This is a genomic window from Mesotoga sp. Brook.08.105.5.1 (genome assembly GCF_002752635.1).
Classification (GTDB): Bacteria; Thermotogota; Thermotogae; order Petrotogales; family Kosmotogaceae; genus Mesotoga.
Window position 1 is genome coordinate 115,343 of record NZ_AYTW01000005.1, and the last position, 115,343, is coordinate 230,685.

General features: G+C 45.4%; 121 protein-coding genes, 2 tRNA genes, 3 pseudogenes and 1 other annotated feature (2 of these 127 running past the window's edge). Of the genes and pseudogenes, 113 read left to right on the forward strand and 13 right to left on the reverse strand.

Annotation, left to right across the window (positions count from 1 at the left end; genetic code table 11):
- Positions 1-226, forward strand: a pseudogene (locus tag V512_RS02310) (pyridoxal-phosphate dependent enzyme); its annotated part reaches 122 nt to the left of the window's first position; the annotation flags it as partial.
- 254 nt (positions 227-480) lie between these two features.
- On the opposite strand, the gene V512_RS02315 reads toward V512_RS02310, so the two are convergent.
- Together V512_RS02315 and V512_RS15340 are read right to left on the reverse strand one after the other, a co-directional pair.
- Positions 481-1,722: an L-serine ammonia-lyase, iron-sulfur-dependent, subunit alpha gene (locus V512_RS02315; RefSeq protein WP_099828850.1), complete on the reverse strand. Its 1,242-nt coding sequence runs from the start codon at positions 1,720-1,722 to the stop codon at positions 481-483.
- A gap of 151 nt (positions 1,723-1,873) precedes the next feature.
- Positions 1,874-1,969, reverse strand: a pseudogene (locus V512_RS15340) (magnesium transporter); the annotation flags it as partial.
- An 81-nt stretch (positions 1,970-2,050) separates the two neighbouring features.
- Here V512_RS15340 and V512_RS02320 point away from each other — a divergent pair.
- The 6 genes and pseudogenes from V512_RS02320 (at position 2,051) to V512_RS14525 (ending at position 7,223) form a co-directional block, all read left to right on the forward strand.
- Positions 2,051-4,387 (forward strand): diguanylate cyclase, encoded by a 2,337-nt coding sequence (locus tag V512_RS02320; protein ID WP_099828851.1) that lies wholly within the window; start codon positions 2,051-2,053, stop codon positions 4,385-4,387.
- 231 nt (positions 4,388-4,618) lie between these two features.
- Positions 4,619-5,020, forward strand: coding sequence for a GAF domain-containing protein (locus V512_RS02325; protein WP_099828852.1), 402 nt, complete (start codon positions 4,619-4,621; stop codon positions 5,018-5,020).
- Positions 5,021-5,233: 213 nt separating this feature from the next.
- Positions 5,234-5,512 carry a hypothetical protein gene (locus V512_RS02335; RefSeq protein ID WP_133117309.1) on the forward strand — a complete coding sequence of 93 codons (279 nt, stop codon included), beginning with the start codon at positions 5,234-5,236 and terminating at the stop codon, positions 5,510-5,512.
- A gap of 74 nt (positions 5,513-5,586) precedes the next feature.
- Entirely contained in the window at positions 5,587-6,486 is a 900-nt protein-coding gene (locus V512_RS02340; protein WP_165775327.1) for a GAF domain-containing protein, read from the forward strand.
- A pseudogene (locus V512_RS02345) lies at positions 6,471-7,036 on the forward strand (HD domain-containing phosphohydrolase). The gene V512_RS02340 and the pseudogene V512_RS02345 overlap by 16 nt, the downstream one beginning before the upstream one ends.
- Before the next feature lie 19 nt (positions 7,037-7,055).
- Positions 7,056-7,223: a DUF4175 domain-containing protein gene (locus V512_RS14525; RefSeq protein ID WP_146024480.1), complete on the forward strand. Its 168-nt coding sequence runs from the start codon at positions 7,056-7,058 to the stop codon at positions 7,221-7,223.
- Between the two features lie 1,049 nt (positions 7,224-8,272).
- On the opposite strand, the gene V512_RS02355 is transcribed toward V512_RS14525, so the two are convergent.
- The 3 genes from V512_RS02355 to V512_RS14530 form a co-directional block, all read right to left on the reverse strand.
- On the reverse strand, positions 8,273-8,545 hold the full coding sequence (locus V512_RS02355; protein WP_099828858.1) for a hypothetical protein: 273 nt from the start codon (positions 8,543-8,545) through the stop codon (positions 8,273-8,275).
- Positions 8,546-8,786: 241 nt separating this feature from the next.
- Complete coding sequence (locus V512_RS02365) at positions 8,787-9,038, reverse strand: hypothetical protein (RefSeq protein ID WP_099828860.1); 252 nt, start codon at positions 9,036-9,038, stop codon at positions 8,787-8,789.
- A gap of 11 nt (positions 9,039-9,049) precedes the next feature.
- Entirely contained in the window at positions 9,050-9,217 is a 168-nt protein-coding gene (locus tag V512_RS14530; RefSeq protein WP_165775328.1) for a hypothetical protein, read from the reverse strand.
- Positions 9,218-9,521: 304 nt separating this feature from the next.
- Between V512_RS14530 and V512_RS02370 the strand changes: the two genes are divergently transcribed.
- Entirely contained in the window at positions 9,522-11,864 is a 2,343-nt protein-coding gene (locus V512_RS02370) for an ABC transporter ATP-binding protein/permease (RefSeq protein WP_099828861.1), read from the forward strand.
- Positions 11,865-12,006: 142 nt separating this feature from the next.
- Here V512_RS02370 and V512_RS02375 read toward each other — a convergent pair whose 3' ends face one another.
- Both V512_RS02375 and V512_RS02380 read right to left on the reverse strand, forming a co-directional pair.
- Complete coding sequence (locus tag V512_RS02375) at positions 12,007-12,645, reverse strand: hypothetical protein (RefSeq protein WP_099828862.1); 639 nt, start codon at positions 12,643-12,645, stop codon at positions 12,007-12,009.
- A 3-nt stretch (positions 12,646-12,648) separates the two neighbouring features.
- A complete protein-coding gene (locus V512_RS02380) occupies positions 12,649-13,419 on the reverse strand; it encodes a class I SAM-dependent methyltransferase (protein ID WP_099828863.1) in 771 nt (256 codons plus the stop codon).
- 109 nt (positions 13,420-13,528) lie between these two features.
- Here V512_RS02380 and V512_RS14535 point away from each other — a divergent pair, with 109 nt between their 5' ends.
- Positions 13,529-13,684 carry an ASCH domain-containing protein gene (locus tag V512_RS14535; RefSeq protein ID WP_165775329.1) on the forward strand — a complete coding sequence of 52 codons (156 nt, stop codon included), beginning with the start codon at positions 13,529-13,531 and terminating at the stop codon, positions 13,682-13,684.
- 171 nt (positions 13,685-13,855) lie between these two features.
- On the opposite strand, the gene V512_RS02390 is transcribed toward V512_RS14535, so the two are convergent.
- Positions 13,856-14,632 (reverse strand): hypothetical protein, encoded by a 777-nt coding sequence (locus tag V512_RS02390; protein WP_099828865.1) that lies wholly within the window; start codon positions 14,630-14,632, stop codon positions 13,856-13,858.
- 168 nt (positions 14,633-14,800) lie between these two features.
- On the opposite strand from V512_RS02390, the gene V512_RS02395 reads away from it, so the two are divergent.
- The 8 genes from V512_RS02395 (at position 14,801) to rdgB (ending at position 21,904) form a co-directional block, all read left to right on the forward strand.
- A complete protein-coding gene (locus V512_RS02395) occupies positions 14,801-15,604 on the forward strand; it encodes a class I SAM-dependent methyltransferase (RefSeq protein ID WP_099828866.1) in 804 nt (267 codons plus the stop codon).
- 235 nt (positions 15,605-15,839) lie between these two features.
- Positions 15,840-16,796 (forward strand): threonine synthase, encoded by a 957-nt coding sequence (thrC, locus tag V512_RS02400; RefSeq protein WP_243392218.1) that lies wholly within the window; start codon positions 15,840-15,842, stop codon positions 16,794-16,796.
- Positions 16,797-17,079: 283 nt separating this feature from the next.
- Positions 17,080-17,757, forward strand: a complete 678-nt coding sequence (locus V512_RS02405; protein WP_099828868.1) for a zinc metallopeptidase — start codon at positions 17,080-17,082, stop codon at positions 17,755-17,757.
- Positions 17,757-18,761 carry a transcription antitermination factor NusB gene (locus V512_RS02410; protein WP_099828869.1) on the forward strand — a complete coding sequence of 335 codons (1,005 nt, stop codon included), beginning with the start codon at positions 17,757-17,759 and terminating at the stop codon, positions 18,759-18,761. Before V512_RS02405 ends, V512_RS02410 begins: the two co-directional genes overlap by 1 nt.
- Positions 18,758-19,774 (forward strand): 23S rRNA (adenine(2503)-C(2))-methyltransferase RlmN, encoded by a 1,017-nt coding sequence (gene rlmN / locus V512_RS02415; RefSeq protein WP_099828870.1) that lies wholly within the window; start codon positions 18,758-18,760, stop codon positions 19,772-19,774. Before V512_RS02410 ends, rlmN begins: the two co-directional genes overlap by 4 nt.
- Positions 19,775-19,777: 3 nt before the next feature.
- Positions 19,778-20,680 carry a ribosome small subunit-dependent GTPase A gene (rsgA, locus tag V512_RS02420; RefSeq protein ID WP_099828871.1) on the forward strand — a complete coding sequence of 301 codons (903 nt, stop codon included), beginning with the start codon at positions 19,778-19,780 and terminating at the stop codon, positions 20,678-20,680.
- Positions 20,673-21,320, forward strand: a complete 648-nt coding sequence (gene rpe / locus V512_RS02425) for a ribulose-phosphate 3-epimerase (RefSeq protein ID WP_099828872.1) — start codon at positions 20,673-20,675, stop codon at positions 21,318-21,320. The genes rsgA and rpe overlap by 8 nt, the downstream gene beginning before the upstream one ends.
- Positions 21,317-21,904, forward strand: coding sequence for an RdgB/HAM1 family non-canonical purine NTP pyrophosphatase (rdgB, locus tag V512_RS02430; protein ID WP_099828873.1), 588 nt, complete (start codon positions 21,317-21,319; stop codon positions 21,902-21,904). The genes rpe and rdgB overlap by 4 nt, the downstream gene beginning before the upstream one ends.
- On the opposite strand, the gene lgt is transcribed toward rdgB, so the two are convergent.
- The 3 genes from lgt to V512_RS02445 form a co-directional block, all read right to left on the reverse strand.
- Entirely contained in the window at positions 21,858-22,745 is an 888-nt protein-coding gene (gene lgt / locus V512_RS02435; protein ID WP_099828874.1) for a prolipoprotein diacylglyceryl transferase, read from the reverse strand. The genes rdgB and lgt overlap by 47 nt on opposite strands.
- Before the next feature lie 74 nt (positions 22,746-22,819).
- Complete coding sequence (tig, locus tag V512_RS02440; protein WP_099828875.1) at positions 22,820-24,121, reverse strand: trigger factor; 1,302 nt, start codon at positions 24,119-24,121, stop codon at positions 22,820-22,822.
- A 102-nt stretch (positions 24,122-24,223) separates the two neighbouring features.
- Positions 24,224-24,697 carry a metallophosphoesterase gene (locus V512_RS02445; RefSeq protein WP_243392220.1) on the reverse strand — a complete coding sequence of 158 codons (474 nt, stop codon included), beginning with the start codon at positions 24,695-24,697 and terminating at the stop codon, positions 24,224-24,226.
- 121 nt (positions 24,698-24,818) lie between these two features.
- On the opposite strand from V512_RS02445, the gene V512_RS02450 reads away from it, so the two are divergent.
- From V512_RS02450 to aspC, 10 genes are read left to right on the forward strand one after another with little or no spacing between them, the layout of a single operon-like run.
- The gene (locus tag V512_RS02450; RefSeq protein WP_099828876.1) at positions 24,819-25,499 is read left to right on the forward strand and encodes a TIGR03936 family radical SAM-associated protein; all 681 of its coding nucleotides are present in this window, start codon (positions 24,819-24,821) and stop codon (positions 25,497-25,499) included.
- The gene (locus V512_RS02455) at positions 25,483-26,241 is read left to right on the forward strand and encodes a YebC/PmpR family DNA-binding transcriptional regulator (protein WP_099828877.1); all 759 of its coding nucleotides are present in this window, start codon (positions 25,483-25,485) and stop codon (positions 26,239-26,241) included. The genes V512_RS02450 and V512_RS02455 overlap by 17 nt, the downstream gene beginning before the upstream one ends.
- Before the next feature lie 40 nt (positions 26,242-26,281).
- Complete coding sequence (gene lspA, locus V512_RS02460) at positions 26,282-26,758, forward strand: signal peptidase II (RefSeq protein WP_099828878.1); 477 nt, start codon at positions 26,282-26,284, stop codon at positions 26,756-26,758.
- Positions 26,727-27,662, forward strand: coding sequence for an RluA family pseudouridine synthase (locus V512_RS02465; RefSeq protein WP_099828879.1), 936 nt, complete (start codon positions 26,727-26,729; stop codon positions 27,660-27,662). The genes lspA and V512_RS02465 overlap by 32 nt, the downstream gene beginning before the upstream one ends.
- Positions 27,659-30,358, forward strand: a complete 2,700-nt coding sequence (locus V512_RS02470) for a DNA polymerase III subunit alpha (protein WP_099828880.1) — start codon at positions 27,659-27,661, stop codon at positions 30,356-30,358. Before V512_RS02465 ends, V512_RS02470 begins: the two co-directional genes overlap by 4 nt.
- 15 nt (positions 30,359-30,373) lie before the next feature.
- On the forward strand, positions 30,374-30,994 hold the full coding sequence (locus V512_RS02475; RefSeq protein ID WP_099828881.1) for a histidine phosphatase family protein: 621 nt from the start codon (positions 30,374-30,376) through the stop codon (positions 30,992-30,994).
- Complete coding sequence (locus V512_RS02480; RefSeq protein WP_099828882.1) at positions 30,991-31,686, forward strand: 2-phosphosulfolactate phosphatase; 696 nt, start codon at positions 30,991-30,993, stop codon at positions 31,684-31,686. Before V512_RS02475 ends, V512_RS02480 begins: the two co-directional genes overlap by 4 nt.
- Before the next feature lie 4 nt (positions 31,687-31,690).
- Positions 31,691-31,903, forward strand: coding sequence for a hypothetical protein (locus V512_RS02485; RefSeq protein WP_099828883.1), 213 nt, complete (start codon positions 31,691-31,693; stop codon positions 31,901-31,903).
- Between the two features lie 20 nt (positions 31,904-31,923).
- Complete coding sequence (locus V512_RS02490; RefSeq protein ID WP_099828884.1) at positions 31,924-32,565, forward strand: hypothetical protein; 642 nt, start codon at positions 31,924-31,926, stop codon at positions 32,563-32,565.
- A gap of 35 nt (positions 32,566-32,600) precedes the next feature.
- A complete protein-coding gene (gene aspC, locus V512_RS02495) occupies positions 32,601-33,758 on the forward strand; it encodes an aspartate aminotransferase (protein WP_099828885.1) in 1,158 nt (385 codons plus the stop codon).
- Here aspC and V512_RS02500 read toward each other — a convergent pair whose 3' ends face one another.
- Positions 33,759-34,889: a YfbR-like 5'-deoxynucleotidase gene (locus tag V512_RS02500; protein ID WP_099828886.1), complete on the reverse strand. Its 1,131-nt coding sequence runs from the start codon at positions 34,887-34,889 to the stop codon at positions 33,759-33,761.
- Between the two features lie 97 nt (positions 34,890-34,986).
- Here V512_RS02500 and V512_RS02505 point away from each other — a divergent pair, with 97 nt between their 5' ends.
- The 55 genes from V512_RS02505 (at position 34,987) to V512_RS02780 (ending at position 76,187) form a co-directional block, all read left to right on the forward strand.
- Complete coding sequence (locus V512_RS02505) at positions 34,987-35,601, forward strand: ACT domain-containing protein (protein WP_099828887.1); 615 nt, start codon at positions 34,987-34,989, stop codon at positions 35,599-35,601.
- The gene (locus tag V512_RS02510; protein ID WP_099828888.1) at positions 35,594-36,382 is read left to right on the forward strand and encodes an undecaprenyl-diphosphate phosphatase; all 789 of its coding nucleotides are present in this window, start codon (positions 35,594-35,596) and stop codon (positions 36,380-36,382) included. Before V512_RS02505 ends, V512_RS02510 begins: the two co-directional genes overlap by 8 nt.
- Position 36,383: 1 nt before the next feature.
- Positions 36,384-37,004, forward strand: a complete 621-nt coding sequence (locus V512_RS02515) for an MBL fold metallo-hydrolase (RefSeq protein ID WP_099828889.1) — start codon at positions 36,384-36,386, stop codon at positions 37,002-37,004.
- Between the two features lie 4 nt (positions 37,005-37,008).
- Positions 37,009-38,415 (forward strand): glycogen synthase, encoded by a 1,407-nt coding sequence (locus V512_RS02520; protein ID WP_099828890.1) that lies wholly within the window; start codon positions 37,009-37,011, stop codon positions 38,413-38,415.
- Positions 38,408-39,415 (forward strand): galactose-1-phosphate uridylyltransferase, encoded by a 1,008-nt coding sequence (galT, locus tag V512_RS02525; protein WP_099828891.1) that lies wholly within the window; start codon positions 38,408-38,410, stop codon positions 39,413-39,415. Before V512_RS02520 ends, galT begins: the two co-directional genes overlap by 8 nt.
- A gap of 1 nt (position 39,416) precedes the next feature.
- Complete coding sequence (gene gatC, locus V512_RS02530) at positions 39,417-39,716, forward strand: Asp-tRNA(Asn)/Glu-tRNA(Gln) amidotransferase subunit GatC (protein WP_099828892.1); 300 nt, start codon at positions 39,417-39,419, stop codon at positions 39,714-39,716.
- A complete protein-coding gene (locus V512_RS02535; RefSeq protein ID WP_099828893.1) occupies positions 39,713-40,051 on the forward strand; it encodes a YraN family protein in 339 nt (112 codons plus the stop codon). Before gatC ends, V512_RS02535 begins: the two co-directional genes overlap by 4 nt.
- Before the next feature lies 1 nt (position 40,052).
- A complete protein-coding gene (locus V512_RS02540; protein ID WP_099828894.1) occupies positions 40,053-41,702 on the forward strand; it encodes a phospho-sugar mutase in 1,650 nt (549 codons plus the stop codon).
- Positions 41,699-42,307, forward strand: a complete 609-nt coding sequence (locus V512_RS02545; protein ID WP_099828895.1) for a hypothetical protein — start codon at positions 41,699-41,701, stop codon at positions 42,305-42,307. The genes V512_RS02540 and V512_RS02545 overlap by 4 nt, the downstream gene beginning before the upstream one ends.
- A gap of 2 nt (positions 42,308-42,309) precedes the next feature.
- Positions 42,310-43,062 (forward strand): tRNA pseudouridine(38-40) synthase TruA, encoded by a 753-nt coding sequence (truA, locus tag V512_RS02550; RefSeq protein WP_180977910.1) that lies wholly within the window; start codon positions 42,310-42,312, stop codon positions 43,060-43,062.
- A complete protein-coding gene (locus tag V512_RS02555) occupies positions 43,046-43,858 on the forward strand; it encodes a TlyA family RNA methyltransferase (protein ID WP_099828897.1) in 813 nt (270 codons plus the stop codon). Before truA ends, V512_RS02555 begins: the two co-directional genes overlap by 17 nt.
- Before the next feature lie 42 nt (positions 43,859-43,900).
- Positions 43,901-45,352, forward strand: coding sequence for a hypothetical protein (locus tag V512_RS02560; RefSeq protein WP_099828898.1), 1,452 nt, complete (start codon positions 43,901-43,903; stop codon positions 45,350-45,352).
- 9 nt (positions 45,353-45,361) lie between these two features.
- Positions 45,362-47,821: a preprotein translocase subunit SecA gene (gene secA / locus V512_RS02565; RefSeq protein WP_099828899.1), complete on the forward strand. Its 2,460-nt coding sequence runs from the start codon at positions 45,362-45,364 to the stop codon at positions 47,819-47,821.
- 14 nt (positions 47,822-47,835) lie between these two features.
- Positions 47,836-48,948: a peptide chain release factor 2 gene (gene prfB, locus V512_RS02570; protein ID WP_099828900.1), complete on the forward strand. Its 1,113-nt coding sequence runs from the start codon at positions 47,836-47,838 to the stop codon at positions 48,946-48,948.
- 66 nt (positions 48,949-49,014) lie between these two features.
- A complete protein-coding gene (rsmH, locus tag V512_RS02575; RefSeq protein WP_099828901.1) occupies positions 49,015-49,914 on the forward strand; it encodes a 16S rRNA (cytosine(1402)-N(4))-methyltransferase RsmH in 900 nt (299 codons plus the stop codon).
- Between the two features lie 356 nt (positions 49,915-50,270).
- Complete coding sequence (locus V512_RS02585) at positions 50,271-52,088, forward strand: penicillin-binding transpeptidase domain-containing protein (protein ID WP_243392221.1); 1,818 nt, start codon at positions 50,271-50,273, stop codon at positions 52,086-52,088.
- Entirely contained in the window at positions 52,060-52,989 is a 930-nt protein-coding gene (locus tag V512_RS02590) for a DNA polymerase III subunit delta (RefSeq protein ID WP_099828904.1), read from the forward strand. The genes V512_RS02585 and V512_RS02590 overlap by 29 nt, the downstream gene beginning before the upstream one ends.
- A gap of 120 nt (positions 52,990-53,109) precedes the next feature.
- Positions 53,110-53,484, forward strand: a complete 375-nt coding sequence (gene rpsL / locus V512_RS02595) for a 30S ribosomal protein S12 (protein ID WP_006492338.1) — start codon at positions 53,110-53,112, stop codon at positions 53,482-53,484.
- Positions 53,485-53,498: 14 nt separating this feature from the next.
- Positions 53,499-53,966: a 30S ribosomal protein S7 gene (rpsG, locus tag V512_RS02600; protein WP_099828905.1), complete on the forward strand. Its 468-nt coding sequence runs from the start codon at positions 53,499-53,501 to the stop codon at positions 53,964-53,966.
- A gap of 25 nt (positions 53,967-53,991) precedes the next feature.
- Positions 53,992-56,064, forward strand: a complete 2,073-nt coding sequence (gene fusA, locus V512_RS02605; protein WP_099828906.1) for an elongation factor G — start codon at positions 53,992-53,994, stop codon at positions 56,062-56,064.
- A gap of 33 nt (positions 56,065-56,097) precedes the next feature.
- Entirely contained in the window at positions 56,098-57,294 is a 1,197-nt protein-coding gene (gene tuf, locus V512_RS02610; RefSeq protein WP_099828907.1) for an elongation factor Tu, read from the forward strand.
- 70 nt (positions 57,295-57,364) lie between these two features.
- The gene (rpsJ, locus tag V512_RS02615; protein ID WP_006492343.1) at positions 57,365-57,673 is read left to right on the forward strand and encodes a 30S ribosomal protein S10; all 309 of its coding nucleotides are present in this window, start codon (positions 57,365-57,367) and stop codon (positions 57,671-57,673) included.
- Between the two features lie 22 nt (positions 57,674-57,695).
- The gene (gene rplC / locus V512_RS02620) at positions 57,696-58,328 is read left to right on the forward strand and encodes a 50S ribosomal protein L3 (protein WP_099828908.1); all 633 of its coding nucleotides are present in this window, start codon (positions 57,696-57,698) and stop codon (positions 58,326-58,328) included.
- A 32-nt stretch (positions 58,329-58,360) separates the two neighbouring features.
- The gene (rplD, locus tag V512_RS02625) at positions 58,361-59,041 is read left to right on the forward strand and encodes a 50S ribosomal protein L4 (protein ID WP_099828909.1); all 681 of its coding nucleotides are present in this window, start codon (positions 58,361-58,363) and stop codon (positions 59,039-59,041) included.
- Positions 59,041-59,340, forward strand: coding sequence for a 50S ribosomal protein L23 (rplW, locus tag V512_RS02630; RefSeq protein WP_099828910.1), 300 nt, complete (start codon positions 59,041-59,043; stop codon positions 59,338-59,340). The genes rplD and rplW overlap by 1 nt, the downstream gene beginning before the upstream one ends.
- Before the next feature lie 16 nt (positions 59,341-59,356).
- Positions 59,357-60,184, forward strand: a complete 828-nt coding sequence (gene rplB / locus V512_RS02635) for a 50S ribosomal protein L2 (RefSeq protein ID WP_099828911.1) — start codon at positions 59,357-59,359, stop codon at positions 60,182-60,184.
- Positions 60,185-60,203: 19 nt separating this feature from the next.
- Positions 60,204-60,488, forward strand: a complete 285-nt coding sequence (gene rpsS, locus V512_RS02640; RefSeq protein WP_039882973.1) for a 30S ribosomal protein S19 — start codon at positions 60,204-60,206, stop codon at positions 60,486-60,488.
- 14 nt (positions 60,489-60,502) lie between these two features.
- On the forward strand, positions 60,503-60,937 hold the full coding sequence (gene rplV / locus V512_RS02645) for a 50S ribosomal protein L22 (RefSeq protein ID WP_099829017.1): 435 nt from the start codon (positions 60,503-60,505) through the stop codon (positions 60,935-60,937).
- A 10-nt stretch (positions 60,938-60,947) separates the two neighbouring features.
- Positions 60,948-61,577, forward strand: coding sequence for a 30S ribosomal protein S3 (gene rpsC, locus V512_RS02650; protein ID WP_099828912.1), 630 nt, complete (start codon positions 60,948-60,950; stop codon positions 61,575-61,577).
- 24 nt (positions 61,578-61,601) lie between these two features.
- Positions 61,602-62,027, forward strand: a complete 426-nt coding sequence (gene rplP, locus V512_RS02655; protein ID WP_006492352.1) for a 50S ribosomal protein L16 — start codon at positions 61,602-61,604, stop codon at positions 62,025-62,027.
- A complete protein-coding gene (gene rpmC, locus V512_RS02660) occupies positions 62,027-62,227 on the forward strand; it encodes a 50S ribosomal protein L29 (protein WP_099772028.1) in 201 nt (66 codons plus the stop codon). Before rplP ends, rpmC begins: the two co-directional genes overlap by 1 nt.
- Before the next feature lie 6 nt (positions 62,228-62,233).
- Positions 62,234-62,539 carry a 30S ribosomal protein S17 gene (rpsQ, locus tag V512_RS02665; protein WP_099828913.1) on the forward strand — a complete coding sequence of 102 codons (306 nt, stop codon included), beginning with the start codon at positions 62,234-62,236 and terminating at the stop codon, positions 62,537-62,539.
- Positions 62,536-62,904 carry a 50S ribosomal protein L14 gene (rplN, locus tag V512_RS02670; protein ID WP_099828914.1) on the forward strand — a complete coding sequence of 123 codons (369 nt, stop codon included), beginning with the start codon at positions 62,536-62,538 and terminating at the stop codon, positions 62,902-62,904. The genes rpsQ and rplN overlap by 4 nt, the downstream gene beginning before the upstream one ends.
- Before the next feature lie 12 nt (positions 62,905-62,916).
- Positions 62,917-63,237 carry a 50S ribosomal protein L24 gene (gene rplX / locus V512_RS02675; RefSeq protein WP_099828915.1) on the forward strand — a complete coding sequence of 107 codons (321 nt, stop codon included), beginning with the start codon at positions 62,917-62,919 and terminating at the stop codon, positions 63,235-63,237.
- 16 nt (positions 63,238-63,253) lie between these two features.
- A complete protein-coding gene (gene rplE, locus V512_RS02680; RefSeq protein ID WP_099828916.1) occupies positions 63,254-63,814 on the forward strand; it encodes a 50S ribosomal protein L5 in 561 nt (186 codons plus the stop codon).
- 12 nt (positions 63,815-63,826) lie between these two features.
- The gene (locus tag V512_RS02685; RefSeq protein ID WP_099772033.1) at positions 63,827-64,012 is read left to right on the forward strand and encodes a type Z 30S ribosomal protein S14; all 186 of its coding nucleotides are present in this window, start codon (positions 63,827-63,829) and stop codon (positions 64,010-64,012) included.
- Between the two features lie 13 nt (positions 64,013-64,025).
- Positions 64,026-64,430 carry a 30S ribosomal protein S8 gene (gene rpsH / locus V512_RS02690; protein ID WP_099828917.1) on the forward strand — a complete coding sequence of 135 codons (405 nt, stop codon included), beginning with the start codon at positions 64,026-64,028 and terminating at the stop codon, positions 64,428-64,430.
- A 13-nt stretch (positions 64,431-64,443) separates the two neighbouring features.
- The gene (rplF, locus tag V512_RS02695; protein ID WP_099828918.1) at positions 64,444-64,998 is read left to right on the forward strand and encodes a 50S ribosomal protein L6; all 555 of its coding nucleotides are present in this window, start codon (positions 64,444-64,446) and stop codon (positions 64,996-64,998) included.
- 17 nt (positions 64,999-65,015) lie between these two features.
- A complete protein-coding gene (rplR, locus tag V512_RS02700; protein WP_099828919.1) occupies positions 65,016-65,384 on the forward strand; it encodes a 50S ribosomal protein L18 in 369 nt (122 codons plus the stop codon).
- A gap of 13 nt (positions 65,385-65,397) precedes the next feature.
- Positions 65,398-66,003, forward strand: coding sequence for a 30S ribosomal protein S5 (gene rpsE / locus V512_RS02705; RefSeq protein ID WP_099828920.1), 606 nt, complete (start codon positions 65,398-65,400; stop codon positions 66,001-66,003).
- Positions 66,003-66,191, forward strand: a complete 189-nt coding sequence (gene rpmD, locus V512_RS02710) for a 50S ribosomal protein L30 (protein ID WP_099828921.1) — start codon at positions 66,003-66,005, stop codon at positions 66,189-66,191. The genes rpsE and rpmD overlap by 1 nt, the downstream gene beginning before the upstream one ends.
- Before the next feature lie 13 nt (positions 66,192-66,204).
- Entirely contained in the window at positions 66,205-66,651 is a 447-nt protein-coding gene (gene rplO, locus V512_RS02715) for a 50S ribosomal protein L15 (protein ID WP_099828922.1), read from the forward strand.
- A gap of 2 nt (positions 66,652-66,653) precedes the next feature.
- A complete protein-coding gene (gene secY / locus V512_RS02720) occupies positions 66,654-67,955 on the forward strand; it encodes a preprotein translocase subunit SecY (protein ID WP_099828923.1) in 1,302 nt (433 codons plus the stop codon).
- 2 nt (positions 67,956-67,957) lie between these two features.
- On the forward strand, positions 67,958-68,617 hold the full coding sequence (locus V512_RS02725; RefSeq protein ID WP_099828924.1) for an adenylate kinase: 660 nt from the start codon (positions 67,958-67,960) through the stop codon (positions 68,615-68,617).
- The gene (gene map / locus V512_RS02730) at positions 68,610-69,362 is read left to right on the forward strand and encodes a type I methionyl aminopeptidase (protein ID WP_099828925.1); all 753 of its coding nucleotides are present in this window, start codon (positions 68,610-68,612) and stop codon (positions 69,360-69,362) included. Before V512_RS02725 ends, map begins: the two co-directional genes overlap by 8 nt.
- A gap of 12 nt (positions 69,363-69,374) precedes the next feature.
- The gene (infA, locus tag V512_RS02735; RefSeq protein WP_099828926.1) at positions 69,375-69,620 is read left to right on the forward strand and encodes a translation initiation factor IF-1; all 246 of its coding nucleotides are present in this window, start codon (positions 69,375-69,377) and stop codon (positions 69,618-69,620) included.
- A complete protein-coding gene (rpmJ, locus tag V512_RS02740) occupies positions 69,617-69,733 on the forward strand; it encodes a 50S ribosomal protein L36 (RefSeq protein ID WP_099828927.1) in 117 nt (38 codons plus the stop codon). The genes infA and rpmJ overlap by 4 nt, the downstream gene beginning before the upstream one ends.
- A gap of 12 nt (positions 69,734-69,745) precedes the next feature.
- Positions 69,746-70,114, forward strand: coding sequence for a 30S ribosomal protein S13 (rpsM, locus tag V512_RS02745; protein ID WP_099828928.1), 369 nt, complete (start codon positions 69,746-69,748; stop codon positions 70,112-70,114).
- A gap of 18 nt (positions 70,115-70,132) precedes the next feature.
- Complete coding sequence (rpsK, locus tag V512_RS02750; protein ID WP_099828929.1) at positions 70,133-70,519, forward strand: 30S ribosomal protein S11; 387 nt, start codon at positions 70,133-70,135, stop codon at positions 70,517-70,519.
- A 16-nt stretch (positions 70,520-70,535) separates the two neighbouring features.
- Complete coding sequence (rpsD, locus tag V512_RS02755) at positions 70,536-71,162, forward strand: 30S ribosomal protein S4 (protein WP_099828930.1); 627 nt, start codon at positions 70,536-70,538, stop codon at positions 71,160-71,162.
- Between the two features lie 54 nt (positions 71,163-71,216).
- Positions 71,217-72,236 carry a DNA-directed RNA polymerase subunit alpha gene (locus V512_RS02760; RefSeq protein ID WP_180977908.1) on the forward strand — a complete coding sequence of 340 codons (1,020 nt, stop codon included), beginning with the start codon at positions 71,217-71,219 and terminating at the stop codon, positions 72,234-72,236.
- 21 nt (positions 72,237-72,257) lie between these two features.
- Positions 72,258-72,740: a 50S ribosomal protein L17 gene (rplQ, locus tag V512_RS02765; RefSeq protein ID WP_099828932.1), complete on the forward strand. Its 483-nt coding sequence runs from the start codon at positions 72,258-72,260 to the stop codon at positions 72,738-72,740.
- Positions 72,741-72,778: 38 nt separating this feature from the next.
- Positions 72,779-73,435 (forward strand): fructose-6-phosphate aldolase, encoded by a 657-nt coding sequence (gene fsa, locus V512_RS02770; RefSeq protein WP_099828933.1) that lies wholly within the window; start codon positions 72,779-72,781, stop codon positions 73,433-73,435.
- Between the two features lie 510 nt (positions 73,436-73,945).
- On the forward strand, positions 73,946-75,223 hold the full coding sequence (gene rho / locus V512_RS02775; protein WP_347708249.1) for a transcription termination factor Rho: 1,278 nt from the start codon (positions 73,946-73,948) through the stop codon (positions 75,221-75,223).
- Positions 75,224-75,236: 13 nt separating this feature from the next.
- The gene (locus V512_RS02780; protein WP_099828935.1) at positions 75,237-76,187 is read left to right on the forward strand and encodes an ROK family protein; all 951 of its coding nucleotides are present in this window, start codon (positions 75,237-75,239) and stop codon (positions 76,185-76,187) included.
- Here the strand turns inward: V512_RS02780 and V512_RS02785 are convergent.
- A complete protein-coding gene (locus V512_RS02785) occupies positions 76,172-76,849 on the reverse strand; it encodes an endonuclease V (protein ID WP_099828936.1) in 678 nt (225 codons plus the stop codon). The genes V512_RS02780 and V512_RS02785 overlap by 16 nt on opposite strands.
- Positions 76,850-76,957: 108 nt before the next feature.
- Between V512_RS02785 and dnaN the strand changes: the two genes are divergently transcribed.
- The 31 genes from dnaN to V512_RS02940 form a co-directional block, all read left to right on the forward strand.
- Positions 76,958-78,061 (forward strand): DNA polymerase III subunit beta, encoded by a 1,104-nt coding sequence (dnaN, locus tag V512_RS02790; RefSeq protein WP_099828937.1) that lies wholly within the window; start codon positions 76,958-76,960, stop codon positions 78,059-78,061.
- Positions 78,058-78,525: a 2-C-methyl-D-erythritol 2,4-cyclodiphosphate synthase gene (locus V512_RS02795; RefSeq protein ID WP_099828938.1), complete on the forward strand. Its 468-nt coding sequence runs from the start codon at positions 78,058-78,060 to the stop codon at positions 78,523-78,525. Before dnaN ends, V512_RS02795 begins: the two co-directional genes overlap by 4 nt.
- A gap of 3 nt (positions 78,526-78,528) precedes the next feature.
- On the forward strand, positions 78,529-79,728 hold the full coding sequence (locus V512_RS02800; RefSeq protein WP_099828939.1) for a type II secretion system F family protein: 1,200 nt from the start codon (positions 78,529-78,531) through the stop codon (positions 79,726-79,728).
- Positions 79,725-80,105: a hypothetical protein gene (locus V512_RS02805; RefSeq protein ID WP_099828940.1), complete on the forward strand. Its 381-nt coding sequence runs from the start codon at positions 79,725-79,727 to the stop codon at positions 80,103-80,105. Before V512_RS02800 ends, V512_RS02805 begins: the two co-directional genes overlap by 4 nt.
- Positions 80,106-80,120: 15 nt before the next feature.
- Complete coding sequence (locus V512_RS02810; protein WP_099828941.1) at positions 80,121-81,158, forward strand: hypothetical protein; 1,038 nt, start codon at positions 80,121-80,123, stop codon at positions 81,156-81,158.
- Between the two features lie 100 nt (positions 81,159-81,258).
- Positions 81,259-81,681 (forward strand): hypothetical protein, encoded by a 423-nt coding sequence (locus V512_RS02815; RefSeq protein ID WP_243392222.1) that lies wholly within the window; start codon positions 81,259-81,261, stop codon positions 81,679-81,681.
- Entirely contained in the window at positions 81,674-82,270 is a 597-nt protein-coding gene (locus V512_RS02820) for a hypothetical protein (RefSeq protein WP_099828943.1), read from the forward strand. The genes V512_RS02815 and V512_RS02820 overlap by 8 nt, the downstream gene beginning before the upstream one ends.
- Positions 82,271-82,284: 14 nt before the next feature.
- On the forward strand, positions 82,285-82,725 hold the full coding sequence (locus V512_RS02825) for an alpha/beta hydrolase (RefSeq protein WP_099828944.1): 441 nt from the start codon (positions 82,285-82,287) through the stop codon (positions 82,723-82,725).
- 28 nt (positions 82,726-82,753) lie between these two features.
- A complete protein-coding gene (locus V512_RS02830; protein ID WP_243392223.1) occupies positions 82,754-94,435 on the forward strand; it encodes a type II and III secretion system protein in 11,682 nt (3,893 codons plus the stop codon).
- Positions 94,432-95,259 carry an AmmeMemoRadiSam system protein B gene (gene amrB, locus V512_RS02835; protein WP_099828946.1) on the forward strand — a complete coding sequence of 276 codons (828 nt, stop codon included), beginning with the start codon at positions 94,432-94,434 and terminating at the stop codon, positions 95,257-95,259. The genes V512_RS02830 and amrB overlap by 4 nt, the downstream gene beginning before the upstream one ends.
- Before the next feature lie 88 nt (positions 95,260-95,347).
- Positions 95,348-95,851: a hypothetical protein gene (locus V512_RS02840; protein WP_099828947.1), complete on the forward strand. Its 504-nt coding sequence runs from the start codon at positions 95,348-95,350 to the stop codon at positions 95,849-95,851.
- A 14-nt stretch (positions 95,852-95,865) separates the two neighbouring features.
- Complete coding sequence (locus V512_RS02845; RefSeq protein ID WP_099828948.1) at positions 95,866-96,300, forward strand: SoxR reducing system RseC family protein; 435 nt, start codon at positions 95,866-95,868, stop codon at positions 96,298-96,300.
- On the forward strand, positions 96,281-98,590 hold the full coding sequence (locus V512_RS02850; protein ID WP_099828949.1) for an endonuclease MutS2: 2,310 nt from the start codon (positions 96,281-96,283) through the stop codon (positions 98,588-98,590). Before V512_RS02845 ends, V512_RS02850 begins: the two co-directional genes overlap by 20 nt.
- A gap of 6 nt (positions 98,591-98,596) precedes the next feature.
- Entirely contained in the window at positions 98,597-98,938 is a 342-nt protein-coding gene (acpS, locus tag V512_RS02855) for a holo-ACP synthase (protein WP_099828950.1), read from the forward strand.
- Position 98,939: 1 nt separating this feature from the next.
- Positions 98,940-100,937, forward strand: a complete 1,998-nt coding sequence (gene ligA, locus V512_RS02860) for an NAD-dependent DNA ligase LigA (protein WP_099828951.1) — start codon at positions 98,940-98,942, stop codon at positions 100,935-100,937.
- Positions 100,934-102,061, forward strand: a complete 1,128-nt coding sequence (locus V512_RS02865; protein ID WP_243392224.1) for a cysteine desulfurase family protein — start codon at positions 100,934-100,936, stop codon at positions 102,059-102,061. The genes ligA and V512_RS02865 overlap by 4 nt, the downstream gene beginning before the upstream one ends.
- A 56-nt stretch (positions 102,062-102,117) precedes the next feature.
- A complete protein-coding gene (locus tag V512_RS02870) occupies positions 102,118-102,990 on the forward strand; it encodes a YicC/YloC family endoribonuclease (RefSeq protein WP_099828952.1) in 873 nt (290 codons plus the stop codon).
- A 12-nt stretch (positions 102,991-103,002) separates the two neighbouring features.
- On the forward strand, positions 103,003-103,302 hold the full coding sequence (locus tag V512_RS02875; RefSeq protein ID WP_099828953.1) for a DUF370 domain-containing protein: 300 nt from the start codon (positions 103,003-103,005) through the stop codon (positions 103,300-103,302).
- Entirely contained in the window at positions 103,299-103,916 is a 618-nt protein-coding gene (gmk, locus tag V512_RS02880; RefSeq protein ID WP_099828954.1) for a guanylate kinase, read from the forward strand. Before V512_RS02875 ends, gmk begins: the two co-directional genes overlap by 4 nt.
- On the forward strand, positions 103,913-104,146 hold the full coding sequence (locus V512_RS02885; protein WP_099828955.1) for a DNA-directed RNA polymerase subunit omega: 234 nt from the start codon (positions 103,913-103,915) through the stop codon (positions 104,144-104,146). The genes gmk and V512_RS02885 overlap by 4 nt, the downstream gene beginning before the upstream one ends.
- 95 nt (positions 104,147-104,241) lie before the next feature.
- A tRNA-Thr gene (locus tag V512_RS02890) sits at positions 104,242-104,317 on the forward strand.
- A gap of 16 nt (positions 104,318-104,333) precedes the next feature.
- Positions 104,334-104,420, forward strand: a tRNA-Tyr gene (locus V512_RS02895).
- A 29-nt stretch (positions 104,421-104,449) separates the two neighbouring features.
- Positions 104,450-104,617 carry a 50S ribosomal protein L33 gene (gene rpmG / locus V512_RS02900; RefSeq protein WP_099828956.1) on the forward strand — a complete coding sequence of 56 codons (168 nt, stop codon included), beginning with the start codon at positions 104,450-104,452 and terminating at the stop codon, positions 104,615-104,617.
- 35 nt (positions 104,618-104,652) lie between these two features.
- The gene (secE, locus tag V512_RS02905) at positions 104,653-104,859 is read left to right on the forward strand and encodes a preprotein translocase subunit SecE (RefSeq protein ID WP_099828957.1); all 207 of its coding nucleotides are present in this window, start codon (positions 104,653-104,655) and stop codon (positions 104,857-104,859) included.
- A gap of 25 nt (positions 104,860-104,884) precedes the next feature.
- Entirely contained in the window at positions 104,885-105,952 is a 1,068-nt protein-coding gene (gene nusG / locus V512_RS02910; RefSeq protein ID WP_099828958.1) for a transcription termination/antitermination protein NusG, read from the forward strand.
- Positions 105,953-106,007: 55 nt separating this feature from the next.
- On the forward strand, positions 106,008-106,433 hold the full coding sequence (gene rplK, locus V512_RS02915) for a 50S ribosomal protein L11 (protein WP_099828959.1): 426 nt from the start codon (positions 106,008-106,010) through the stop codon (positions 106,431-106,433).
- A 12-nt stretch (positions 106,434-106,445) separates the two neighbouring features.
- Positions 106,446-107,144, forward strand: a complete 699-nt coding sequence (gene rplA / locus V512_RS02920) for a 50S ribosomal protein L1 (protein ID WP_099828960.1) — start codon at positions 106,446-106,448, stop codon at positions 107,142-107,144.
- A 14-nt stretch (positions 107,145-107,158) separates the two neighbouring features.
- Positions 107,159-107,277 (forward strand) — a sequence feature (ribosomal protein L10 leader region).
- An 8-nt stretch (positions 107,278-107,285) separates the two neighbouring features.
- A complete protein-coding gene (gene rplJ / locus V512_RS02925; protein ID WP_099828961.1) occupies positions 107,286-107,828 on the forward strand; it encodes a 50S ribosomal protein L10 in 543 nt (180 codons plus the stop codon).
- Positions 107,829-107,849: 21 nt separating this feature from the next.
- On the forward strand, positions 107,850-108,236 hold the full coding sequence (rplL, locus tag V512_RS02930; RefSeq protein WP_099828962.1) for a 50S ribosomal protein L7/L12: 387 nt from the start codon (positions 107,850-107,852) through the stop codon (positions 108,234-108,236).
- A gap of 106 nt (positions 108,237-108,342) precedes the next feature.
- On the forward strand, positions 108,343-111,867 hold the full coding sequence (locus tag V512_RS02935) for a DNA-directed RNA polymerase subunit beta (RefSeq protein WP_099828963.1): 3,525 nt from the start codon (positions 108,343-108,345) through the stop codon (positions 111,865-111,867).
- Between the two features lie 40 nt (positions 111,868-111,907).
- On the forward strand, positions 111,908-115,343 hold the 5' portion of the coding sequence (locus V512_RS02940; RefSeq protein ID WP_099828964.1) for a DNA-directed RNA polymerase subunit beta'. 1,259 nt of this gene lie beyond the right edge of the window; only the first 3,436 of its 4,695 coding nucleotides appear in the window; its start codon is at positions 111,908-111,910; its stop codon lies off the right edge, out of view.

The window sequence follows — 115,343 nt, forward strand, 5'->3', positions numbered from 1 at the left end:
GTTGGCGAAGTACGAAGGCCTGTTTGCCGAACCAACCGGAGCCGCGTCTGTTGCAGGATTTATCAAAGCCCATCGAGCTGGAATAGTTGGTAAAGATTATTCTGCCGTTGCAATAATAACTGGGACTGGGCTGAAAACCATTTTGGCTTTCAAATCAGTCCTTGCTCATTCGAAGATTGTCGGAAGAGACAGTTCTGAGCTTAAAAGGGCCATAGATGAGAATTAAGAAAGTCGTAAAGACGGAACTCTCATGGAAGTCTGGAGTAGCCTGGACAATGAGCTGAAACAGTTATCGTACATTCTCGAGCAAAGGAGACCAGGGAATCGTGGTTTCATGAAGGAGTCGCGAAATAACGCTCCAGAGTCCTGGCTCTCGAAGAATCATCGCTTTGGGGCGGGAGGTTCACTGGTATTTTCCCGCAAGAAGTCTAGTTGATTTATTTCCATACGAAAATCGACCTGAGTGAACTGTCGGTGCTATCACATCCTATTCTTTCTGTTTTCAAGAACCTCGACTATTGCGGAATCGATGTTCGACATCCCTTTGGAGAGCAGAAGCTGAATATTCTCAATAGATCTGTCTAGAGTTGGAGCTATGAAACCCTGATCTGAGTCGATTCCAAGGTTGTTCAGTGAAAGCATCGCGGAACAATAGGCTTCATGTCCTCCAAGGCCTGCCTTCAGGGCGCAGCCTTCTTTGGCACCATCACACATTATTCCCGTTGTGCTCGAAAGGATTGTAAGCATTGCCTGTTCAATGTGCTGTCTTGATCCTCCAAGAAGATATACTATGCCCGCTGTTGCCCCCGTTCCGGCAGCTGTTACACATCCACAGATCGGGGCTACCCTTCCCAACTTCTTCTTGATATAGCCGGAAAACAGGTGGCTTATGGCAACTGCTTTAGCGATATCCTCCTTCCTTTTCTCAAAGTGCAGACCCGTGAGCGCAACAGGGAGAGTCGTAACTATTCCCTGATTCCCGCTTCCTCCGCTACTCATTACTGGAAGCGGAGCACCGGACATTCTCGCTGCCGATGCTGCAAGACAGTATCTTCGAATCTTATATCCAAGACCTTCTTCGTTGTAACTACTGCCTTCTCTTGAAGACAGGATTTTATCAAGTCCAAATCTTGCGATATCAAGATTCATATCTATCCCTTCAAAGATCTTACCTATCTCTCTGTTGTTGATTGCTTCGACCGAATCAAAAACTTCATCAGGAGTGAAATCAATTGTGGCAGAAGGTATTGCCTGCTCCTCAATTGGGAGAGGCATTCCATCGATCTCGATCATCGAGACATTGGTGTGACTACCGGATATCGTGCACCGCACTACATGGTTCTCATCTTCTACGACCGCTTGTATAAACACCCCAGTACGATCAGGATCGCACCTAACGGAGATTGCGCCGTCCTCAATCAACTTTCTGGCAGACTCCACTGACTCAATTCGGCACGGCTTAAGCGCTTCCAGCTGGAGAGCAGCATCTCCACAAATAGCTCCCAACGCAGCCGCAAACTCATTTCCCTTCTCGTTGGTCCCAGGTATTCCAACATACATCCCGTTCTTGTAGATACTCACACTTGTTACAACGCTAATTCTTCTAATGCTACCTTTCAGTTTGCTTGCCGCTGTTGCTGTGCAGAAGGCGACCGCGCCGGGCTCAGTGCATCCGAGTGCAGGCTTCACCTCAGTTTCAAGGTACTCTTCGAGAAAACGCATTCAACACCTCCTCGTCCAGATAATCAAGTCTATCACCGCCCTCAAGTCTAAGGTGACACGATGATCCTTTCATGTTATTACCTACAGAGCAATATACGTATTGTGATCATTGGATCGTAGAGGATCTGAAGCCTTCTCATCCAAGCGGAAGCTATAGAAGAAGCTTTACAACGCTGAAGTAGATGAAAAGTCCAGTTGCATCGACAACGGTTGTAATGAGAGGACTACTGGCGACCGCAGGATCAAGAGATTTATTTGGTCTTAGAGTTGCGATGATATATAATTAATTAATGACGATCAACCGTCTTTTCTGTACTTGGTGGAAGCTATGAGAGCCAATTTCTCTGATCTTTTCACTTCATTAGAGCAGATCACTGAGATCATTACTTCTGGCGGGAGACGCTTCGAGGCTCTTATGATAGCGGGCAGATCCATATCTGCGGATAGTCTGCACCTTTTTAAGGTCGAAAGCTCCCCAAAGGGCTCATATTCTATCGAGCCAGTCTGCGAATGGAGAAGTGAAGCCTCTGATGTTATTAGAGTGGGGAACGGAAGAGTAGAGAGTGGCGAGATCTATAACCTTAAGAAGGCCATCGAAGCAAAGCTTCCCGGCAATACTTCGGAGATCACAGAGAACTCTATGACGATAGATTATTCTGCAGGACAATGTAGATTAATTCTTGTATGCAGAGCTGATTCAAAGAGCAGAGAGTGGAAGGAAGAGGAGAAGAGGTTCCTCAAATTAGTACTTTGTTCAATTCTACTAGAGGCAAGAGGGCGTATCACTGAAAATCATCATGAAGACTGTGAGTTGGCTCTTCAAGAGAGGCTTTTGAGAAGCGATGAACTGCTTAAAAACTTCGAGGGAAATGTTCTTGACATTCTAGCAGTTGCGGATCAACGCTTGATTTTCAAGTATGTGTCACCTTCCGTTTTAAGTACTATGGAGTACTCCCCAGAAGAGCTTTTAGGTACCAATGCGCTTAATCTTGTCGAAAAGAACGATGTTGAAAGGGTTATTGCAGAATCGAAAGCACTTTTTCGAGAGAAGAGACACGGTTCGTTCAGGTACAGAGCAAGAACGAAGAGTGGTCAGGTAATTTGGATGGAGACGGCAGTAAGCCCGTTGTTCGAGGGGGAAAATATCGCAGGTTGGACCATGTCGTCAAGAGAAGTTACGGACGAGATGAAGCTTCAAGCGGAGCTGAAAGCAAGAGACAGTATGATGCTTTTCATGAACGACTTGTACGTTCTCGTCCTGAGCGGAGATAACCTTCAGGAAGCTGCCTCTAAGATTGCAAACCGAGCCTACGAAGAAAAGGGAGTTGTAGGTTGTCGGATTACCTTTAGCGAAGAAGAGCCCTTTGATCTCGAGGTTTCACGAGGAGACACCGAAGTCTTTCCGACAAACGTGAGAACGGACGAAAGAGTGTTCGGTAAGCTTATCAGCAACCACATCTTCGTAGATAATCTGATAGTTGAAGGGAAGGAGTCAAGATACGTCTGCATTGCTCTTGAGTCAAACGATGAAATTGTAGGAACTTTTGAGAGTCTTACAGAAAGAGTAACTGGTCTCACAGAGGAAAGCATAGACCTTTACAGATTGGTCGGCACAACGATGTCGCTCTCACTTAGCAAAATTAAGAACCTTGTTATCACAAAGAGGAATCACATCACCTCAGAGTCCTTAAGAAAGGCAACAGAGGCGATTACAAGGGACTTGAACATGAGGACAGTAATTGAATCTATCGTTGAAGGTCTTAGGCAAGTTATTCCGTTTTACAGCGCCGCAGTTGAACTTGTCGACGGGGACGAGCTTCTCATAGTAGGAGGCAGCTGGCCGGGCAGAGACTGTTTTGTTGGTACAAGATTCACTATGGAGGAGGGAAGTCCAGGTTTCGACGTAGTGAAGAACAAACTGATAGTTCTTGCTGCTGACGCTCAGAAGAAATACCCGCAGTTCAACAAACCGGATTTCTTCTTTATCAAATCGTGGATGGGTGTACCTCTGATTATTGAAGATGAGCCAATCGGGATGATCGCAGTGGACAGTGAGGAAGCGGAGGCCTTCAAGATCCGTCATCTGGAGGCCTTGAAGGCCTTTGCAGATATTGCCGCGATAGGGATAAACAACGCTCGACTCCATGAAGAGGTAAGAGAGCTCTCAATAAGGGACTACCTCACCGGTATTTATAATAGGCGTGGGTTGTTCGAGCTTGGAGAGAGAGAAATCGAAAAATCTAAGCGATACGGAACAGATATGGGGCTCATAATGTTCGATATAGATAATTTCAAGAAATTGAATGACAACCTCGGTCATTTAGCAGGAGACTTTGTTTTGAAGAGAGTGGCGCAGATTTGCAGCAGGATTCTTCGGGCAGCCGACATTTTCGGTAGATACGGCGGCGACGAATTCATTGTTCTCTTGCCGATGACGGATGCGCAAAGAACAGAAGAGGCAGCACTTAGGATATGTCATTCACTTGAAGAATCGGAAATCGTTTTCAACGGTACGCCTATCAATGTGAAAGCAAGCCTTGGAACAGCCTCTCTGAAAGAACACGAAAACGAACTCGAAGATATGATTAAGAGGGCGGACAGGAATCTGTATACATCAAAGGGGCGCGGAGGAAATCGAGTAACCGGGGAACCGGGCAATGGCTAGCAGGGAATGGTAGACTATGAGTGAAAAGCTTAGTGTCGAAGCGCAGTTAAGAGAGAGGAAGAAAGAACTGAGTCTCCTACACAACTTCTCGCGACTTGTGAATGAAGCAGAGGATTCACCTGAGCAAATACTGAAGGGACTTCTAAGGATGTTACCCGACGCATTTCTTGAACCAGAAAATACTTGTGCGGTGATTCTCTTAGAGATAGGGTCTTCGTATCAGAGGTCTTCATGAAGAGCGAACGTTTCATTCGCGAACCAATAAGGATGAGAGGAAAAGAGGTTGGAAGCATCTCTGTATTCTATCGCGGAGAGGGAGAGATAGCTTTTCTTTATGAAGAGGGTCAGATCGTACTTTCGTTGGCGGAACGACTCGGGAAGATTCTTCAAAGAATAGAATCGATGAGAGCTCTTCGTGAAAGCGAAGAACGTTATAGAGTTACGCTTTCAAGTATAGGAAATGCTGTCCTTTCGACAGACGAGTTCAAAATAGTGACATTTGCAAATGATGTTGCATGTGACCTAATCGGTCTGAATGAAGACAAGATAGTCGGCAAGAGGGTTGGAGAGATCATGGATATCTTCAGTGAAGATACTGGAGAACCTGCGAGATTCCCGTGGAGTTCGTTCTGAAAACAGGTAAGAAAATAGGGTTGGTAAATCACACAGGACTAAGATCCAAGAATGGGAAGATTTATTCAATCGCTGATTCGGCAGCACCCATAACAAGGAAAGATGGGGAGACTGCCGGGATAATACTGATCTTTAGAGATATCACTGAGGATAAGAAAGATAGAAGATCAGATCATTCAGAGCGAAGCCAGATATCGCGAACTGATAGAGAAGATGGATGGTGGTCTTCTGATTCTAACAAGTGTAGATGGCGAGACTTTCTTCCTGAAAGACTTCAAATCTCCAAGTAGCGAGAGGAAAGAAGATAATTTGAAACCCATTGGCAGAGAATTGAAGGCCGTCTTTCAAGGTATCGAAAGAACCAAACTGTTTGAAGCTCTTAAGAGAGCCTGGGAGACCGGTATACCAGAGAAGGTTGAAGCTGAGAAGTATCACATGGAAGAGAGCGAGGGCTGGTGGACGAATTACATATATAGACTATCTTCAGGATAGGTTGTACGCTTTGTTACGTCGTAACTGAAGCCATGAGACTTCAGGAATTCAAGGACGAAGGGCACAGTCATCTTTTGAAGTCTTCGAAAGCAGCAGGCGGGAAGGATTTTTCGCTTGATGAATTCATGAAGAAAGTTTTTGAGATTGTGGGTTCTTTTCTGCAGGTTGATCGAGTAGGGGTGTATATGCTGACCGATCTCGGTGAAATTCAACTTGCAATCAGCTTTGACGTCAAGAAAGATAAAGTCAATACAGAGAAATACCGCGCAATGAACAGAGAGTATGCAAATGAATATCTAGATCTGATTAGACAAGACAGAATTCTGAGTGTGTCAAATCTTGAGATTGAGGGAATTAGCCCGTTCATCGATGGTCTTAAGAAAGTCAGAGTACGATCATTGATCGACATTCCTTTGAAGAGAAGGGGTAATATAATCGGCTCTCTATTTTGTGACATGAATACGAATAGAGAATGGACTCCTGATGAGAAGCAATTTGTTGCATCCGTCGGGGATATTCTTACGCTTGCACTTGAAGAAGACGAGCTGATTACCAGCGAGCAGCGTTATGGAGACTTCTTCAGAATGAACGAAGCACTTATACTGCTTCTAGATGCACCTACGGGAGCCATTATCGATGCAAATGCTGCAGCCTGCGAGTTTTACGAGTTCTCAATTGACGAACTGAAAAAGTTTTCCATTGGGGATCTCGCAACGGATAGCAAGGCGTTGGCAGAAGTAGAAAGACTAGCCACTGGAGAGACGCTTCATGCGGTTACCCGACAAAGACAAGCAAGCGGTACTGTCATAGATGTTGAGATCTTTGCCTCGCCTCTAGGTTCTCCTGGGTTGGAAATGCTTATCCTGATTGTTGTGGACATTACAGAAGCGCTCGCCGCAAAGAGCAAACTGGCTGAAGCTCTTAGACAGGTAAACGTTGCTCTGGAGGAGCAGTTGAGTTGGTTAGCAAAGTAGTAGAAGTAAGAGATCCCTATACTGCCGGTCACCAGGAGAATGTTAGACGATTGGCAACCGAAATAGCAGAGAGACTAAGGCTTGGAGAAGATTCCGTCAGAGCTGTAAGAATCGTCGGTCTGCTTCACGATGTGGGAAAGGTTTCTATTCCGGCTGAGATTCTATCTGAGCCTGGAAATCTAACCGATCTGGAGTGGTCTTTGATAAAACGCCATCCAGTGATGGGTTACAAAATCCTTCGCGATGTGAAGTTGGGAGGTCCAATAGCCGATATCGTTAAGCATCATCACGAGAGGGTCACGGAACCAGTTATCCTGAAGGCCTCGCAGGATCTGAACTCTCGTTGGAATCCAAAATCGAGGCTGTCGCCTATTTGGTGGAAGTTATGGTGTCACGCAGACCATATAGGGCATCAAAAGGTTTTGGGGAAGCAATCGAAGAGATAATGAAGAACTCAGGGATACTCTACGACAAAGAGGTAGTAGCAGCCTGTATTGATTTAATAGAAGCCGGGTTCAACATTAAAAGGTCTAACTACAGTAAACTCTAGGTGATATGGAGGTAATGGCATGGATGTAGCGATACTGATTCTTGCGATTTTCGTAGGGTTGGTTTTTTTAGGTCTTGCTGTGAAGCTTGCTTTGTTTGGTCTGCGTGTTATCTTCAGCCTTGCTTTTGTCGGGCTCTTGGTCTTTGCTGTGATATGGCTGCTTTCAAAGATCCTTACACTGTTTTAGAAATGATCGTAGCCACAAGAGTTCTATAGATCTTCATCCGTCCTGAAGAGGTTACTCTCCTTCATGAGTAACCCTTTGGCTAGCAGGCCACGAAACTTTTCCATCCGGTTTTTCTTAGAATAGGTATGCGAATTGGTCTTACTTTTCCTTTTTTCAGGGATCATTCAGGAACCCCATTTTGATGATCGTTTTGTTGAAGGCCGTGAATAACCGAGAAGTAGATGCAACTCCTGATGCCCTCCGTTTCATATGAGTTGGGTACTGTATCTCTGGTGACTGGACCATGCTAGAAGATAGTAGGAAAATGTTGAGAAGAAAGGGAAGAGCAAATACCTGTTTGATCATTCCTGGAATTATAGCTGCGAGTTACACAGCTGGTACCGCGTATTTCTTAATGCCCTATGAGGCAGTGGGGAGAGTCACAAGAGCCTCTCGTGAGTTCCGATGGTTTTGAATGCAGATTTGACAATAAGATTTCTATTGACAAAGTGGCAGGTCGAGACTGGGACTGTTTTCTATCTTGGCGGTCGGAGGTAAGAACCGTTGTCTCAGCTTCTGAATAGGCTCAAGTTGAAGGTATCGTAAGCTTTCTTGTAGAGATGCCGCCAAGTCTGGCTGTTCTTTCTTTGAACATGACTAAGAAAGTTCTTGATAGGAGTTTCCGGATCAACTTTAATTTCGACAGGCCGTTCTCTCGACGGTTCGATGACTTTGGTCTGCGAGTAATGGGGAATCTTTACAGAGCCGACGAATCCTAAAGTAACTTGAACCGAAAACATCTTTGTAAGCAATTCAGTGCGAGTTATCTGTAATCCACTACCGTGGTTCAGAATTCGTCGTTAGTCCCTGTTCTCACAATAAGGATGTGAAACCATCTCTGGTTAAACCTTGCCGACCCTCAGCGATCAAAAGTCAACGGATGTCCAGTTTGCTTGTCTTCCGTTAATTTCTTCTGATATCACGCCCACAACTAGAAGCGTATCCGAATCGATCTCCGTAAATGATCGTGGTTCGAACAACCTAGTACTGAATGCATACTCATCAACTACTTAGCCATTTCCGTCTATCCTAAGCAATCCATAACCTTCATCATTAAGTGCATTATATAAGAGCAGAGCCACGTAGCTCTCATTGCTTTTGAAGAGTGAGATCTTCGCGGGAAATCTCTCATCAAGAACAGTTTCTCTTATCATTTCTCCAGTTGTGTCTATCCATGCGAGAAATCTAACTCCAGCTAAGTCGCTTGCAACTCCCACTACAAGAACAGCGTTTTCAAATTCGATAATTGCCTTTCGTTCAAGATTCAGATACTCAGCACTCACGATCGATTTCTCCAGACAGTCTTTCCAGACTGATCCAGGAGCGCTAACCAGAGTGATTGACTGTCATCCTTCCAGGAATAACTTGTAAGGAAAATGCTTCTGCTTGAATCTGTGCTAACATCGAGAGCCGCATCGAAATTTTTCTTTCGGAAGTCTCTTTCCCACAAAAGCTTCCCCGAACTGTCGGTCTTGATCAGAAAGGCTTGGAAGTAATTCTTGTCGGTCAAGCATTGATCGGCAATCAAGAAGTCATCTCTCGTGGTACATGCCTTCCTTGGCAAATAGTCTCTGTTCTTACCATAGAATGTCTGTCAAATTTGATCCCGTCTTTCTCGACAAGAGTTGCCATAAGCCTTTCACTGCCTGCATTTTCGACACGCGAAACCAGAAGAATACTGCCTTCGTCAGTGACGGTTAGGCATCTGCCGATATCATCTCCGGGAGTTCCGTACTTCTTTACCCACAAGACTTCACCCGAGAAATCGATCTTCAAAACAAGAGTCTCTATATATGGCTCATCGTATTTCTCGAAAGACCGATCATGACTAATCTTTCAGATACTCTGATAACACCGTTGATTTCTTCGGTTCTTGCCGTCTCAAAACTTCCCGAAAAAGCGAGAGTTGTGCGAACAACCGCTGTTGCGTACATAAGCAAAGCGAGTATTCTCATCTTTCGCCTCTCATCAAAGATAGATTACACGCCACATGACTCTTTCTATCTAGAGGTAGTAAAGAACAGCCTCATTATCGGATTGTGATGACTTCTCGTTTGCAGTGAGAAAAACCAGTATGGTAGCGACCTAGAAGCGGCTCTTGCTTATGTATCAAAAGTGGAGTTTTGTTCGCAAAAAAGAAGATATCTGGAGCCGGTAACAAGAATTTCAGGTCTTTGGTAAAGAGTTTCTTGGATTGGGTTAATGAGTAATATAATGGGTCTATAGCCTGTTGATTCCATTTTGAGAGGGTGATTCTCAATGCTTCAGCTGAAGGAAGTATCAAAAATCTACGAAACCGGTGAACTCAAACAAGAAGCACTGAGTGAAGTCTCAGTTTGTTTCCCAAAAAGTGAGTTCGTTGCCATACTCGGTCCCAGCGGTTCAGGCAAAACTACATTACTGAATATTATTGGAGGTTTAGATAGATGTGACTCGGGTGATCTGGTTGTAGAAGGCAAATCAACCAAGGAGTTCAAGGATTGGGAACTTGATTCATATAGAAACAAAAGCGTTGGGTTCATTTTTCAGAGTTTTGGCTTGATTCCTCACCTTTCCATCCTTGACAATGTTGGGTTGGCTATGACTCTCGGTGGAGTGTCGTCTTCAGAGCGAAAGAAGAGGGCTCTCGGTTTGCTTGAAAGAGTAGGCTTGAGCGATCAGGTTCACAAGAAGCCAAGTCAGCTCTCAAATGGGCAGATGCAGAGAGTGGCTATTGCAAGGGCTCTGGCAAACGACCCTGAGATAATCCTGGCCGACGAACCTACTGGATCTCTAGATTCTGTGACTGGCGAACGGACGATTAGGCTAATAAAGGAAGTAGCCAGTGACAAGTTGGTAATCATGGTTACTCATAACGAACAGATTGCAGAGGATTTTGCTGACAGAATCATCGCGCTTCAGGATGGTCGAATTGTTTCAGACACAAGACCATGCTCGGAAGATGATCCCAAGTCAGAACTCAAACTTAAGAAGACGAGTATGGGTTTCTCGACAGCTCTCAAGCTTTCCGCAACCAATATTCTCACTAAGAAGTGGCGAACGGGGCTCACGGTTCTAGCTTCAAGCATTGGAATTATCGGAATTTTTCTTGTTCTTTCGCTTTCAAGCGGTTTTGGAAAACAGCTATCGGGTTTTGAAGCTCAGACTCTATCTACGTTTCCAATAATGATTAGTCAGACAACTATTGACATTGAGTCCCAGAAGCCCCAATTGCTAGAGTATGACGGTCGGTTCGTCTATCCGTATGATCCAAGCGATGAGATCTTGATTCACAACAACGATCTGTCCGAAGAGTATTTGAACTACGTTGAGAGCATAGATCCAAAGCTTCTTTCGGGGTTCACTTACACGCGGCACGTTAACATGAATCTGGTTGCGAGATTCGGAGATATGGCGAAGACGGTAGATCAAACACAGGTGAACTTCACAGCATATCCGGAGAACCGGGATCCCGACACCCCTGGGTATCTGGAAAGCAATTTCGATCTGGTAGCCGGCTCACTCCCAGTAGAGCCAACTGATCTGCTGCTAATAGTAGGCCGAAACAACAGGTTGTCTAAGGAGGTCCTTCAGGCCATAGGAATTGACTATGAAAGAGAGAGAATCGATTTTGGAGATATTCTTGGACTCGAGATTAAGGCAATCTACAACGATGACTTCTACGTGAGGAATGGAATGCGTTTTTCTCCCAGGACGTCTTTGAGCGATCTGATTGAACTGTACTACGGTGACTATGGAATCACTTTACGGATTGTAGGAATTATTAGGCCAAAGAAGCACATTGAGTTCTCGGTTCTTGATGAAGGAATTACTTATTCCGATCGACTGGCTCAGATGTTTATTGAGAATGCACGGCAGTCTGAAATAGTACGAACTCAGAAGGATCTCTACATCAATGTTTTCACTGGAGAGCAATTCGCTTCAGATCTCTTCAACGTTCTTTCGGTTATCCCGCCCGATATCACGGCCCGTCTTGTCGGGGGGATTTCATTGCCTGTGACAAAGAGAAATACCCTTCAGAAGCTCGGAGCATTTGAGACACCGGTTTCCGTAGTACTTTATCCGAAGGACTTCAAATCCAAGGAAAAGATTCTCCAGCATCTTGATGCCTGGAACGAAGGCAAAGCGGAAAATGAAAGAGTTGTCTATATTGATCTCGCATCAACAATTTCAAGATTGCTGGATGGTGTGTTGAACGCCTCGACACTAGTACTGCTTTCGTTTGCTGCGATTTCACTGGTAGTCTCGTTAATAATGGTAGGAATCATAACGTTCATCTCAGTGACAGAGAGAACAAAGGAGATAGGCATTCTCAGGGCGCTTGGAGCAAGGAAGAAGGACATCGGTGCTGTATTCAACGCAGAGAATTTCGTTATAGGGTCATTTTCGGGCGTGATTGGAGTAGCTATCGGCTCATTGCTGGTGCCGGCGATGAATTCGGTAATCGAAAGTTTAACGGGTCTTGCCAATGTGGCTTGCCCGGATCTGATTCATTTTTTTGGGCTCAGTGGAGCAACCATTCTGCTGACAGTTATTGGAGGGTTGATACCCTCAAGGATAGCTGCCAGCAAAGATCCTGTGGAAGCTTTGCGTACTGAATAGGACTCTGCGGTTGAGTCTTAGTCATTTGCGGATGGTCTTCTCCATTTGTTTGGAGTGGTTTCAAGGGCTCTTCGTGGAAAACGTTTGCTGTTACACTTCGCCCAAGACTTCCTTCAGAATGGCTTGAACGAGAGTTGGATGATCATGATCCGGGTATATACAGATTCAGGTCCTTTGAAAGATTTGTGATCTCGACTGAGGGCATCCTGACAAGTTTGCCCGAATCAAATCCGAAAAAAATGAGATAGACTGATTCCGGTGCACCTGCCCTTAGGTAGGCGTCTTTTCCGACCATGATTGTATACTTGGTCTCTACCTCTGGATTCTTGAAGTAGTAGAACTTCTCTTGAGAAAGGCCTGGTTTGAAATTCTTCTGAAAGAAATACCCAGAGTCAGTAGAAGCTTTTTTTATTCCAACCCAGATATCTTTGGTGCCCGTTACGAAAACCCTGAAATACGGTCTATCGCTCGCTTTCTGAGCCTCTGTGATTATGGCTTCCAGATCTACCGTTGTGTTCGAGAGAAAGTTCTTTGCAACTATATACTGCTCCAGTGTCCCTCCCGATCCAAGAAGTCTTTCAACACTTGCGAGCTTTGCCTTGAAATCATCTTCTATTGACAGCAACTCCTGATCATACTGCTTGCGCATTTGAGTAAGCTCGGCTTCCATCTGTCCAACTTTGTTGATGGCAATTAGCGAGAATATGAAACCGATTATCGCCGCCATTATCAGGAAAAGACCGATAGCGAGCGCAGGGGAAGTTCTTCGTCTCTTTGCCATTCTTCACCTCTTTCTCCCGCAAAAGAAGAGATGCTCGGAACGGGCAAAAGTCTCGCGGTTTCTGCAGTATTTGTATTCCCAGTCTGCCGCCGCGCTTATTCTTGAGGCCAGTGCCCTCTCATCATACGGATAGAAGGCAACAACCGATGCTGTGTCAATTAGATCGAACCCACTCTCGCTCAGGCGAAATTCAACTTCGCCCGGAAAGAAAGGTCTGGTCACAAAGACCTTTCTGCTGAGTGAACTATCTCCTATGGGGACCTCTCCACCTTCAATGAGAGCCTTGGCCATCGAATACTCTCCCCTTGAGAGGAAATCCTGCAAGAAGGCCCAAGCATTATCAACGGTAGCTATAAGTACCCCATCTTTCTTAAGTACCCTGCACGCTTCTTTGAGTACTTTCGTCGAGTCTTTGACATAAGAAAGAAGATCGCCCATTGCAAGAACGTAGTCAAAACTCTCCCCTTCAAATGGAAGGTTATCTGCGTTCGACCTGAGAAACCTCACGTTGAGTTCGGCTATCTCGGCCTTCATGGACGCGACCTTCAACATCTCTTCGGCGAGATCCACTCCTGTGACTCTATGGCCTTTTTCTGCAAGATACAATGCCCATCTTCCTGTTCCAGTACCGATATCAAGTACCTCTCCCAAGGTCTCGACATGGTCGGCCAGAAGTCTTTCAACAATGACGTGGAAAAGCCTCCAGTAGGGTTCTTCGTACAAATAATCATATCTACCTGCAATTTCGTTATAGTATTCCCATGACTCCCTCAAACCGGCGCACCTCACAAGAAGAATTACGGCAAATGAGCAATTAACTATAGTATAATACATACTTGCCTGGGATTCAGAAGTTTGTTGACCATAAGAGGAAGTACGATCTGTGAAGATCCCCATGAAACTTCTCAAAGAACCCTTTGAACTCATTAGGGCCAGCAGGAAGACGGTTGAAGTGAGACTCAACGATGATAAGAGAAAGAAGATTTCGGCCGGAGATGTAATTGTCTTAACAAAAATCAGTAGCGGAGAGACTTTGTAAGTGCAGGTCTTGGGGGTAAGATCATTTGCGACTTTTGAAAAATTGTTTGATTCGTATGACGTTGAAAGACCCGGCGAGGATGTTGATAGCTTGCCGAAGGGAATCAGATCTATATTTTCAGATAACGACGAACAAAGATTTGGTGTTCTTGCTATCGAAATTGAGCTTGTCTTAGGGACCTAGAATCGTACTCTCTTCGCTAAAAAACTCTCCAAGCTTCTTTCCCATATCCTTCACGAATGTGTTTATGTCCTTCGACCTTTTTAGGTACCACCAGAAGACCAGTATTCCGATCGTTGCGCCGATATTGTTATATATGAGATCAAGCATTGTGTCGTCGAGACTATTTTCCTGAGCCATACGGTAACCGGGATAACCGCCAAAGATCTTGTCGGAGATGAACTCACCTATTTCCCAAAATACACCTATCATATTGACAATTGATATTCCGGAGAGCCAGACCTTCCACCTAACTGCCTTTTGGGGAAGGTTCGACCAGGCGATCGCCGAGCCGAAAATAAACGGAAAAAGAAAAAAGGCCCCCCAGAATCCACCGAAAATGTGAAGGAAATCGTCGAAAAGGGCGAATTTGTTGTAGAATTCATGCCACAAGCCAAAGAAACTATGAAGAGTGAGGTGCATCAATATGAGAAACCGCGTCTCCTCGTAAATCGGAACTCCTGTAATACCCTGGAATATCCAGGTAGAGTAGCCCAAAAACGCCATGATGAGGTAACCTAGCATATGAGGTAGATGGAAATCGCCAAGAGATCCAAATACCGGTACGAAAAGGAGAAACGAGGAAAGTATATTGATCCATTTAAGTGTGGTATAGAACTTTATGTTGGTTGACAGCATGGACTTGTTTAAAGTTGGTTTGTCGATTAGAGTCTCCCCAAAACTCCACGCGTATGCTCCAAGGATTCTAAGGACGTTCTTTAGAGTCATCAAAGGCCTCCGCAAATTGTCATTTTGTTCCCATTATACACTTATACACAAACTTGCCGGTTCACTATCGATATAATTTAACATAGCAGTTTACAAGTGAAACAGACTGCGGATATTCGCGCGGCTTTGTCAAACTCATTTGTTAGACTATTCAAGAGGTGAGGTTATATGAATTCGAGAAAGAGCTTTGACTTCGATAAGTTAGCCACAATATACTCTCAGCACAGATATCCCAACGAGAAGTTGGTTGAGCACATTTTCAACAGAGTGCACTACGCCGACAGAATACTGGAAGTTGGATGTGGGACTGCTGATTACGTGAGCGTCCTATCAGAACTGCTCTATGCGGATGGTTTTGGATTCGATATTAGTCCATCAATGATTTCCGAGGCTGAAAAGAAGAATCGAACCGTCGATCTGAGAGTAGCTGATGCCAATAAAGCATTTCCTTACGAGGATTCTCAGTTTGATTTTGTTTTTAACATAAATCTTGTCCACTACATTTCCGATCTTGAAAACCTCTTCATGGAGAGCTACAGAGTTATGCAAATCGATGGAAGTGTTCTCACGGTAACTGATTCATGCCAGGACATAGGAGAGAGAACTTTGACTCAGTATTTTCCTGAGACATTGGAGATAGATAGGGAAAGATATCCTGGAAACTCAGCTATAATGTCGGCTATGAAGAAGGCTGGATTCGAAGGCATCTATACTACAAAAGTGAAGACCACCTTTGAGTTCAAGAAGCATCACTATGACCAATACAGAAGCAAGGCCTATTCAGCATTGAGATTGGTATCCGAAAGGGGTTTCAGAGAGGGAATGAAGAAACTTGAAGCGGACATGAACAAAGGACTTGTGATGGGAAGAAAGGCTTATACTCAGATTTGGGGTATCAAGGTAGCGAAGAGAGACTTCGATCTTCCAACGATATTTTCAACAAGGTTCGATGGCAGAGAAAGAAGCAGTTAACAGATGGAGGTATTGTTGTGAGGAAGACGGCGATTAATACTCTGGTCGTAGCTGTTGGTTCATGTTTCTTTTCGTCTGCTATGAGCGGTGGAAAATGAGTCACTTTCTCTGTTCTAAGTGTGGCCGGAGGTATCCTGCAGATACGAGGCAATTCAGGTGCTCATGCGGAGGGACATTCGATCTCGATTTTAGATCTCGGTTTCCAGTGCATGAGATTGAGAAACGCTCTCACAATATGTGGCGCTATCGTGAAGCTTTACCAATCGAGTTTGATTGCTCTATTGTCTCTATGTCTGAAGGGTGCACTGCGTTAGTCGAAGAGGTAATTGGAGGAAGAAGCGTTTTTATCAAGAATGACACACTGTTTCCGACGGGCTCATTCAAGGATAGGGGAGCAAGTGTTCTCATAAGCTATGCGCGCGAACATTCAGTGAAATCGGTAGTCGAAGATTCGTCGGGTAATGCTGGTTGCTCAATCGCTGCTTATGCGTCCAGAGCTGGTATGCGTTGTGAGATATTCGTCCCTGATAGCACATCTCAGAGCAAGTTGAACCAGATCGCGGCCTACAATTCGAGAGTGAAGTTGGTCAAGGGATCTAGAGATGATGTGGCGAGGGAGATTCTCGAAACTGCAAGTATGGAGTTCTATGCTAGCCATGTATACAATCCATTCTTTCTTCACGGGACAAAGACATTTGCCTTCGAAGTATGCGAGCAGCTTGGTTGGAAGAGTCCAGATGCAGTAGTCGTTCCAGTGGGCAATGGGACACTTCTCCTCGGAGTGGCTATAGGATTTGACGAATTGCGTTCTGAAGGCGTAGTTAACAAAGTTCCGAAAATCATTGCGGTTCAATCGAAGAATTGCTCTCCTCTTTTGCAAGCGTTCAATAAGAAGTCTGATCTGCCGTTGCCCCTGAAGATCGAGAAGACCATTGCTGAAGGAATCGCAATTGAAAGGCCAGTTAGGGGAGCGCAAATACTAAAGGCCGTTACCAGAAGCAATGGAACATTTATTGGTGTTGCTGAAGACGAGATTGTTGAGGCGGGAATCGAAATGGCAGGACGTGGGTTCTTCATTGAACCAACTGCGGCAGCAACGATTGCAGGCCTTAAGAAGTATGTCACGTCCAGTAGTTCTCACGAATTGATTGTTTCAGTCTTCTCCGGTCATGGCCTGAAGACGGATCGATAACTCTGCGTACTTCCTTGGTGAGTGTCTTAGTTGAATGTGAGCCTGCTTTTTTTTCAGCTCCTTGAAGCAACTGAGATTCTACTGAGTTCTCTCGATTCGCCAAAGAAGGTTGAACTGGAAGTTTGAGTGAAGATCTTCATTCACGTCGCAGGTTAAGAAGCATCAAGATCACTGTCACTCTTCAGAACTGCGGCTTGCGAGTCAATTATGAATCCAGGTAGAGATTGTGTTACGTTGACCACCCGATTCACTGGTTATATAATTGAGTAAGGAGGTGGTTGAGTTGTTTTGGGATCCAACGTTCATCATACTTATTCCTGCAATCATCCTGGCAGCTTACGCCCAGTTCACCGTCAGTTCTCGCTTTTCACAGTATTCGAAGATCAAGTCGAGCTTTGGATTCAACGGCACTCAGCTTGCTAGGCAGCTATTGGACAACGCCGGTCTACATGACGTCAAGATAGAGAGAATCAGAGGCAATCTTACCGATCACTTTGATCCAAGGAAAAAGGTGGTGCGTCTGTCTGATACTACTCACAACAGCACATCGATAGCTGCGCTGGGTGTGGTTGCGCACGAAATAGGCCATGCAATTCAGGACAAAGAAAAGTATGCACCCCTTGTTGTTCGAAATGCTGTTGTTCCTGTTGCCCAGTTAGGTTCTTCTCTTTCCTGGATAATTTTCATCATAGGTCTCCTCATGGTTTCTCAGATCCTTATAAGAATTGGGATAGTTGTATTCTCTGCGTTCGTGTTCTTTACACTGGTTACGTTGCCGGTGGAGTTCAACGCAAGTTCAAGAGCAAAAAAGCTGCTTTCGTCCATGGGGATGCCTTCGAATGAGCTTAAAGCCGTGAGTTCTGTTTTGGGAGCTGCTGCAATGACGTATGTGGCTTCTGCGGCCACTGCTATTCTTCAGTTGTTGAGAATGCTTATCCTATCTGGATCAGGAAGAGATTAATGCAGGGGGCACGTTCCATAGCCCTCCAGACACTATCCTTTTTTGATACTAACGGGTATATTTCTTTTAAGAAGGTGGAGATGGCACTCTCCACCCTTTCTTCGAGTGATAGGTCCTTCTGTGTGAACCTGATCTACGGAGTTCTTAGAAAGAGGATTCGAATAGACTACGAGCTCTCGCGGTTTCTGAGAAAACCCAACAAACTTCCTGTGGCGGTAAGGAACGCCTTGAGGATTGGTATATTTCAAATCATGTTTCTGGATACCGTACCTGAATATGCTGCTGTAAATTCTTCAGTGAATTTGGTGGGAGTAAGGGAGTTCAGGGACCTTGTCAACGCAATTTTGAGAAAGATTTCCGATACCGGCTATTCGAAAAATCAGCCGCTGAATGTTTTTTACTCCCATCCTGAGTGGCTAGTAGAATACTGGAGAGAAGTAGAATGGATAGACAATGTCGAGGAGCTTCTCGAGTACAATCAGACACCTCCGACTCAAACAGTCCTGGCTTCAGGCAAAGAGGATGAGCTGATAGAGAAGGGTTTCATCTTTGACAAGAGTGAGTATTCTGAGCTTTGCACTGTCTTTCAGAAGGGAAGCTCAATTGAGAACCTAGAGACTCTGGATGAAGTCGAGTATATACTTACAGAAGTGGGAGTTCCTGTGGCCAAGCACAGTGGCAGCCTAACCGGCAGAATCAACGCAATGCCGTGGCTTCTTCATACGCTGACTCGCGACTCGCTTGATACTGCGTCTCATAAGGCCAAGACTCTTCTGAAGAGCTTCTCAAAAGAACATAACGATTTCATCTACTATAGTAAGGCGATCACTAGAGAAGAAAACGATATGGCTATTGGGGTTCTCGGTGAATTCAAATCAAGCAAAATGGGCCACTTTTTCTCGGAAAGGAATATAGTTGCCAGATTCGATGGAAGAGGGTACTGGTTGCAGCCATGGAAAGCTCCCCTTGTCTGTTATGTGGCAAGACTTAGGAGGAAGAAGTGAAGGACGTACTTTCTTTTAGTTTGGACGAACTAAGAGAGGAAATGCTTTCCTTAGAAGAAGCAACATTTCGAGCAAAGCAGATCTTTGACTGGATTTACAGGAAGAAGGCGGTGGACTATTCGGAGATGACAAATCTTCCCGTTAGTCTTCGGGAAAGACTCTTCGGGCTTCTTCCCTTTCCGGTTATGAAAATGGAGGAAAGACAGGTGGCCGATGATGGCACTGAGAAGTTCTTGTGGAAGCTGGAAGATCGCAATCACATTGAATCAGTGCTTCTGAGGCATCCAACTCATACTACGTTCTGCATCTCTTCACAGGTTGGTTGTGCGCTGAACTGCTCCTTCTGTGCTACGGGAGCCGGAGGTTTCACTCGAGACCTGTCTGCAGGCGAAATTGTCGGCCAGGTTGTATTCATGGAAAAGATCAGTGATAAACCTGTTGACAACATAGTTTTTATGGGTATGGGAGAGCCTTTTCTGAATGAGTACAATGTATTTAAAGCGATAAGCATTCTCCACGATCCCGTAGGGAGAGACCTTGGAACGCGGCGATTCACCATATCAACATCCGGTATTCCAGAATCGATAAGGAAGTTGGCCGATTCGAAAATGGATGTTAGACTGTCAGTATCGCTTCATAGTGCAAGAGACGAACTAAGGAGTAAGTTGATGCCTGTTAACAGGAAGTACCCGTTATCAACTCTTAGAGAGGCTCTAGAATACTATCAGCACATCACCGGTAACAGGATAACCGTTGAATATGCAATGATAAAGGGAGTGAATGATTCCAAAGAAGAGGCGCAGCACCTTGTGGAATATCTACGAGGGTTGAAGTCATTCATAAACATAATTCCGGTGAATCCCGTCAATAAGATCTACGACAAACCTTCAGAAAATGTAGTAGTTTCTTTTGTTGAAACTCTAAGAAAAGCAGGGTTTGAAAGTGCCCTGAGGCATGAAAAGGGAAGTGATATCGATGCAGCTTGCGGTCAGCTCAGGCAAAGAAGGAGGTAGGGCTTGGATAGAAGAAAAGGAGTAGTCGTTAGATTCGGAAGCAGAAATATGGAAGTAGTCGATAGCGAAACAGGAGGAAGACTTGTTTGCACCATGCCTGGGCGTTTTAGAATGCAGGGGATAAGACCTATTGTTGGAGATAGGGTTGAGTATACATTGAGCGGCAACGGTCAGGGTCGAATAGAAAGCATTCTTCCCAGAGAGACTGAACTATTAAGACCGCGAATCTCCAATATTGAGCAGATACTTCTTGTACTATCGTTGAAGGAACCGGCTGTTCAGAATACGGTTACTGACCGTTTTCTAGTTCTGGCAGAGTTCGCAAAACTTCCGGTAGTAATAGTTGTAAACAAAGTCGATCTGCTGCACGGAGACGAAATAGAGAGTTTCTGTGAAATCTATGGAGAATACTACGATATCTGCCACGTCTCTTCAAAAGAGCAGATCAACATTGATAGGTTACGAGAGATTCTGAAGGGTAAGGTAAGCGTTATGGCGGGAATGTCGGGCGTTGGTAAGAGCAGTTTGCTTAACACGTTGAATCCCGGTCTAAAGTTGAGGGTGTCAGAAATATCTCGAGGTCTTGAGAGAGGGAGACACACAACATCGTATGTTGAACTGCTTCAATTCGAATTTGGAGGACTGATTGCTGACACTCCAGGTTTTGCTAATCTTGAAATGCCCGAGATAACTCCGGAAAACCTGAAGAGCTATTTCTTGGAGATTACTCAGGAAAATGAAATGTGCGCATTTTCCGATTGCAATCACATTGATGAGCCCGGTTGTTATGTCAAGGAGCTGGTCGAAGCTGGGAGTATTCATAAGAGTCGCTACAACAGTTACCTGAATATGTATAATGAACTGAAGGAAAGAGAAAGAGAGAAGGGAGGAAGAAAACATGGCTAAGATATCTCCCTCTATTCTAGCTGCAGATCTTACAAATCTGGCCTGCGAAGTAAAAAAAGTACGCGAAGCAGATTTTCTTCACATAGATGTTATGGATGGAATGTTTGTCCCCAATATTACTTTCGGAGTGCCTATTATGGAGGCACTTGGAAGACTTGATCATCCTCCATTGGATGTACATTTGATGATAGAGGAGCCCTCAAAGTATGTTAAGGATTACGCATTACTCGGTGCCAAAAACCTCCACGTACATGTCGAGGGAAACTATCATCTTCACAGACTGCTTGGGGAGATAAGGGAGAATGGGGCTAACGCATTCGTTGTGCTGAACCCTTCAACGCCTGTTTCTTCGCTCGAAGAAGTGTTTCCCTTTGTGGATGGTATTCTGGTTATGACAGTCAACCCGGGCTATACAGGCCAGAAATTCATCCCCGAAGCTGCCGCAAAGATCGGAGTTCTCGACCGAATTCGTTCTGAAAAAGGTTTCTCATTCGTTATTGCAGTAGATGGGGGCGTGAGTCTGGGAAACGCGAAGGATTTGGTTGATATGGGAGCGGACATTCTTGTTATGGGGGCAGCCGTATTTAGAGCGAAAGATCCATCGATTGTTGTTGAAAGGATTAAGGAGATTAGACGGTGAAGCTGTATCTTGTGACTTCAAATGAGAACAAGCTTAGGGAGGTGCGGTTACTTTCGCCGGAGAATATCGTGATTGATTCTATTGCAACTATTGTAACGGTTAGAGAGGTTATAGAGAATGCGGAGACCTTCATGGGTAATTCTCTTAAGAAGATCGAAGCATACAAGGAATTGGGTGTCCCTTTGCTTGCAGATGATTCGGGCCTAGTAATTGATTCTTTGGGAGGCTTTCCCGGGATTAGCTCAGCCAGATTCATGGAGGGTAAAGATTATCCTCGAAAGATGGAGGCAATTCTTAGCCGAATGAAAGGCAAAGAAGAAAGGACTGCCAGATTCATCTGTGCAGCCCTCTTCTATGATCCTTCAAGAGAGATGTTGCTTGGTGTAGAAGGCAAGGTTGAAGGTTCCATTGCCCTAGAGATTTCGGGAGAAGATGGTTTTGGCTACGATCCGATATTTATCCCTTCTGGTTTCTCCGAAACATTTGGTATCCTAGGCGATTCAGTCAAAAATGAACTTTCACACAGATCCGATGCATTTAGGAAGCTGTTTTCACTGGTCTCCCTTTATAACGAGAGACAATGAGCAGAATGATTCCAGCAAACAGCAAAGCAACTGAAACTACCTTGGCCGTTCTTATGTCTGTTTGACCTATGTAAAGGCTGTCGAGTCTCAGTCCTTCAACAAAGAATCTAACGATAGAATAGAAGATCATGTACAGCGCAGTGACTTCACCGTAGTTCTTCCTCTTACCAAGATACCAATAAAGAAAGGAAAAGATGGCGACATTTGCGAGGCTCTCGTAAAGAAAAGTCGGATGGAAAAACTCATCTCCAGAATACCCTGGCATCCGGTATCTTAACGGAACAAACATCTTCCATGGGAGCTCGGTAGGTGCGCCATATGCTTCATAATTGAAGAAGTTTCCCCAACGTCCGATAGCCTGAGCCAGTGGCAAAACGGCAGTGAAGATATCCGTGGCCTGCAGAAAGGATAGCTTAGCCTTTTTTCTTAAAGTTACATACAAAAAAACCACAATCAGAGCTGCAAAGAAAGCTCCGTGGATGGCAAGACCACCATCCCATGTTCTCAAGATACTCCAGAAGTCGCCCCTGTAGAAATCGAAATTGAACGCCACGTAGTAGAGTCTTGCGCCCAAAACTCCGAAAATAATCCCGATAAAGACTGCTTCTATCATGTAGTCTTCCTCTATTCCTTCTTTGAGACCCTGGTGTCTTCCTATAAGGTAAGCAACGATGATCCCTGCCGCGATCATCACTCCGTACCATCTGATTGAAAAGGGGCCGAGATTTTCGACTATTACTGGATTAAGTATTAACTCCCCGCTGAATACCGCTTTCAAAAGAAAAAACAACGCAACTACGGAAACAACAGCTACCGATATCAGAACTACTTTCTTCTTCATGTAAACCCCCTGTTTCCAGTTTTCGAAAGGCTTTGGCTTCAGGACGTATTTCACTTACGAAAAACTTGAGCATGCTAATCTTGAGAGGAGTTCTCGTGCAAATCAGCGGCCTCCTGTTGCTCTTCTTCAGATTGGGGTTCCATCTCACTAATAGAAGCCTTTTCTACAACAGCATCCAGAACCTTGTTTCTGATGATCGTGGAAACGATATCACTTCTAACGTCTTCACGAGTGCTCACCATTTCTTTTGCTCTGTCGGCAGAAATCCCCCAATATGGAGCCATCTCTTCAGCAAAGGCTTCAATTTCCTCTTCTTCTGCCTCAAACCCTTCTTTGGATGCTATCTCATGAATGAACCTCGTCTTCTTTATCTCATCGAATACACCCTTTCTGAAGTTATCGACAAGCTTATCTTCGCTTCCGGCCTGATTCAAGTAGTTCTCATAACTCTTATCCTTCTTTGAATTCTCTATTGTTCTCTGAACGAAATAATCAAGTGTCGAATCTGAGATCTCTATCTCTACGAGGTCATTGATCTTATCCATTGCCTGTTGCCTGAGGAAGTCTTTCTGCCAATTGATGAAAGACTCCATTCCCTCCTTTTCGACGATTTCTCTGAGTTCCTCAAGTGAGTTCGCTTCAGCATTCACTGTCTTCGCAAATTCGTCATCTAGATCCAGAGGGTTCTTCTTAAGCACTTCCAAAATCCTTACAGAATAGAAGTACTCGTTATCGGAGTCTTCAAATGTTCTCGTAAACTCAACCGATTCTTCCTTCATCTTTCCGATCACATTTTTCACTATAGGTCTATCGTCTTCTGGGGTGATATTCAACTCCTGGACCTTCTTGTCGGCTATCTTTTTTCCATCTTTTACAATAGTATACTCGATTTTGATTATGTCTCCATTCTCGACTGGGCCGTCCTTAGGTTCTAATATTGCATGCTCATTTCTAAGTTCTTCCAGTCTGTTGTTCACATAATTTAGAACAACTTCGTCTTTCTTTGGTATTTTCAGCTCGAGGTTTGCATAATCGAGAATCTTGATCTCCGGATCTCTGTGAAGCATGACTTCGATGGTTGCTCCCTCTCCCTCCATCTTCTGATCGTTTATCACAGCAGGTATAAGAAGATTCTCATCCTTGATCGCATCCTCAATCTTGTCTGACAGGACTTCGAGGACCATTTCTTCAAAGCTCTCTGCCAAAAAGTTCCTCACTATGTTCAGCGGTACCTTTCCCTTTCTGAATCCTGGTATTGAATATTGTTGGTTCACATATTTGGCTACATCCTTCTCTGCCTGTCTTACTTCTTCTGAATCAAAGGAAAAGAGAAATGTCTCAACATTCTCTTCCTTCTTAACGAAATTCTTTTCCACCGGTAATTACCTCCATTCAGTCGCAAACTGTATTTTTGCTGTCCAATTATACGTATCTGCCTGCTGTTCGGGGTTAAAGTGATGTTATATTAAAGGCTGTGATTACTGGAGTTCTATTAGCTCATACTTTAGGCTTTCCGGTTCGATTATTACCACTGTTGGTCTTCCTGTGAGGTAGCCGCAGCATTCCCCAGGATTGATTATAACTGGTTTGGAATCAAGTCTTATGTCAAGATTATGAGTATGCCCGTAAAGCAAGAAATCTGCTCTAACAGTATCTTTAAGCCCAAAAGGTTCATGCATCACAACCACGCTATAACCCTGGATCTCGATTTCATTGGGGCCCTTCACTAACGAATCACCAAGCATACTTTTTAAGCCAATCAACTCTCCGTCGTTATTTCCGACTACTACGTGAAGCTCCCCGCTGAACCTCAACAGCTCTTCTGCAGCAAACGGCGAAATAAGATCTCCGCAGTGAATAAGAACATCTACCTCGCGGTCTATTGCCACGCTTACAGCCTCGGAAATTCTTGTAATGCTGTCATGAGAATCCGACATTATCATCCATGTCATTCCCCTCACCTCTTGGCATCTTGTATCGTTGAAAACTTAAGGTGAATCGAATACAATTATAACTGCACAGGACCCATGGGACAAAGGGTCTGATATGCATCAGGTGCCTTCGGAGGTTTGATTGATTAAGAAGAGATTGGTAATTCGTTTCTGCTGTGGAGGTCTTCTAAGATTTCTTTCGCATCAGGAGACGGTTACGGCAATAGAAAGGACAATCAGAAGATCGAAATTGCCCGTTACTTACACTCAGGGATTCCACCCTCGGGTCAAAACAGGTTACTCTCAGGCAGTTCCAACAGGGGTGGCAAGTTTTGCGCATTATGTTTTCCTCGAGACAGAGACAGAAGTCTCTGACCCAGTGAAAGCCCTAAACTTTTCCTCTTGTTTCACTCTAAAGGCTCAGAAAGCATGGTATATTCCTTCGAGTTACACAAGAATAGATAATCTGATTGATTCCTACAGATTATCGCTTTCACTTCCGAAAGAGCGCTATGTTCCAGATTCGTATGACAGCGAGCTCAAAGTTTCTAAGAAGACTAAGAGAGGTTACAAAGAATTCAGAGCAGGAGATGTATTTAAGGACCTCACAGTGACTCCCTTGAGAACCGTCTATATGGTAAAATATTCCCAGCCAGTAGACTCAATGGTTTCAGCGGAGGAAATACTCAAGATTTTTTCGAAAGATGGTACCGCTTCTTACGAAGGGGTGTTTGTTTTTGTGGAGGAAGCTCTCGTAAAAGGGAAGCGGACTTCAGATATTCTGGATGAAATAGGAGGGATTCGAAATGTCTGGTCACAATAAGTGGGCGAATATCAAGCACAGGAAAGGCGCTCAGGATGCCAAGAGATCCAAGGTTTTCACGAAAATCATCAGAGAACTAATGGTTGCGGCAAGAGAAGGAGGATCAGATCCTAATACGAACACTTCTCTGAGGGCTGCTATAGAAAGGGCTAGAGGCGCGAATATGCCAAAAGACACAATGGAGAAGGCAATCAAGAAAGGCGCCGGAGAACTTGAGGGGCAAACGTTCTCCGAAGCTCTTTATGAAGGGTATGCTCCTGGAGGGGTAGCACTTCTTATAAGATGTCTTACTGATAACAAGAATAGGACCGCTCAAGAGATCAGGCATACCCTTTCGAAGTACGGTGGCTCTATGGCAGAGAGTGGCGCGGTTAGTTGGATGTTTGAAAGAAAGGGAATCATTACTGTCTCTAAAGAGCAGATTTCCGACCTTGATGAGTTCCAGCTTCTTGCAATCGAGGCAGGAGCCGAGGACATAAAGGACGACACCGATCCAATAGAGATTATAACCCTTCCTGATTCGGTATCTGATGTCAAAACGGCGCTCGAAGAAAACGGGTATTCTCTTTCTTACGAGATGAGCTATATACCAAGCAATAGTCTGAAGGTTGAGGGTTCAGAAGCGGGTAAGCTTTTTAAGCTCCTTGACATTCTTGAGGACAACGATGATGTTCAGGAGGTTTATGACAACTCGGATATTGATGAAGCCGAAATGGAGGCACTTGCCGATCAGTTTGGCTGATATGAACTGCCCGTTTAGGCGACACTTGGAGTGATAACAATTGCCTTCTCTTCTAGGAATTACCCTAGCTCTGATTCTTGATCAGGTAAGTAAGTACTTTGTTGAGAATGAAATGACGTATTTTCAGCGAATAGATTTGGCTGGCGACTTCTTCGGCTTAAGATATGTCAGAAATACGGGTGTTGCGTTCGGTCTATTCAAGAACCAAGAACCCTGGCTTCTGGCTCTTATAGCTGTTGCAATTGTCGTAACGATTGTGATCCTTTCTAATGCAAACTCATCGAAGTTGTCAAAATGGGAGTCCTTCTTCATTGGTCTGATTGCTGGAGGTGCGCTCGGAAATAACCTGATAGACAGACTGAGACTCGGCCATGTAGTTGACTTCTTCGAGCTGAGAGGGTTTCCCGCGATATTCAACTTCGCAGACATGTGTATAGTGTTCGGTGCAGCATTGCTAACTCTTTCAGTATACCGAAGGGAGAAAAGTGCTTCAAGAGATAACAGTCTCCAGGCGTGAAGACGGCTGGAGGCTTGACAAGATAGTAGTTGAGAAAGCCCCCCCGTGGATTTCACGTACTTTTGTGCAGCGGCAGATTATGGAGTCTAAAGTTTTTGTTGACGGAAGAGCTAGAAAGCCGGCGTACAAGGTGAAGTCCGGAGAAATAATAACTTTCGAACTGCCGGACAAGCCCCAAATACTATCAGTAGAACCAGAAGATATCCCTCTAGACATAATATTCGAAGATAGAGACATAATCGTTGTCAATAAGGAACCAGGTATTATTGTTCACCCTCTTCCGAGAAAACAAACCGGCACACTTGTAAACGCTTTGCTTAATCATTGCGGCGATCTTCAAGGTATTGGTGGTGTAACAAGACCCGGGATAGTTCACAGGCTTGACAAAGACACTAGCGGCGTAATAATCGTTGCAAAGAATGATCTTGCTCATGTCTCCCTCTCCTCACAGTTCAAGAACAGGCTGACCTCAAAAGATTATCTTGCTCTCGTTAAGGGTAAGACACCCGCATCTGGCAAGATAGATTACTCCATTGCACGTCATCCCGTAAACAGACTGAAGATGTCAATAAATTGCAACGGTAAGGAATCTCTTACGAATTTTCGGACACTAAGGAACTTTTCTGAACTTGCCTCTTTAGTTCTTGTGAGTCCAAAAACTGGCAGAACTCATCAAATAAGAGTTCATATGAAAGAAAAGGGCTTCCCTCTTCTGGGTGATGCAGTCTACGGAAAGGCAAGAGATGACGAGATATTTGGAGTGAGAAGGCAGATGCTCCATGCACTAAGACTAACCGTCTTACACCCTCGGTCCGGGAGAAGAATGACTTTCTTGGCAACACTTCCTGAAGACATGAAGGAAGCGATAGTTAATCTAAGCGAATTGGTGGAGAAGAAGGCATGAAGACTGCTTTTCTAGTCACGAAGTACGAGTTATTCGGTTCTGTCCTCGAGCTGGGCGAGACGATTGCTGAGTTGAAAAAAAACGGATATGAAAGATGTGTCATAGTTGACTCTTCATTGTCGTCTTTTGTGAAATGGCATACAGCGCTTTCCCGTGCAGGCATAGTAACTGTACCGGGTTTGCACAAAGGAAATGATTATTGGATTGCCAGAAGCGAAAAAGGGTTCAGAGAACTTATGAAAAGCGAGATTATCGAATCCGACGACTTGGTGCATGTTTTGGGAAAACCTCGCAATCTGGATCCCTCGTCAAAGAACCCAATCTGGGAGTGCCGTTATCTTGATCAAAATAGCGAAAGGTTCAGAACATACACATCCTTGGGGGATGTCCTCGAAACGTCCGACTACTCTTTGCCTGATGAAAGACGCTATCTGGATATGGAGAAAGACCTTGGCAAACTCCTTTCTGAATTGCCTCAGGAGTTTGCTATACGGAAGCTGAATCACGTTTTTCCTGTTAGATCAAAGCCTGAGGATTTCTCCGCGTTGCTCGAGAAAATTATCGGATCAAAGAAACTTGGAGCTAGTTACGCTATAAGACTTGAAAGGGAACTTTCGGTGATTCTGGCAAAGGGAATTCAAGATTATTTCATGACTGTCTCAAAGATCGTTGAGATAGCAAAGACCGGTGGTTGTTGGATTGGCCCTGGAAGGGGATCGGCCGTTGGTTCACTTGTAAGTTATCTGCTTGGAATAACACGTATTGATCCCGTTGAAGAAGAACTCTTTTTTGAAAGGTTCTTGAGTTTGAAGCGCGAAGATCCACCAGATATTGATCTTGACGTTGATGATGAATCGAGGCAAGCACTTCTAAGGAGTTTGAAAGACCACTTTGGAAGCGATCATCTATGCCTCATTAGGACGGCATCTACTTACGGATTCAAGGGGGCGGCTCGGGAAATTGGCAGAAAGCTCGGTATTGATGGTCAAAGAATATCGAGGCTAATCGAGTGGAGCAAAGAAGGGCAAAGATTTCCCTACGCGTTTGAAGGGGACGTTGACATGAAACAGCTCTTTGATATGTCAAGAAGCATTGTAGGTCTGTACTCAGGTTTTTCAATTCATGCAGCGGGCCTAATTCTGTCTGATTACCCTATTTCCGGATTGATTCCACTCGATTCAGGCGGTGATCTTCCTGTCTCTCTATGGGATATGAATTCTCTCAGCATCATGGGTTTGCAGAAGATCGATCTTCTGGGACTCAGGAACCTTTCGCTTCTTAAGAAGATGGCGAAGGGCAAGGAGCCCTGGCATTCCCCTACGAACGATGCTAGAACGTACGAAATACTGGAAAAAGGCTACACTGCCGGCGTGTTTCAGCTCGAGGCCCCGTACGCCACGAAGGTTGTTAGATCAGTCAAACCTATATCGTTGAAAGACTTGTCGATATCGATCGCCCTCAATAGACCTGGACCAATCAAATCGGGAGTCACGGAACGCTTCCTCAGACTATCCAGAAATCCCTCTGATCTGGAAAGAATTAAAAGAAAGGTTCCAGTGCTTGCGGAGACCGGTGGCCTTCTAGTTTATCAGGAACAGGTTCTCAAAATCGCTTCCAGTTTGCTTTCTCTTGAAGCAGACGATGGAGAGCTTTTGAGAAGAGCTCTTTCAAAGAAAGACAAAGAGGTTGTGAATAGCTTGTTCAGAGCTTCACCCGGGTACAGCAAACTCACTCCTGAAAGAAGAGAGAAACTGCTGTCCTTCCTTATGGACTTCGCTGGATATGCATTCAACAAGTCTCACAGTCTAAGTTATGCAATGATCTCTTATTGGTTGGCATACTTCAAAGCGAATCACCCCGAAGTCTTCTATCCGCTTATCTTAGTTGAATTACCCAGAAACTCTCTCACGCGCATTGTTGCTGAGATAAGAGACAGGGGATTTTCATTACGTACAGAAGATAGATCAGTGCAAAGTCGAGATTATGTGACAGTTTCGATTCCCAGGCTGCTAAATATCGACTACTTGAAACCGGTTCCAGACGAGAATTCCTTTTTCACTTTTGTCAGAAACAATAGGTCCCGTTGTCAGGCGAGGGACCTGGAAAAACTAATAAAGAGTGGCTACCTCGATCGCTTCGGTCCAAGAAACGAGTTGTTGAAGAGAATGAATGATGCACTGGCCGGAGTTAATCCAGAACTGAAATCGATTCGTTCGGTGTTCGGGTACAAGGAAGATGAACAAGAAGCAAGGGAGAGCGATACAGATATTGATAGAGCGATGATGGAAGTTGAAGTTCTTGGTTTCAATTTGACGGAGATACAGCCGCCGGACATTTCCCGAAGACCGACTGATTTCGAACTAACAACGGCTCTTGCACGTTTGAGAACGGGAATCGCTGCGTTCAAAAGGGTAGACTACCTCGGCAGAAGCTTTGTAACTGATGGGAGGTCCTTTGTGGAGATAGCCGGGCAAGCGCCTCTTCAGGGCTATGTGCTGTTCAAGATCGGGAGACCAACGGAAATGAAAGAGCGCATTACAGAGGTGAACAGAGTTTTCCACGGTCAAATTGATAGGAGGTTTCTTGCTGCAGGCTCCGATTACGAAAAAGTCATAATCAAATCTAAAGACTCTCAGACAGTGGTCCCCAATGCAAAGCCTTCGGAAATTGACTCAGATGAGATAATCTGGAAGTAGTACATGGAGGAGATAATGGAGATCTATTTCGTCAGGCACGGAGAAACTGAGTGGAACAACAGCAATCGCTGGCAGGGAAGATCGGATATTCCACTTTCAGAAAGGGGCAGGAACCAGGCTATACAGACTGGAGAGTTTCTCAGGAAGATTGGTCTAAGACCGGCGGCTCTCTATGCCAGTGACTTGAAGAGAGCAAAAGAGACGGCAGAGATTATTGGTCAAACTCTCAGGATCAAGCCAATCGTCAATCCGGTCCTCCGCGAAGCCGATGTTGGTTTGTGGAATGGCCTCGAAATTAGCGAGGCTTTCAGAAATCACGGCAATCTAATTGAACATTGGCAAAAGGATCCGTGGGCTGACATTGCAAAAACAGAGTCCCTTGGCGAAGTGCAGAGAAGAGCGGTGAGCTTTCTTAAGTTCGTATCAACCGCTTTCGCGGGAAAACAGGTAGTTGCCGTCTCTCATGCTTTGCTAATAAGGACTGTCATCTGCTACTCAATGGGCCTGCCTCTGGAGAACCATTACAGACTCTCAATGCATAACTGTTCAGTGTCTTCGATCATTGTTGAGGGTGGGGAAACAAAGGTTCATGAACTGAATCTCTGGCGTCATCTGGAAGAAGAGCAGGTATTATGAATCTGAGAGTGAACTTCGTTCCCCGTGTCCTTGACGAACAAACCGATATCGCAGTTGTAATTGATGTCTTGCGGGCGACCAGTACTATCACGACGGCGCTTCATCTTGGCGCAAAAAAAGTGATTCCTGTGGAATCGGTCGAGGAGGCTTTGGAGTGCAGAAAGCGGGATCGCGAGGTGCTTCTTGGAGGAGAGAGAGGATCGATGAAGATAGAGGGATTCGATCTGGCAAACTCCCCAGTTGCTCTCTGCAAGAAGATGATCTTTGGAAAAGAGTTGGTTATGACGACAACGAATGGGACAAACGCTGCACTCTTGTCGAAACGTGCCGGAAGGCTTGTTGCTGCCTCCTTTTTGAATCTTGAAAGTATAAACGGGTTTCTTGAGAGTGAAGGCGGCAGGATTGAGCTCCAGTGCGCCGGCTCTAGTGGAAGAGTTTCACTTGAGGATGTCTTGCTTGCAGGTGCAATTGTATCCGGATTGGGAATGGGTTGTACCGATGATGGTTGCTCGTTAGCTTCGCTCCTGTATGAATCGGCCAAGAGTGATTTGGAGAGCTTTTTAATTGAGAACGGCTTTCACGCGAGAAGACTTCTCTCTCTAGGGTTTGGTGATGATATAAGCTTTTGTGCTAGAATCAACATGTACAATCTTCTCCCGTTGTGGCGGGACGGTGGGTTCGTACGGGGGTAGTTTAATGGAGTTTGTTTCAAATTTCTTTTTTGTTATCGCGATGGGAGCGCTCTTTCTGTCACTGATTTTCTTCGAAATTGGAACTAAGAAGGTGCGTAGGCCGAAGAGCGAGGTGAAGCCTGAAGATTACAAACCTTACGATAGGAAAGGCTGGTACTCTCTGTTGGCAGCAGGAGGGTTTCTAGGTCTATCTTTGTTGTTTGCATTGATTTTCTGATGGTCGAGGGGGTTGATTGAATGCCTAGCAAGCTAGCAGTTGACAGTATCGTCTCGAAACTGCCGGGGGTGCACAGCGCCAGAATAGTTTATGACGAAAACGGCGAAATGGTCGAGATTCACGTTTTGGCGGACATTTCCAAACCGGCAAAGCAGTTGGTAAGAGATATTGAAACGGCAATATACGCTTCAACGGGTGTCAAGATCGATAGGAAGATCGTATCTATTGCACAGATATCCCTAGATTCAGACGATGAAGAGGAAGCTTCGGTTGTAAGACCTTACCAGAAGGAAGAAGTCCAAGGTTACAACTTCCAACTTACAATTCTTGAGACGCGCGCAACGATGCGAAAACTAGACATTACGGTAATGCTAGATTATGAGGGAAGAGAACTTGAGGGTTCGTCAATTGTAGATATTGGTGACGACGAGAAGTACATGGCAATCGTGGAATCAACTGTTGCAGCAATAAGGGATGTCATTCCAAGTTTCAGAATAGAGTTCATCGAAAAGCTGGAGTACGGGATGACTGAAATTGTAATGGCGGTAGGTTCTGCATTGGTAAATGGAAAGAGAAAGAGAGAAGCCGGCGCTAGACTGTGCAAGAAGGACAGTCTTAGTGATTTCGCACTAGTGGTTCTCGAGATAATCAATAAGATCTGAATGAGGATACTAACTAATACTTCGGAGGTGTTCCAATGGTTTTGTCGCGCTTTGTCTCTTCTGTAACGCCTTCGGCGACCTTGGAATTCAATAAGAAGGCGTTGGAACTCGCTCGATCAGGAGAGGATGTTGTAAAGTTCACTGCTGGTGAACCGGATTTTCCTACTCCCCGCCCAATTGTCGATGCAGCAATAAAAGCTCTCAATGAGGGAAAAACGAAGTATACGAACGCCGCTGGAATAGATGAGTTGAGAAAGGCGATAGCTCTGAAACTTCAGAAGGAAAACAACATGACTTACTCACCCGAAGAGATTGTTGTTGCGAACGGTGGAAAACAAGCTATCTACAACGTTCTGAAGGCTTTGCTCAACGTTGGCGATGAGGTGATAATCATTTCGCCTGCATGGGTAAGCTATGAGGCGCAGATTCTTCTCTGTGGTGGTGTACCGGTCATAGTGCAGGCTGATGTTGAGAGAGACTTCATTCCTGAGATCGGCGAAATTGAGAGTTCCATTACCGACAAAACGAAAGCGATTATGATAAATTCTCCGAACAACCCGACCGGGGCAATCTATCCAGAGAGTTTCCTAGGGGAACTGGCAGACCTTTGCATAAAGGAAGATCTCTTTGTCATCTCCGATGAAGTGTATGAAAAGCTTGTATTCGATGCTTCTCACTTATCAATAGCCTCGATGAATGGAATGAAGGAACGTTCAGCGGTCATAAACGCTTTCTCCAAGACATACGCAATGACGGGCTGGAGAGTAGGCTATTCCGCCACATCCACTAAGCTGGCAAGAGAGATATCTAAAATCCAGAGCCACCTTACATCAAATGTTAATACTATGGCTCAGTATGCAGCCTTGAAGGCGTTTGAGGTCGATACCTCTTCCATGGTTGAGGAGTTTCGGAAGAGAAGAGATCTGGTTGTATCAAGGCTTTCTGAGATTGGACTCAAATTCAGCAAGCCTGCGGGAGCTTTTTATGTATTTATAGATATCAGACCATTCCTTGGCCAAAGGTATGTGAATTCCAACGAATTTGCTCTTGGGCTTCTCGAGGAGCAGAAAGTGGGGATGGTTCCGGGAAGTGCGTTCAGTTGCGAAGGCTTCATAAGAATGTCTTACTCCAGTTCGGTTGAAGAACTGAAGAAGGGAATTGACAGATTTGGGAGATTTCTCAAGGCGATTTGACTAGCGGCCAGTCCAGTCCAGGCTCCATTTAAACGATTGAGTTAGAAGCTGGACACTTTCTAGATCGGATTTTGAAAGGTCGTCCAGCATTCTGTTCATAGCATCTCTAAAGGCGTATTGTGTGTTTCCTGAACGGATCTCCATGAGACATTCTACAGTAGCTGCGAACTGATCGGCTGCCCACACAATTCTGCCTTCCAATGATTCAAATGGATCCAGCATTCTGAGTTTAAGCTCTTTGATAAGTTCATCGGGCATTCCGTCCAGCAGGTTCTCGGTAACCATCTGCTCTTCAACTTGAGCGATCACCTCATCAAATCCAGGGACTTTCTTCTTTGTTGGTGTGATTATGTCACCGGTCATGCTTTCTGGAATGTCGTGCAGAAGGGCGCGTTTTACAGATTCAACGGGGTTTATTGCAGTGCCTTTCTCCTCCTCAATACAGGAAAGAATGTATGCAGTTATTGTAACATAGGATGAATGGGCTGCTACAGTGGTTGGAACGTTTCTATTCAGCCGATTCCAGCGGACAGCTCTTAACAGAACGATCAAAGCGTTAGTGTAGCGTTCAAGCCATGGGGTGTCCATGATAAGGCGGTATGGTTCGAAGTCTCTGAAGATTTCGATTCGTTTCTCGAGCCCTTTCAATGGTCGGCTGAAGAAGTCCGGGAAACTCCTTGCATGTAGGCCCGCCTCTAGTCTGGCAGACAAGAGATCTCCCGTCTGGATTATTTTGCCCTCGACAGAATCATCTTTTGAATTGACCATAGACAGATAGAATGGGTTGTGCCGTTCTTCGGGCAAGTATTGAACGATTTCCTCAACGGTTCTCGAAAAAACATCGTTCCATTTATCTGGTGAAAGAGATTTTATCAGAACCTTGGTGTCAACAGAGATGTCGGAAAGAAGGCATTTTGGCAGTTCCTTCAGAACCAGTCTCTGAAAGAGTTCCTCCTGGTTGATATCGAGGCCACTCAGCCTGGCCATCTCTGACATCAGTAAACTGTATTGGGCGGAGATGAAGGCATTCTCTGCTTCGTTAGTCCTTAGAAGAGTGGGTGTGTTGTTCCACCTATACATTGTGAAGAGATTTGTTGCGAGTTCTAGTAGCTTCACGTATCCTTGAAACACGGAGACACCTCCCCAGCAGGGTCAAAGATCACACTGATACAATTATAATTGTTGTGTTGAGTAAAATAAAGTCTTTAGCAGGGAAAGAGGCGGTTTTATGAACATTTGCAAATGGACAAACAGGACTTATCCACTGTTTAGTGATGACTGTACTGTAGGTGAGATTTTGAGCGACAGAAAGTCGGCTGGGCTCACGTATATAATCTCGGTGGATAGTGACGGGCGACTGGCAGGCGTTGCAAAAGTGGATGATATCAAAGATGTTGATCCTGCAACGCCCGTTTCAGAGGTTATTACAGAACCGGTCTTCTACTGTCGAGACTCTGATTTCATTGAAGATGCCGCACTAATGCTTATCGAGAGTCATGACTATGTTCTTCCTGTAGTTGACAATGATTTTTTGGTGGTGGGAGCTATCGGAGTCTTCGAGATTCTTGAAGGCCTGATGGAGTTCACTGCAATGGACAAGCCAGGAACAAGAGTCTCTGTCATTCTGGAGGACAAGCCAGGAGCGTTGCGAGATGTTGTAGATTACCTTGCCGAAAGAGAGGTAAATATCCTTTCGATAATCACGTCAGCGGCAGAATCAGATGATGAAAGACGGGTCGTTATCAGAACAGATGAGTCGGACATAGGAATGATCGCTGAAATACTTCAAGAAAAGGGCGTTTCTTTTGAGAGCATAAGTGAAGAGGAGGGTTTTGGTGTCTGATTTTGCAAGTTACCTCATTCTAGGTGCGGTTCAGGGAGCAACTGAATTTCTTCCAGTTTCGTCTTCTGGACATCTGACTATTTTTTCAAGTTTTCTTAATGTTCCGCTCGATGTTGAATCTAAGGCGGCGTTTTTTGCTGTATTGCATCTTGCAACATTCTTTGCCGTTTTGTTGTTCACATTTAAGGATGTATGGACCATATTCTCTGGTTTGGGTAAGCCAGAAAAGAGGGACTCTTCAATCAGGTATATATTGTTGCTTCTGATTGCGACCATTCCGGCAGTTATAGCTGGTTTTCTGCTGGAGGACGAGATAAAGCTACTGTTTTCAGATGTAGCCTTTGCATCTACCATGTTGTTTGTGACCGCGACTATGTTGTTCATATCGGATAGGCTTAAGGGTGATCGCAAGATATTGGATCTCTCTATTGCAGGGGCTCTTTCAATCGGTATCTTTCAGGCGGCGGCTATAGTTCCGGGGATATCCAGGAGTGGTTTCACCATCTTCGGAGCCTTACTTGTCGGTATGGTTAGAAGAGACGCCGTTAGATTCTCGTTCCTCTTGAGCCTCCCGGTTACTCTAGGAGCAGGTCTTCTGGAGCTTTCAAGAGTTAATCTTCCTGTCAGTACGGTTCTATTGTCTTCCATTCTTGCTTTCCTGACCGGAGTAATGGGACTGTGGCTTCTCAAGAAACTTGTTCTGAAGCGACGTCTGAGTTTGTTTGCCGTTTACTGTATAATTATAGGGACAGTAGGTTTGATTTTTCGAGGAGTGATGTAACTTGGACTTGAATCTCCTCTTTCCCGGCAGTTTGGTATATGTGCCGGGAATGCTGGATTCTCCAACGAGTAGCTGTGTTCTTCTTGTGGAAGATGAAAAAAAGATTCTCGTCGATCCGGGCGGTTTCCCTTCTCTAGAGATTCTTGAAGATAGACTGACTTCTCTGGGTCTTTCCCCAGATGGAATTACCGACATATTTCTGACTCACTTTCATCTAGACCACGCCTTCAACAGCATGTTTTTCCCGAACGCAAAAGTTCATCTGCATGAGAGTTACAGTAGCAGAGACTACGGTTCGTTTGGTCCAATAGTTGGAGCCATGTACCAGAAGATAGTTCTCTCCTGGAATAGAGTCGAGCCGTTCAGGAATGGAGACATGCTTCTAGATTCAGTAGAAGTTCTGGAGTCTCCTTTTCACTCGAGAGATCATGTTTCTTTTTTTCTTGAAACAAGTAATTGTGGCAATGTCTTTATTTGTGGAGATATATGCACAAGGCAAATACAGTATCACGAAATGCGAAAAGGTATGCGGACAGACGAGGCCGCTGCTTTCGTAATGAAGTACTTCGACATGGCAGATACTGTGATCTTTTCTCATGACCTGCCGATATTCAAGAGGTGATTACATGAGAGTGCTGTTTGTTTCTTACGAAGTGTATCCATTAGCAAAAGTAGGAGGTCTTGCTGATGTAGCTGGATCCCTTCCGAAGTACTTGAAAGAGCTGGGAGTGGATGTTGATATATTAATGCCTCTTCATGGATCGATAGATAGAAGCGTTTTATCAAAGACGGGAAGGGTCCAGAAGACAAGATTCTTAAGAAGCCCTCGCTTCTTTGATATCTATAAGACTAAATTGCCTCAAAGTGAAGTGAGTGTCTTTCTGCTGAGAAATGAAGATCTTATGGACTCCAAGGAGGTCTATGGCTCATCCGATTTAGCTCTTCAAGCAATGAGCTTTTCCGATGCAGCCACGTCCTTTGCGATTGAGCAAGGTTATGATATCGTTCATCTCAACGACTGGCATACCGGTCTCATGGCAGTCTATCTTAAGCAAGCCGAAGCCGGAATTAAAACAGTCCTCTCAATTCATAACTTAGCTTATCAAGGTGTCTATGAAGACAGTTATTTTGAACTCTCGGGGATTAAGAAAGATTATCAAAAAGATATTTCGGTGCAAGAAGGCCTCAATTTCCTTAAGGCGGGCATTGAATTCTCCGATAAGCTTAGTACGGTCTCCCCTACCTACGCAAAAGAAATCCAGACTCCTGAGTACGGTGCGGGGCTGGAGGCAATCCTTTCCAGAAGGAACAATGATCTGGTTGGAATATTAAATGGAATCGATTATTCCGAATACGATCCCGAAAACGACAAGCGTTTGTGGGCTAACTTCGGTCTTGATAATCTTAAGAACAAGAAGAGAAACAAATGCAATCTGCAGAAATTGGTAGGTCTTCCCAGAAACAATACGGCAGTTATTGGATTGATCTCAAGACTTGTTGATCAGAAAGGGCTCGACCTAATAGAGGAGATTAAGGATGATCTGATGAAGCTTCCCGTCCAACTAATAGTTCTGGGGACTGGTGAGAGGAAATACGAACTCATGTTTAAGGAGCTTGAAGAAGCTTATCCAGATAGGGTAGCTGCAAAGCTAACCTTCGATTTGGATCTTGCCCAGAAGATTTACGGGGGCGCAGATATGTTCTTGATGCCTTCCAGATATGAACCTTGCGGCTTGGGTCAGATGTTTGCCATGCGGTATGGGACGATCCCTGTAGTTAGATTCACCGGTGGATTGGCAGATACAGTGAAGGAATTTGACGGTTTGAATTCCGGAAATGGTTTTGGTTTTTCTGATTACAAAGCTAGTAGACTTCTTGAAGCAATTGAAAGAGCTATCGAAGTATACAGTCGGCCGGACTGCTGGAGGAAAGTAGTGTACAATGCCATGAGTGAGGACTTTTCTTGGAACGCTTCGGCGAAGAATTACATATCTCTATACAGCGAGATGCTGGAGGTCAAAGGTAATGCCTGAATTAAGAAAGGATCCGATAATAAAGAGATGGGTAATAATAGCTACTGAAAGAGCTAGAAGGCCTCATGATTTCATAAATGCCAGAGAGAAAGCGGAATCGGCTTTCTGTCCGTTTGATTACGGAAATGAGCACACCACTCCACCTGAAGTCATGGCTTTCAGACCTGCGGATACTACGAAAGACAGCCCGGGATGGTGGGTTAGGGTAGTTCAGAACAAGTTTCCAGCTCTTGATTCAAGTACAGAACCGGATCGCTTTGGCCATGGAATGTACGATGTTATAAAGGGTTTTGGAACGCATGAAGTGATTATCGAGACACCTGATCATAACGCATCTATGGCTACTCTATCGTATGAGCAGGTTAGGGAAGTGATCTGGGCATACAAAGAACGTCATCAGGTGCTTGAAAAGGATAATAGGATCAAATACGTGTTGATATTCAAGAACCATGGAAGAGAAGCTGGGGCATCCCTGATGCACTCCCACAGTCAGTTGATAGCTACTCCAATTGTGCCTAAGAGAGTTGCTGAAGAGATCGCTGGTGCTGCAGACTACTACCGTTTCAGAGAAAGATGCGTTTACTGCGATATGGTTAACCAGGAAGGACTGGAAGGGACGAGAGTGGTTGAGGAGAATAATGATTTTGTTGCTTTCGAACCATTTGCTGCAAGGTTTCCTTTTGAGACCTGGATCGTTCCGAAGGTTCATAAAGACAATTTCGGAGAGATCTCTGCTTCTCAGATCGATAGTTTTTCTGTGATACTTAAGAATATGTTGCTGAGGATTCACAAGGCTCTCGATAATCCGCCCTACAATTTCATGTTGCATACGGGAATCAAGGGTATGGAGCAATCCGCTCACTATCACTGGCATCTGGAGATAGTTCCAAGACTCACAAGGGTCGCTGGTTTTGAGTGGGGTTCAGGCTTCTACATAAACCCTATGCCTCCCGAGCATGCTGCGATGTATCTTCGAGAGGTCAGGATTGAGGAGGAGTAGAATGGAAACCAGAATAAGTGATGAACTGCTGAAGCATCTTGAAGGACTTGCAAAATTCGAACTGAGTGAACAGGAGCGCGTGAGTCTTAAGAAGGACATCGAAGAGGTTCTGCAGTACATGACGCTTCTAGATCAAGTTGATCCCAGTGCCGATGAAATGATATCTCCAGTCGAGAAGAGTCTTGAACCAAGAGAAGACGCTCCGATGGAATTTGAAGGTGCAAAGCTAATTCGTGATCTTTTTCCTGAGCGGGAAGGAGACTATCTCAAAGTTCCAAGGATATACAAAGGGGAGAAATGAGCAACGCTTCTGGTAAAAGATATGAAGAACTTGCTTGCAGGTATCTTAAGAAGTCAGGATACAAGATAATTGCGAGAAATATCTCGTATAGATTTGGTGAGATAGATATTGTTGCATTTGAAGGAAGGACGATGGTCTTTGTTGAAGTCAAGGGAGGGAGTTCTTTCAGATTGCCGAGATACAGAGTTGACGAAAGAAAGCTAAGGCGACTCGAGTTGGCTGCCCAGAGATACATATCAACTGAAAAGCCAACCTTTAGTGAAACAAGGCTTGACGTTATTGAGGTTTTGAATGATGGGGAAGTAAATCATTTGAAAGCAGTTGGAAGGTGGTAGTGTGCTTAGAAATAGCCAGAGAATCTTTGAAGAGTACGAAAGATGGCTTAAGAATTCTACGGAAGAGATGAAGGAAGAGCTCAAGATGCTTTCACCGGAAGAAGTTAGGGATAGGTTTGCTCTGGATCTCGAGTTCGGTACCGGTGGAATGCGAGGGGTTCTTGGTGCCGGAACAAATCGTATGAACATTTTCACAATAAGAAGAGCTTCTCTTGGCTTCGGTCGCTGGATTTCTGATAAGTACATAGATCCGTCAGTAGTAATAGCCTTTGATACAAGGCACAAATCTTCTCGTTTCGCTGAAGTGTCGGCCGAGGTCCTCTCCTCAATAGGTATCAAGGTTCACATTTTTGCTGAGCCAATGCCTGTCCCAGTCCTAAGTTTTGCGGTTAGGGAGCTTAAGGCAAGTGGAGGAATTGTAATTACTGCCAGTCACAATCCACCTCAGTACAATGGCTTTAAGGTCTACACTTCAGATGGAACTCAAGCGGTTCCCCGTTACGCTGAAGAGATAATTCAAAGCGTTAATGGATCAGACTTTTTCGAAAACTACTCGCCGAAGAGAGAGATAATTTATAACATACCGAACTCTGTTCTTGATGGATTTTTGGAGATTGTGAAGGAAAACGTTCTCCACCTTTGTAACGATTTTGAATCAATTAGCGTTGTTTATTCCCCTCTTCATGGAACCGGCAACTACCCTGTCTACAAGACACTTTCCGATCTTGGCCACAGAGTGAAACGTGTCGAGGAGCAGGCTATACCTGATGGTAGCTTCCCAACCGTGAAGAGTCCAAACCCGGAAGATCCGAAAGCATTTTCTATGGCTCTTGATGTTGCAGGTGAAACCGATGCCGATCTTCTGATTGCGACGGATCCGGATTGCGATAGGTTGGGCATAATGGTAAGGCAAGATGGAAAGTACATCGCGATCAATGGAAATCAAACAGGCGTGATAATGACCCATTTCATTCTTGAGAGATTGAAAGGGTCCCTGCCTGACGATGCGTTTATTGTGAAGACGATAGTTTCAACGGATTTGGTTAAGAGTATCGCTGCTCGAAGCGGTGTAAAAGTAAGAGAGACCCTAACCGGGTTCAAGTACATTGGAGAGATCATTGAGAAATCAGAAATCGAAGGAAGAGGAAAGTATCTTTTCGGTTTCGAGGAGAGCTACGGCTCTCTCTACGGAAGGCATGCAAGAGACAAAGATGCTGTTAGCGCTGCTGCTCTTGCCTGTACAATCGCGGGCTTCTTGAAGCGGTCAGGACTTTCATTGATAGAGTATCTTGAAGAGATCTATAAGGAGTTCGGTTATTATCTCGAGGCACTCGTTAACAAGGATTACGAAGGCATAGAGGGAAAGGAAAGAATAGAAGCAATCATGAAAGGGCTTAGGGAAAGTAGGCCATCTGCAATTGGGGGTTTTAGGGTAAGAAAATTCAAAGACTATATGGAAGACTCGGGTGATCTCCCCACGGCCGATGTGATTTCTATGGAGATGGAGGATGGTTCTAAGATTATTGTAAGACCTTCGGGGACAGAACCAAAAATCAAATTCTATCTCATGGCAAAGGGAGTAACCAATGATGAAGCAAGAAGAAAAATCGATGAGCTAAAAGAACTGATCGAAGGGATTGTAGGCCTATGAATTACAGGTACGCTCACATTTTGTACCGTGGGGATGATTTTCTCTCTCCAAAGAGAGCAACATTTGATCACAGAACTAAGACAGGCTTTATGACCACGTGGTCCACTGAGCATTCAACCGATTTACTCAAACACAAATACTGGAGTTGTCTTAGCGCTTATGGCCTTGAAAGTGCTACTAGACGCAAGATCTCTTTCGAAAGAAAGCACAGTGATGCGAACCTTCTTTACTTCAAGTACGAGCTGGAAGTTCCTGAAGCGCTTGAAGGTTACTTCGATCCAACGATACTCGAAGTGCTTTCTAAGAATCTTTCCGTAAGAGAGACAACTGAGGAAGTCTATAAAATGCTTAAGGATTATGAAGAGGGAACTCTGAGATTTAATGATCAGGGCTTTTCCTCATGGCTTGCAGGAAAAGTTGGAGGCCTTCTGCTAAGTGATGGCGAGAAGAAGGAGCTTGAAAACTCCTTGATAAAGTACGTCGAGACCATAGTTGGAAGGGTTTTGTGGACTGTTTATAATGGGGATTTACAGAGAATGGGAAAGGACCTCTCTTCAATGGTTTATCTCTACACCGAGATGCTAGATCTTACGGGTTCAAAATGACTGTGAAGAGATTCGCTGCAGTAGTGTCGTATGACGGGACCGATTTCTTCGGTTTTCAGAATCAGCCGGATATGCGAACTGTACAGGGCATCTTCGAAGAAGCTCTGGAAAGAATTCACAAGTTCAGAGTCTCGAGTCAGGGAGCCGGTCGAACAGACACGGGAGTTCACGGCTATGGTCAGGTAATCGCTTTTGATTCGAACCTCGATAGATTGGATGCTCCAACAATGAAAGCTGCGCTCAACGCGAATCTTCCGGCGGACGTGTATGTTAGAAAAGTGTATGAAGTAGCGGAGAATTTCAGCCCAAGATTTGCTGCGAAGAAGAGGATCTATCACTATTACATTCTCAATTCAAGCGAACCGGACATCTTCAGAAGAAGGTTTGTCTGGTGGTTCCCGTATACTCTGGATATTGAATCGATGCGGAGAGCAGGGAGTCGACTTCTTGGAGAACACAACTTTACTGCTTTCAGGACTGGCCGGGATGACAGAAATCCAATAAGGACCGTTTCAGCCATTAGAATTGTCAGGACGAGCCCTCGTCTTATACTCATTAGGGTCGAGGGAGTCTCCTTTCTCAAGAGAATGGTAAGGAATATCGTCGGTACGCTTGTGAAAGTTGGCACCGGGAGCACTTCTGAAGAAGCCGTCTCTGAATTCCTTTCTTCACAGGATAGATCAACGCTTCCAGGAACTGCCCCTCCTCAGGGACTTGTATTCTACAAAGCGGTGTTTGATGAGTTTGAAACGTAGACTTGATGAACTATTGTTTGGGCTTGGGCTGTCTGAGAGTAGAACGAAAGCAGCAGAACTGATCAGGAGCGGAAAAGTTACTGTAGATGGTATGATTGTTCTTAAGCCGGGTTACAAGGTGGATTCTGACAGAGAAATAGTCGCCTCGAACTCCTTTATGCCGGTAGGGCGAGGGTATTACAAACTGAAGAAAGCTATCGATGAGTTCAGAATAAAACCTGAAGGTAGGAGAGTACTTGATGTTGGTGCATCAACCGGTGGCTTTGCACAACTTCTGCTGGAAAATGGTGCAGCCAGTGTGATTTGTGTAGATGTTGGGAAAGACCAGATCAGTAACAAACTTAAAGAGGACAGCAGAATCTTGTCAGTTGAGTCAACTGACATAAGAGATTTCTCTATTGAGCAGTTTGGGGGCGAAGTTGATCTATTGACCGCGGACTTATCATTCATCTCTACAGCAGGTTTGGCAGAGCTCTTTAGGATGTTTCTGAAAGACAACGGAGAAGCGGTGGTCCTAATAAAGCCACAATTTGAAGTTGGTCCGGGTGTTGTTAAGAAGGGATTGGTGCGCTCACGTATGGCTCATCGCGAAGTTATAGAAGTATTTGTAAAGGCTTTTGTTAGTAGTGGCATGTTTCCCGTAGGAATAACGTTTTCTCCAATCAAAGGCAAAAGAGGTAACATCGAGTATCTTCTCTATTCGGTTGCTGGGGAGACATTTGTTGAGTTAGACTATGACTATTTGATTGAGAAGGCTTTCGCGTTTTTCGATCGGGATAGCAACCAATTGGTTTGAAGGGAGGGAAAACCCCGGTTCACTTGAGTGATCCGGGAGAGCTTGAAATCCTTACTCGTTTTTATGCTGGTGCTTGTTTCTTTTTCCGCATTAGTGGCACAAGATATTTTCGATTTCGTTCCTGAAGATGTCGGCTATTTTCTCATTCTTCGTGGGTTGAGATCAACGATGGAAGTTCTCAGGGACAGCACCAATTTTTTCGGTGCCTATCTCGGGGATGACGGGTTCGGTGCTGAACGAGCCTTTTATGGGATAATCGATGCTGCTGGATACAATGCGGAGGTCGATACGAGTTTTCTTAAGAACGCTTTGAATAATGACATTCTTCTCGTTGGCGAAGGTATCGATCTCTCTCTTGATGATCTGCTGATGTTTGATCCGTTTTATCTCCTTGAGAAACTGAAGCTCACCAGGAACAGAGTTTTCATAGCTTGGAGAACCTCTAATTCCTTTCAGTTATTGAAAGCTACGGCAGCCCTTCTGGATATGGCAATATTCGTTCAACCTGGAGAGACAGTTAACGAGTTGAGGAGCAGTACAGGAACTCTCTTCTACAATGCCGCAGATGACTACCTAATAATCGGCGGTAATAAAGAGGCTGTTACTCTGGCTATGAAGACATATGCTGGAGAAGGTGGTAGGTTACTGGAGTCAAACGGTAAGGGCAGAGAGGTTGCGGAGAAGAGTTATGACTTCACTCTTGCCGGTTATATTGATGGAGACCGATTTCAGCTTGATCTGGGACTTGAGTCTACCTTTTCAATCGAAAGTACTGTGGTTTTTGCTCGTCCGGAAGGACATACACTTACAGCTACGATTGTTCAGGATACGATGTTTGTGGACAGTGAAGAGCTTGAGAAGATGATTTCCTTGTCTGATGCCAAGGAGGTAGAGGCATCAAAGGCAACTCTTGGTGACTACACGGTTTTCTTTCCTTCCTCATCTGTAGAGACCTTGAGGAAGGAGCTCGCTCACTGGTTTGAGCTTGATCTCGAACCTTACAGAGAACTTGCGGATTTTGTTGTCCTTCTCTCGAGAGAAAGCACAGGAAATACAAGGATATATGGTGATTTGGTCTCTGAGACTCCGAGAGTAACAGCGGTGTTTACTAACAGAAGCCCGGATACCGAAAGACTCGAAGGACCGCTCAAAGAGTGGGGTGCGGTTCAGTCCTCGTACAGGGGCAGCCGTATCTACGAACTTGAGAATGATTTTGATACCATATATTTCATTTTCTCAGCCGAGACAACCGTGCTCACTTCGCTTACACCCGACGAATACTACAGATTGCTTTCTAATGCAGAGGTTTTGAGTAGTAACACAAGTTACGAATTCGTCAGAAGATTGGGCATGGACAACGATATCTTGCATGCATTTATTGACATGAAGAAGGTTTTTAGATCTCTCATGGGGATTTCTGTAGATAGCGCTCTCCTCTACCAGCAAACCTTCTATGAAAACGGTAATATGATTCACGCGCTACGTTTCTATTGAGGTGATTTGATGGGGATTTTCTCGAAGATATTCGACAAAAACAAAATGCTTCTCAAGAAGTATTCAAAAACAGTTGAAAAGATAAATGAATTAGAGCGAGAGGTCAGTAAGTACGATCGACTAGATTTCGTGAAGAAAACTGAGGAATTCAAAGCCAGGATTGACGAGGGCCAGTCGCTTGAGTCTGTTCTGCCGGAGGCCTTTGCGCTGGCAAGAGAAGCTGCCAAGAGGACAGTGAAGATGAGACCCTTTGACGTGCAGCTTATGGGTGCTCTTTCTCTAAACGAAGGCAAGATCGCAGAAATGAAAACCGGTGAAGGAAAAACTCTTGTGGCAACGATGCCCCTGTATCTAAATGCTCTGTCAGGTAAGGGTTGTCATCTCGCAACTGTGAACGATTACCTTGCAAAAAGGGATGCGGGATGGATGGGGCCGGTTTATGAGTATCTTGGGTTGCAAGCTGGGTTCATCCAAGCAGCAATGGAGCCTATGGAGAGAAAAAAAGCCTATGATTGCGATATAACTTATGGAACTGCAAATGAGTTTGGTTTTGACTACTTGAGAGACAATCTTGTCTACTCTCTCGAGAACAAAGTTCAGAGAGGCCACAACTACGTGATTGTAGATGAGGCCGATTCAATCCTCATAGATGAGGCGAGAACGCCACTGATCATCTCTGGTCCCGCTCAGGACTCGTCAAGTCTGTATAGACAGTTCGCCTTCTTTGCAAAGCGATTTCAGGCCGAAAAAGATTTTGTTGTCGATGAAAAGGACAGAACGGTGACCCTTACAGATGAAGGAATAGAAAAGGCTGAGAAGCTTCTTCAGATAGAAAATCTTTACGACCCCAGTAATTATGACTACATCTTCCATCTTTTGAATGCATTGAAGGCTATGATTTTCTACAGACGAGAAGTTGATTATCTTGTTACTAATGAAGGTGAAGTTGTCATTGTTGACGAGTTCACCGGCAGGTTGCTCCCTGGAAGAAGGTACTCTGAGGGTCTTCATCAGGCCATAGAAGCCAAAGAAAACGTGCAGATAAGACAGGAATCAGTCACTTTCGCAACTATTACCTTTCAGAATTACTTCAAGCTCTATGAAAAGGTATCGGGAATGACCGGTACGGCCGCGACTGAAGAATCCGAGTTCATTTCTATGTATAATACTCCGGTCGCCGTTATTCCGACGAACAAGAGAGTAATTAGGCTGGATAAAGAAGATGCAATCTATAAGACAAGGGAGGAGAAAAACGAAGCGATCACTGCTGAGATCGCTCAACGATATGAGAAGGGACAGCCAGTGCTCGTTGGTACTACTTCAATAGAAAAGAGTGAGCTCCTGAGCAAAATGCTGCAGAAAAAGGGGGTTCCTCATGAAGTCTTAAATGCAAAATACCATGAGAGAGAAGCAGAAATCGTGGCTAATGCAGGTGAGCGAAAAACCGTTACTATAGCCACTAATATGGCCGGGAGAGGAACTGACATAAAACTTGGTGATGGGGTTGTGGAACTTGGAGGACTGTACGTTCTTGGAACGGAGCGGCACGAGAGCAGAAGAATTGACAATCAGCTAGTTGGCAGATCAGGTAGACAGGGCGACCCAGGAGAGTCAAGATTCTTCCTCTCTACTGAAGATGATCTTCTTCGACTGTTCGGTGGCGAACGAATGCAATCGATTATGAATACCCTCAAGATCGAAAAAGGTCAACCAATAGAGCATTCGCTTCTAAGCAGGATTATTTCGTCTGCTCAAAAAAAGATTGAGGGAATGCATTTCGAGATTAGGAGACGCCTTTACGAGCTCGATTCGGTTATTGATCAGCAGAGGAGCGCCATATATGCTCACCGCAACTGGGTATTGAAGGGCGAAGAGATCGATTCGAATGTCTTTGAGATTATTGAAGATGTAGTTGATAGAAGACTGTCGGGACTTGCGCAGCTTCCTTCTTTTGAAGATATTAAAGTCTCCTTCAGTTTCCTGCCTGCAGGGGACATTGAGCGGCTCAAGGACATTAAGAACGTCGAGGAGCTTAGAAACGTAACCTTGTCGCTTCTGCAGAAGATTTATGCCGAAAAGAAGGCTTCATTTGGAGATGAGTTCCCTCAGGTGATGAAGTACATTATGCTAAGGATGATCGATGAGAGATGGAGAAGACACCTAGAATCTATTGAGCACCTCAAAGACTCGGTGGGTTTAAGAGCTTACGGTCAGAAAGATCCTGTGATAGAATTCAAGAAAGAGTCTTTCATTCTTTTTCAGCAGTTGACCGATTCTCTTTATGATGACATTGCCAGTGCCATAGTCAGAATAGTTAGAGTCGATAGTGATAAGGCCAAGCAAAACGCCGACAAGGAATTCAGAAGTCTTCAAGCTATGCACTCGGATTTCAGTGGAGTCGGAGGAGAAAAAAAGGCAGACACTGGCGGCAAGAAGAAGGGCACAAAAAGGTTCAAGGTGAAACGTTAGTCCGGAGGTGTAACTTGATTAGCTATGAAACAAACTTGAGAATTCAAGAGCTGAGGGAGAAATTCGATTCAATAAGAGAGACTCTTGATCTCGAGAAGATAGATGAGAAACTGAAGGATATCGAAAAAAGGATGAGTGATCCCTCAATATGGAACGACCAAAGAGAGGCTTCCAAGCTGGGAATAGATGCGCAGTCGCTCCGCGGAATCCTTGCTCTTCTAAGGGATGTGGAAGAGGAGTTTGAAAGCATTGACATTGCTGTTGAGCTATCGGGAGAAGACGAAAGCTTCGTCAAGAACGTTGAAGAGCTTGTAAGATCGGCGGAAAAGAAGGTCAGGGAGTTTGAGCTAACGATCCTCCTGAGCGGAAAGTACGATAATAACAACTGTTTTATGTCAATTCACCCAGGTGCCGGAGGAACCGAGTCCCAGGACTGGGCGTCAATGCTAATGAGGATGTACATGAGATGGGCCGAAGGAAATGGATACAGAATAACTATAGTCGATGAATTGCCTGGAGATGAGGCAGGAATCAAGAGTGTAACCCTGAATTTGGCTGGTCCACATGCCTATGGAAAGCTGAAGTTTGAGGCGGGTGTCCACAGGCTAGTAAGAATTTCTCCATTTGATGCAAATCACAGAAGACACACTTCTTTTGCTTCTGTTAGTGTCTTTCCCGAGATGGATGAAGTACCTGAAATCGAGATAAAACCTGAAGACCTCAAGGTCGATACATACAGATCCGGCGGTGCCGGTGGGCAGCATGTGAACAAAACAGACTCTGCCGTTAGAATTACTCATCTTCCAACAGGAATAGTTGTTGCATGTCAGACGGAAAGGTCTCAGCACCAAAACAAGGCAAATGCAATGAAGATGCTCTACGCAAAGCTATTTGAAATCGAGATAGAGAAAAAGCGTAACGAGAAACTCAAGCTAATGGGTGATCAAAAAGATATTTCGTGGGGAAATCAGATAAGATCATACGTATTCCAGCCTTACACAATGGTTAAAGACCACAGAACAGATGCGGAGACTGGCGACATTCAATCTGTAATGAATGGAGAGATAGACGAATTCATTGAGAAGGAACTGCTTTTCTTCTCATCAATAGAAAAATCTCTCGAATGAATATCGCTATGAGTTTGACTTTGGCTATAGAAAAATGTTATTATTCTTCCGAGCGGAGTGAATTCAGTGTCCAGGCAATATGATGAACACCACAGGAGCGTTATGGTTCACGAAGCGCTCCATTATTTGCTTGGTGGACGTATTGAGGGTACCTATCTTGATTGTACCGCTGGAGAGGGTGGTCACATAAAGGCAATACTGAAGGCCACCAACGGTCAGGCAAGAGTCATTGGACTGGATGTAGACCGTGAGGTTCTGGATTTAGCGGAGCAGAATCTCGAAGAATACCGGGGCAAGTTCAGACTATTTAATTCTTCTTACGTTGATTTCGAAACAGTATTAAGGCAGGCAGGCGTTGAAAGGGTAGACGGAGTTTTGTTGGATGTTGGCACTTCCACTTTTCAGCTGAAGGCTAAAGGAAGAGGGTTTTCGTACGAACTGGACGAACCGCTCGATATGCGTATGGATCTCTCAAATAAGATTACAGCAGCAGATGTTGTGAACAGCTACAGCGAAAGTGAACTGTCGAGGATCATCTTTGAGTATGGTGACGAGAAGAGATTTGCCAGAAGAATAGCGAAATGCATAGTTAACAGAAGACCTTTATCTACTACCAGAGAGTTGCACGATGCAGTGAAAGCAGCAATGCCACCGGCCGAAAGGTACAAGAGGAAAAGACATTTCGCAACAAAGACGTTTCAAGCGATAAGAATTGTAGTTAACAAGGAATTAGAGAACATCGAAGGTGTCCTGAGAAGCATTCCCGGTTTTCTTAAGCAAGGCGGTAGGATCGTTTTTATTTCATTTCATTCTTTGGAAGACGGCATAGCAAAAAGGGTATTCAGGGAGAAATCGGACTCAGAGTTGAAGATCCTTACGAAGAAACCCATACAGCCGTCACAAGAAGAAGTAGAACTCAATCTAAGAGCAAGAAGTGCAAGGTTGAGGGCAGCGGAGCGGATTTGAAGGGAGGAACATCTCGTGCAAGCCATAACAGCGAAGCGGAAATCGCTGGCGCGTGAGGGCGGCGAAGCCTTAACGAACAGTGAAGTATGGGGTTTATTTGGTTTTCTGCAAGTTCTTGTGATTTTTCTTTCACTGGCAGTTTCAATTGCTCTCCCGTTCTATTTTGGCAATGAAGTTGATAAAATTACAGAGGTGGCGACGAATAGAGAGCAGAGCATCACAGTCATGAAGTCTCGACTAGGAGATGTCTCTAGGGAAATTTCATATTTACAGACGGTTGTTGGGGTGAGAGCAGAAAAGTAGAACTTTGTCGAGGTGGATCTTAAATCAAGAGACTGGCTAGCAGAGTTACACTGTTGTATGTTCTTCTTATACTTTGTGTAGGAGTCTTCGCGGTAAGAGCGGGATATATCTCCCTGTTTACTGACCCGGATTTGCCGGTGATGCTCGGAGTAAACAAGATTCCTGCTCTGAGAGGCTCTATCTACGATTCAAGAGGCAGACTTCTAGCTAGTGATTCACTGATCTATGAAGCATGGCTTGATCTTGGGTATCTACGACTTGCGACTTCGTCCGATCAAGTGGATCGTGTTCTCAAGAATGTTGAGCTTTCTTTCGGCATTTCTTATGAGAAGCTTCAGGAAAATCTTCAGAGCACAAAGAGTTTTCTCCTTCTTGGCACTGCGCCGACTAACGATGAGATGCAACGAAGAATTACACCGATAACAAGACGGTATATCTCCCTGGAAATGCAGAGGGAGAGATTGAGTTTTGGAGAATATGGTTTAGATAGGATAATCGGTAAGCTTGACAAGGGCGGGGTTCCGCTTAATGGTATAGAGCTAAGCTACAACGAGCATCTTTCAGGCAAAGAGGACGGTTTGATAAGAAGGACGCTCACAAGTGCCTGGAGAGAAGAACCAACAAATGGCGATGACATATATCTCTCGATTGACATAGACATTCAGAAGATGGTATACGAAGAACTAATGACAACCGTCGAGAAGAACATGGCAGACGGTGGAGTTGCGCTCCTCATAGAGAGCAAGACGGGAAAGATACTGGCGTATGCAGGTGCTTACGACTGGGACGTTGGATTGATGGGAATCTTTGAACCAGGTTCAACAATAAAACCGTTGATCTACTCATTGGCGTTGCAAAGCGGATCTATTACAGAAACCATGACTTTTCAATGCACTGGAAGGATCCAGCCTGTTCCTGGACTCGACATAGTTATCAGAGATGTAGAGGGCGAACGACACGGTGTTCAGACTTTCAGGGAGGCAATCATCAATTCATGCAACGTTGCTGCAGTTCAGGTGGGCGGGAAGATACTTAATACTCTTGGTAAGGAGGAAATGTACAATCAGTTAAGAAATATTGGGTTTGGTAGGCTCTCAGGAGTAGATCTTCCTGGCGAGACTCCCGGAATTCTACCCAGGGCAAAGGATTGGTCTTTGATTTCTCCCTACCAGTTCCCAATAGGTCAGGGTCTCGGGGTTAACATATTCCAGATGGTAAAAGCTCTCAATGTCTTTCCTTCAGGGGGGCAATTCATTACTCCAACGTTTGTCAGAGCCATAAGGAGCGGTGAGGGGCTGACAAACATTCCTAAGAAAGTTGATGGGACTCTGTTTTCCCCAGAACTAGTTTCAACCATGCTTCCAATACTTGAGAGCGTAGTGATCGAGGGAACCGGCACAATGGCCAGAGTTGATGGAATCAGAATAGCCGGGAAGACCGGAACTGCTCAAAAGGCTGGACCGGGAGGGTATAACGAAGAGACTTATTATTCACTTTTCTACGGTTTCTTTCCTGTTGAAAATCCGACATACACTTTATATATAATGATAGATACACCGAAGGCAGGCGCTTACTACGGAGGATTCGTAGCGGCTCCGATGTTTGCGTCAATTGTGAGAAATCTATACGGGATAGGTGTTGAAAAAGAGATCTACGAAGGTGTTTACAGCTGGAAGATGCCCGATCTAGGAGGATACTCACTACTAGATGTAAGAGAAATTGCGGAGATCTATGGGGTCGACAAGATAGTAATTCACGGCTCGGGTTGTGTCATAAGCCAGTATCCGGAGATAGGCCAGCCTGTTGAAGATAGATTTGAAGTGTGGTTAGGAGCATTAAGCTATGATATACGAGATAACGGGGGACAGTGAGGTTCTGAAAGACTTCTTCATTCGAGAGAGAGCAACGGGTTTTTTCCACATAAGCGAAGATATGCCTGACAAGAGCGTAAAGTTCAGGACGGCTATTTCGACCGTGGGGATGTTCGGACCGAAACCTGTGAAGCTCTCCAAATTTGATCTTTGGAAGAAAGAGGAGAGGAAGGCCGTTGAGGCGTTGATTTTTTCCTTAGGTGAGGAGATCGATGTTTTCATCGAGGGACGTTTGAACATAGATGTTGAGTCAGAAAAGCACATCTTCGTTCTTCCTAAGCCGTGGGAAGACGACAAGTGGCAGTTGCACACAATGAAAATTGCCAAACTTATCGGGAAAACGATCTCTAGGGCTGCTGCTGAGGTCATTTTAAGCAGAGTGGGAAAGAAAGAATTCAGAATCCTCCGTGAACTTGAAAAATTATCCGTACTCTCTCCCGAAATAGATGAGAAAACTGTTGAGAAGTTTATCGATTTCGATATCGCTACAGAGGTTGAATTCCTTGCGGTTTGCTTCTTGAGTAATGATGAGAGTTTTCTTAGCTTCGCCAAGGAATCATCGGTTCCATTTACTTACTTCTCCTCGGTACTGGCTAAGCTTGCTATTGATTTGGGTACGATACTGGAGAAGAGAAAAGGACGAACAGGAGTGACTTGGACGGAGATAAAAGATATCTCTAGTTCGACCGGTATAGCTAGTGCAAGAGTTGCAAAACTTCTGGGGTACAGTTTTTCAAACATGAGAGAGAAGAGAGTAAATCTCAGTCTTTTGCATTCCAGGTTGTTTCTGAAGAATCTAATCGTCTTTCTTCAAGAGCTCGATGAATCAATAAAGAATGGGCAATCAAATCAGCAACTTTCGTTTTTTCAGTTAGTCGGAGAATCTTCAAACTTGAAGTAACTCTTAGGTAACATTTTCTACCTGAAACATCCCGTTCAGCTAGCTTCAATTGACAGTACCACCAGCGCATTGTACAATTGCTTTCGGCAAAATGCTTATAAGGAGGCGAATCGCAACCAGATGCCCACTATAAATCAATTGATAAGACACGGAAGGAAACAGTTGAAGCAGAAGTCTGCTTCTCCGGCTCTTGAAAACAATCCTCAGAAGCGAGGAGTCTGTGTAAGGGTCTCTACAATGACACCTAAGAAGCCGAACTCAGCTCTGAGGAAAATCGCGAGAGTACGTCTCTCAAATGGGACAGAAGTAACGGCCTACATTCCTGGTGAAGGTCACAACCTGCAGGAGCATTCCGTAGTTCTTGTGAGAGGTGGAAGAGTGAAGGACCTTCCTGGCGTAAGATACAAGATAGTGAGAGGTACTTTAGACGCTGAAGGTGTAGCGAACAGGAAGCAGTCGAGAAGTCGATATGGCGCCAAGAGGCCGAAGAAATAAGGAGGCAGTTCTAGATGAGAAGACGTCAGTCTGAGAAGAGAGAAGTAGTACTTGATCCAATCTACAATGACGCAGTAGTAACAAGATTAATCAACAAGATAATGATTGATGGAAAGAAGAGCAAGGCAGAAGCAACGGTATATGGAGCACTCGAAGCTCTCTCTGAGAGAACTAAGCAGCCCCCGATGGAGGCATTTAAGAAAGCTCTTAACAACGTGAAGCCTCTTTTGGAAGTAAGGCCAAGAAGAGTTGGGGGGTCTACATATCAGATACCTTTCGAAGTTCCTGAAAGACGTGCAGTTGCGCTTGCGATAAGATGGATAGTAACATCCGCTAGGTCGAAGTCGGGCAAACCACTCAAAGAGAAGCTCGCTTTGGAACTTGTTGACGCATACAATGGACAGGGAAACGCAGTTAAGAAGAGAGAAGACGTGCACAGAATGGCGGAGGCTGGAAAGGCTTACGCTCATTTCAGATGGTAGAGGCAGTTCGGCAGGAGGAAGGATAGTGAAAGAGAGAGTCACGACCCTAGAAAAGACCCGAAACATAGGAATAATGGCTCATATAGACGCGGGTAAGACAACTACCACCGAGCGTATTCTCTTCTATACTGGAAAAAATTACAAGCTCGGTAGTGTTGACGAAGGTACCGCAACAATGGATTGGATGGACCAGGAGAAGGAAAGAGGCATCACTATCACTTCTGCAGCAACTACAGCATTTTGGAAGGATTATCGGATTAATATTATTGATACACCCGGGCACGTTGACTTTACGGTTGAGGTCGAAAGATCGTTGAGGGTTCTTGACGGCGCCGTTGCCGTGTTTGACGCTCAGGCTGGAGTAGAGCCGCAGTCCGAGACAGTTTGGAGACAGGCAGACAAATATCATGTCCCTAGAATTGCCTTCATGAACAAGATGGATAAAATCGGAGCTGATTTCAAGGCGGCAGTTGATTCCATGATTGCTAAATTGAAGGCCAACCCCGTGGCAATTCAGCTCCCAATTGGTTCTGAGGCAAACTTCGAAGGCGTTATTGACCTTGTCGAGATGAAAGCGTTTCGATGGACTAACCAAAACGGGACGGAATACGGAGTCTCCATGATACCTGAGAGTATGCTGAACGAGGTGGAAGAGGCTCGTGAAGATCTGGTTACTCACGTCGCTGAGTTTGATGAAGAACTCATGGAGTTATATATAGAGGGTAAGGATCTTCCGTCAGATAGAATGAAAGCGGCAATAAGGAAAGCTACTCTTGCGGGACTATTGACTCCGGTTCTCTGTGGATCTGCCTTTAAGAACAAGGGGATTCAGCTGCTGCTCGATGCTGTTGTCGATTACCTGCCATCGCCGAAGGATCTACCCCCCGTAATAGGAGAGTTAATTGACAGTGGAAATGAAATTGAGGTTCACCCGGACGAGAACGGACCCTTTGTTGCATTGGCTTTCAAGATAATGGTTGATCCATTTGTTGGAAAATTGACCTTTTTAAGGGTGTATTCAGGTTCTCTAGAGAAGGGATCATACGTAATTAACGCAAACAAGAACGTCAAGGAGAGGATTTCCAGACTACTATTTATGCATGCAGATAAGAGAGAAGAGGTTGACTATATACGTGCCGGGGATATAGTTGCAGTCGTTGGTTTAAAGAATACCATGACCGGAGAAACAGTGGGTCGTGCTGATGAAAAGATTATCTTGGAGAAGATCGAGTTTCCGGAACCTGTAATCTCGATTGCGATAGAACCACAGACTAAAGATGATGCTTCTAAGCTGAGTAAAGCGCTTTTTGCTCTCGTAGAGGAGGATCCTTCCCTTAGGAGTTATGTTGACACCGAGATGGGAGAGACGATCTTGTCGGGAATGGGGGAACTTCATCTTGAGGTAATTGTTGAGAGAATCAAGAGAGAGTTCAACGTTGGCCTAAGGGTTGGAAACCCACAGGTCGCTTATCGAGAGACAATAAGAGCGAAAGCCATTGGTGAAGCGAAGTATATAAGACAGACCGGTGGCAAGGGTCAGTACGGGCATGTGATCTTAAGTGTTGAGCCCATCACTGACAAGAATTCCAACTTCGTTTTTGAAGACAGTACGGTTGGCGGAACAATTCCGAGGGAGTTCATAAAGCCTGTTGAGCGTGGAGTCAGAGAAGCGATGGATTCGGGATTTCTTGCTGGTTACCCAATGGTCAACGTGAAAGTTTCTTTGCTGGACGGTTCTTACCATGAAGTGGATTCTTCGGAGATTGCTTTCAGTATTGCTGGATCGATGGCCTTCAAAGAAGCTGTACGCAAAGCGAGTCCTTCTTTGCTTGAACCGATAATGGCTGTAGAGATTAATACGCCTGAAGAATATATGGGAGACTTGATTGCTGATCTGAATTCCAGGCGAGCCAAGATTGAGGGTTTCGAGACCAGGGCTGGTCTCAAGATTATTAAGGCTCACGTTCCTCTTTCCGAGCTTTTCGGTTATGCGACAGTTTGCAGATCCCTCTCGCAGGGAAGAGCAATCCACATTATTCAGTTCTCCCACTATTCGGAAGTTCCAGTGAAAATTGCAGATAAGATTCTTGGAAGATAGAGATCCCAAATAAGTTTTTGGAGGAGGGAAACCATGGCTAAGGAAAAATTTGAACGTTCAAAACCACATCTTAACATCGGTACGATTGGACACATTGACCACGGTAAGACTACTCTTACTGCGGCAATTACAAAGAGTCTGGCATTCAAGGGTCTTGCTGACTTCTCCCCGTTTGACTCAATTGACAAGGCGCCGGAGGAAAAAGCAAGAGGAATCACAATCAACGTTGCTCATATCGAGTACCAGACTGACAAAAGGCATTACGCCCACATCGACTGTCCAGGTCACGCTGACTATATCAAGAACATGATCACCGGAGCCGCTCAGATGGACGGGGCTATTCTTGTTGTCGCTGCTACTGACGGTGTCATGCCTCAGACGAGGGAACACGTTCTCCTTGCGAGACAGGTCAACGTTCCCGCAATGGTGGTGTACATAAACAAGGTCGACGCAGTCGACGATGAAGAATTGGTCGAACTGGTTGAGGAAGAAGTAAGAGAGCTTCTTTCCTCCTATGAGTTCCCTGGTGACGAGCTTCCAGTTATCAAGGGCTCTGCGCTGAAGGCACTTGAAGCAGATAGTCCAAATGAATGGACAGAGAGCATATACGAGCTGATGAATGCCTGCGACGATTACTTCCCGGAGCCTGTCAGAGAAACTGACAAGCCATTCCTCATGCCAGTGGAGGATATCTTCACCATTACAGGAAGAGGAACGGTAGTTACTGGAAGAATCGAGCGCGGAGCTGTTCATGTCGGTGATGAAGTTGAGATAATTGGACTTTCCTATGAGACGAAGAAGACAGTATGTACCGGTGTGGAAATGTTCAGAAAACTCCTTGATGAGGGGCAGGCCGGCGACAATATCGGGGCACTTCTGAGAGGTGTGGCAAAGGAAGAAGTCAAGAGAGGGCAGGTACTTGCAAAACCAGGATCAATAACACCTCACAAGAAATTCACTGCAAACGTCTATGTTCTGAAGAAGGAAGAGGGAGGTCGCCATTCTCCGTTTACAAAGGGTTACAGGCCTCAGTTCTTCATTAAGACAGCAGACGTTACTGGAGAAATCGCGGATCTTCCCGAGGGTGTCGAAATGGTTATTCCTGGCGATAACGTTGAAATGACTATCCAGCTTATCTACCCCGTTGCGATTGAAAAGGGTTTGAGATTTGCAATCCGTGAGGGTGGCAGGACAGTTGGCGCCGGAGTCGTCAGCTCAATAATTGAGTGATTAACGGTCTTTCCAGGAGAAGGGGGAGTAATCTCCCTTCCCTGTTAACAGAAGGAGGGAACATTTAGGCATGGCCAAGCAAAAAATCAGGATTCGCTTGAAGGCTTACGATCATAAACTGCTTGACTTGTCGGCCAAGAAAATTGTCGAAGCTGTAAAGCTCACCAATGCTAAGGTATCGGGTCCGGTGCCATTGCCAACGGAGAGGACGCTCTACACTGTTCTAACTTCGCCACACAAGTTCAAGGATGCAAGAGAGCAGTTTGAGAAGCTAGTTCATAAGAGGTTGATTGAGATCCTAGATCCTACACCAAAGACGATAGATTCTCTTATGAAAGTCGACCTCCCCGCGGGTGTAGACGTGGAGATTAAACTGTAAAGAGACTTCGGAGGTGTGATAGATGAAAGGTATATTGGGTAGAAAACTCGGTATGACAACTATATACAAAGATGGAAAAGCCTTCGGAGTTACCGTAGTGAAAGCCGGTCCATGTACAGTAGTACAGAAAAAGACGAGTGAAGGTGGCGAATACGACGCCGTTCAAGTTGGATTCGAAGAGCTTACACCGGAAAGAGCAAAGAAAATACTTACAAAGCCTCTGGTGAAAAAGTTTGAAGCAGCAAAGGTCAAACCACATAGAGTTCTCAAAGAGTTCAAGTTTGGTAACGTCAATGACTTCAATGTTGGTGATATCATAGAAGTCGGCGTCTTTTCTGAAGGCGAGAAGGTAGATGTGACTGGATTTTCGAAGGGGAGAGGTTTTTCCGGCGCGATGAAGAGATGGAACTTTAGAGGCGGAGAGGCTTCTCATGGTTCGAAATTCCACAGAGAGCTAGGTTCAGTAGGTAACCACACTGATCCGGCGAAGATCTGGAAGGGCAAGAAGATGCCCGGTCAGTACGGTAACGAAAAGAAGACAGTAAAGAATCTAACCGTAGTAAAAGTCGATGCAGAGAATGGACTCTTAGCCATTTATGGCGCAGTTCCAGGAGCGAGGGGCGGCCTCTTAATAATCAAGAGCGCAAACAGATAGCCCCGAAAATGTGTTGGAAGGAGGACGCAACAATGGCTCAAGCCGACGTTGTGAATATGGCCGGCCAGAAAGTTGGCACAGTAGAACTGAGTGAAAGCGTTTTTAACGTTGAACCTAACAAGGATCTGATGTACAGATACGTTAATATGCAGCTTTCAGGCAGACGTGCCGGACTGGCTTCGGCGAAGACAAGATCAGAGGTTAGGGGCGGGGGAAGAAAACCCTGGGCCCAGAAACACACAGGAAGAGCCAGAGTCGGTTCAACCAGAAGTCCACTCTGGAGGCACGGTGGAGTGATTCATGGACCGAAGCCAAAAGACTGGTCGTTCAATATGACCAAGAAAATGAAGAAGGTTGCGCTACGATCAGTTCTAAGTATCAGACTCAATGAAGGCAATTTAATTGTGTTGGATGATCTCAAATTCGACAAACCAAAGACGAAGCAGCTCAGGGAGGTCTTGAGTAACCTTGGACTCGATAAGTCGCAGAAGACGCTCTTCGTTCTGCCGTGGCAGAAGGATGAGTATCAGAACGTTAGACTCTCCGGGAAAAACATCTATGGCGTGAAGGTAATAATCGCAGACAATCCCGGAAATACAGCCGTCACCAGTAAGGCGAATATCGACGGGCTTAACGTCTACGACATAGTAAATCATGAAAAGCTTGTGATCACTACTGATCTTGTTCGTAAGATCGAGGAGGTGCTCGGGTAATGACTGAAAAGAAGTATTACGGAGACGTTCTCCTCAGACCGTTGATCACTGAAAAGACAGTTGCTTCTGGTGAATTGAACAAGTACATTTTTGAGGTTCATAGAGATGCCAATAAGCAGACAGTCAAAGACGCCGTTGAGAAGCTTTTCAATGTGAAGGTTAAACAGGTAAATATCATGAACATGAAGGGAAAACCAAAGAAGCGCGGTGTCTTTGTTGGCAAGTCGAGGTCCTGGAAGAAAGCAATCGTTACGCTTGTGACTGGATACAGGATTAAAGAACTCGAAGGCCAACACTAAGGTGAGGTGAGATGATATGGCATTGAGAAAGTTTAATCCCGTCACCAAAAGCAGACGGTTTATGCTTCTTCCAGACTTCAAGGAAGTTACAAAGACTGAACCGGAAAAGTCTCTTCTGGAGCCAATCAACAAGAACGCGGGTAGAAACCATCATGGAAGGATAACTGTTAGACATCAGGGTGGCGGAACCAAAAAGCGTTACAGGGTTATCGATTTCAAGAGAGACAAGATAGGTATTCCTGCGAAAGTCGTATCGATAGAGTATGACCCGAACAGAACGGCGAGGATTGCTCTTCTCCAATACATCGACGGTGAGAAGAGATACATGCTGGCTCCGAAGGGTTTGAAGGTCGGAGATGGTATTCAGAACGGCGACCAGGCTGAAATTTCAGTTGGAAATTCAATGCCACTGGAGCGAATACCGGTCGGCACGATCGTGCATAACGTTGAGTTTATACCAGGCAAGGGCGGCCAGATTGCGAGAGCTGCGGGTACCTACGCACAGCTAATGGCAAAAGAGGGAAGATACGCTCTTCTTAGGATGCCGTCTGGTGAGTTGAGAAGAGTAGTTGTGAAATGCATGGCAACTATCGGCATGGTCGGAAATGAAGAACACTCGAATGAGGTCCATGGAAAAGCAGGTAGAAAGAGATGGCTTGGAGTTAGACCGTCGGTCAGAGGCATGACGATGAACCCGGTCGATCACCCGATGGGTGGAGGAGAAGGGCGTTCTAAGGGACACCTTCCTCAGAGCCCCTGGGGCCAGCCGGCCAGAGGTTACAAGACAAGGAAGAACAAGAAGCCTTCAGATAACCTCATAGTGAAGCGCAGGAACCAGAATTGATCAGGGGGTGTAGTTGAAGATGTCGAGATCTAAGAAGAAAGGCCCATACGTACACCCGAGTCTCTTGAAAAAGATTAGAGAGCTGAATGAAAAGGGAGAAAAGAAACCCATAAAGACTTGGAGCAGGGCGTCCATGATTCTTCCTGAAATGATCGGACACACAATAGCTGTCTACAACGGGATGAAGCATATACCTGTTTACATTTCAGAGAATATGATTGGTCACAGACTGGGTGAGTTCTCTCCCACCAGGAGGTTCGGTGGGCATGCCGATAAGAAAAGCAAGAAGGGTGAAGTAAGATGAGGGAGGGTGCTGAGATGGCGCAGGCTACGCAGAGAGATAAGCGTTCTGTTTTCCATAGGAAGCGCAAAGAAGAAGCAGCAGCAACTCCTGTCACTCAGGCAAAGGCAGTTGCGAAGTTTGTCAGAATCTCCCCTAGAAAGGCGAGATCAGTTGTCAACGCAATAAGAAATAAGGAAGTGGGCGAGGCTTTTCAGATTCTAGAGTTCTCACCAAAAAAGGCCTCCCGTTTGGTTTACAAAGTTCTGCGCTCTGCAGTAGCAAATGCAGAGAACAATTTTGGACTGAATATCGATAGTCTCTATGTTGAAAAAGCTGTAGTTGATGACGGTCCGAGAATGAAGCGATTGTGGCCGCGAGGTAGAGGAAGAGCAGATATTCAGCAGAAAAGATTTAGCCACATAACCGTTGTTGTAGCAAACCGCGAAGAAACTAGCAATCCTCAGGAGTGAGGTGACATAAGTGGGTCAGAAGGTACATCCTTATGGATTCAGGCTTGGTGTAAGTAAAGATTGGAAAGCCCGATGGATTAACGAGAGGAACTACAAAGAATATCTACTCGAAGATCTTAAGATAAGGGACTTTCTTAAGAAGAATTACATGGCTGCCGGAGTTTCCGACATTTACATCGAAAGGCCGGAGCCAGGTAAGGTGGTTATTACCATCAAGTGCGCCAGACCTGGTGTGATGATTGGAAAGAAAGGCAGTGAAGTGAAGCTGCTAAGGCAGCGGCTGGAGAAGCTTATAACCAGGCAGTTCCAGCTGAATATCGAAGAAGTGAAAACACCCGAGACCGATGCGATTCTTGTTGCTGAGGATATTGCGTCAAGAATTGAGAAGAGAGCTTCTTATAAGAGAGCCATGAAGAGAGCGATATTCACTGCAATGAGAAAGGGAGCTAAAGGTATCAAGATAATGGTTTCCGGAAGACTGAACGGAGCTGATATTGCCAGGACAGAGTGGTACCTGGAAGGAAGACTTCCTCTCCAGACCCTCAGAGCTGATCTGGACTACGGTTACACCACAGCCTTTACTAAGATGGGAATAATCGGAGTGAAGGTATGGATCTACAAAGGCGACGTACAGGTGTAATTGCAAGAGGGGAGGTAGTTCATAATGTTAATGCCCAAAAGGGTAAAATACAGGAAGCAACAAAGAGGTAAGATGAACGGCAAGGCAAAAGGCGGGACAATCGTTCACTTTGGTGAATGGGGAATAAAGGCTCTCGAACCACACTGGATAACTGCTCAGCAGATCGAGTCCTGCCGAATTGCGATTACGAGAACACTTAAGAGGAATGGTAATCTCTGGATTCGAATCTTCCCTGACAAACCTATTACATCAAAAGGTATTGGCGTGAGAATGGGGAAGGGAAAGGGAGATGTCGAAGGCTGGGTAGCTGTCGTGAAGCCCGGGAAGATCATGTTCGAAATAGGAGGAGTGCCTGACCAGCTTGCGAAAGAGGCTCTCGAAAAAGCTGCTTCTAAGTTACCTATCAGAACAAAGATAGTACCGAGGTATCAGATAGGAGGTGAGCTCTGATGAAAGCAGTCGAACTTCAAAAGTTCACCGATGAAGAACTCACTCAGATGCTCGAAGATTCAAAAAGAAAGCTGATGGACCTCAGGTTCCAGCTGGAAATGAACAGGTTGAAGAACCATTCCCAGATAACTGTAGTAAAGCGCGACATAGCCAGGATAAAGACTATCCTTCGCGGTCGTGAGCTGGGGATAAGGAGGTAGTCCGCCATGCCAAGAAAGACACTAGTAGGAACGGTAGTAAGTGACAAGATGGATAAAACGATTGTAGTAAGTGTAACAAGAACGCATATACATCCCTTCTATGGGAAGACGATGAAAACTACTAAGAAGTATCACGCAGATGATCCCAATGGTCTTGCTGGAATGGGAGACACAGTAGAGATCGAGGAATGCAGACCGTTGAGCAAGATGAAGAAATTCAGACTTGTCAAGGTTTTGAAGAAGGATATTTATACAGGAGAAATTTCTGAGACTCCCGAGGCCGTTGAAGGCTCCGGAGGTGACCAGAAATGATCCAGTCTGAATCTTACCTGAAGGTCGCCGACAATTCCGGTGCGAGAATGATTAAGGTCATTCAGGTTACCGGTGGTTACAGAAAGAGATCGGGAACCATTGGTGACATAGTAGTTGCTGCAGTGAGGGATGTGGCGCCGAACACAGATTTCAAGAAGGGCGATATAGTGAGGGCCGTTCTTGTTAGAACGGCGAAGGAGATTCGCAGACCAGACGGTACCTACATTCGCTTCGATGACAATGCTGCGGTGATTATTGACAAGCAGAACCAGCCCAGAGGAACACGCGTCTTTGGACCTGTTGCTAGAGAAATAAGGGATAAGGGATTCTCCAAGATAGCTTCTCTAGCCCAGGAAGTCTGGTGAGGAGTGACGCAAATGAGTAGAGTGAAGAGAGAAGACATTGTAATGGTGATATCTGGTAAAGACAGGGGCAAGAAGGGCAAAGTTCTTAAGACAATTCCCTCGGAGAAGAAGATAATAGTTGAGGGTGTCAACTTCACGAAAAAGCATCAGAGACCAACCAATCAATACCGTGAAGGTGGAATAATTGAAAGGGAATCTCCAATATATGTTTCGAAAGTGATGGTTGTCTGCCCCAACTGTAATAAGCCTACGAGAGTTGCGCACAAAATCCTTGAGAATGGCGAAAAGGTTAGAGCCTGCAAGAAGTGCGGCGAGATAATCGATAAGGTCTAATGGGGAGGAATTGTTGATGGCATACGAATACGTCCCTTTGAAAGATAGATTTGAAAATGAAGTAGTCCCTACCATGACTAAGGAATTTGGTTATAAGAACAGGCTGGAAGTGCCAAGAGTCTCCAAAATAGTAGTAAACATGGGTATTGGAGAGGGATCTAGAAATGCGGATCTTCTCGATCTCCATGGTAAGGAATTGATGACGATAGCGGGACAGAAGCCAGTGGTGACGAAAGCCAAGAAGAGTATAGCCAACTTTAAACTTCGTGATGGAATGCCGGTGGGATTGAAGGTTACCCTCAGAGGTCCAAGGATGTACAACTTCCTTTACAAGCTGATAAATATTGTTCTTCCGAAGCTGAGGGACTTCAGAGGCGTTGATCCGGACTCGTTTGACGGCAGAGGCAATTATGCAATGGGACTTCCCGAACAGCTAGTCTTTCCCGAAATTGTGCCTGATCAGATAAAACGAGTTCAGGGAATGGACATAATAGTTGTTACCACGGCCAAGACTGACGAGGAGGCCAGAAGGTTGCTTGCTCTTCTAGGACTTCCTTTCAAGAGAGTCATGGTCTAAGGAGGTAGGTGCATGGCGAAGAAATCATTAATCGAAAAGTGGAAACGAGAACCCAAGTTCAAAGTAAGGAAATATAACAGATGCAATCTTTGTGGCAGACCTAGAGCAGTGTATAGAGAGTTCGGTCTTTGCAGAGTGTGCTTTAGACAGCTGGCTTCCGAGGGAAAACTCCCCGGTGTGAAGAAAGCAAGCTGGTGAGGAGGGAAATGTAATGTGGAGTGATCCCATAGCCGACATGCTCACTAGAATAAGAAATGCCAACGCTGCCTTCAAGGAGAGCGTGGATATACCGGCTTCAAATCTGAAGAAGAAGTTGCTTGATATTCTGAAGGCGGAAGGCTATATAGACGATTATAAATACATAGAGGATGGCAAACAGGGTGTCTTGAAAGTCTTCTTGAAGTACAAGGGAGACAGAAGGCACAAGATCAACGTCATCTCTGGAATCGTGAGAATTTCCAAACCTGGCAGAAGGATGTACGTGAACAAGGACAAACTTCCGAAGGTAAAGTCAGGTATGGGAATAGCAATTATAAGTACTTCCAGCGGAGTGATGACAGACAAGCAGGCCCGTTCGCAAGGCGTCGGCGGCGAAGTCATCTGCTACGTATGGTAGGGAGGGAATTCTGATGTCTAGACTACTTAAACATTCCATAAAAATCCCTGCTGGTGTATCATACAAAATCGAAGGAAACTTGATCACTGTGAAGGGACCGAAAGGCGAGCTGAAACAGGAACTCCTTCCTCTTGTGAAGATCGAAGCCGACGAAAAAGAGCTCTGGGTGAAGTCAAATGAGGATGTTGTGATAAGAAAGAGCGATTACAAGAGATTGGCCAAGTATGCCGGGACCTTTTGGTCGCTAATAAACAACATGGTTGTGGGTGTTACACAAGGGTTTGTTAAGGAACTCGAAATCGTTGGAGTAGGTTACAGAGCTCAGCTTCAAGGAAAGAAGCTTGTAATGAATCTCGGTTACGCTCATCCGGTTGAGGTCGATCCTCCTGCTGGAATAGAGTTTGAAGTGCCAGCGCCGCAGGCTATAGTTGTCAAAGGAATTGACAAGTACTTAGTTGGCCAGGTTGCTGCGAACATCAAGCGATGGAGAATACCGATCGTTTATTCCGGAAAGGGAATACGTTACAAGGGAGAAGCAATCAGAACTAAAGTCGGTAAGAAGGTCTAATCAAGGAGGCGGCTGGAGTGTTCAAACATAAAGATAAAAAGGAACAAAGGCGAAAGAGACATCTTCGCGTCAGGTCTGCAGTTTCCGGAACATCGGAAAGACCGAGACTAGCAGTCTTCAGAAGCGAGAAGCACATATATGCTCAACTAATAGACGATTCTAAGGGAGTAACCCTTGTTGCGGCCTCGACGGTAGACAAGGAAATTAGAGGTTCTGTTGAGAAGTCATGGAATGTCGATGCTGCGAAAAAGGTTGGGGAGCTCCTCGCAAAGAAGGCGAAAGACAAGGGAATCACCAGCGTGGTCTTCGACCGTGGAGGATTCAAGTTCCATGGAAGAGTCAAGTCACTTGCCGAGGGCGCTCGAGCAGGTGGACTACAGTTCTGAGGAGGTGAAGAAGATGGCTGAAGAGATGAAGAATGATCGCAATTCGAAATCTTCACGCGATGGAAGAAGAAGCCCCAGAGCTTCCAGAAACGCCCCTGTGGAAAAGCAGGTTGAAGACAACGAATTTGAAGAAAGAATCATTGAAATACGTAGAGTGACGAAGGTGGTGGCCGGCGGCAAGAACTTGTCTTTTAGAGTTGTTGCAGTTGTGGGCAATCGAGATGGAAAGGTCGGTCTTGGAATTGGTAGTGCCAGGGAGGTCCCCACTGCAATCAGGAAGGCAGTGCTAGAAGCTAAGAAGAATGTTACTGAAGTTGCGGTAAGAAACGAAACCGTACCACATGAGACAATTGGAAGACAGGATTCTGCAAAGATAATGCTTAAGCCTGCCGGTCCAGGAACGGGAATTATTGCTAACTCGCCTGTTAGGGCGGTCGTTGAGCTGGCAGGGGTCAAGAATATCCTAACGAAGTCCCTTGGATCATCGAACACGCTCAATATGGCTAGAGCTGCTCTGAATGGTTTGGTTAGCCTAAGATCTCCCCAGGATTTTGCAAAGCTAAGGGACGTACCTCTGAAGGCGGTTTTCCACGGAGTCAACGAGGAGGAAGGTCAGTAATGGCAAAGAGTTTGAGAATTCGATTAATAAAGAGTCCGATTGGTTATAACAGAAGACAGCTGAAGACGGTTAAGGCACTTGGTCTTGGAAAGCTGGACAGTGAAGTGGTTCAGCCTGATTCTCCGCAGATTAGAGGCATGGTGAATGCAGTGCGACATCTTCTTGCTGTTGAAGAACTTGATGACTGAAGGGGGTAGGAAGATGGCTTTTAAAGTTGAGGATCTAAGTCCGACGCCCGGTTCGAGAACAAGAGAGAAAAGAATAGGACGCGGTACCGGTTCGGGAATGGGAAAGACCGCCACCAGAGGCCACAAAGGCCAGGGAAGAGCGACAGGCAAGGTGGCTGCACGCTTCGAGGGCGGACAGACACCCCTATTCAGAAGAACACCAAAAAAAGGGTTCAAAAACCGAGGTTCTATAGCGTATGCAACTGTAAATATCTCGACTCTCGAAGAGAGATTTGAAAGTGGTAGCGAGATTTCGCCCGAGATACTCGTCAAGAACAAGATACTGAAAGATCTCAAAGACGGAGTGAAAATATTGGCGAGAGGTGAATTGACTAAGTCTTTCGTCGTCAAGGCAAATGCATTTAGCGCTACTGCCAAGGAGAAGATTGAAGCTGCTGGTGGAAAGGCAGAGGTGATCTGACAATGTGGAATGCCCTGAAGAACGCGTTCAAGATTCCTGAGCTCAGAGACAGAATCCTCTTCACATTCCTTGCACTGGCTGTCTTCAGACTAGGGGTTTATATACCAATCCCCGGTATTAATATCCAGGCCTGGTCAACTTACTTTGGGGCTCTATCTGAAGGCGGGGCCGGAGGATTCATAGGCTTCTTTGATGTTTTCACAGGTGGGGCAGTCGAGCAGTTTTCAATATTTCTGATGAGTGTTACTCCATACATAAACGCGCAGATTATGCTTCAACTTCTCACTGCTGTGGTTCCGAGTCTGAAGGAAATGCTCAAGGAAGGTGAAGAGGGAAAGAAGAAATACGCTCGCTACACGAGGATGTTGACGGTCGGACTTGCGAGTCTTCAAGGATTCCTTATATCATTTGGCCTCTCTTCTAACACTGCAATAATGGCAATTCCTAATAGAATTCTGTTTGTTCTTCTGTCCACCTCCACTCTTATAGGTGGTACAATGTTCCTTTTGTGGCTCGGTGAGAGAATTACCGAGAAGGGAATCGGGAACGGAATATCGGTTCTTATCTTCGGAGGAATAGTTGCCAGATACCCTGCTTCTATAATGCAGGTAGTAGTCGCGTTGTCGCCAGTTCAGTGGGCGATTTTACTAGCGATAGCTGTCTTCACAGTTGTTGCCATTATTTACGTACAGATGGGGGAGAGAAGGATTGAAGTGCAGTATGCCAGAAGAGTTACGGGCAGAAGGGTCTATGGGGGAGTTTCTACCCACATTCCCATTAAGGTTAATCAAGGTGGAGTCATTCCGATAATATTCAGTTCTGCAATAATGATGCTACCTCAGTTTATTGCTACTGCCTTTCCTGAGGGAAGTGGCGGTAGGAATGTAATTCAGTCACTTTTTGCCCAGACTTCTCCCGTATACATTCTCCTGTATGGTGGAATGGTTTTCTTCTTCACGTTCTTCTATAGCTCTTTGGTTTTCGATGTGAGGGAGGTTTCGGATAATATACGTAACTACGGAGGATACATCCCAGGAATCAGGCCCGGATTTTCTACTCAACAATACATTCAGAGAGTTCTGAACAGAGTTGTCTTCATGGGAGCCGTCTTTTTGGTTGTAATTGCGTTGCTTCCGTTAGTTATAGGCGGGATTTTCAGCATTGGCGGCCTCGCTATTGGAGGAACTTCAATGCTGATTGCTGTGGGTGTTGCGATTGATATCCTTCAGCAGATGGAAACGCATCTCATGGTCAGACACTATGAGGGATTTGTAAAGAAAGGCAAGTTGCGAGGAAGGAGATAAGTATGAATGTGATTCTCATGGGTCCTCCTGGCGCAGGAAAGGGGACGCAGGCAAAGAGATTAGCCCAGAAATTCGATATTCCGCACATATCCACTGGCGATATGTTGAGGGAAGCCGTGGCTGCTGGCACTGACCTCGGACTTAAGGTCAAAGAGATAATGGACAGAGGGCTTCTCGTCCCCGATAACCTGATGATCGACCTGGTTAGGGAGAGGTTGTCAAGAGAGGACGCAAAGTACGGATTCATACTTGATGGCTTTCCAAGAACTGTCGAACAGGCAATAGCTCTTGACGAAATGCTTATGTTGCTCGAGAAGAAGATCGATGTTTCACTCCTAGTAAATGCGACTGAAGAGGAAGTTGTGAACCGGATTTCAAGCAGGAGAGTTTGTTCCGAATGTGGTAAGGTTTACAATCTCCTGACGCTGAAGCCAAGAAATGAAGGTCGATGTGACATTGACGGCAGTAAGCTGGTTCAGCGTGATGACGACAAACCTGAAACTGTGCGGGCAAGGTATAGAGTTTATTTGGAAAAGACTGAGCCTGTTGTCAACTACTATTCAGAAGAAAAGGGAAACCTAATAGAGGTTGATGGTTCAGGAGAAATCAATAGTGTCACAGCCCAAATCGTTGATCATCTGGAGAAGGCAAAACATGGTTAGGTTGAAATCTCCAGAAGAAATATGTAAAATCGAATTTGCTGCGAAGATCGTTGCGGAGGTGTTGGCAGTCGTAGAAGCTTACGCAGTTGAAGGAGCTTCTGCGAACGATATGGAAAGAGCAGCTGAAGATGTGATCAATAGAAGAGGTGGCATCCCCGCATTCAAGGGCTATAATGGATACCCTTATACTCTCTGTGTATCAGTGAATGAAGAAGTTATTCACGGGTTTCCCTTGAAAGCGAAAGTCTTCTCTGAGGGCGATATCGTCTCTGTCGATTGTGGAGTAGTCAAAGATGGCTTCATCGGAGACGCCGCAAGGTCTTTTGTTGTAGGAAGTTATTTATGCGAGAAAGACAGGTTACTCATGGAGCGGACGGAAGAGGCGCTCTGCAAGGGTATTGAAGTGGCCGTTGCCGGCAATAGGCTCGGTGACATAGGCTTCGCTGTTCAGAGCTGCGTGGAAAGCGCAGGTTTTTCTGTGATAAGAGACTATGTAGGCCACGGAGTGGGCGTAAGTCTTCATGAGGATCCTCAGGTGCCCAATTATGGAAGACAGGGAAGCGGAATGCTATTGAGAACAGGTATGACCCTTGCGATCGAACCCATGGTTGCGAGCGGACACTACAGTTTAGAGACCCTGGAAGACGGATGGACCGTAGTTACTGAGGACAGGTCGCGTGCAGCTCATTTTGAGCATGACATAGCGATTATGGAAGACGGTCCAAAAATCCTTTCCAGACTGTGAGGAGGATCACTGGTGTCGGACAAGAGCGATATTATAAAGATGGATGGAATAGTTGTGGAATCGATGCCCAACGCGACCTTCAAGGTCGAACTGGAAAACGGCCACTCTGTTCTTGCTCACATCTCTGGGAAAATGCGCAAGAACTTCATCAGGTTGATCCCCGGCGATAAGGTCGTAGTAGAGGTTTCAATATATGACCTGACCAAAGGAAGAATTGTTTATCGAAAAAGGATAGACAAAGGAGGAGAAACGAATTGAAAGTCCGCGCTTCGGTAAAGAAGAGATGTGAACACTGCAAGGTTATTAGACGTAATGGAAGAATAAGAGTTGTATGCGAGAAAAATCCAAAGCACAACCAGCGTCAGGGTTGAGGAGGGATATAGATGGCACGTATCCTTGGTGTTGAGCTTCCGAATAATAAGAAGACGTTCGTTGCCCTGACCTATATCTACGGTATAGGGTACACAAGAGCAAACGAGATTCTTACTGGAACTGAGATCAACGGTGACAAAAGAGCAAAGGACCTGACAGACGAGGAAGTAAGTAGAATTGCGAAATTCATCAACGAGCACTACAAAGTTGAGGGTGAGCTAAGGACCGAAGTTGACAGGTCAATCAAGCGACTAATCGAGATTGGAAGTTATAGAGGTTACAGGCACAGAAACGGACTTCCTGTTCGCGGTCAAAAGACACATTCCAACGGAAGAACAAGGAAGGGTTCTAGAGCCAGTAAGATTCGGAAGAAGAGCTAAGACGGGAGGTAAAAGCGAATGGCAAAGAGACCAGCAGCCAAGAAGAGAAAAAAGCTAACTACTGATAGAGGGGTAATACATATAAAGTCCTCTTTCAACAACACAATAATCACCCTGACGGATCCCGAGGGTAATACCCTTATGTGGACTTCAGGCGGAACTGCCGGATACTCCGGTTCGAAAAAATCCACACCATATGCTGCCCAACTTGGCGCAGACAGGATAGCCAAAGAAGCTATTAAGTTGGGAATCACAAGAGTAGGAATAGAAGTTAAAGGCCCAGGTTCGGGACGAGAAGCTGCAATCAGAACTATTCAAGCGGCAGGTCTCACTGTTGAGACGCTTAAGGATATCACGCCACTGCCTCATAACGGTTGCAGGCCAAGAAGAAGAAGAAGAGTCTGATTTAGGAGGGAGTTGAATGGCCAGATATACAGGACCAGTGTGTAAGCTTTGTCGTCGCGAAGGGTTCAAGCTTTATCTAAAAGGTGAAAGGTGTTTTTCACCAAGATGTGCTCAAGTCAAGAGACCTGTAGCACCTGGACAGCACGGAGCCTCGACAAGAAAGCTTACTCAATACGGAATGCAATTAAGATCGAAACAGGTAGTCAAGAGGATTTATGGAGTCCTTGAGAGACAGTTCAGAAGATATTTCGAAGCGGCTTTGAGAAAGAGTGAAGAGACAGGAAGCGCTCTGGTTAAGATCCTTGAATCAAGACTAGATAACATGGTCTTCAGGATGGGATTTGCATCCAGCAGGAGACAGGCAAGACAGCTGGTTAACCATGGACATGTCCTAGTCAATGGTAGAAGGGTCAATAAACCCTCCTTTAACCTTAGAGTCGGTGATATCGTGGAGATCAGAGAGAAGAGCAGAGCGGTCGTACCGATCAAAGAAGCGGTAGAAGCATCGAAAGAAAGAACAGCCTATCCGTGGGTTGAGGTAGATTACGAGACATTCAGAGGGACCTACCTGAGATACCCTGTAACCGAAGAAGTAGAGATTCCAGTTGATCTGCAGTCGATTATCGAGCTCTACTCCAAGTAAATCCGATTCTTACCTTCTTGGAAGGAGGTGTGTGCCCGAATTCTGGGCGAAATAATGTTGACATCAATAATGCCCAAGAACTTGCGAATTGAAGAAGAACGAGAGGATCAGAACAGCTATTTCACAAGGTTCATCCTTTCTCCAATGGAAAGAGGATACGCCACTACTATTGGGAACTCGCTAAGGAGGGTTCTACTCTCATCGATACCTAGTATGGCGATCACAAAGCTTAAAATACCTGGGAAGTATCACGAATACGATGTTATCGACGGAGTTAAAGAGGACATCCTTGAAATCATCCTCAATTTCAAGAAAGTCCAGCTGAAACCTGCTCTAGAGTTCTCTGACGCAGTAAAACTAACTCTTGAAAAGGTAGGACCTGGGGTTATCACTGCAGGGGATATAAAGACTCCCACCGGTGTTGAAGTGGTAAACCCATCGCAATATGTGGCTACTCTCAACACGGATTCGGTTGTCTATATTGAGCTTTTCGCAGAGATAGGAAGAGGATTTGTCCCTGTTTCAGAGATGGAGATCGAGCACGACGTAGAAATGATATACATTGATGGAATCTTTAGTCCGGTATTGAAAGTCAACTTCCAGACAGAGAACGTTCGTGTAGGAAAGAGGACCGACTATGATAAACTCGTTCTCGACGTCTGGACGAAGAAATCGATAACTCCTTCTGATGCTTTGATGAGAGCAACTGATATCCTTATAAGGCATTTTGAGGTTGTTTCAAGCGGGCTTGGTCAACCGACCCAAGGACTAACCGGATCAACCATCGAGCCAGAGGAAGAAGAGACAATCACCGAAGAGAGTGAGATGAGTTCAGAAGTTTCTCAGGCGGATGAACAAGACTCAAACTCCGTCGCTGCGAAGAAGGTCGAAGAACTTGATCTTTCAGTGAGATCTCTTAACTGCCTTAAACGAGATAAGATAAACAGAATTGGCGATCTTCTTGACAAGAGTGAGGCCGATCTTCTGAAGATCAGAAATTTCGGTGAGAAGTCAATGCTTGAAGTCGTTAAGAAACTGAGAGAAAAGTTCAACATCGTGCTCAAGAAAGAATGATTGTGAGGAGGCCTATAAGAGATGCGTCATAGAGTTAGTGGAAGCAAACTGAATATGCCCCATAGCCAGAGAGTTGCTCTGATGCGAAACCTGGCTAGGGAGCTGTTTGAACACGGGACAATAGTAACGACGGTAACTAGGGCTAAAGAGGTAAGGCCGTTCGTAGAAAGCATAATTACAAAAGCAAAGAAGGCTACAATACTGTCGGCGGAAATCGCCGCTAAGGATTCCGAGAGTAGCGAATCGCAGGAGCTCAAGTCTAGAAATCTTGCTTTGCGCCGCGAAATCAACAGAAATTTCAATGACAGGAAGCTAGTTAAGAAGATATGTGATGAGATAGCTGTCAAGTATCTCGAAAGGAACGGCGGATACACAAGGATTGTGAAACTGGGTATGCGAAGAGGAGACGCTAGTGAGATGGCCGTCCTCCAACTCATTGACAACGAAGAAAGACAGGAAAAGAAGCCCGAGAAGAAGACTGAAAAGAAACAGGACAAAAAATGATGGCTACCGAAAGGTAGCCATTCTTCGGAGGTACGAAAGTGAAGATATTCCTTGATACAGCTAACATTGACGAGATTCGAGAGGGTATGAAGCTTGGACTGGTTGATGGAGTCACGACTAATCCAACGCTTGTCTCCAGAGAAAGCGTGAAGTTCGAACAACGTGTTGTGGAAATCTGCGAAACCGTTAGGGGTCCTGTGTCAGCCGAGGTTACGGCAACGGATTTTGAGAATATGGTATCACAAGCGCGAGAGTTGGCTTCTCTTAGCGAGTATGTTGTTGTTAAAATCCCAATGACAAAAGACGGGATGCGAGCAGTGAAAACCCTTAGTGGTGAAGGGATTAGGACAAATGTAACGCTTATATTCAATTCGCTTCAGGCTACTCTAGCTGCGAAGGCAGGTGCTACATACGTAAGCCCATTTGTTGGAAGGCTGGACGATATTGCTAGTAAAGGGATGGGAATAGTTGAGGAGATCGTTGACATTTTTGCGAACTATGGCTATTGTACTGAGATCATCGTTGCAAGCGTGAGGCATCCTATGCATGTACTAGAGGCCGCTTTGATGGGTGCGGATATTGTGACAATACCCTTTGATGTGCTTCTCAGACTATTCAATCATCCGCTTACAGATATTGGGATAGAGAGGTTCACCGAAGACTGGAAGCGCTATGAGAAACAACAAGGTCAATAAGCTTTGAATTTTGCTTCGTAAGTGGTATATTATTCCTGAAAGAATTGGTACCTCGCCGGAGACAGGTCTCCTATGCTTTCTTACAAGTACGATTAGCTTCATAATCTTATCAATTTCAAGAACACGGAAGGAGGGTAGGTACATTCTTCCAGTGGTTGATAGAATGTACCGTCAAATTTGAGCCCAAGAAAAAAGAAAACAGAAGAAACACCTGGTGAACTTGAGGAAAAAGTGGTTGCTGAAAAAAAGGCAACAAGAAAGAGAACGATTAGAAAGAAGACTGAATCGAAAAAAACCGAAGAGAGTCATGAGCCCGTGAAGACCGCTTCTAGAAAGATTGCTGAGGAAAAAGATGGAGTTGAAATTCTACGTAAAGAAGACCCCAATGACTCAAAAGCAGAGAATTCAGTGACCAAGGAGACTGGAAAGGAAAGCATCCCGAGCGATGTCAAAGAGATCCCAAGGAAGGAAAGAGAAAAGGACAAAGATAAAGACAAAGACAAGGATAACATCAGGGAAGTAGAAATCGATATTTCCCAGCTTCAGGCTATGCCTATCAGGGAGGTATATAAACTTGCCAGAAAGTATGACGTACAAGGCTATACGCAGATGGCAAAGAAGGATTTGATCTTCGCTGTTCTAAAGGCTCAAACCGAATCCTACGGCTACTTCTTTGATCAAGGAGTTCTGGAGATAACTGATGGAGGATATGGCTTCTTAAGAACTCTGGACAATAATCTCCTGCCGAGTTCCAACGATATTTACGTTAGTCAGTCACAGATAAGGAGATTCAACCTTACCAGCGGGGATACAGTTGCAGGTCAGGTCAGGCCGCCAAAGGAGGGGGAGAAGTACTTCGCTCTTCTGAGGATTGAAGCCATTAACCACAAAGCAATCAACTTCGCTGCTGAACGAATAACCTTTCAGAATCTTACTCCTATCCATCCCGAAGACATGCTTATTACGGAAACAGATCCCCATATAATGAGTACAAGAATGGTTGACCTTTTCTCACCAATAGGAAAAGGACAGAGAGGGCTAATTGTCTCGCCTCCTAAGGCGGGTAAGACGATACTTCTGAAGGAACTGGCGAATGGCATTGCTGAAAATCATCCCGATACGGTTAGGATTATCTTACTTATTGATGAGAGACCTGAAGAAGTCACCGATCTCAGAAGAAGCACAAATGCACACGTGATTGCGGCTCCGTTTGACATGCATCCAGAGAAGCAGATACGAGTCGCTGAGATGACAATCGAGATGGCCAAGAGATTAGTGGAATTCAATTACGATGTTGTTATCCTCCTTGACAGTATAACCAGGCTTGCAAGGGCTTACAATTTGTATGTTCCGCCTAGCGGAAAACTACTTTCCGGTGGCGTGGATCCTTCTGCCTTGTACAAACCCAAGTACTTCTTCGGAGCAGCCCGTAACATTGAAGAGGGTGGAAGCCTTACGATAATCGCTACTGCTCTTGTCGAAACCGGGAGCAAGATGGATGAGGTCATATTTGAGGAATTCAAAGGTACTGGAAACATGGAATTGATCCTGTCGAGGCAGCTTGCCAATAAGAGAATGTTTCCTTCGATCAACCTAACCCTCTCAGGAACAAGGAGAGAAGAGCTTCTTCTTCCTTCCGATATTCTTAGGAAGGTTTGGGTTCTTAGGAGAATGCTTTCATCAATGTCAGAGGAAGAGGGCCTGAGACTAATCATGGAAAAACTACGTGGAACCGCCACAAATGAGGAGTTCTTGGACTTGATAGAGATGGAGAAAAAGTCGTATTAGACTGGAGATGCAAATGGCTAAGTACGTTATAGGTATTGATCTTGGCGGTACCGAAACAAAGATTGCAATAGTTGAAGAAGACGGCCGGATTATTGAGAAAAAGATGATTCCCACTAGAGTCTTCGATGGTAGGATCACCGTTGTTACAAGAATTGGGGAAGCGATAAAGGAGCTTCTTCTCGAATCAACTGTTAGTTCCTCCGAAATACTTGGTATTGGGGTCGGTTCGCCCGGCTCGATAGATCATGACACAGGTACCGTGCTATTCTCGCCGAATCTCCCCGATTGGTCAGGATTCGGACTTGCATCGATGCTGGAAAAGATAACCGGAGTCCAGACGTTCGTGGAGAATGATGCAAACTCATTTATTCTTGGAGAATGGGCCTTTGGGGAGTTCAAAGGAAGCCAGCACATGATAGGACTTACCCTTGGCACGGGGGTTGGAGGAGGCGTGATTACCCATGGAATACTGATGACGGGTAGCAGCGGTTATGGTGGAGAGCTCGGACATACAATTGTGGAACCCGAGGGTCCTCTATGTGGATGTGGTTCTCATGGATGTTTGGAGTCTCTTGCATCTGCCACCGCCATTGTCAAAATGGCCAGAGAGTATTCAAAGCGGTTTCCCAAATCCTCAATGTTTTCCGCACCGGAAATAACTGCCAAGGTCGTTTTCGATTCAGCGCGAGGGGGAGACCTAGCAGCCACAATGATAGTGGAGAGAGTGACAAAGGCTATGGCAATCGCAATTGGCAATTTCATCCATGTCTTCAATCCTGAGCATATCGTTATCGGGGGCGGGATAAGTAAAGCGGGAGATCTGCTTATTGACGGTATTCTGAGAAAGATGCCTGCTTTTGTCATGCCTTCATTCATTGGAACTTATAGTATTACACTCAGCAGGCTGGTAGAAAACGCGGGTATAACCGGCGCGGCATCGATAGTTTTCTACAGGCTAAGTTGATCCTTAAGCTTCTGCGTCATTATGTGAGCCTGTCTGGTTGGTTCGGGAATTCTGTACTTGTCGGTAGTCTTCAAAACCATTTCAACAGAGAGTTCCGGAGTTATCCGATTGCCTGGAGAGACATATACCGGTTTCACTCCTTGTCTAGTACATAACGCGTACCCTAGCAGCCTACCATCCGGGGCGGTTATTGGGCTTTTCTTTCCCTTGTCCACAGGGGTGCTATGTAGCCGCCCGAAAAGAAGTCTCTTGGCTACTCCTATGGTTGGTGTTTCTAGGAAGAGACCAATATGGGAGGCTATACCAATCCCCCTTGGGTGGGCGATTCCATGGCCGTCGAAGAAAAGCAAATCGACTTCAGAAGATTTTGATAGAGCGTTGAGAATTGTGGGGCCTTCTCTGAAGGAAAGAAGTCCGGGAATGTAAGGTGTATCAACCTTTCCGATTGCATGGAAGCAATCGACAACTTGTAAAGTGCTGAATTCCATTACTACTACAACTGCTAGGGCAGTAGCTCTTGATGGAAAAGAGACATCTACTCCGGCTATCAGGCGTGGTTTCGCGATCCGAGTGTGCAAGACGAGCTGATTGGCGAGCTTGTTTTGCAAAGCTATCGCTTGATTTGGTTCCATGCTCCACGAATGAATATGTCTTATGTTCAACGCTCTCGCTCTCCAGTGGATAACAATCTGCCATTGCTGCTTATCATAATGATTATGCCACATAGATGTTATAATCTATGAAAAGCTCATCAAGTGTGGAGGTGTATGATGAAATTCGTCGTAGCTCGTTCCGAAATCCTCACTAGATTGGAGTCGGTTTCCGGTGCAGTAGCGTCAAAGAGCGTAAAACCGATTCTTTCAGGCATATATTTCTCGATGAAGGATGAGTCAACCATCAAGCTTGTGGCAACTGATCTCGAAACAGCTATTACCACCGAGCTGAAGCCCAAGTACATTGATGGAAGTTGTGATTTCGTTATCGATGCCCGTCTGGTTCTAGAGATAGTAAGGAATCTCCCGGAAGGAGAAGTAATATTTGAGACCGAAGAGACTAATGTGGTTATTCGTTTGGGAAGTGCCCGATTCACTCTTCCTACTATGGATCCAGGGGATTTTCCTGATATAGAGGCTGCAGCGGGGGGGCTTGACTTCACTGTATCGGTCTCATCGGTTGAGTTGATGATAGACAGGGTGATATTTTGCGCTGCCAGAGATGAGTTCATGAGAAATCTGAACAGTGTATACTGGGAATTCGACGATGGTTATGTTCGCCTAGTTGCCGCAGATGGGTTCAGGATGGCCCTCTCTGAAGAGAGGATAGACCTCAGTATCGAAGATCATTTTTTGCTGACGTTGAAGAGCATGAGAGATCTTCAGAATAGTCTGAAGGCTGCGATGTCCGACGTCATGAGAGTAGTTTACGACGGTTCTCGTGTCCAGTTTTTCTTTGACGGTACCGAAATAGTTACCAAAGTCGTCGATGCGGAGTTTCCAGACTACAAGAAAGTTCTCCCAAAGTCATTTAAAGCTAGGGTTGTTCTTCCCGCAGTTACTTTTTCCGATGCGGTTAGAAGAGCTTCAATCGCTGCAAGACTGGGATCTGATTCCGTTAAGTTTGAGATAAACGATGAGGAGTTCAAGATAATTGCTCGTAGTCCAGATCACGGAGAATCGATCGAGGTTATTAAGACGAGCAAAGAGGGTGACAACATAATTATCGCTTTCAACCCTAGATTTCTGTCAGAGGCAGTGAAGAAGGTTGATTCCGAAATGGTAGAACTGAATTTCGTAGATTCGAATAGTCCCCTTCAGATGAATCCTGTGGATATTCAGGGGTATACCTATATTATTATGCCTATTAGGCTGATATGAACACAAGGGTTGGAATAGGTCATGACGTTCATCCTATTGTCGCCGGAAGCAAAGGTTTGTTTCTGGGTGGCTTGAAAGTATCTGATTCACTGTACCTTTCCGGTCACTCAGATGGTGACGTTTTGAGTCATGCGATAGTAGATGCGATTCTTGGGGCTTGCTCTCTTGGAAACATCGGCCTCAGGTATCCGGAAAACAGCTCTAACAAAGATCGCAGGAGTATTGAGTTTCTCAAGGAAACGGCAGACTTGATCAAAGGCAGCTGGGAAGTGACCAACGTTGATTCTGTGGTCGTTATCGAAGAAATAAGGCTGGCCGGTTTTGTCCAGTCAATGATAGACAATGTTGCCAGTGCTCTTGGGATAGAGAGCGAGCTAGTGAACATCAAACCGAAATCGGGGAACGGCAGCAGTCCCGGTTTTGCTAAGGCCTACGCAGTCTGTCTCTTAAGGAGGGTGGAGTGAAAGATGCCCGATTTCCGCTATGAAGTCATCAACACCAAGGGAAAATCAGAAAAAGGCAAGCTTGCTGCGAACTCCAAACTAGAGGCGCTTCAGATCCTTTCAAGCAGAGGGTATATCGTAAGTTCAATCAAGCAGTCCGCTTCACATGCTTCCACAAGAGCTTCAATGTTCCCTGCCTCGCAAAAGGAAGTCAGCATCTTCTCAAGGCAATTGGCAACCATGGTTTCCTCAGGTGTGAGAATAAGAGACGCTCTTCAGGTTCTTTCAACTCAGGTTTTCTTTTCAAGAAGATTCAGAAAGATTGTGACTCGGGTGGTCCTGGATATAGAAGGTGGAATGAGCTTCAGCGAGTCTCTCGAAAAGACGGGTGTATTCGAGCCCCTCTTCACCAATCTGGTTAAGGCCGGAGAAGCGGGTGGAGTGCTAGACGAGTCACTAGAACGGGTTGCCGACTTCTACGAAGGGATGGTCGAGCTGCAGAATCAAGTGAAGTCAGCTATGTCATACCCTCTCTTCATGATGGTCTTTGCAGTTGGAATAGTTGGGATGATCTCGTTCTTCATTTTGCCGAACCTGATCGGCGCTTTTGGTGGAAACTTTCAGCCAGAAGGAGCGATGGCAATTCTCCTGAGTATGAACAGCATTCTTGAGAATCACTGGCCTCTGTTGCTTGTCATGCTTGTCGGATTGTTGATCGGAGGCTACTTTTTCTTCAAGAGCAGATATGGAAACGTTGTCAAGGAAAACATTGGTAAGTTGATCCCTCCGATTAGGAATTTGAGAAACATGACGGCAATGGAGAGGTTCACTCGGACGACTGCTGTCCTAGTTGCCAGTGGAGTCGATCTGCCAACCGTTTTGGAACTGGCCGGAGAAGTCTCTCAGAGTCCAAGAGTTGTGAAAGCAGTGGGCAATGCAATAATAGGAATAAAGGGTGGGGAAAGCATCAATGCTGCTTTGGAGCGCCAGAAGGTCTTTCCGCCCATTGTCGTTAGTATGGTTGCTGTTGGTGAAGAGACCGGCAAGCTTGATGAAGTGATGTTAAAAGTTGCGGATTTCTATCATATGCAAGTTCAGAACGCACTCAAGAAACTTGTTTCGCTTGTGGAACCAATAATGATATTATTTATTGGTGGGTTCATTGGTTTCCTGGCAATAACGATATACGGTGCAGTCTTTGCTATGGAGCAAAGTATTGGATGAGTTTGACCGAGTTGTTGTGCTGTCTGGTCCTGGTCTCTCTGTGTATCAGCGGCGTCGTACTGGTTTCGTCTGAAATCATAGTTAAGCTAAAGATTGGCCTCAGCAAAACAGCTTTCGATTCTTTCATTGAAAGCCAACGACTTGAGGCAATTGTTCGTTCAAGACCAGTCGAGCTCTTCTATGATTTCAGAACTAGAAGGTTGTCTTCGACAACGGGTGATATTTTTGAGGATTGCTTGTGGGAGAATCCCGAAGGTTTCAGAATAAGATTCAACGGTGATGGGTCTATAGTAATTCTTAACGGTTCGACAACGCTGAATTTTGCTGATGGCAGTGTATTGACTATCCAGCCGGTTACGGGGAAGGTCACTTATTGAGACTTGGGGGTAAATATGTTTCAAAGTATGATTACTGCCGTTAATTCCGATGAGGGTTACACTGAGATCGTAAGAGCAGTGGTCGAGGGTAGGAGCTTAATACCGGTCTTTTCTGTCCTTAGGATCGGTGAGAACTCGCTTGCCGAAGCGGCCAGGGTGTTTGGCGAGAATAATACTCTTCCCGTGGATGAAATATTTGTGACGGCCTTCCACCCAAAGGATGTTGTGTTTCAGCATCTAGAGGTTCCGAGGGTCAAGTCGATGAAGAACCTGCTTAGCGTTGCCAGTTTCAAGGCCGCCTCTCAGTTTTCTTTGCCGCCAGACGAAGTAAACGTTGCCTGTCTCAACTCAATTGCTTCCCTGAAGACGGGGTTGGTTCCTGCCTTTATTATCACCAAGAGGAAGGCTGTTTTTGAATTCGTTGGAAGACTCACGGGCGAGAACTTCCCCGAGCCGAATATAGTAGATGTTAAGCCTTTCTCCATCTTCAAGACCGCTCATACCAGTGTCTTCGAGGGAAACAACATCGTCTTTGTGGTGGATAAGAATTATTCGATTCTCCTTACACTGAGAGGAGAAGAGATTGTTGGGCTGAACTACATAAGCGATGGTTTTGACGAGGTGGCAAGTGGTTTCAGTGAGGACAACTCTCTTTCTCCTAAAACAGATATCCAGAGAGAGTTCCTTGTCGGCTCCAAGGCATATTACGATTCATTGATAGAAGAGGCTTCCGAGAGACTTGAAGGGCTAATCTCCTATCAGCTTAGGATGTATCTTACGAACACTCTGTCGAACTCTCCGAATACTTCTGCGGCCGACGAGTCTCTCTTCACAAGGTTCTTTGTAGTGGGGCCCTCGAGTCTTTCTACAGCCGTTTACTCAAGGGCATTTCAGAGAATTCTTGGAGACGAGACAGAGGTGGTCAGCATGCCTCTTAGGATTAAGGAAACGACTGGGATAACATATACTTCGGTGGGACTACTCATGAGAGGTGGTGAGATACTTGGTCGACGTAAACTTACATTCAAGGAAGAAACGGGTATCAAGGCTTAAGTATTCTCTAATAGTCCTGCTGATAATTGTCGTTCTGATTATGGGGTCTCGTTTTTTTGTGACCCAAGCCTTTGATATAAGATTTAGACAGGTTTCTAGAATGAAAGGCTATCTGTTTGATAATACTGGAACATACCTTACAGGGAATCTGATTGCAGACATTGACATGATGTTCGACAAGAAGCAGGAGTACATTGCAATCCGTAATAGACTTAGTAGACAGGTTAGCGATCTTCGCGCTCATGTAAGCTCGAAGTCGCTAGAGATGGATGTCTTCAGAACAATGGAAGCTTATCTCGAAGACGAGAACGCTCTGAAGACGATTGCTTCGAGAATTTCGTTTGAAAATGGTGTTGGTAACTCCTTCTACTATCTAATATTTGAAGGTGATAATACCTATTTCCCGTCACCGCTTACTACACCAACCCTTCTTGCCAGGCCAAGCGTGAGGGGTAATTTGGACTTCGCAGAGCTTTACTCTCTTCAACTTGTCGACCTTAAGGTGGGTGACTTCGATGAATGAGAGAGACGAGTTTAACATCGAAGAAATTAATGCCTTTGTCGACTCGGGATCTTTTGAGAGCAACGATGGCTTTTTCATTCACAGAGACTATGCAAATAAGCTGAAGAGAAGACTTGGTATTCTTGACAGAAAGGGAATAAACTCGAAGATTGCCTTCTGGTCGTTGATCGCTTTGACAATCGTAGGTTTTTTGTTCCTGGTGGTACTTTACTCCTACAACACTTTCGAGAATACATCTCTGCTGGTCGAAGAGGTGAACGGTCTTGAAAGTGCATACCTTGAGGTTCAGTTGCTCTCAAGAGTCCGAAACGAAGCGATAGGCGCAATGAGTACAAGAAGTTATCTTAAGGAGATAGAGGAGAGGATTCCGATAAGGTCTTCTCAAGGAGAGTACAAAGGAATCATTGTCTCAGGTAGTTCGAGAGATATTCTTGATCTTGTTGAGATGATTGTCAGTGAACCGAGAATTCTTGTTAGAAAGCTTGATCTGAGATCAAACCTTGGATTTCCGATTCTGCCGGAGTCTAATATTCCGTCCAATCTTTTGCTTGAGTTGAGGATGGACATTGCTGTAACAGGGACCTTCTAGACGGAGCTGATTTTATGGAGAAGATCGTTTTGATAATAGTGGTCTCAATTACTCTGTTAGTAACGGGTGGTGTACTCTTGGTATTGCTCTTCGAACCGGTAGAGATTGCTGATGTTGCGGCAAGCAGAATAAGAATTGATCCCGTTGATACTTCTAGGGTGGTGAGCGTCTTCAGTATGGAGAATCATTTCCTCCCACTCTATGCGAGTCCTTCGGAGGTCATAAGTTCAATGCTAGAAGTCGGCGAAGAGGCAGAGAATGTCAGGTATGTTGCCTATTACAGGTTGAACAAGGTTGATTACGCAGTTCTACAGACGGGTGAGACGGAGATAACAGTAAGAGTGGGCGAGCAAGTTGCACCCTCCTATATAGTATATGGAATTACGGAATTTGCTGTTCTGCTAAATGATACTAGTACGAACAGCTTCTTTGTTGTGAAGTATTTCAGGTCATAAACTCGAGGGTAAATATGGGGTGATTCGTGTGAGAAGAATAGCGGTCTTATTTCTAGTTCTGGGCATCTTCTGTATTGGTTTCTCTAATCAGCTGAATTCAGTCATTCCCACTATGGATGCAGAATCGGTAACAGTGACTCTGATCTTTAAGGACAAAGTCACAGATTACAATATACAATCGAATCCTTCAAGGACCATATATTCTCTGGCAATGAACGGTGTAAGCGGCAGAGATATGAATTTGCCGCTTCGAATGGGTCCGGTTGAAGGTTTGTGGACCAGGCAAGATCCCAAGAGACTGTCGGTGAACGTCGCTTTGTTGATTCCAGCAATCGATGATCCGGAAGTTACGATTATGGAGAATGTTGTCACACTTAGATTCTTTAGATCGAATATTAATGTGAATATCGAGAAATTTACTACATATGGTATGACGGTATCTACTGCGATGACATATCTTTTTTCTGAAGAAATGCTAGATCTGTCGTATATCATCTCTCCAAGTGTTAGAAATGAGCAGGTTGTGGTTGGTTTCTCACTGGCCATGCCCGAAGATATTCTAAGAAATATCCTTACGTCTCTTGGAGATAGGGTCGCTTATTCCTATTTGACTGATGGAACCTTCTATCTGGGTTCGCCTGAAGAAGTTCAAGATCTTGTTAATGCCTTCTGGAAGACGTATATCGGTGTTGATTTCAATATTGAGGGGGAGACCGTTTCAGAACAGATTGAAAGGCTGAGAAAGACTCTTCCAGTAAATAGCTACATAGAGTATCTACCGAACGAGGCTTCTTTGATGGTGTTTGGCGATCTCCAGACCCACATGAGTCTTTCTGCAGCTCTTACGAAAAACACGGTCACCAAAGAATACTCTGTCCCGTGGGAGATAACTAACGTCGATGTTGAACCGCTTACAGCATACTACGAATTGGCAAGGAGTCTTAATTCGCTGCTCTTCTCAGAAAGCCTTACCATAGTAAGTATTCCTGAGTTCAACAAGCTGATATTCTCTGGAAACGATTCTCAAGTTACGGCCCTTTATGAGTATCTCGATCTCTACAGGTTGTATTTGACCTCAGAAGATCTTGATTCGAGCAGGACAAGGGTGACATTGACTCTCCCCGACAATTTCTTCTTGATTGAGGACGTTCTAAAACTTGCCAGGGCTTCAGGGTCGGGGCTTCCTGATGACGGGACCCTCGTGGGAGCGATCTTCGGGATTCTTCAAAGCTATGCAGTTTATGAGGAGCTTTCCGTTGACAGAACCTTTGAGCCTATCGGAAAAGTCACATTCGAGTTGCCAAATTATCTAGTTCCTGTTCTGGAGAGAATCGCAGACTCTTTCTCCGCAATTTCTGAAGACGTTTCATACCTCATGGTGAACTATCACCATACAATAGAAGAGTCGATAGTAGCTCAGGTCGAACGAATTACAGGTTCAATAATCGAGCCCTTAGGCGAGAGAAAGGGTTACATCGTGAAGGGTGCTAAGAGCTCTATAGAGACTGCCGAATACCTGCTGTCGTTATTTACCGGGATTACATTTGATGACTATGATAGCACTTACCTGGAACTGAAGACCAACGATTCATATGAAGAAGTATCCAGTTTTCTTGGTACGTTCTTTGCTGCCCAAGGTCTCGTTGAGAGTGAGTACACAATTCAGCAGATTGCGGACAGACTGGTCTTCATGTATGGTCCTTCAGGAATCATGGGGAGGGCCATCAACGAACTTGAACAACATGAAAGACAGATATACAGGGTGACAAGGGAATCGATTCTCGAGATCTCTCCCGAAATCTACTCTTCCGGTCTGGGGGATCTGCTCGAAACGATTCTCGTAGAAAATGAGACGGCTGATTTCATCGCTTCTGCGGGCCTTCTGGTAATCAGAGCGTATCCGGAAAGGCTTTCTGAGATAGAAGGGATCATTGAAGAGAGAATTCCCAGAATCACTGAGATGGTTGAAAGCAAGATGGCAAGTCAGGAGACTCGCCTCTCCCTCCAGATAAGGGCTATTCCCGGCTGGGATATCGAGAAGTTCAGAGCCTACCTCAGAGACTTTCTTGGACTTAGACTCTTCTCTGATATCACTCTCACAACTTCAGGGAATGGATACATAGTTATTGCAACAGAATCTGTTCTTGAAGCGGTTTCCGCTGAAGCGGAAAAACTGAGAGAATTTGAGAACCCATCGTACAGACTGGAGACATCTATCCCCTCTCTTTCCCAGTTTGAAGTCCTATTGCAAAGACTGGGTATTGCTGCGACCATAGTTCCAGTCGAGAACCAGTTCATGATTATTGGCTCCAGGGAGAACGTTGAGGAAGCATCAAGGCTTGTAAGACAGCTGAGTAGCGGGCTTCCTGTACAGGGGGACGTTTCTGAGGCTAAATTAGAATACAAGTATGAATTCATAAATCTGCCCTATTCCGAGATTCAAGGGATCAGCGAGCTTCTGAATAAACTCAGTTTGTCAGTAGAGTTTGTAAACACACCAACCGGCGTGGCTGTTGTGGCAACTGAGGACCGCCTTGAAGATGCAATGGCAGTTATTAGTTCGATTTTGTCGAGAATTGAGACGATTGAGACCGGTCCAAAAAGCTATAGCTTAATAGATGTTGAGTTGTCCTTGGTCGGTAGCCTGGAAGAGATTCTAACCCTTCTTGGTTACGAAATTGATCTTGTGGAAACACCAGTTGGGATAATCGGAATCGGTGTTGAAACACAACTAGCTAAAGCGAAGAAGATTGTCGATGAGATTCTAAAGAAAGAACCAACTTCACTTCTTCAAGAAGTAGATGCCGATAGTTCGTACCTGATAATCTCTTCTAAACCTGAGATTGCAATAGAATCTCTAAACTCAGTGATAAATGTCTTCGGTTTCGATCTCGTTATCACAGAGATCTACGACAAGATCGTTGTTGTTGGAAACAGCTTCGACCTTCAGTTTTTCAGAGGGTTGTACGGAGAGATTCTCACCTCAGAGAGTGCGGAGGGGGCTTTTGCAAGCAAAGAGATTTTTGGGGTGCCCGGTTGGGACTCTGAACGACTATTGTCGTATCTGGGAGTAGTCCTGGGAGTTGACAAGACTGCCAGCATTTCTCTCGTTCAGACCGCCAAGGGATACATCATCAACTGTCCCGAGTCAATCTTGGAAAGTGTTGAAAGGGAACTCGATAGGCTCAGGAAAATAGAAAGCCCCTTCTATTCTATAGAGCGAAGGATGCCCTCATTAAACGAACTGAATTCTCTTCTAGTGAGACTCGGAGTAATAGTCGATATTCTGAAGGTTGATGATTACTTCGTTATCATCGGTACTGAACCCAATGTTAAACAAACTATAGAGATAGTTGCCAAGCTTCTGGAGATAATCGGTGACGAGCCCGAAGTCGGTGAAACGGTATTTGAACTCTCTCAAATATCGGGCGAGGATTCTGCAGCATTTAGAGGAATATTCTCGAGCATCGGTATAGAAGTGGAGCTTCTCGACTCCCCGTCTGGTGTCTTGATTATCGGTGAACGCAAAGAAGTCGCAAAAGCAATGGAGACTTCAGAATCAATCCTTGAGAAGCGGCCGTCGACTATTGTGACGGAATCGGTGTTCGAGTTTGTTTCCGTTTCTTCTGACGAGATTGGCGATTACTCTTTGGTTTTGGAGAAAATGGGAATCAACGCTGAACTATTATCTTCCCCCTCAGGGGCCCTCTTGATTGGTTCGTCGGAAGAGGTTTCAAGGGCCAAAACTGTAGTGCAAACGATTGTTGATCAGAAGAAGGAGATAGGTCCCTCTGAAGATAGAAGGAACGTATCGACCTTCGTTAAGAAGGTGGCTGGTTGGAGCAACGAAATGCTTTCCAGCTACTTAAGAGACTATCTAGGCGAAGACCTCTATTCTCGAGTCTCGATTGCTCCTTCGGTGAGTGGATACATAATCGTTGGCCCGGCTGAACTTCTAAAGACGATAGAGGAAGAGATCGCCAGACTTGAAGAGATTCAGGACCCGCACTTCATGGTACAGCGAGCTTTACCTCCTCTTGACCAGCTGGAGCTTTTAATAGATGCTCTCGGAATAAAGGTCGGAATCATTCCTGTTGAAGACAAGTACTTAATAGTTGGAAACCGTGACAGTGTTGACAGAACCGGAAAGCTCATCGATCAGCTTATAGATGCGATCTATCCGGAAGGTGAACCCGAGGAGCAGGCGCTAGAGTCAAAAACGTTCATTTTCTTGCCTGTAAGACCTGAAGATATTGCTCCTCTGGAGATAGTAATGGAAAAGCTTGGGGTCGTATCGGAGTTCATCCAGATCTCTACAGGAGTAGTTGCTGTGGGTTCTGGGGAAGAGCTTCTAAAGGCACTTGACATAGTTGAGTCGGTAATGGCTCACTCCGAAAGTGTTTCAGCAGAGCTCAGTTTGAGATTCAGATTTGTAGATGTTAGATCGGATTCGATAGCACAACTTCTCCCAATCATCGAACGGCTGAGTATTGATGTCGAACTGCTCAACACCCCTACAGGTGTTGTCGCCATTGGAGCAGAGTCTGAGCTTGAACGTGCGGAGGAGTTGATCGAGGCGATCAACTCAAGAGAATCGCAAGATGTTCCACTTCAGGATAAGTATGAGAGTTTCCTTCTTCTTCCGTTATCGTCGGGAATTACCGTTCAGTCACTAGAACCTGCCCTTGAACTTCTTAACTACAGAGTATTTGCAGTCGCGGTGGCTGACAAGATTGTCGCGATAGGTGAAGAAGAGGATCTCTTAAAGTTCAGATCTCTATATAAACAGCTTCAGGCTCAGGAAATTGAAAGGGAAGAAAGAGTGTCTCTTGACATCAAGGCCATACCGGGTTGGGATCTTGCGAGGGTAAGCGAATACCTTAGACTATTCCTTGGAGTCGACGACTTTGAGAGAATCTCAATTGTGACATCCTCCAGCGGGTTTGTTGCCCTAACTCCAAGTGTCCTGGCAGAAGTAGTCAAGGCAGAGATCTCGAGACTCAGAGAATTTGAGAATCCAACTTTCGCAGTGTTTGACAGGATACCTCCCGTCGACAATCTTGAAGGGCTTCTGGCTAGATTGGGGGTTATGGTTGATCTCGCAAAAATGGGTAGTTCCACCATTGTAATCGGTTCAGGTGAAGATGTACGACGCACAAGCCAGATAATGGAGCAGCTCTTGAAATCAGTCTCACAAGATGTGACTGTGCCTGAAGCTGTAGAATACAGAGTCGTTGATATTTCCGTGGAAGACATCGGCAGCTTCAATGCGATTCTTGAGAGACTTGCAATTGAAGTATCCTTAATCACATCCCCATCCGGAGTTATCGTAATCGGTTCTCAAGAGGCAGTTGAGAGAACGATCTTGGTAGTAGATGACATACTTAGTAGAAGAACTACAGCGCAGGTTTATGAACCCACGTACGCCTTCACAGGTATACAAAGCAGAGAGATAGATAGTTATCAGGCAATTCTTGATAAGCTTGGCGCTGAAGTAGAGCTTCTTCCTTCTGCCACCGGGGTTTTAATGATCGGTGACAGAGAAAAGGTCGAGACAGCAATCAAGACCGTCAACGCTATTCTCGAAAGAGAAGCCCTAGTTGCTGAAACTGAAGGAGAGAAGGGGCGAGTTTCAAACGTAGCTGCAGTTGTGCCGGGCTGGAACGATGCAAAATATGCCAGCTACTTCATGGACTTCCTTGGCGAGGACGATTTCTCTAGGATCTCAATCACTCCTTCGTCCAGTGGCTATATCGTTGTAGGTCCGCAAGAAGTTATCTCGAGATTGGTTTCAGAAGCCGATCGTCTGGCAGGGATCGAAGATCCGTTCTTTGTTATAGAAACCTCACTTCCTGCAATCGACCAGCTGGACACTCTTCTTGAACGGCTGGGACTTAAGGTGACGATACTACCGGTCGGAGACAAACACCTTGTCGTTGGCATGAAAGAAAGTGTTGAGAGGACAGTCGAATTGATCAAGATGCTGAGAAACGGTCTTGAGGCTCCACTGACCTCGAGAAAATACGACTACATAATAATGCCTGCAAGCGAAGGCACATTCGAGACGATCAGACAAGTACTTTCGGAACTGAAGATAGACGCTACTGCTTTGAGCTTTGGAAGCAACGTGATAATTGTCGGATACGGTGAAGACCTTGAAAATGCAGCGAGCGTCGTGAAATCGATAAATGAACGAACCGTCATACTTGAGACCGACAAGGAACTCAAGTACGCTTTCACTGATATTCCAAACGACAGGATCGGCGAGTTCACTGCCATACTTGGGAGTCTCGGACTAGATGTTGAGCTTCTCTCATCTCCTTCCGGCGTTATTCTGGTTGGAACCGAAGAGGAGTCGACAAAGGCGATAGAAGTTATCCATTCGGTGCTTTCAAGGGCGGAAGAAGATGAGGCGGTCGAATCTAGATTCTTCAACAACCCTGCCGGCTGGGAAGATGGCAAGCTAGTTTCATACTTGAGGGGTTATTTGGGAGAAAAGGAGTGGGCAAAGGTAAGCGTAACACCGGTCCAGTCAGGTTATCTCATTGTGGGCCCCACGGCAATTCTTGACCGAATAAACACCGAAACAACCAGGCTTTCAGGTCTTGAGAGACCTCACTACGAGATAGTTGAGTCCGTTCCTTCAATTCAGAATCTGCAGAGTATGCTGGAGAAGATGGGACTTGCAGTTACAGTTGTTACCGTTGATGGAAGGTCGATGGTGATAGGTCCGGAAAGCGATGTTCGTTCTACCGTAAGAGTCTTCGGCGAACTTGCTGAAGGCATAGTGCTTCCCAAGGGCGATGAACCTGACATCTTTGCGTTTGTGGAAATCCCAACTGAGGAGACCGACAGTTTCAGAGCGATCTTCTCTAGGCTGGGTATTCGTATTGATCTTCTGAATACGCCAACCGGAGTAATAGCGGTCGGCCAAAAGGAAAATGTCAAGAAGGCCGAAGAGACTATTAGCTCGATACTCTCGCGAAGAGAGGTTCAGGTTGTTGACGGCGAACAGAGTTATCTGGTTGTCGAGGTTCGTGACGGATTTGATCTTGCGGCCGCCCAATCAGTCAAATCGGCGTTCAACATAAACGTCTATCCTCTTTCTGTAGCCGGGAGACTTGTAGTGATCGGGGCAGAGAAGGAGATTGAAAGATTCGTACAGATAAGGAACGATATTATCAGCGAACACAAAGTCACAGTTATAGTTCCTCGTGAAGTTACCATCGAAGAACTCGATGGGATAATTAACACACTTGGCCTGGAAATCTCCGTTCTCGAGATTCGGGGCAGCTTCGTCGTTTATGGAAAGGAAGGAGAGATTGAACAGGTAAGGGACATTCTTAACCGCCTAACTTCCGATAAACCGTCCGAGAAGTCTCAAGAAATGCGCATCTTCAATGGGATAGGCCATAGTACTGATTTCCTGAATCAGCTTCTGTCAAGTATGAACTCCTCTCTAATCGTTTTCGGAGAGGGAGACAGAATAGTGGTCGTTGGAAACGAAGAGGATATTGTTGTCTTTGAGAGTCTTCTCAAGGAGATGGGGTCGGCGCCGACGGCGGAGAGCCTTACGGCACAGTTCTTCCCGAAACTCGAAGGCTGGAGTGGCGAGACTCTCTCTGATTTCTTCATGGCGATGAGCTTTGCCGTGAAGGTATTCCACGAGAGTAGTCAAGGCTACCTTCTAATAGGTCCCGAAGATCAGCTTGCGGAAATACCGGCTTTGATGGACGGTCTCGAGTTGAAGACGAAGAAGCTGACCACCCTGTACACTATTCCATCCGGGATGACGTTTGAGGAGTTACGGGAGATACTAGTTTCCGCCGGTTTCAACCTCTCCTATACAAAGCTGGGGCAAAGCATGTCCGTATCGGGTCTCGAAGAGGATGTTAATATGGCTGTTGCTCTACTTGATGAAGTTATTCGAAGCGGGCTAGGAAAAGGAGTCTCTTATAGACTTGCGAAACTTCCTGCCGAACTGACTCTCGAAAAGTTTGAGAGGATTCTGAGCGACATGGCCCTCAGTATTTCAGCTGTTCAAGTTGACGGGGAAGTGATGTTAATTGGCCCTGATAGTGACTTAAGAACGGCCAAAGAGATAGTTGAATACCTAACTCCAGAGGATCCTGCGGTCGATGAGAAGAGAGTGTACTCAATAGTCCCGTTGGGTGATGGGCTTTCGCTAGCCGAAATGGCGGCCCTTGTTGAGAGTCTATCGCTCAATGTCCAGATTCTTCCAGTCGGTAGAGACGTGGTTTCGATTGGTACCCAGAGTAATGTTGACCGCTTCAGAGAATTGGTGAGTTCGGTCTCTGCAACATTGGGAATAGGGAAATTTGAGAGCCCCGAATACGAAATCGTTGAGCTAGTAGAAGAGATTTCTTTGGGGCAGTTCAGAGAGCTTCTTTCCTCTCTCAATATACCTGTAAAGATCGTAGAAGTAGCGGATTACATTGTGTTCATTGGTTCAGGAGAAAACAACGCAAGAGCAGTTGAGCTCTTCTCAAAGTTTGAAAAAGAGGATCAAGAACCCGAAACTGACGAGATCGAATTCGCTACGATCTCATTGCCGGAGGGTTTCGATCTCAGTTCACTGGAGGCTGTGTTAGATAAGCTAAGGTTCAGTGTGGATCTGGATTCAGTAGGCAACGTTCTGCTTCTTATCGGAACCAGAGAATCGATAGAGAACGCTCTGGCACTTGTGGAAAGGCTCGTTCAGGTGTCTACCGGCGATTCGGGAGAGAAGAGTGAATTTGAAATTCTTGATCTTGAAGACGAAGTCTCATCGAACTTGCTTAATCAGCTCTTCAGGTTGATCGGCGTCAAAGTGGAGATTCTCGAAAGCGATACTGCGCTTGTGTTTGTCGGAACTAGAACGGATCTGGAGATGGCCGTCGATGTCTACAACTCACTTGGAAAAACTGTCGAGGCAGACGAAGGTCCGCTGTCTTACACAATTACTATCCTTCCAAGGAATCTGACGCCCGGGCAGCTTGAGATTGCCTTCGAGTCGATTCAGATACCGGTTGGTATTATTGAAGCAGGTGATTATGCGATAATCGTCGGAACCAAGCCCTCCCTTGCGAGAGCTCAAGAGTTGATTTCCTCTCTACGGATAGGGATAGATTCGAGCGGAACTTCTGCCGATGGATCTATCTCTTATAAGACTTTTGTACAGCCGGATGGAACTCAAATCGACCAATTTGAGACGATTGCGGGATTGATGGAACTGAAGCTCAAATTTGAATCGGTCGGAGACAGGGTCTTCATGATAGGTACTGGTGAGGATATTGCTGAATTTGAGGAGATTCTAGGCGGTCTTACAAGCGAGAAAGCAGGGATTGTAAATGAATCAAGGTTCGCAAAGAGACTCTCCGGAATCGATGCAGAAACTCTTAATGCGTATCTTGAGGCAAAAGCGATTTCTCTTTCTGGAGTCTTCGATGTGAGCGGTGGTTATTTGCTAATTGGAACCCGCGAATCAGTCGACGAAGCACAGGCCGTGATAGACTACCTGGTTAACAACCAGCAGGTCCACTTCGCTTATATTGATTTACCTGCCAGTATGACTCCTGAGATTCTTCAAGCTATGGTTAGCGATCTTCTTCTGGAGGTATCCGTAGTTCAAATCACACCATCTAGGTACATGATAGTCGGTAACTTTGATGATGTAACAGCACTGAAAGAGGTACTTATCGAAGCAGTAACGATAGAGGCTAAATTCCTGTCCTATTCCCTTATCACAGTGGGGCAGGCCTTCTTAGAGGATTTAGCGAGCGTCTATTCCGCTCAGGGGAGCCAAAGATCAGGAATGGATAGCCTTGAGGAGGCTCTTGAGAACATTGGTGTATCTGTCTTCATCGGTAGGTTCGATACTCGCCTCCTCTTGGTAGGAGAGAGTGACCACGTTGACTTCGCGAGAGAGCTTATTTCAGAGCTGAATCAGAATGCGGGCAGCGAGGAAGCATCAGAGCAAATTAACATCGAAGACCTTCCTCCTGTTAGCGGCTGGAGCACAGAACAAGTCAGACAGTTTCTGGAAGCCGCGGAAATTCAGCTGAAATCAATCATTGAATACTCAGGAAGACTCATTGGAATTGGGACTCAGGTCGGGCTTGAGAACGCTAGGGCAGCACTGAACATACTCGCTGTTGATTCTAAAAGAGAGTCGGTGAGGATCGAGAAGAACCTCGTCACACAGGCCCAGTTAGCGGAACTGATCTTCAAACTGGGTCTCGAAATCGAATTTGTCGACCTAGATCGGCAGTGGTTGCTTATAGGTGATCCTGAGTCTCTAATGGTAATTACCAGGACAGTCGAGGAGGCAGCTGCCGATAGGGAGATTTCGAGATACATAACCGATCTCACGGTGAATCCTGAGGAACTGGCCTCTCTCTTAAGAGAATCGATCGAGGGTATCACGGTTCAGACATTCACCGAACTTCAGATGCTGCTGATAAAATCGAAGAGTTCAGCTCTCCTTGATATGGCCGAAAGGATGATCAAAGAGGTCCAGGAGTCGAGAAAGGCAGTAGATCCGCTGGAAAGGGGAGTAGTGGTTGAGGGAAAGCTTGTCCAGATAAATGTCGCCAATCAGGATCTGGAAGAGTTGTTGAGACTAGTGGCCGGCAAGCTTCAAATCTCGCTCCTTTTCATTGACGACATAAATGAGAGGATCACCATGTCTGTCAAGGATCTCACATGGGAAGCTCTTACCAAAGTAATAAATGCCACGAAGCCGGTTGAGATAAGCAGAATCGATGATATCTATGCGGTGACAAAGAAGGAACAGAAGGCCGGTGAAGAACCGACCGATGTTGAACTAGTCTATCGTGTTTACCACAATGTTGAAGAAGTAACAAGGCTTATCGAGTTCTATGGAGGTGAAGTTCTCTCAGATCCGGTGAACGGATATATAGTAGTCAGAGGCCTGGCCAAATCAAGAGTTGATAATATCTTTGACGAAATTGGATCCGATCTCTCGCGTCCTAAAAAGCAGGTACGAATCGAAACAAGGCTCGTGGATAAATCGCTTGTTGATGATATTCAGAGGGAGTTCAAGACGGCAATAGGGATTAACACTCCTGAGATTCTCATTGAAAGCGGTTCGATAGATCTCGACTTCAAAATCATCGACTATCTTGATTTTACGAAACTGATTGATGATATCGTAAATACGGCAGTCGTGAAGATCGGGGCAGACCTGAGCAATAGGGACACTGATTCCGACCTTATCTCCAGTCCTTCGATAGTCTCAATGAGTGGTCAGGAAGCGAAGATTCATATCGGGGACACCATTCCCTACCTGGTTCGAACAATCGAGTACGTAGATGGTAATCCCGTAGAAATCGAGACTATCGAGTATCTGAACACAGGAGTCGAATTAAGAATTACTCCAACTGTCAATGATGACGGCAAGATACTTCTCGATCTCTTTATAAAAGTCAGCGAGCCCGAGAAGTATCAGGACGGAACACGAACGCTATATGGTGAGAAGACGAGAGAAGCAAACAGCAGACTGATTATTTCGAACGGCAATACATTGACGATCGGTGGACTTGTTGCAAACAAGGATACTGTAACCGTTAATAAGATGCCTTTCTTGAGCGATTTGCCGTTTATCGGTAAGTTGTTTACTACCGAAAACAGAACGTCTGATAAGAGAGAACTGGTTATCTTTATCACAGCGGAGGTGGTAGAGCCGTGAAAAGGAGCCCCGTTGTCAGCGGCAAGTTCTACGCAGATGACGGTGAGGACCTCAAGAGCCAGATCAAGAATTGCTTCTTTCATCCGATAGGGCCAGGGAGTCTCCCTAAGAATCCTGGAAGATCTGAAAGCTCAGTTGGTTTGGTAGTGCCGCATGCGGGGTACATGGCAAGCGGTCCAGTTGCTGCCTGGAGCTATTGGAAGTCGTATTCTCTAATTACCCCTTCAACGGTGATAATTATCGGTCCCAATCATACCGGCCTTGGGACCAGACTATCTCTATGGAATGAAGATTCTTGGGGCACACCTCTGGGTGAAGTAGAGATAGATAAAGAGCTTGGGAAGTCAATTATGACTATGTCTAGCGGACTTGTGGTATCTGATACGGCCGCCCACCTGTACGAACACTCTATAGAAGTCCAGCTACCGTTCCTGCAGTTTATATACAGTGACTTCAAAATCGTGCCGATAATTATGAGTGATCAAAGACTGGAAGTGGCATTAATGGTTTCCGGGCTGCTAAGGAAGATCCTGAGTGAGAAGAGTAACCTACTGATAATCGCTTCCTCGGATCTGAATCACTACGAGTCTCACGAAACAACTATCGAGAAAGACAGGAGACTAGTGAATCTTGTCAAGGAGAGGAAGTACGCAGAGGCATACGATATATCCAGAAGCGAGCGAATCACTGCCTGTGGTCTAGGACCTATGGTGGCTGTTAGAGAAACCTTTGAATCGATGGATATACTATGCAACACGACGAGCGGCGAAGTCATCGGAGACAGGTACAGAACTGTCGGTTATCTTGCTGCCTTGCTTAAGTGAGTTCCAAAATCAAAGAGCTCCATATTTGTTTGGCCTTCGGTACGTCATAAAAACACATGCTATAATCTCGATAAACTGGAGGTGTCGTGTGAAAGCGATAGTTGTGTTCCTGATGGTAATCGTATTGGGTTCCTTGGGTTTTTCTTCGTTGATTATAGATGGTATTCACTACTCTGGTATAGAGTCGGAAAGTGATATGCTGATCTATGACGGAATAAACGCAGCATATGTCATTAGCCGAATAGGGAAGAACTCATTTGAAATTGGAGGAAACTTCTCCTTCATTTCTCCCTCTTCCTCGGAGCTATTCTATAAGAGCGGCCATTTTAACTCGATCCTAAAAGCCTTTGCTGGCCATGCATACGATCTTACAGAGGAATCGGCCGCCGGGCTAAGAGTTGTCTCTCGGGTTGGCCTTATGACTGCAAACTTTGAAAAATTCGGAATCTTCTTCTCGATTACTCCCGTCGTTTACGTTAGAGTTGGCTTTCTTTCCTTCGGAGTTTTGGCGGGCCTTGAGTTAGAGCAGTTCTTCGGAATGAAAACACTTCCAGTTGTTCATGCAGGCGGTGAGATTACTTACCGTTTCTAGCGGAGGTTGTCGATATGAGAGAGTTGGCCGTTGTTAAGGAGCTGGAAGGAGATACGGTGCTCCTGGAAAAGGCGCGAACCGAAGCCTGTTCTACGTGCGGTTCTAAGAATAACTGCGTTGTTTCTTTGGGCGATAAGAAAGTTACCTTAAAGGCCTTAAGGAATGGTGTAGAAGTCGATCCAGGGGATACTGTGGAAATAGAGACAGGGAAGCTAAACGCAACTAGGGTCTCGATGATTGTTTATGGAATACCCTTAGCCGTTTTCCTGGTTACTTTGATTGTGACGAACATCATTCTCAATTCTGAAGGATTGGCCCTAGGGGCAGCTTTTGCTTCAATTGTGGTTGTGTACGCGCTGATTGCAGTTTACGACAGAAGAAACAGGGAGAAGCTTATGCCAAAGATAATTAGAAGGGTGGAGTTACCGGATGGATTCCTTGTTCGATGAAGATGCGCTGCGACTTCTGGAGTTTGATTGCGTTCTGGAAGATATTTCTAAGAAGGCGATATCAAGGTACGGTAGAGAGAGAATCAAATCTCTAAGGCCATTGGTAGATGACACAGACTTACTCTACAGAAGAGCGAGCGAGTTCAGTATTATTCTTCAAAATGAGGGGGAGCCACCTTTTTCAGTCTTTCACGATCTAAGTGATTATATCAACAGGGTGAAACGAGGTTTCAGCCTTGGCTGTGAAGAGCTTTACAGAAGTGCCGTTACCATGGAGAACATCTGTCGGCTCAAGGAATTCTTTGAACGAGTCTCTTCGGAGTTTACTGCTGTGGGCGAAGTTGTTGCTCTTCTTGGATGTGAACGTGGGTTTATAAACGAAGTCAAGAAGAAGATCTCGGAAGAAGGGCAGATAAAGGACAGTGCCTCTCCAGCCTTGAAGGAAATCAGAAACGAACTCAAGTCACTTACCAGAAACCTGAGAGGAAAGCTTGATTCTATAATGAACAGGTATAAAGACGGGCTCACAGACAGTCTAGTGCTGAGTAGAGAGGGTCGTTATGTCTTGCCGTTGTCTGCGAGCAAGAAGAATGAGTATCAGGGAGTGATTCATGGCTCTTCTGGAAGTGGGGCGACCGTCTATTTCGAGCCACAAGAGCTGATTGCTCTTAATGATTCGATGAGGATTCTGCAATCGAGAGAAGAAGAGGAGATAAGAAGGATACTTAGAGAACTGACGACTTACTTCTTCAATACCTTTGAAAGGCTTGAACCTTCACTGGAAGCGCTTGGAATCCTTGATGCTCTTTTCGCAACGTGCAGATATGCCAAGAAGAGGAATGGAGTTTTCATTGGGCCTTCGTCATCGGGTCGCTTCTTCCTGAAGGACGTCAGACATCCTATGATCGATGACGAGAAGGTAGTTCCAATAACATTTACGATGGAAGAGGGAATCAATGGAGTCTTCATTACCGGACCCAACACCGGCGGGAAAACAGTAGCGATGAAGACAATAGGTCTCTCTGTAATACTTATGCTCTGTGGTCTTCCCGTTCTTGCTGATCAGACATCAGAGATCCCGCTTTTCAAGAAGCTTTTTGCAGACATTGGAGATGAGCAATCGATAGAGCAGAGTCTAAGCACGTTCTCATCTCATGTATCCAGGATAATCCGAATTATTGAGAATGCCGACGGTGACTCTTTAGTTTTGCTTGATGAATTGGGGGCGGGAACTGATCCGGTAGAGGGATCGGCACTTTCGATTGCGATAGTTGAGAAACTTTTGGAAAAGTCGAAATTGATCCTCACAACACATCTGACACCAATTAAGCTCTTTGCTATGGAGCGTTCCGACATTCTTAATGCGAGCGTAGAATTTGATGTTGCCAGCCTTAGACCAACGTATAGGCTCTTGATGGGAATTCCCGGTTCCTCAAATGCGATAGAGGTTTCAAAGAGACTTGGACTCGCACCGGATATTATCGAAAGAGCTCGATCATATATTGATAGTGATGCAAGAAATCTCGAGGCAGTAATAGGGAAGCTTCATATAGAGAGGTCGACTCTAGAAGAGGAACGAAGAGAACTTCAGAGGACGAAAAAGAATCTTGAATCCAAGAGCAGCGAATTTGAAGACAAGCTTTCAATGATTAAGGAAAAGCGGTATGGAGAGATCAGCAGAGAGATCGCCGATCTTGAGGAAAGACTAGGATCTGTAATAAAGGAAATTGAACGGGCTATTAGCATGTCAAGATCTTCAAATGAAAGAGACAAGGTTACCGCGGTCAAGAGACTTAATGAGCTTAGAAGTGAATTAAAGCGTTTCGGAAGTTCTTCATGTGATGACGGCGATTTTGAGATACCCGAAATCGGCGATACCGTTACGCTTATAGATAGTGGAGCAGAAGGAATCGTCAGTGCAGTCGATGGAGATAGAGTTGTAATTGACTCAGGTAAGATTACGCTGAAGGTCCCGTTTTCAAAAGTGAAAATCATCGGAAGATTGAAGTCGGAATCAGATGCCTCTTCTCTCGAGTATGTCAGTGAGAGTATGACTCAGGAGATCGATATAAGGGGAAGTGTTACTGAAGACGTTCCTATTATCATTGACAATTTTCTCCAGACTCTCAAGATAAGTGGAACAAAGCAGGGTTGCATAATTCATGGAAAAGGCACTGGAAAACTGGCCGAAGGAGTATGGAGTTACTTGAGACGCTCAAAGAAAGTTAAGAGCTTCAGGATTGGTGCGCCTTCAGAAGGCGGTAGCGGAGTCACGGTTGTGGAGGTATAAGCAAGAATGAAAGCTGGAATCGACATAGTCAAGATCTCGCGAATGTCTGAAGCCGTGGCAAACAGGGTACTCGGAAGGCAAGAGAAAGATGTCTTTGATTCTCTTGGAAATGAACGGAGAAAGATGGAGTTTGCAGCTGGGCGTTTCGCCGCAAAGGAGGCCTTCGTCAAGGCATCCGGGCGTAGAGACCTTGAGTTCTCGAAAATCCAGTTTCTCGTTGATGAAAAGGGATGCCCGATTCCATCTGAGGAACTGAAGAAGCTGCTGGGTGGCGAAGATCTGACGGTAAGCATTTCTCATGAGCGGGAGTATGCGGTGGCAGTTGTAATACTCTTTGGGAGGGGCTAACGTGATTCCATTCGATGAGGCTAAGAAGAGAGTCGACGAACTGAGAAAAGAGATCGATTATCATGCTCACAGGTACTACGTTATGGATGATCCAGAGATTTCTGACTCTGAATACGACAGGCTGATTGATGAGTTAACCGAACTTGAAGAACGTTATCCAGAACTGAAGACACCTGATTCACCAACTGTTCGTGTTGGCCTGAAACCGATCAACTCCTTCAAGGAAGTGATTCATGAGCACAGGTTGTTTTCCCTGGACAATACTTACTCAGAGGCCGAGGTATTGCAGTTCGATAAGAGGGTGAGAGAATCACTTGGCATTGAAAGAGTTCAATACATGTGTGAGCTAAAGATCGATGGCCTGTCAATATCGCTTAAGTATCAAGACGGATTGCTTGTGAGAGGAGCAACAAGGGGGGATGGTTTTGTCGGCGAGGACGTCACCGAAAACATAAAGGCGATCAAATCAATACCTCTCAGACTCAGGAAGAGTCTTTCGATTGAACTGAGAGGAGAAGTATATCTCCCGAAAGACGTCTTCAATGACCTTAACAGAGCCCGAATAGAAGACGGTCTTCAGCCCTTTGCAAATCCTCGCAATGCGGCAGCTGGAACTCTCAGACAACTTGATCCCAGAGAAGTGTCAGGGAGGAGACTAAGTGCCTTCTTCTACCAGGTAGTGGAGCCAGAAAGGTTTCGGCTTGAAAAGCAGAGCCAGCAGCTGGAGCTGTTGAAGACTATTGGAATGAAAATTGAGCCGAATTTCAAGACTGTAGACGGCACGGAAGGCGTAATCGAATTCTGGAAGACGTGGTCTGGGCTGAAATCTACACTGAACTATGCTGTTGACGGGGTAGTTGTCAAGGTGGACGATCTACATTATCAGGAGGAACTGGGATACACTACGAAAGCGCCCAGGTGGGCCATAGCCTTCAAATTTCCGGCGGAACAAGCAACGACAAGACTTATAAGTCTTAACCTCAGTGTCGGTCGGCTAGGCACTATAACGCCTGTTGCTGAACTCGAACCCGTTCAACTGGCCGGAACAACCGTTAGACGGGCAAGCATGCACAATTTTGACTTTGTCAGGGAGAGGGACATCAGAATCTTTGATACAGTTGTTGTAGAGAAGGCTGGGGAGATTATTCCACAGATCGTTAAGAGTATTCCTGATAAGAGATCAGGTGTAGAGAAGCCAATAGAACCTCCTTCCGAGTGCCCAATTTGCAAAGGACCGGTAGGCAAAGAGAGAGAAGAGGACGTTGCTTTGAAGTGCCTTAATCCCTCTTGCCCTGCTAAGGTGGGTAGGAGAATACAGTTCTTCTGTTCCAGAGAGGCCATGGACATCGAAGGCTTTGGTGAAAAGCTAGTCGAGCGTATTGTTGAATCGGGCCTTGTGAAGAGCCCGTCCGATCTCTACAAACTTACAAAAGAAGATCTTTTGGCTCTTGGAGAAAGGATAGGGGAGAAGATGGCGGACAATCTCATCAAGGCAATTAATAAGAGCACGAATAACCCGCTATTCAAGGTTATAACTGGGCTTGGTATTCCAGGAGTAGGATCCAAACTTGCGAAGGATCTTGCAAACAGCTTCGGAAGTTTAAGAGCCCTCATGTCTGCAAGTGAAAAGGATCTGAAAGCAGTTTCGGGAATAGGCGATCAGTTGGCCTCAGACATAAGAAAGCATCTATCTGATCAATCCGTGAGAGAAGAGATCGAGGAATTGATGAGATTCGTCAATACACAAGATGAAAGTCGTGATGGTCCAAAGCCGCTGAAGGGTATGAAATTCGTGGTAACGGGAACTCTTCCCGGCTATTCTAGAAAGGAAATTCAGGAGAGGATTGTTGAACTGGGAGGAGAGGTTATGTCTTCGGTTTCGAAGAATACCGATTACGTTCTTGTCGGGAATAACCCGGGGTCGAAAGCGGAGAAGGCTCGTTCTCTCGGAACGCAGATAATCGATGAGAAGGAATTTGAGGAGATGGTAAGATCTTGATTCGTTACTTTGACAACAATGCTACTACTCAAATGGAGTCTGATCTTGCCGAACTGATGGCAAGTCTTTGTATTGAAGAGTACGCTAATCCGAATTCTATGCATACATTTGGTGTAAAGCAGTCAAGAATGCTGGAGGAGGCGCGTGCAAGGGTGGCCTCATGTCTCTCTTGCAATTCCAGCGAAATCTTCTTTACTTCTTGTGCGACCGAGACGATAAACTGGATCTTAAGGTCCACGGTCTTCTTCAGGGGGAAGAAGAAGAAGATAGTGACGACTTCAATCGAGCATAAGGCCGTTCTCAATACACTCAAAGATCTTAAGGCAATTCTCGATATCGACTATGTCGAAATTCCGCCCGAAAGCAACGGAATAGTTGAGGCCGAGAAGCTCCTGAGAGAAGTAGATGACGAGACCTTTCTCGTTTCTGTAATGGCTGTGAATAACGTTACAGGAGCGATCCAGCCTTTCGAGGAGATAGGCAGAGAGTTAGTTGGTCTAGATCTTCTCTATCATGTCGATGCTGTACAGACAATCGGGAAGATTCCCTTCACTCCGGAATCCTCGTTTTGCGATTACGCTTCGTTCTCTTCTCACAAATTTCACGGACCGAAAGGCGTTGGAATCGCCTTCGTCAAACGGGGATCTCCAATCAAACCTATGCTCACAGGAGGAAATCAGGAAAGAGGTTTGCGCTCCGGTACACAAAACGTGCCCGGTGTCTTAGTGACTTCGATAGCGATGCAAAGAGCTATAGATTGTATGGAGAAAGCATCCGGAATAACGAAAGACTTTCAGAATAGAATATCTAGAGCTGCTGTTGAGCTAGGAGGATATATCAATACTCCTGAGTGCTCCATCTGCAACACAGTAAATGCATCTTTCGGCGGAATAAGATCAGAAGTTTTGGTTAATGCTTTATCAGAAGAAGGCGTCTTTGTTGGTACCTCTTCGGCTTGTTCTTCAAGAAATGATGGAGGTCAGTATGTACTAGATGCGATGGGAATAAGTCCATCGATTGCCTCGGGATCAATAAGAATAAGTATGTCAAGATTCACAACAGAGGAAGATGTGGAGGTTTTGATAGAAAAACTGAAGAAAACGATTCCTCTTTTGAAATTCTAGCCACAAACGGTTATAATTGACTGTAGTTAGATTTAATTGCCTTTGAGGTGATATAGTTGCTCAGGAGCATGACCGGATATGCGAGGGTCGAAAAGGCTCTTCGCGGCGTAAACGCATTCGTGGAACTGAAAACAGTCAATTCGAAGTATTTGAATGTCGATATAAACATAGGAGATGCTTTCTCTGAGCTAGAAATGAGAGCAAGTAGGTTTATAAAGGAAAACCTCAAAAGAGGGACGGTTAGAGCAAAGATCGACATATCTCTTGAGGACAGCGATGATCTTCTCCAGCCTGACTATGGTATAGCCTCCTCGATTTTCAACTCTCTGAAAACGATTAAGGACCGTTTTGAACTAGCCGGTGAGGTTTCTGTCGATTCGATGGCCAGGTTCAAGGAGATTTTCAGGAGCAGACCTTCTGAAGACCTCGCAGACAAAATTTGGAGTGTTATTGAAGAACTGCTTATTGAAGCTTTGGATCAGCTCAACGCAGACAGAGAAAGGGAGGGGCAGAACCTTGCTCTAGCGATGAGCGAGTATCTTAATAGACTTGAAGCTATTGCTAATGAGCTTCTTACTAGTTCTGAGGACATGGTTCTGTACTATCGCGACTTCCTGAAGAAGAGAATCGAGACGATTTTTGAAGGTCAGTTTGACGAGAACAGATTGGAGCAGGAGGTAGCGCTTCTAGCTGAAAGGGCCGATATATCGGAGGAAATCGTAAGGTTGCACTCTCATCTGAAGTCGTTCAGGGGAGTTATGCGAACTGACAAAGAGAGTGGAGTGCAGATGGACTTCATTTGCCAGGAGATGCATCGAGAGCTTTCAACCATTGCATCGAAATCGAAGAAGCTTGCGATAACAAATCTTTCCATCGAAGGTAGAACACTGGTCAATAAGCTTAGAGAACAAGTTCAGAACATAGAGTAGGAGGTGTTTCACTTGTACGGACTCATTAATGTTGGGTTCGGAAACGTAATCATAGGTGACAGAGTTATCGCGATAGTCAATCCCGAATCCGCGCCGCTGAAAAGGCTCAAGGAAGTTGCAAAAGACGAAGGAAAGCTTATCGATGCCACTTATGGAAGAAAGACCAGGGCAATCGTCATCACCGATAGTAACCACATAATTCTTTCAGCTATTCAACCCGAGACGATCGCTTCCAGATTCATGCAGACTTTCAGCGATATTGAGAAGCTTCTGGAAGACATAAGGGTTTCTGGACAGAGCTTTGAAGAATGAAAGGCATAGTTTTTGTGATTAGCGGCCCTTCAGGGGCGGGAAAGACCTCAATACTGAAGGTAGTGCTTGAGGCCAACAGCGATCTTGATTTTTCGGTTTCTTATGCTACAAGAAAGAGACGCCCGACAGAAGTCGATGGGAAAGACTACATATTCGTGACGCAAGATGAATTCAGAAGACTTATAGAAGAAGAGGAGTTTCTGGAGTGGGCCAAGGTTCATGGGAATCACTATGGAACATCCAGAACACAAGTTAGAAAGAGTGTTGATTCGGGTAGAGATATTTTGCTGGATGTAGATATTCAGGGAGCGATGTCAGTAATGAGGGAGCTTACAGACGCAGTCTATATATTTGTGGCTCCACCCTCTTATGGTGAGCTGGTCAAGCGTCTCGAAGCGAGGGGAACCGAGAACACCGAATCGCTCAAGGTTAGGCTGGAAGATGCGAAGTGGGAACTAGAACAGGTAAAACACTTTCAGTATCTTGTTGTTAACGATAACTTAAACCACTCGGTAAATCAACTTGAGGCTATCATCACCGCAGCAAGGCTCCGTGTTGATAGAATCGTGAAAGAAAAGGGAGAAAGATTCCTGTTTGAGGAGAAAACCACATGATAATCAATTATGATTTGCTTTTGAAGAGAATAAGGCACAAGTATGCAATTCCTGTGGCTGCTGCTAAGAGAGCGGAAGACCTTGAGGACTTTGGCCGCCCAAAGCTTGATGCAGCAACGGTAAGGGCTGCAGGCGATAAGATCACCGTAGCGTTGAAGGAGCTAGAAGAAGGATACATCAGGATAAGAAATGAGGAAATGCTGATGATCCTTGTACCGAAAGTTAAGTAACCGGATCACTTCATGTTCGGGCAAACGCAGAAAATACTTTATTTGCCTTGTTGACAGGGATAAGGTCATTAGATATAATAAGTATCGTGCGTCGGGCCAACGTAGCTCAATCGGAAGAGCGGCTGATTTGTAATCAGCAGGTTGGGGGTTCAAGTCCCTTCGTTGGCTCCATAGGTTAACTATCGGTGGTAAGGTGCCCGAGTGGTCAAAGGGGGCGGACTGTAAATCCGCTGGCGGAATGCCTTCGGTGGTTCAAACCCACCCCTTACCACCATTAATTTTGCTACTGTTGAGGTGCAAGCAATGGCAAAGAAAACTAAGGGAAATAAGGTTCTTGTAACGTTGAAATGTTCTGAGTGCGGTACTAGAAACTATTACAGGTTCAAGAACCGCCAGAAGAAGTATAAGCTGGACACGAGCAAGTACTGTCCAAAGTGCAGAAAGCATACCGAGCACAAAGAATCGAAGTAAGGTTGAGTCGTTTCAACTGAGTCAGGAGGAATCCCATGGCCAAGGCAAAGTTTTGGAAGTTCCTTTCCGAAGTAAAGAGCGAAGTTAAGAAGGTGACATGGCCTAACAGGGAGCAGATGATTTCGTCTACAGGTGCCGTGCTCGTCATTCTGGTAGTGGCGGGAGCTTTTCTTGCTCTTCTAGATATTCTCTTTACTAATGTAATCGGGTCGCTTCTCAATTTCTTGACAGGCGCCGTTTAATGCTGTTCTACGTTGGTGATTGACTGTGCGAAAGAGATGGTTCATAATTCAGACTTACTCTGGTCTCGAAAACTCTATCAGAGAGGCAATTCAGATTAAGATAGAGTCTTTCGGTGTTTCGCACATGTTTGGCAAGATCCTTGTGCCGGAAGAGACGAAACTTGATAGAACCAATGTCGCTGCCGAGAAGTATATTGTCCCCGCCAACGCCAGGCTTCTTGTTAAGGACAATCAGGATGTAGCAAAAGGTGACCCTGTCGCTGAAGAAGTAGAAATAAAGGTGAAAAACGACGGTACGGTGGCGGAAGTAAAGAACTACCGAGTTATCTTTATTGAAACTGCCGATAGGCGATATACGAAGACTTACTACATTCCCGAAAGCGCAAAAATTGAGACCGGAATAAAAATGGGTGCGAGGATAAGGCAGGGAATGCCTCTTGCAAAGCAAGGTGAGTACTTCTGTGAGCTGGATGGAAAGATAGTATATACACAGAAGATGAAGCGCATCGTTGTTGAAAAAGAGAACGGCGAAGAAGATGTCTATCTTGTTCACCCCGATTGTTATGACGCCAAGGTAGCTAAGAAGGGTAATCTTGTGAAGCGCGGACAGTTGTTTGGAGATACAAGGAAGATCTTTTCCAAGACTGAGGGAAGGATCGAGATTTCCGATCTCCCTGGACGGAAAGAGATAAAGATCTTCAAAATCATCCGGACAAGATTGTATCCTGGATATGTATTCATTGAGATGATAATGAACGAAGAGACGTGGAATCTCGTCAAGAATACTCCGAACGTCGTGAACTTCGTTTCTGTAGGTGGACAGCCTGTGCAGCTTAAGGAAAAGGAAATAAAGGCTCTGCTCAGATTAGTCGGTATTGAAGAGTATGAAGAGCACTCAGGTGGTCCTGTCAAGATTGAAGTTGAGTTTGATATCGGAGAGGTCGTCAGAATTAATACAGGTCCGTTTGAGGACTTTGTTGGAAAAGTGACGGGTCTCGATCCTGAAAGACAGGAACTGAAAGTCGTTGTGAGCATTTTCGGAAGAGAAACACCGGTTATCCTCAGCTTATCTGAGGTTGAAAGAATCGTCTAGTCTACTAGAAAGAGTGGGAGGGCATAGCCCGTTAACCACAAGGAGGTAAGTAAATATGTCTAAGAAGGTCATTGCCCAAATCAAGCTTCAGCTTGAAGCGGGGAAGGCAACGCCAGCGCCTCCAGTTGGACCGGCTCTCGGTCAACATGGAGTGAATATTATGGGGTTCTGCAAGCAGTTCAATGCAGAGACTTCTGACAGAGCCGGTATGGTGTTACCGGTTGTTATTTCGGTATATGCCGACAGATCCTTCAGCTTCATCCTCAAGACTCCACCTGCTAGTTTCTTGCTGCTTAGGGCAGCCGGAATACAAAAGGGTTCAGGAGTGCCCAATAGAGACAAAGTTGGGAAGGTTACCAGAGCACAGCTTGAGGAGATTGCGAAGATCAAGATGCCTGATCTCAACGCCAGAACAGTAGATGCCGCTGCGAAAATTATCGCTGGAACAGCTCGCAATATGGGCATCGAAATCGTAGGTTGAGGAGGGGTTTAAATGCCGGTTAGATCAAAGAGATATATTCAGGCGAGGAAATCCGTTGACAGAAATAAGGTTTACTCTGTGGAGGATTCAATCGAGCTTTTGAAGAGTTTTCCGCCGACAAAGTTTGACGAAACGGTTGAGATGCACATAAAGCTCGGGATAGATCCAGCCAAATCAGATCAACAGGTCAGAGGTACTATCTCTCTTCCTAACGGAACTGGAAAGGATGTTAGGGTTCTAGTGTTTGCGAAGGGGGAGCAGGCAGAAGTTGCCAAGCAGGCTGGCGCGGATTTCGTTGGATCCGACGATTTGGTTCAGCAGATTCAGGGTGGCTGGACCGATTTCGATGTCGCGATAGCTACTCCAGACATGATGAGAGACATAGGTAGATTGGGGAAAGTCCTGGGACCCCGGGGTCTGATGCCGTCCCCGAAAGCAGGAACTGTGACAACAGACGTTGAAGATGCCGTGAAGGGTTTTAAGGCAGGCAGGATCGAAGTCAAGAACGACAAGACCGGTAATCTACATCTGCCCGTTGGAAAGAAGTCGTTTGACAAGGAGAAGCTTCGCGAAAACTTCGTTTCAGCTCTCGATCAAATAATGAAGATGAAGCCATCCGGTTCAAAAGGAAGGTTTGTTCAAAAGGTATTCCTCACTACAACCATGGGTGCAGGAATAAAGGTCTACTTTGTTAAAGAAACCGAGAAATAGCTTAAGATACCCAAGCATATATGTACTCACTGCCAAAGACAGTAGGTTATTAAGAGCGTAAGCCACCTACCGAGGTAAGTAGAAGTGAATGCCTTCTGCGGCCTCGATTTGGGGCCGCTTTTTTGAAAGGAGGTGCAAGAAGTGCTAACCAGAGAAAGAAAGGAAGAGATCGTTGAGAGCCTAACAGAAGCCTACAAAAAGTCTTCATTGATTCTGTTCGCCGACTACAAGGGTATGAAGGTTGACGGTATCACTGCTTTCAGGGACAAGCTCTACGAAAAGTACGACGATAGAGCTCAGTTCACAATAAAGAAGAATACATTGGTCAGGCTTGCTCTGAACAAGGCCGGGTTCGACGAGAGTGAATGGAAAGAGTCAATCATCGGAACTACGGCGGTACTGACTGTCGAGGACGAAGACCCGGTCTCGGCGCTAAAGATAATCACTGAGTTTAACAAGAATAACAAGACCCTTCCGTTGATAAAATCAGGGTATCTTGAAGGCAGATACTTTGCCGGCAGCCAGGCTTCTGAGTTGGCGAAGCTTCCGTCTAGAGATCAGTTGATCGCAATGGTCGTTGGAGGATTCGCCGCCCCGATAACCGGTCTTGTATATACTCTGAACGGAATATTGACAAAGTTCCTGTATGCTCTAAATGCAATTAAGGATAAAAAAGCTGAATGATTCAGGTGGAGGTGTGGTAAGATGACTAAGGAAGAACTTATAAGCGCAATAAAAGAAATGACAGTTTCAGAACTTTCGGAACTGGTGAAAGCACTTGAAGATGAATTTGGAGTCAGTGCAGCAGCACCTATGGCAGTTGCAGCAGGGCCTGTAGCGGGCGGAGCAGCGGTCGAGGAAGAAGAGGAGCAGTCTGAATTCAAGGTTGTTTTGAAGTCTTTTGGGGCTAAGAAAATCGATGTCATTAAAGTCGTTAGAACAATTACCGGACTCGGACTCAAGGAAGCAAAGGATCTTGTTGAAAAGGCCGGCAGTCCAGAGGGTGTTGTGAAGGAGAACCTTCCGAAAGCGGAGGCAGAAGAACTGAAGAAGCAGCTCGAAGAGGCTGGCGCCGAAGTCGAACTGAAGTAATTGGGCAATTGTCTGGTTACATATTGTCTGTATAATAAATACACCCACATCAGGGATGATGCTCTGATGTGGGTTTGGTGTGCTCAAACATACGAGAGGTGATCTGATGAGAAAGGCCAATTTTGGCAAACGAGAGCGGTGGGTCTTTGGAAGAGTGTATGAACCTCTTGAAATTCCGAATCTCATTGAGATCCAGACTCGTTCCTTTCAATGGTTCATCGATGAAGGTCTTCTGAGTGTTCTGAAGAAGTATTCTCCAATTAAATCGCAAATTCAGCGTTCGGATCTTAAGAAGGGCGAGAAAGGTTTCTCTCTGGATTTTGTTTCAACTAGAATCGGCGAGGCAAAGCATTCCATCCAGGAGTGCAAAGACAAGGGGCTAACTTATTCCGTTTCGCTTTATGTGACCGTAAGAATCACCGACCTCTATACAGGAGAGATCAAGGAGGAAGAGGCTTTCTTCGGATACTTGCCTTTCATGACTGATAACGCCTCTTTCATAATTAACGGAGCGGAGAGAGTAATAGTCAATCAGCTTGTAAGGTCGCCGGGTGTCTACTTTGTTGACGAACCCACAAAGGCAGTGTCTGGTTCTCTGCCGATTTATGTTGCCCATTTTCTGCCTGTAAAGGGAGCTTGGTTTGAGATACTTCTTAACCCTAACAAGCAGATAATGCAGGCGAGGATCGACCGAAGAAGGAAACTGAACTTCTTCGTCTTCTTGAAGGCATTGGGTTACGAGAATGATCTTGATCTACTGAGACTTTTCGAACATGAATATGACGGGTCGGATGAAGACGAATTGCTCGCAAGTGTCGGAAGCATGATTCTTGAAGATGTCAAGACTCCCGGAGGAGATTTGATAGCTCAGAAAGGAACACTTCTTACAGAGGATATTATTGCAAGGGCAATTGAAGCCGATGTGAAGACCATCAAGATGCCGCTTCCTATAGCTATGAAGACCTTCAGCGCTTTGCAGAAGACATACGGTGAAGGTATGACTGAGGACGACGCTTACATAGAGCTTTTCAGGAAGCTTAGGCCGGGCGAAATTCCGAGGATAAATGCTGCAAAGAGTTATATTACTAACCTTTATTTCAGTCCGGACCGCTTTGACTTCTCAAACGTTGGAAGGTACAAGGTCAACAGCAGACTTAAGAAAGTCTATCAAGACTATCTAAAGGAGATCGAAGGAAAGAAGGTTTCGAAAGACACCGACTATGCCGAAGAGTCGAGTGTTCTCACTGTTCTAGATGTTGTACTTGCTGCCAGGCACTTGACAGAGATAGAAAGCCGGCCCGAACTTCTCGATACCAAAGACCATTTGGGAAACAAGCGAGTAAGAACAGTGGGCGAGCTTATGGAAACTGAGTTTGAGAAGGCTTTTATGAAGATCCATAAGCTTCTCGAAGAGAAGCTTACGATATACACTTCCTTCGACAAGATTTCGGTGCAGAGCCTGGTTAACGTAAGAACTCTCATGACCACGCTGCATCAATTCTTTGCAACAAGTCAGCTTTCGCAGTTCATGGACCAGGTAAATCCTCTGGCTGAATTGACGAACAAGAGAAGATTGTCTGCAATCGGGCCGGGAGGTTTGAAGAGGGAACACGCGAGGTTTGAGGTGCGTGACGTCCATCACTCTCATTATGGGAGGATGTGTCCTATAGAGACGCCTGAAGGCGCAAATATTGGTCTTATGACCTCAATGGCAACTTTTGCGAAGATAGACAAGTATGGTTTCATTCTCACACCTTACAGGAAGGTGCAGAAGGGGTTCGTTACTGAAGATATCGTTTATCTCGCAGCAGATGAAGAGGAAAATTACAATATCGCTCACTCCACAGTTAAAATGGACGACAACGGGCGTATTGCCGATGAAAACGTAGAGATTCGTTACGCCGGTGAAGTGAGATATGTTATAAGGGAGGAAGTGGACTTCATGTCAGTCTCCCCCAAGCAGATTGTCTCAATCTCGACTTCTTTGATCCCGTTCCTCGAAAATGATGACGCAAACAGAGCACTGATGGGATCTAACATGCAGAGACAGGCGGTTCCTGTTGTCAAGTCTGAAGCTCCTATAGTCGGCACCGGTGTCGAAGGAGTAGCTGCAAGAGACTCCGGATATGTAGTTCTTGCGAAGCATCGGGGTAAAGTTGTTAACGTCGACGGAAGAAGAATCATTGTGCAAAGAATAGACGAAAAGGGGAAGCCGGAACTTGACGATAAAGGAAGAGCAATTGAAGATGTCTATACGTTGTATAAGTTTGTTCGAACCAATCAGGATACCGCGGTAAACCAGCGTCCAATTGTCTCGGTTGGTGAAGTCGTGGAGAAGGGCACTCCTATCGCCGACGGTCCATCGACCGAGATGGGAGAGCTTGCACTGGGTAAGAACGTTCTTGTAGCTTTTATGCCCTGGGAGGGGTACAACTTCGAAGACGCCATTCTCGTCAACCAGGAGCTTCTCGAAGACGACATTTTCACAACTATTCATGTTGAGATGTATGAAACAATCGCCAGGGATACTCAACTTGGTCCCGAAGAGATAACTGCTGATATTCCAAATGTCTCGAAAGAGTCTCTTAAGAATCTTGATGAGAGCGGTATAGTGAGAGTAGGAGCTTATGTCACGTCTCAGGATATTCTTGTTGGAAAGGTGACTCCAAAGGGCGAATCCGAGACCACCCCCGAAGAGAAGATTATCAGGTCGGTTTTTGGAGATAGGGGACGAGATGTCAAGGATTCATCGTTGAAACTCCCTCATGGTGTTGAAGGTAGAGTCATCGACGTCAAGGTTTTCGAGAAGGAAGAGGTTTCTGAACTCGGTTCGGGCATAAACAAGCTTGTTAAAGTCTTCGTTGGTATTAGAAAGCCGCTGGATGTAGGAGACAAGCTTGCGGGTAGACACGGCAACAAGGGTGTCGTTTCGAATATCATCCCAAAAGAGGATATGCCCTTCCTTCCTGACGGAACTCCTATACAGCTTGTTCTTTCACCTCTTGGCGTTCCGTCGAGGATGAATGTCGGGCAGGTGCTCGAGACACATCTCGGCTGGCTTGGGAAACTTACGAATCGTTACTTTGCGACACCAATCTTTGATGGGGCTACAGAAGAAGAGATCATGAATGAGCTTTACGAGGCTAGAAAAGAGTTTGGACTTGAAGCCGGTGACAGCGAAGAGCTGAAGACAGGTAAAGTTACCCTAAGAGACGGTAGGACTGGCGTACCTTTTGACTACCCGATAGTGGTAGGAATAATGTACATGCTCAAGCTAGTTCATATAGCAAAGGACAAGATTCACGCAAGATCTACAGGTCCCTATTCACTCATACATCAGCAGCCTCTAGGTGGAAAGGCTCACTTTGGAGGTCAGAGATTTGGTGAGATGGAAGTCTGGGCGCTTGAGGCATATGGAGCGGCCCACACTCTGAACGAAATGCTCACAATTAAATCTGACGACATCAAAGGAAGAAATGATGTCTATAAGGCAATACTCAAGGGAGTTAACATCCCCGAGCCAGGAATACCTGAGAGTTTCAAGGTTCTTATAAAGGAACTTCAGGGGCTTTCTCTCGACGTCAAAGTTTTTGACCAGAACAATGTCGAGCTGGATGTGGATAAATTATGAGGATCAATAGAAGGGAGCTACCCCTCAAGGAGGGAAGCAGATGCCAGTAAGCGCGTATAAGAGAAAAGTCAATAAGCTGGAAATTGATATCGCGTCGCCGGACAGAATCAAGGGCTGGTCAAGCGGGGAAGTCAAGAAGCCCGAGACGATTAACTATCGCACATTCAAACCGGAGAGAGACGGACTCTTCTGTGAGAAGATCTTTGGTCCGACAAAAGACTACGAATGTACATGCGGAAAGTACAAGGGTAAAAAGTACGAGGGCACAGTATGTGAACGTTGTGGTGTGAGAGTCGAATCTAAAGAGGCTCGCAGGAGAAGAATGGGTCACATTGAGCTCGCCGCTCCTGTTACTCATGTTTGGTACTTGAAGAGTGCGCCTAGTGTTCTTTCTTCACTTTTGAACATTCCTGCGAAGGATCTCGAGAACATCATCTATTACGGATCTAAGAGGGTTATAGAGAGACTTTATGTCGTGACAGACCCTAAGGAGACGGACTTCTTCCCTGGAATGACGATGTACCAGACCGAATACGAAATATACACGAAGAAACTCAGCTTCGAAGTAGAGCAAGGTTACAAGGTAAAAAACCCTCACGGACCGGTTACAACGGACATTGACGGTAAAGTCACTATCGAGAGGATCGACAGCAGTACCGAGAGAGAACTGAACTGGATAATCGTCAAGGATGAGACGGGAATTGAGAAAAAATACCCGGTTTTCGAAGGTGCTCTCATTTATGTTCAGAATGAGGATGAAGTTCATAAGGGAGATACCCTTGCCGACAGATTCCTTTTTGAAGATGAAGTTCTTTCGGCGACTGAGTATAAGATCTTCGACGAGTATTATCCCGGCAAGTTCGAAGTTGAAACAGATACCGAGAGCGATAGACCTATAGTCATAATCACCGAGATCGACCCTGCAGTCTCGGAGGAGACAGGAAGAACGATCGGTGAAGTCTTGATAGAGAACGAATATGAGGCATACAAAGAGCTTTACCCGGGCAAAGTAACCTGTGATTACGGTGCGGCAGCAATTAAGAAACTATTGCAGGGCATGGATCTCGAAGAGCTACAGGTAGCGATAGAACATGAATTGAAGACTATTCCCAAAAGCAGTGCCAGGGCTCTCAAGCTTCTCAGAAGACTCAAGTATGTCAAGGACTTCATAGCGTCTAGCAATAGGCCGGAATGGATGGTAATGGATGTTGTTCCGGTAATTCCTCCGGACCTGCGACCCATGATTCAGATTGAAGGCGGAAGGTTTGCCACGACGGATCTCAACGACCTATACAGGAGAGTCATTAATAGAAACAACAGGCTTGCAAAATTACTGCAGATCGGGGCTCCCGACATAATAATCAGAAACGAGAAGAGGATGCTTCAGGAGGCAGTTGACTCCCTAATCTACAACGGTAGAGTGGGAAAAGCAGTATCCGACAAATCGGGAAGGCCTTTGAAGTCTCTCACCGACCTGGTGAAGGGCAAGAAGGGGAGATTCCGAAGGAATCTGCTTGGAAAGCGGGTAGATTACTCCGGTCGAGCGGTCATCGTCGTTGGGCCGGACCTGAAGATTCATGAATGTGGAATCCCCAAGAGGGTTGCAATGGAGTTGTTCAAACCGTTCGTTCTATCAAAGCTGCTTCACGGAAGTGAATCGAGCAAGACGGCGAGAAAACTTAAGAAAACAATCATAGAAAAGGAAATGCCCGAAGCGTGGGAAGTTCTCGAAGATGTGATCAAGGGACACCCCGTTCTCCTCAACAGGGCACCGACGCTTCACAGGATATCCATACAGGCTTTCATACCCAAATTGGTCGAAGGAAACGCGATTCAGCTTCATCCGCTTGTCTGCGCACCATTCAACGCAGACTTTGACGGAGACCAGATGGCCGTTCACGTGCCTTTATCCGCAGCTGCGCAGGCAGAGGCGAAGTTCCTTATGCTGAGCAGATACAACGTGATTTCCCCCGCAAGCGGGAAACCCATTTCGATGCCAGGCAAGGACATAATCGTCGGTGTTTACTATCTCACGACCGTTGACCGCGATCATGAGAAGAAAGAGAAAGAGGTAATGGATTACTACTCAGCCCTCCTCAAAGATGAAAAGATTTCCGATGTTGAAGCGAGGAGGATGGTTAGGCAGAAGGCCCTTGAATGGGTTGACTGGAAGTTCTCTTCTCCGGGAGAAGCGCTTCTTGCTTACGACATGGAATATATATCACTTCACGATCCTATTCTTGTTCAGCTAGATCCCTCATCCGGAGAGCTCACGCTAACGACGGTAGGAAGGATAATCTTCAACACCATAGTTCCTGAAAAGCTTAGGGACTACATGAAGAAGTTCAACAAGAAAGCGATAAAAAAGCTAATCTATGACTGTTTCCACGAATATGGAATAGACAGAACCGCAGACCTTCTGGATGACATGATGTCTCTTGGATTCCATTACGCGACTGCTTCCGGGCTCACAATATCCATAAACGACATTGTTGTGTATCCGCAAAAGGACAAGGTTATAGAGGCCGCGCAGGAGAGGGTAGATCAGATCGAGAATCTGTACAAGTCGGGATTCTTGACTGAAGACGGAAGAACTCAGGAGATAATCAGAATCTGGTCAGATACCACTCAGGAGATAATGGAGAAGACATACACAGAGTTTGAGAAGTATCCCTTCAATCCTATCTACATGATGGTTGACTCCGGAGCCAGAGGAAATATCGACCAGCTTAAGCAACTTGCAGGTATGCGAGGTCTGATGGCAGATCCATCGGGAAAGACGATCGAAGTACCGATAAAGTCAAACTTTAGAGATGGACTTACGGAGCTCGAATTCTTCACATCTACTCATGGAGCTAGAAAGGGTTCTGCCGATACGGCACTAAGAACGTCGTTTGCAGGTTATCTCACCAGAAGACTTGTAGACGTTTCCCAGACTATAACCGTAACGACTCCGAACTGTGGAACTCACGAGGGCATTGAAGCGATAGAGCTCATGGCAGACGGAGTAACGATAGAGAAGCTCGAAGAATTTCTCTTTGGAAGAGTTCTTACGTCAGATATTATCAACCCGCTGACTGGAAGAGCTCTTAAGAATGGGAAGACGGGAAAGGAATACTTGCGCGATACAATGATCAGAGATGAAGATGCGGCTTTCCTTTCGAACTACAGGACCGAAGTCGAAGTTGCGCGAGAAGAAGTGCTTAGTATTCCGAAAGTGACCCGGTTAATCAACTATACAGAGCTGGCAGAAACCATCACTATAAACGATAAGGAATACAAAGCGGGAACCCATATCGGCAGCGATATTTTGCATCAGCTAAAGAACTCGGATATCGAAGAAGTGAAAGTTGTTATCTTCCCCTGCGTCGGTCAGGTATTTGCAGGTGATCCGATAAAGAACAGTAACAAGGAAATGCTTGTCAAGTATCAGGAGAAGATAGACGAACTCACTGCCAAGAAGCTACAGAAGAACG

Excerpts from the sequence above, each read along its gene's own strand:
- V512_RS02315 (WP_099828850.1), bottom strand. The coding sequence starts at position 1,722 with ATGCGTTTTCTCGAAGAGTACCTTGAAACTGAGGTGAAGCCTGCACTC.
- V512_RS02320 (WP_099828851.1), top strand. The coding sequence starts at position 2,051 with ATGAGAGCCAATTTCTCTGATCTTTTCACTTCATTAGAGCAGATCACT.
- V512_RS02325 (WP_099828852.1), top strand. The coding sequence starts at position 4,619 with ATGAAGAGCGAACGTTTCATTCGCGAACCAATAAGGATGAGAGGAAAA.
- V512_RS02335 (WP_133117309.1), top strand. The coding sequence starts at position 5,234 with ATGGATGGTGGTCTTCTGATTCTAACAAGTGTAGATGGCGAGACTTTC.
- V512_RS14525 (WP_146024480.1), top strand. The coding sequence starts at position 7,056 with ATGGATGTAGCGATACTGATTCTTGCGATTTTCGTAGGGTTGGTTTTT.
- V512_RS14530 (WP_165775328.1), bottom strand. The coding sequence starts at position 9,217 with ATGAGAATACTCGCTTTGCTTATGTACGCAACAGCGGTTGTTCGCACA.
- V512_RS02370 (WP_099828861.1), top strand. The coding sequence starts at position 9,522 with ATGCTTCAGCTGAAGGAAGTATCAAAAATCTACGAAACCGGTGAACTC.
- V512_RS02375 (WP_099828862.1), bottom strand. The coding sequence starts at position 12,645 with ATGGCAAAGAGACGAAGAACTTCCCCTGCGCTCGCTATCGGTCTTTTC.
- V512_RS02390 (WP_099828865.1), bottom strand. The coding sequence starts at position 14,632 with ATGACTCTAAAGAACGTCCTTAGAATCCTTGGAGCATACGCGTGGAGT.
- V512_RS02395 (WP_099828866.1), top strand. The coding sequence starts at position 14,801 with ATGAATTCGAGAAAGAGCTTTGACTTCGATAAGTTAGCCACAATATAC.
- thrC (WP_243392218.1), top strand. The coding sequence starts at position 15,840 with ATGTGGCGCTATCGTGAAGCTTTACCAATCGAGTTTGATTGCTCTATT.
- V512_RS02410 (WP_099828869.1), top strand. The coding sequence starts at position 17,757 with ATGCAGGGGGCACGTTCCATAGCCCTCCAGACACTATCCTTTTTTGAT.
- rpe (WP_099828872.1), top strand. The coding sequence starts at position 20,673 with ATGGCTAAGATATCTCCCTCTATTCTAGCTGCAGATCTTACAAATCTG.
- lgt (WP_099828874.1), bottom strand. The coding sequence starts at position 22,745 with ATGAAGAAGAAAGTAGTTCTGATATCGGTAGCTGTTGTTTCCGTAGTT.
- V512_RS02445 (WP_243392220.1), bottom strand. The coding sequence starts at position 24,697 with ATGACATGGATGATAATGTCGGATTCTCATGACAGCATTACAAGAATT.
- V512_RS02455 (WP_099828877.1), top strand. The coding sequence starts at position 25,483 with ATGTCTGGTCACAATAAGTGGGCGAATATCAAGCACAGGAAAGGCGCT.
- V512_RS02470 (WP_099828880.1), top strand. The coding sequence starts at position 27,659 with ATGAAGACTGCTTTTCTAGTCACGAAGTACGAGTTATTCGGTTCTGTC.
- V512_RS02475 (WP_099828881.1), top strand. The coding sequence starts at position 30,374 with ATGGAGATCTATTTCGTCAGGCACGGAGAAACTGAGTGGAACAACAGC.
- V512_RS02480 (WP_099828882.1), top strand. The coding sequence starts at position 30,991 with ATGAATCTGAGAGTGAACTTCGTTCCCCGTGTCCTTGACGAACAAACC.
- V512_RS02485 (WP_099828883.1), top strand. The coding sequence starts at position 31,691 with ATGGAGTTTGTTTCAAATTTCTTTTTTGTTATCGCGATGGGAGCGCTC.
- V512_RS02490 (WP_099828884.1), top strand. The coding sequence starts at position 31,924 with ATGCCTAGCAAGCTAGCAGTTGACAGTATCGTCTCGAAACTGCCGGGG.
- aspC (WP_099828885.1), top strand. The coding sequence starts at position 32,601 with ATGGTTTTGTCGCGCTTTGTCTCTTCTGTAACGCCTTCGGCGACCTTG.
- V512_RS02505 (WP_099828887.1), top strand. The coding sequence starts at position 34,987 with ATGAACATTTGCAAATGGACAAACAGGACTTATCCACTGTTTAGTGAT.
- V512_RS02520 (WP_099828890.1), top strand. The coding sequence starts at position 37,009 with ATGAGAGTGCTGTTTGTTTCTTACGAAGTGTATCCATTAGCAAAAGTA.
- galT (WP_099828891.1), top strand. The coding sequence starts at position 38,408 with ATGCCTGAATTAAGAAAGGATCCGATAATAAAGAGATGGGTAATAATA.
- gatC (WP_099828892.1), top strand. The coding sequence starts at position 39,417 with ATGGAAACCAGAATAAGTGATGAACTGCTGAAGCATCTTGAAGGACTT.
- V512_RS02535 (WP_099828893.1), top strand. The coding sequence starts at position 39,713 with ATGAGCAACGCTTCTGGTAAAAGATATGAAGAACTTGCTTGCAGGTAT.
- V512_RS02545 (WP_099828895.1), top strand. The coding sequence starts at position 41,699 with ATGAATTACAGGTACGCTCACATTTTGTACCGTGGGGATGATTTTCTC.
- V512_RS02555 (WP_099828897.1), top strand. The coding sequence starts at position 43,046 with ATGAGTTTGAAACGTAGACTTGATGAACTATTGTTTGGGCTTGGGCTG.
- secA (WP_099828899.1), top strand. The coding sequence starts at position 45,362 with ATGGGGATTTTCTCGAAGATATTCGACAAAAACAAAATGCTTCTCAAG.
- V512_RS02590 (WP_099828904.1), top strand. The coding sequence starts at position 52,060 with ATGATATACGAGATAACGGGGGACAGTGAGGTTCTGAAAGACTTCTTC.
- rpsL (WP_006492338.1), top strand. The coding sequence starts at position 53,110 with ATGCCCACTATAAATCAATTGATAAGACACGGAAGGAAACAGTTGAAG.
- rpsG (WP_099828905.1), top strand. The coding sequence starts at position 53,499 with ATGAGAAGACGTCAGTCTGAGAAGAGAGAAGTAGTACTTGATCCAATC.
- tuf (WP_099828907.1), top strand. The coding sequence starts at position 56,098 with ATGGCTAAGGAAAAATTTGAACGTTCAAAACCACATCTTAACATCGGT.
- rpsJ (WP_006492343.1), top strand. The coding sequence starts at position 57,365 with ATGGCCAAGCAAAAAATCAGGATTCGCTTGAAGGCTTACGATCATAAA.
- rplC (WP_099828908.1), top strand. The coding sequence starts at position 57,696 with ATGAAAGGTATATTGGGTAGAAAACTCGGTATGACAACTATATACAAA.
- rplD (WP_099828909.1), top strand. The coding sequence starts at position 58,361 with ATGGCTCAAGCCGACGTTGTGAATATGGCCGGCCAGAAAGTTGGCACA.
- rplW (WP_099828910.1), top strand. The coding sequence starts at position 59,041 with ATGACTGAAAAGAAGTATTACGGAGACGTTCTCCTCAGACCGTTGATC.
- rplB (WP_099828911.1), top strand. The coding sequence starts at position 59,357 with ATGGCATTGAGAAAGTTTAATCCCGTCACCAAAAGCAGACGGTTTATG.
- rpsS (WP_039882973.1), top strand. The coding sequence starts at position 60,204 with ATGTCGAGATCTAAGAAGAAAGGCCCATACGTACACCCGAGTCTCTTG.
- rplV (WP_099829017.1), top strand. The coding sequence starts at position 60,503 with ATGGCGCAGGCTACGCAGAGAGATAAGCGTTCTGTTTTCCATAGGAAG.
- rplP (WP_006492352.1), top strand. The coding sequence starts at position 61,602 with ATGTTAATGCCCAAAAGGGTAAAATACAGGAAGCAACAAAGAGGTAAG.
- rpmC (WP_099772028.1), top strand. The coding sequence starts at position 62,027 with ATGAAAGCAGTCGAACTTCAAAAGTTCACCGATGAAGAACTCACTCAG.
- rpsQ (WP_099828913.1), top strand. The coding sequence starts at position 62,234 with ATGCCAAGAAAGACACTAGTAGGAACGGTAGTAAGTGACAAGATGGAT.
- rplN (WP_099828914.1), top strand. The coding sequence starts at position 62,536 with ATGATCCAGTCTGAATCTTACCTGAAGGTCGCCGACAATTCCGGTGCG.
- rplX (WP_099828915.1), top strand. The coding sequence starts at position 62,917 with ATGAGTAGAGTGAAGAGAGAAGACATTGTAATGGTGATATCTGGTAAA.
- rplE (WP_099828916.1), top strand. The coding sequence starts at position 63,254 with ATGGCATACGAATACGTCCCTTTGAAAGATAGATTTGAAAATGAAGTA.
- V512_RS02685 (WP_099772033.1), top strand. The coding sequence starts at position 63,827 with ATGGCGAAGAAATCATTAATCGAAAAGTGGAAACGAGAACCCAAGTTC.
- rpsH (WP_099828917.1), top strand. The coding sequence starts at position 64,026 with ATGTGGAGTGATCCCATAGCCGACATGCTCACTAGAATAAGAAATGCC.
- rplF (WP_099828918.1), top strand. The coding sequence starts at position 64,444 with ATGTCTAGACTACTTAAACATTCCATAAAAATCCCTGCTGGTGTATCA.
- rpsE (WP_099828920.1), top strand. The coding sequence starts at position 65,398 with ATGGCTGAAGAGATGAAGAATGATCGCAATTCGAAATCTTCACGCGAT.
- rpmD (WP_099828921.1), top strand. The coding sequence starts at position 66,003 with ATGGCAAAGAGTTTGAGAATTCGATTAATAAAGAGTCCGATTGGTTAT.
- rplO (WP_099828922.1), top strand. The coding sequence starts at position 66,205 with ATGGCTTTTAAAGTTGAGGATCTAAGTCCGACGCCCGGTTCGAGAACA.
- secY (WP_099828923.1), top strand. The coding sequence starts at position 66,654 with ATGTGGAATGCCCTGAAGAACGCGTTCAAGATTCCTGAGCTCAGAGAC.
- V512_RS02725 (WP_099828924.1), top strand. The coding sequence starts at position 67,958 with ATGAATGTGATTCTCATGGGTCCTCCTGGCGCAGGAAAGGGGACGCAG.
- map (WP_099828925.1), top strand. The coding sequence starts at position 68,610 with ATGGTTAGGTTGAAATCTCCAGAAGAAATATGTAAAATCGAATTTGCT.
- rpsM (WP_099828928.1), top strand. The coding sequence starts at position 69,746 with ATGGCACGTATCCTTGGTGTTGAGCTTCCGAATAATAAGAAGACGTTC.
- rpsK (WP_099828929.1), top strand. The coding sequence starts at position 70,133 with ATGGCAAAGAGACCAGCAGCCAAGAAGAGAAAAAAGCTAACTACTGAT.
- rpsD (WP_099828930.1), top strand. The coding sequence starts at position 70,536 with ATGGCCAGATATACAGGACCAGTGTGTAAGCTTTGTCGTCGCGAAGGG.
- V512_RS02760 (WP_180977908.1), top strand. The coding sequence starts at position 71,217 with ATGTTGACATCAATAATGCCCAAGAACTTGCGAATTGAAGAAGAACGA.
- rplQ (WP_099828932.1), top strand. The coding sequence starts at position 72,258 with ATGCGTCATAGAGTTAGTGGAAGCAAACTGAATATGCCCCATAGCCAG.
- V512_RS02780 (WP_099828935.1), top strand. The coding sequence starts at position 75,237 with ATGGCTAAGTACGTTATAGGTATTGATCTTGGCGGTACCGAAACAAAG.
- dnaN (WP_099828937.1), top strand. The coding sequence starts at position 76,958 with ATGAAATTCGTCGTAGCTCGTTCCGAAATCCTCACTAGATTGGAGTCG.
- V512_RS02795 (WP_099828938.1), top strand. The coding sequence starts at position 78,058 with ATGAACACAAGGGTTGGAATAGGTCATGACGTTCATCCTATTGTCGCC.
- V512_RS02800 (WP_099828939.1), top strand. The coding sequence starts at position 78,529 with ATGCCCGATTTCCGCTATGAAGTCATCAACACCAAGGGAAAATCAGAA.
- V512_RS02805 (WP_099828940.1), top strand. The coding sequence starts at position 79,725 with ATGAGTTTGACCGAGTTGTTGTGCTGTCTGGTCCTGGTCTCTCTGTGT.
- V512_RS02810 (WP_099828941.1), top strand. The coding sequence starts at position 80,121 with ATGTTTCAAAGTATGATTACTGCCGTTAATTCCGATGAGGGTTACACT.
- V512_RS02815 (WP_243392222.1), top strand. The coding sequence starts at position 81,259 with ATGAAAGGCTATCTGTTTGATAATACTGGAACATACCTTACAGGGAAT.
- V512_RS02820 (WP_099828943.1), top strand. The coding sequence starts at position 81,674 with ATGAATGAGAGAGACGAGTTTAACATCGAAGAAATTAATGCCTTTGTC.
- V512_RS02825 (WP_099828944.1), top strand. The coding sequence starts at position 82,285 with ATGGAGAAGATCGTTTTGATAATAGTGGTCTCAATTACTCTGTTAGTA.
- V512_RS02845 (WP_099828948.1), top strand. The coding sequence starts at position 95,866 with ATGAGAGAGTTGGCCGTTGTTAAGGAGCTGGAAGGAGATACGGTGCTC.
- V512_RS02850 (WP_099828949.1), top strand. The coding sequence starts at position 96,281 with ATGGATTCCTTGTTCGATGAAGATGCGCTGCGACTTCTGGAGTTTGAT.
- acpS (WP_099828950.1), top strand. The coding sequence starts at position 98,597 with ATGAAAGCTGGAATCGACATAGTCAAGATCTCGCGAATGTCTGAAGCC.
- gmk (WP_099828954.1), top strand. The coding sequence starts at position 103,299 with ATGAAAGGCATAGTTTTTGTGATTAGCGGCCCTTCAGGGGCGGGAAAG.
- V512_RS02885 (WP_099828955.1), top strand. The coding sequence starts at position 103,913 with ATGATAATCAATTATGATTTGCTTTTGAAGAGAATAAGGCACAAGTAT.
- rpmG (WP_099828956.1), top strand. The coding sequence starts at position 104,450 with ATGGCAAAGAAAACTAAGGGAAATAAGGTTCTTGTAACGTTGAAATGT.
- secE (WP_099828957.1), top strand. The coding sequence starts at position 104,653 with ATGGCCAAGGCAAAGTTTTGGAAGTTCCTTTCCGAAGTAAAGAGCGAA.
- rplK (WP_099828959.1), top strand. The coding sequence starts at position 106,008 with ATGTCTAAGAAGGTCATTGCCCAAATCAAGCTTCAGCTTGAAGCGGGG.
- rplA (WP_099828960.1), top strand. The coding sequence starts at position 106,446 with ATGCCGGTTAGATCAAAGAGATATATTCAGGCGAGGAAATCCGTTGAC.
- rplL (WP_099828962.1), top strand. The coding sequence starts at position 107,850 with ATGACTAAGGAAGAACTTATAAGCGCAATAAAAGAAATGACAGTTTCA.
- V512_RS02935 (WP_099828963.1), top strand. The coding sequence starts at position 108,343 with ATGAGAAAGGCCAATTTTGGCAAACGAGAGCGGTGGGTCTTTGGAAGA.